The organism is Chitinophaga sp. GbtcB8 (assembly GCF_019091455.1).
In the GTDB taxonomy this organism is placed as follows: Bacteria; Bacteroidota; Bacteroidia; order Chitinophagales; family Chitinophagaceae; genus Chitinophaga.
In genome coordinates this window covers 1-115,343 of record NZ_JAGXJN010000013.1, presented here as the reverse complement: position 1 = coordinate 115,343, position 115,343 = coordinate 1, and the positions used below count along the sequence as shown (strand labels likewise).

Below are 115,343 nucleotides of genomic sequence, written 5' to 3'. Positions count from 1 at the left end.
GTAGCAGCAGCTAATGTGAACCCTGCCAGCAAAGGCATTCGCTTTAATGCCTACAACCGTGCTTTTAAAAATGCCAGGCAGGTAAGCGGACAGGCCGACAGCAGCGGTGTGCAGCCATCGTTTGACCTGCGCCCTTTCCTGAAAAAGGATGCTTTCAGCTTAGCCTATGAAGGTTACATAAAAGTGGATGCGGATGGTGTGTATGAGTTTAACCTGAAATGCGATGATGGCGGTGTACTTTACATAGATGATGACCTGACCGTAGATAATGACGGCGAACATGCACCACTGGATAAAACCGGTATTGTGCCTTTGAAGGCCGGTTTCCACAAAATAAAGGTATTGTACTTTAACGCAGGCGGCGGCGCTGAACTGGGCGTAACCGTGCGTACCAAAACAGGGAATATGAATTTGAGGAATGCGTTGTTTGTAGAGTAGACCATGGACCAACCTAACTATTCAAATATTATTCTTCAGCCCATACAACCAGCATGGCTGCCTCCGCAACTGGAGGCAGCCATGTTGCGTTTAGACCTGCTGCACCCGGAGATATCCGGCAACAAATGGTTTAAGCTGAAACAGAACCTGGCACAGGCAAAAGCGGCCGGTAAAACGCGCATTGTAACGTTTGGCGGGGCATGGTCTAACCATATAGCTGCTACAGCGGCGGCCTGCCGGTTAGCGGGCCTGCAAAGCACAGGTATTATACGCGGGGAAGCAGCGCCTGCGCTGAGCCTTACCTTACAACAGGCGCAACGTTATGGCATGCAGCTGCACTTCATAAGCCGGGAGGCTTATAAACAAAAAGGTAATACGGATTGGGAGGCACAATACCCCGATGGATTTATAATCCCGGAAGGCGGCCATAATGCAGCTGGTGCGGCGGGGTGTAAGGAAATATTATCCTTGGCGCCCACTCAACATTTTACGCATATCCTATGCCCGGCAGGCACAGGCACTACGCTGGCGGGATTAATTAACAGCGCACAACCACAGCAACAGGTATTGGGCATTGCCGTATTAAAAGGCGGCACCTATTTGCAGCAGGAAGTGGAGAACCTGCTGGAAGGCCCTGCCACTGCTAACTGGGAGCTATTACAAGGATTTCATGGGGGCGGGTATGCTAAAGTAAGCCCGGAACTGATAGACTTTATAAATGACTTTTATACACAAACCGGGGTACCGCTGGATATGATCTATACCGGCAAAATGGCGTGGGGCCTGCAGCAGCTGGTACAGCAGGGCTATTTTCCCCCGGGCAGCCGCCTGCTGCTGATCCATACCGGTGGTTTACAGGGCAATCTTTCCCTGGCTCCCGGCGTTCTATGCTTTTAATAAAAAGCGCTTCGCTATATTTGGAGCTAATTGTATTTTTGCCAACTTAACAGCCAATCCCTTTTACAGGTCTTAGCATATGCCCGGTGAGTTACCTACCCATCCGGAATTGGCTATGCCCGGCGCCTGTAAAAGCATTAGCAATAGTAAAGTGGAACTGAACTTGTTTTTTGTTGTATGAAGCAGATCGCGCGTTTATCATTTATAGCATTATTACTCAACATATTTACGCTGTGTGCTTATGCCCAGCAGGAGCCTTCCCAGCAGTACACTCCGCCGGTGCTGCCGGATTTTATGGCCCTGATCAAAACCGGTAAGATACAGCTGGAATGGCTGTCTGGTTTTACCAATGTAAAACAGATCGGTATACAGCGTTCGCTGGATAGTGTGCTGAACTTCAACACTATTGCATATGCATCTTACCCGGCCCAAACCCGGAATGTGTACCTGGATACCAAACCTTTACCCGGCAGCAACTATTACCGCCTGTTCATACTGCTGAACACCGGGCGGTACATGTACAGCAATACTGTACTGGCTGTGCCGGACAGCACCATCAAAGCCACCCAGAAGCTGGATATGGAAGATGTAAAGGAATTACAGAAAAATGCTGCCAACGGAGAAAAGACACCCGAAAAAGTAGCATGGCATCCCTCCAATACGGTATATACCACCGTAGACGGCAATGTGAACATTAACCTGCCGGATGCGGAGAAAAAGAAATATTCTGTTAAATTCTTTGAAACGGATGGCGGCTTCCTGTTCCAGATAGATCAGGTAAAAGAACCTTTCCTGATATTGGAAAAGGCCATATTCCTGCACTCCGGCTGGTTTAACTTTGAGCTGTATGAGGATGGCAAGCTGAAAGAGAAATGGAGCTTTTTTATACCGTTGAATTACAGATCGTAGGAGTGAAATAAGAGGCCTGACATGAACTTCACTAGGGATGTACTAGGGAAAAACATGGGATCTAGTAGGGAAACAATATACTATGACAACTATTACTATCCTCCCCTTACAAGGGATTGACATTCCAGGTGTTGGCGCCATCAATTTAGGCCAGTCCAGATCTGCTATTGAAAAAATACTGGGAAAACCTGGCAATCATTCGGACGACAGCCGGTCGTTTTATGATGACTATGAGTGCCGGATTGATTTTGATAAGTCTGGTATGGTTGAATTTATAGAGTTTATTTACGGCCCTGTTCCCGAAAAAACACAGTTATCGCTCTATGGGATCGATCCTTTCCGGGTTGGCGCAGACAATCTTCTGGCCCTGCTTTCAGAAAAAAATCAGGGTCCGGTAGATGACTCTGAAGCGGAGTACTGCTACGGCTTTGTGAATATCTCAGTTGGTGTTTGGCGGGAGTTCACGGAAAAAGAAGTGCAGGAAAGCATCGCTGAAATGAAAGAGAGCGGTGAATATGAAGACAACCGGGAATTACTTGATGAAGACCTTGAAAAAGCCAGGAACTTCTGGACCATCGGAATTGGGACACCGGGCTATTATACAATAAGTTAGACCACGGGGCATTACACTTTAACCATCAGCTCAGCACCAAATACTTCTCCAAAGTGCTTTTGCAGCCTGACTTTTACCTCCTCTACCGGTACCGGGCCGCCCAGCTCCTCGTGCATGGAGGCTACCTTTTTATCGGTAATGCCACAGGGTATAATATGGTTAAAATAACTAAGGTCAGTATTTACATTCAGCGCAAAACCGTGCATAGTTACCCAGCGGCTGCAGCGTACTCCCATAGCGCATATCTTACGGGCAGTGGCCGGGTCTTCCGGCGATAGCCATACGCCGGTCTCGCCTTTGGAACGGCCGGCAGCGATCCCATAATCAGCCAGGGTTAAAATGATCACTTCTTCCAGGGAGCGCAGGTAGCGGCCCAGGTCTGTAAAAAAGTATTCCAGGTCCAGGATGGGGTAACCTACTACCTGGCCCGGGCCATGAAAGGTAATATCCCCGCCCCGGTTGGTGGGTACAAAGCTGATAGCCTTCTCCTTCATCTGCTGCTCGTTAATGAGCAGGTTTTCCATATGGCCGCTTTTACCCAGGGTATATACAGGCGGGTGTTCGCAAAAAAGCAGGTGATGTATAGTAGCGGGCGGAGTGGCAACCGCAGCGCGGCTGGCATCCAGTTTAATACGCACATTCTGTTGTAACAGGTTCTCCTGGTAGTCCCAGGCTTGCTGGTAATCGATCAGGCCTAAATCATCTACATTGATCTGTTGTTTCATGCTGCAAATTTACGCTGGATTTACCGGATTTGGAGAAGGGGAGGCAAGACGGCGGACCGGGAAGGATAACAAAGTAGCAGCAGGATGGCGGGTAGTGGCTGTATGGAGTAGGCTGGATCTACGGGATCCGGAGAAAGGGGCAAGACGGCGGATCAGGAAGATAACATCCTGCAGCAGAATGAGGGGAAGTGGTTGTATGGAGAAAACGTGCTGATATGGCAGATAAGCGTTCAACACTGCCAGGGTGCGCGAAAATAGCCGTACTTTTGCAAAAATTTTAAAGCACACATGGCGGAAGTATTACCGGAACTGGAAGATGAGCTGGACAACGGGGAAGGCAGTGAGGAACTGTACGAACGGGTAAATATACAGGTTGATAAAGGCCAGGAGCCCCTGCGCATTGATAAATTCCTGATGAACCGGGTGGAAGGCGCTACGCGTAATAAGATCCAACAAGCTTGTGAAAACAGCATGGTGCTGGTGAATGAAAAACCTGTAAAATCCAACTATAAGGTAAAACCCGGCGACCGCATTATCGTTTATTCCAGCAAAAACCCGGAAAGCCTGGAAGTATTGCCGGAAGATATGCCGCTGGATATTGTTTACGAGGATGATGACCTCATGATCATCAACAAACACGCAGGCCTGGTGGTGCATCCCGGCTGCGGCAACTATACCGGCACCCTGGTGAACGGGCTGGCCTGGTACCTGGGCGATGAAAATTCCCGCACAGCCGTAATACCGGAGATACCGCGCTTTGGCCTGGTACACCGCATTGATAAAAATACCAGCGGCCTGCTGGTGATAGCCAAATCAGATAAGGCTATGACCGACCTGGCCAAACAGTTCTTTGACCATACCGTACAGCGCCGTTACCTGGCCCTGGTGTGGGGCGATTTTGAGGAGGACGAAGGTACCATAGTAGCCCATGTGGGCCGGCACCAGCGATTCCGCAAGATCATGGACGCCTACCCGGATGGCGAGTATGGCAAAGAAGCTATTACCCATTATAAAGTGCTGGAACGGTTTAATTACGTAACCCTTATTGCCTGCCGGCTGGAAACCGGCGGTACGCACCAGATACGGGTACACATGCAGCACATTGGGCACCCTTTGTTCAATGATGATACCTACGGGGGGAACCGCATTGTAAAAGGAACCATTTTTGCCAAATACAAACAGTTCATAGAAAACTGTTTTGAGGTTATTCCCCGCCATGCGCTGCATGCGCAGACCCTGGGTTTTATTCATCCCCGCACCCGGCAACCTATACAATTTGAAAGCCCGTTACCGGATGATTTTAAAAATGTGCTGGAAAAATGGCGGCGGTATGTAGCTGCACGGCCACTGGAGGAATAGTAGTAACCCTATAAAACAAAGCTTTCTGCAAATAATTTTAATAAAAAACGGCAGCCCTGATGGGCTGCCGTTTTGCGTGCAGGCACGCTATTACTCTCTCATCCTTATAGGTCTGCAGAATGTTGATAATAAACAGCCCTTTCGGGCTGTTTATTGGTATGTAACACATACCATTGCATCTCTCTGTAACAAAAATAAGGCAGCTGATATAATTATAGCGCTAATCAGATGTTAATGAAAATGAATTTAATTATTACATTATCAATTAAGTTCATTTTACATAAAACAGTAATTTAAGTATGATGAATGGATGCTGTAATACCCCTTAAGCATGAGATCTTGCGCAAATACCCTTATTAATTATAGTAGCCCCTTGATCTCGCTCAACTTCAGCAGCGCTTCTACCGGTGTTAAGCGGTTAATGTCCACATGCTCCAGCATATCCCGGATCTGTTTAAAGGTATCGCTATGCGCATCAAAAATGCTAAGCTGCACTTTGGTGGAGTTGGCTATTTGTTTAATGTTATGCTGCAGCGGCGCTTCAATATGTTTTTCTTCCAGCTGCGCCAGCACTTCATTGGCACGGTTCACTAAAGCAGGCGGCATACCTGCCATACGGGCTACATGAATACCAAAGCTATGCCGGCTGCCGCCCGGCGCCAGCTTACGGAGGAAGATCACTTTATTGCCGGATTCCATATTGGTGATATGGTAGTTCTTTACCCGGCTATGTTTATTTTCCAGCTCATTCAGCTCATGATAGTGCGTAGCAAATAATGTTTTGGGTTTATGCGGCGTCATATCATGTAGGTATTCCACAATGCTCCAGGCAATGGAAATACCATCGTAGGTGCTGGTGCCGCGGCCTATTTCATCCAGGATCACCAGGCTGCGGGGTGTAATGTTGTTGATGATGCTGGCGGTTTCGTTCATCTCCACCATAAAGGTTGATTCTCCGCCGCTCAGGTTATCGGAAGCGCCTACACGTGTAAAGATCTTATCCGTTAAACCAATGGTAGCGCTGCTGGCAGGTACAAAACTACCCATATGCGCCATCAGCGTAATAAGCGCTGTTTGCCGCAGCAGGGCCGATTTACCGCTCATGTTAGGACCAGTAAGGATAATGATCTGCTGTTGCTCCTGGTCCAGTAAAATATCGTTGGCCACATAACTCTCACCGGCCGGAAGGCCGCGTTCAATTACCGGGTGGCGGCCTTCTTTAATATCCAGCTCAAAGCTATCTGTAAGCACCGGGCGCCGGTATTTGTATTGCAGCGCGTTGCCAGCAAAACATAACAGGCAATCTATGCGCGCCATGGCTTGTGCATTTTGCTGCATGGGCACTATGTATTCCTGTAAAGCCAGCAGCAGGTCATCAAACAGCTGTATTTCCAGGGCCAGTATTTTTTCTTCTGCTCCGGTGATCTGCTCTTCATATTCCTTCAGCTCCGGTGTAATGTACCGCTCTGCATTGGCCAGGGTTTGTTTCCGGATCCAGCTGTTAGGTACTTTATTCTTATGGGCATTGGTTACTTCCAGGTAATAGCCAAACACATTGTTGAAGGCCACTTTCAGGGAGGGAATGCCGGTAGCTTCTGATTCTTTTTGCTGGATCTGCAGCAGGTATTCCTTGCCGGAGCTGGCTATCATCCGGAGCTTGTCCAGCTCTGTATGCACCCCTTCCCGGATGGTGCCGCCTTTATTTACCAGTACCGGCGGCGTATCTGTTACCTGTTGTAAGATACGGTCCAGTATGGCCGGGCAGGGATCCATTTGTGCGTGCAGGCGTTGCAGGTAGGTATTGCTGGTAGTAACTAACAGCTCCTGTATGGCATGCACCTGCTGCAGGGATCTGGCCAGCTGCATTACCTCCCGTGGATTGATCTTTTTCAGCGGTATCTTAGATACCAGCCTTTCCAGGTCGCCGGCTTGTTTCAGGTGTTGCTGCAGGTTTTTGGCCAGGTCGGTTTCTTTAATAAAGTACTCTACCACATCCAGCCGTTCGTTGATCTGTTGCGGATCGCGGAGCGGAAATACCAGCCAGCGTTTCAGCAGGCGGGCGCCCATGGGGCATACTGTATTATCCAGCACATTCAGCAGCGTATGCCCGTTTTCCACGCTGCTGTTCATGAGCTCCAGGTTACGCACGGTAAAGCGGTCCATCCACAAAAAATCATCCTGGTCTATACGCTGTATGCCGGTAATATGCTGCAGATGCGGGTGCTCTGTATCGCGCAGGTAATGCAGGGTAGCGCCTGCAGCAATATGCGCCTCTTCCAGGTCGGCTACACCAAAACCTTTCAGGGAGTGCGTACCAAAATGTTTAAGTAATATTTCCTGGCTGTATTGCGTGGTAAAGATCCACTCATCCAGCGTGTAGGTATAAAAGCGGCTGCCAAAATGCTGGCGGAAATGTTTTTGCTGGGGTTTGGCAAACACTACCTCTGCGGGTTTAAAACTTTGCAGCAGCTTGTCAATATATTCCAGGTTGCCCTGTGCTATAAAGAACTCGCCGGTAGAGATATCCAGGAAAGCTACACCCGTATTATTATTGCCAAAGTGCACGGCGGCAAGAAAGTTGTTGCTGGCATTTTCCAGCAGCTTATCATTTACGGCCACACCGGGTGTTACCATTTCCGTAACGCCCCGTTTTACAATACCTTTTACAGACTTGGGATCTTCCAGCTGATCGCATACCGCTACCCGGTAGCCAGCCTTTACCAGCTTATGCAGGTAAGTATCCAGCGCATGGTGTGGAAAGCCCGCCAGGTCCACATAAGAAGCGGCGCCGTTGGCTCTTTTTGTTAATACAATGCCCAGTACCCGTGCAGCGATCACGGCATCCTCGTTAAACGTTTCATAAAAATCGCCCACCCGGAAAAGCAGCACGGCATCCGGATATTTTGCCTTAATGGCATTGTGCTGCTGCATCAATGGGGTTTCTTCTGATTTGCTTTTAGCCATAGGGGGCAAATATATTAAATGCAGTCCATAGTTGGCAGCGGGCAGCTGGCTGTTAGCTATTAGCTGTTAGCTGTTGGGGAGTAGTACGTAGGGAAGTAGTGAAGTATAGGGAAGTAGCAGCGGATGGTATATGCCAGGAAGATACACCTAATGGGCAATTGGCATAAGCAATAGCGTGCAGTAATAGCATAACCCTAGAGTAGCGGCCATCAGCCACTAACGGCTAACAGCTAACAGCCAACTGCTAACTTATTCTCCTATCTTTGCGCTCTATGCGTAAATTAACCATGGATGAGTTGGGGCGTAAAACCATCCACCAGTTCAAAGCAGCGGATAAAACGCCGCTGGTGCTGGTGCTGGATAATGTGCGGAGCATGCATAACGTAGGATCGGTTTTCCGTACCGCCGATGCTTTTCTTTTACAGGGCATGGTGCTTTGCGGCTACACGCCTACCCCGCCACACCGGGATATTCACAAAACCGCCCTGGGCGCTACTGAAACAGTGGATTGGCAATACCTACCCACCACGCTGGATGCCGTACAGCAATTACAGGCTGCCGGTTATGCCGTAATGGCTGTAGAGCAGGCTGCACAAAGCATAATGCTGGATGCATTTACACCACCTGCCAACCAGCCGCTGGCGCTTGTTTTCGGCAATGAGGTGTCGGGTGTGGATGCTGCGGTGATGCAGCTGGTGAATGGTTGTATTGAGATACCGCAGAGCGGTATGAAACACTCCCTCAACATTTCCGTGAGCGCCGGTATTGTGGTTTGGGATATCTTTGCAAAGTTGAAAAAATAGCTATTAGCCATTAGCTTTTAGCAGCTAATAGCTAAAAGCCAAAAGCTCAAAAAACATGATCAGCACCGTTAATAAATACCTTTCGCTGGTAAAGTTCAGTCACACCATTTTTGCCATGCCTTTTGCCATGACCGGTTTTTTTATGGCTACTATAAAGGCGCAGCAACCTTTTCACTGGCAGCAGTTTGTGCTGGTTGTGCTGTGCATGGTATTTGCCCGCAGCGCTGCCATGGCCTTTAACCGCTGGCTGGATGCGGATATTGACAAACGGAACCCGCGTACTGCGAAAAGGGAAATTCCTGCCGGTATCATAGCGCCGGGTAATGCCCTGTTCTTTGTAATCGCCAATGCCGCGCTGTTCATGCTGTGCAGCTGGTTCATTAACCGTCTTTGCTTTTTCCTGTCGCCTGTAGCGCTGCTGGTGGTGCTGGGGTATAGTTATACCAAACGTTTTACGGCGCTCTGCCATCTTGTGCTGGGCCTGGGCCTGTCCCTGGCGCCCATTGGGGCTTTCCTGTCCGTAACCGGTTATTTTGACCTGCTGCCGGTACTGGTATCGGTGCTGGTGCTTTGCTGGGTATCGGGCTTTGATATTATTTATGCCCTGCAGGATGAGGAATTTGACCGTTCCCAATCCCTTAACTCCATACCAGCCTGGCTGGGCAAACCAGGCGCGCTGCGCTTTTCCGAAGTGCTGCACATCATAGCCGGCATTATTGTGCTGGGCATTGGTGTAATAGGGCATTTTCACTGGCTGTACTGGATAGGCGCCGGCGTGTTCATTATTATGCTAATATCCCAGCATTTGCTGGTAAAACCGCATGATCTGAGCCGGGTAAACCTGGCCTTTATGACCACCAATGGTATTGCCAGCGTGGTATATGCCGTATTTGTGATCAGCGATATGCTGATCATCGGGTAAATTTTTAACGCATCTTACAAACAATTATGGGGCGCATTCTGGCCATTGATTACGGAAAAAAAAGGACCGGCCTGGCCGTTACAGATCCGCTGCAGCTGATTGCCAGCGGGTTAACGACGGTGCTTACGCACGACCTGATCCCTTACCTGAAAAAATACTTTGCGCAGGAAACGGTGTCTGAAATTATTATTGGCGAGCCCAAGGGCCTGGATGGTAATGCTACAGATGCTACTGCCCTGGTCACTGAATGTATCCGCATCCTGCACAAAAATTTCCCGGATATGCCGGTGAAAAAAATAGACGAGCGTTTTACATCCAAAATAGCCTTCCGTTCCATGATAGATAGCGGCCTTAAAAAGAAAGACCGGCAGAACAAGGCCCTGGTGGATGAGATCAGCGCCACTGTTTTACTTCAGGAGTACTTGCAGTACAAGTAGTTAGCAATTAGCTGTTGGCTTTTAGCTGTTAGCAGTTGATGGCCGCTTCTCCTAGGTTATGCTATATGCTTTTCCTGCTGTTCTATAATATATATGCCTAACAATCGCCCATTAGGTGTATGTTCCTAACCGCTACACTACTCCCCTGCGTTCTACGCCCTCTAACTGCTAACAGCTAATAGCTAACTCCCAACTATTTATTACCTTTGCCCTCTTTAAAAAATATTAATTAGCAATGATATTACCCATTGTAGCGTTCGGCCACCCGGTGCTAAGAAAAGTTAGTGAAGATATTACCCCTGACTATCCGCATTTGCAACAGTTTATTGCCAATATGTGGGAAACCATGTATGGTTCCAGCGGGGTAGGACTGGCCGCACCACAGGTAAATAAAGCTATCCGCTTATTTGTGGTAGATAGTGAGCAGATCATCAATAACCTGGAAGAAGACGAAAAAGCTGAGTATCCCGGCGACCAGGGCGTTAAACAGGTATTTATCAACGCCCATATAGTAGATGCTGAAGGCAAGGAATGGCCCTATAATGAAGGCTGCCTGAGCATACCCAAGATCCGGGAGGATGTGTACCGCCCCGAAACCATCCGCCTGCGTTATGTAGATGAAAATTTTCAACCGCACGAACAAACCTTTCACGGCATTACTGCACGCGTGATCTTCCATGAATATGACCATCTTGATGGTAAACTGTTCATCGACTACCTGAAGCCCCTGAAGCGCAGAATGCTAAAAGGGAAACTGGAAGATATTTCCAAAGGAAAAATAAGTACCGATTACAAAATGATTTTCCATAAATAAAATAGATAAAAATTTTGTAATGTAAAATAATCCTTTTACTTTGGACACTGCTTTTACTTAACTATCCCTGTGTCCAACTTGAGACCCTCTCTTACATATACAGAAGCTGAACTTGTTCAGGGACTAAAAGCCCGGGACGAGAAGGTATTCAGTTACTTATATGACCATTACTCTCCGGCTTTGTACGGTGTGGCCCTTAAAGTGGTGAACGATGAGAATATCGCGGTAGATGCATTACAGGAGATCTTCCTCAAGATCTGGCGTAGCGCAGAGCGTTACGATCCGGACAAGGGACGCCTGTTCACCTGGATGCTGAACATTGCCCGCAACACGGCTATTGATACGCTGCGCTCACGTGCGCATAAGCTGGATCAGAAAATGCAGGAGCTAAGCAATGGTACTTTGCAATGGGAAAAACTGAGCGTGCAGCAGTCCGTAGACCACCTGGGCTTGTCCAAAGTGCTGGACCAGCTGAACAAAGAGCAGCGGGTGATCATTGACCTGGCCTATTACCGGGGCTGTACACAAGATGAAATTGCCAAACTACTGGACATACCGCTGGGCACTGTTAAGACAAGAATGCGCAATGCCATTATTCAATTAAGGAATCTCTTAAAACAGGTGTAATCAAGGTGGATGTACAACGCTACATATCGTCCGGTATCATTGAAAGTTATGTGGTAGGCCTGCTGCCCGCGCAGGAAGCCCGGGAAGTGGAGCAGGCTATAAGCCTGTACCCGGAAGTAAAGGCAGCGGTAGATGCCTGCCGCCAGGATATGGAAAGATATGTGCAGCTGCATGCTATTACGCCGCCAAAAGGCATCCGCAAACGCCTGATGGAAGTAATAGAGAACGAAGACTCTGAGGAAGGGGAAACCCTGCTGCCGGAAGAGCTGCGGGAGCCGGTGATGGAAGAAGAGGCGCCACCGGCAGGTTTCAAACTATCCATTCCGCAGGTGCGTATCTGGCAATATGCGCTGGTACTGGCAGTTGTGCTGCTGATCATCAGTTTGGTCATGAATGTCCGGTATGCCGATCGCCATAAAACATTAAAACAGCAACACGAAGAGCTGATCTCCACTCACAATCAAGCTATTACTGATCATCAATCCTTACAATCAAAACTGCAGCATACGGAGCGGGAGTTATTGTTGCTGAAAGATCCGGCCTTTAAATGGACCCGGCTTTCCGGCAACAGTAAGCATGCCGGCCAGTTTGCCAGTATAGGCTGGAACCCGCAATCCAAAGAAGTGTACCTGCTGGCGCAGTCCCTGCCGGAACCTGCTGCAGATCAGCAATACCAGCTGTGGGCCATGGTGAATGGTAAACCGGTGGATGCCGGTGTGTTTGAAATGGGACCACAGCATACCACCCTGCAAAAAATGAAGGACCTGGCTGCCGCCCAAGTATTCTTCATTACCCTGGAAAAAAAAGGGGGGAATGCCTCCCCTACCCCTGACCAGCTGTTTGTAAGCGGTAAAGTAAATGGTTGAGCGGTGCTTTATTAATAATGAGCCACTAATAATTAACTGATTTTATTATATTAAAATTTTGCCTGTATACTCACTTGTTAATTATCCCGTATTCACTTTTAATTATTAATTAATTCCTTATCTTTCAATCTCATTTTACCCCATTCATAATCTTGCCTCCTTTAGAATCAGTGAATTTTATAACAGACCAGCCCATTCTGAAAGCGATTGCTTAGCAGGTACTGTTGCCTTAGGAAACCTTTTAAATAACCAGGAGACTAGTGGAATCCGATTATACATATACGGAAGCAGAATTAATTCAGGGACTGAAAGCCAGGAACCAGCGCGTATTCGGCTATTTATATGATCATTATTCGCCTGCCCTGTACGGGGTTGCATTGAAAATACTGAATGATGAAAATGCAGCCGGCGATACGCTGCAGGAAGTGTTCCTGAAAATATGGCGCAATATTGACCGCTATAACGAGGAAAAAGGCAGGTTGTTCACCTGGATGCTGAATATTACGCGCAATACAGCCATTGATATGCTCCGGTCTAAAGCCCACCGGTTTGAGCAAAAAATCCAAGATGTCGGGGACGACGTACATTTATATACAGGTCACCTAGCCGTTTACCAATCTACTGATCATCTGGGACTTTCAAAAGTTTTGGAAAAACTGAATAAAGAACAGCGTATTATCATTGACCTGTCGTATTATAAAGGTTGTACACAAGAAGAAATATCTACCATATTGAACATACCTTTGGGTACGGTTAAGACCAGAACACGCCTGGCGATGATCAAATTAAGGAATCTTTTAAAAACTTTATAAAACAGTGAGCTTAGAGCGTTTTATATCCTCCGGCATCATTGAATTGTATGTAACCGGTATGGCCTCGGAAGCCGAAGCTAAAGAGTTAGAAGCCGCTATGGTAGCGTATCCTGAGCTGGAAAAGGAGATAGAATCCTGCCGCCGGGACCTGGAGCAGTATGTAAGCCTGCAGGCCATTACACCACCACCTGCAATTAAGGATCATTTGCTGCGTATGGTAGCAGATGAAACGGCCAAATGCGAGAAGCGGTAGATCTTTAACTCTTCATTAACAAAATAATTTCATGTGCATGCGCCCGCATACACATGCGGCCATAGTAGTTCCAATCTCTAAATTTGCTTAACCCTTTATTAACAAAACTCTTCCCACACACCATCATATCAATATATTAGTTAGTGCAGATACCCGCATTCCGCCATTAATTACATTTTTCCTATTTTGCAGGAATGCAGAAGTTTTTCGTGGTTGTTACCGGTTTTCTGATAACCGGGCTGTTACACTTTCATAATACCTATGCCCAGGATACTGCCCGTTATAAAGGAATGACTGTGAACCTGGATGAAGTGGTCGTGAATGCCAAACGTATAGGCTTTGACGTTAATAGCTTTATTAAACGGGTGGAAGAAGATACCACTTTTTACCGGGCCTTTAAGAACCTGCGCCTGCTGGGCTTTACCGCCGATAACGATATTCGTATATACGATAAGGATAAACAGGTGAAAGCTTCCCTGAAAAGCGAAACGCACCAGACCATGAATGGCCTTTGCCGCACCATGCAGGTAATGAATGAAAAGGTTACCGGCGATTTTTACACCTCCAAAGGCGATTATAATTACTACACCGCAGAGTTGTATGCCGGCCTGTTCTTCACAAAAGGTACTGCCTGTGTAGATGCAAATGGCAATGGTACGGAGCAGGGCGGCGGCAGTATGCAACGGCATAAGGCCCAGTTAAAACAGCTGATCTTTAATCCCGGCAAACCCGTACGCGGCGTACCTATTGTGGGTCCTAAAGTAGCCATCTTTAACCCGGAAGTAATGCGCTTTTATGATTTTTTCATTACCGCGGAAAATTACCTGGGCGTATCCTGTTATGTATTTGCCGCCCGCGTTAAAAAAGACCTGGGCCGCATAGACCGGGGTGATGTGGTGATCAATGAGCTGGTGACTTATTTTAATAAGGAGAACTTTGAGATCGTAGGCCGTAAATATTCGCTTTCTTATAAAACGTTGTTATTTGATTTTAACGTGCGTATGAATGTGGAGATGACTAAGAAAAATGATCTTTTAATACCGGCTTTGGTTACGTATGATGGTACCTGGGATGTACCTTTCAAAAAGCGCGAGACGGCTGCGTTTGTGGCAAAGTTTTACGTAAACTGATTATATGCTTTAAATAGAAAAAGGTGCAAATGAAACGGTTCATTTGCACCTTATTATTTTAGATCTTAATACGTTAATACACGATCGTAACGGCGCCCGTTTTCCTGAACGATTGCAGTGTGCTGGCGCTTGTATATTCCATTACCCACACATAGGTGCCTACATTCATTTGCACCCCGTTCTGCCGCCCGGTCCAGCTAACCTGCGGATCCGTACTGAAAAAGATCCGCTGTCCCCAGCGGTCGTACACGCTGAGCTTAAAGTCCGATAACAAGCATCGGTAAATGGGCCGGAAATAATCATTCTTCCCATCACCGTTAGGGGTAAACGCATTCGGCAGCCATACCTGGCACTCGCAATCCTTTGCCAGCACCAGCACAGAATCGGTAGCACGGCCGCAGGTGTTGTTAGCCACTACAGCGTAGTAACCAGGTTCGGTTACCATAAAAACAGGAATGTTGGTACTATCCTGCCATTTATAATTAGTGCCTGCGCCGTTGGGGTAAAGCCGTATCTGCTCTCCCTTACATATGGTACTATCAGGTCCCAGGTTGATGTGCAAAGTATCATCATAAGTTACGTGGATGGTGTCAGAAGAAATACAGCGGCCTATTTGCGCCCGTACATAAAAGTAGCCGGGTTCGCGTACATAATAGGTGGCCTGGTCAGAGCCGTCCTGCCACAGGTACTGGCCCTGCCCGAAATCGGCGGTAAGCACCAGGAACTCACCTTTACAAATGGTAGTATCCCCTCCAAGGTTCACGCCGCGCAGGCGGTTATAGTCTACCCGCACCGTATCAAGCACTTCACATTCATTATCTACTTCTATAAACACCCAGGCATCTACCGGGCTGCTTACCCGTACCGTAGGATTCATTGAACCGTTAAACCAGCTGTAGCCGGAGGCGCCGGCTACCTGGGGCGCCAGCACAATAGTTTCGCCGGGGCATAATAAGGTATCAGGGCCCATGGTAAAGGGATGTTCATGCCCGCCAAAGTTGATGGTCACCGTATCGCGGAAAATGCCGCAGCCACCTGCATTTACCTGCACCATGTAGGTGCCGCTGGTAGTTACAACATAAGTGGAGGCGCTTTCTCCTGCTATAGGTGTAAAATCCCTGTACCACTGGTAGTTACCATCCTGCGAGGTAGCATCCAGGCGAATAGCCTCGTTAATGCACAGCAGGTGGTCATCACCCAGCTCAATTTCCGGGATAGGCGTAAAGAACACGTTCACGGAATCCGGTACCTCGCATCCATTGATCTTTACCCTATAGGTGCCGGTAGTATCTGCTACAATGGTGTTGCCTACGGAATCTTTCCGCGTCCACTCGTAGGTGGCTCCGGCTACCACAGGTGCGCTGAGAACAATGGTTTGTCCTTCGCAAAGCGTGGTATCAACCGGTTCAGGAAAATTGTAGGGTACCGGCTGTACTACAGTAATAGAAAGTGTAGTGGTATCTGCTACGCCAGCCCGGTAAGCAATGAGCGTAACGGTATAGGTACCAATAGTGGCGTACTGGTGGCTGCCGATCATTTTATCGGAAGTGTTCTGTACACCGGAGGGCGGATCGCCAAAGTCCCACAATACGGAATCAATGGTCTCGTCCTCAGTAGTAATGGCGAACTTGATATCTGTGTTCACACAGGTACTAGAGTAGGTAAAAGGCGTTAGCCATGCGCTCCTGGCGGGGGCGGCATACGAATATTGTGGCGTGGCCAAACTGATACAAACGGCTACCAGGAGTATCAGCAGGCATAGGATACGGCAGTGAATGAGGCTTCTCATGTATAGGACATGGGTATTGGCACTAAGTTAATAGAAATATAAATATATAATACTTTTTTTTCATAGAAAAAGAGGTGATAATGTAGTAACTTATTCATTATCATTAACATCAGATTAGCAAAAAAACATATTCGGAACCTTAACTTTGTTCATGAGGGAACATTGCATCATGTATGCATCAGGGTAGTCCTAAGTGGCTACCTTCTTTTTTAGGATAACACCGGACAGGTATATGAAACCAGCCGTCTCCCTTGTTCTCAGCCAGGTGTCGGTATGTTTTAAGCGAACTCAGTACTATGTTAAAAACGATGGAAGAAAGATTTTATTGAAAACCCATACAGTATTTCTCACAGGACAAGTATCACAGGATTATATTATAAACAGGATCACTTCTCTGGCAAAGATCGTTCGTTTTACAATACGATCAGTTTCAACATTATTAAAAGTCTTGTCCCGCATTTCCTGCAGCTGGAACAGGACTGCAACCTTGTGTGGGCCAATGTTCTCAGGTTATTGAGTACTGCGGCACACCTGTTCCGGTATTGTGGTAGTAAGGATAACTACTGTATGCTTATTCTCTGTAAATATAAACGAATCGATTTATATATACCATTTATATACAAATTAGTTATTAATTTTAATTGAAATTAATTGATAATGTAATAATTAAATTGATTTTCGTTAACATCTGATTAGCGGTTTATTTACATTTACTGTCTTACTTTTGTTTCACGAAAGAGAGAGGAGAGCGGTCACAGGCCGCTCTCCAAAGTCCGCCCTTCGGGGCGGATTTTTTTTATGTATAGTGTAAGCTTAAATGAAAATGATATATAACTGTCCTGGACTGGGGACGGATCTTTTTATGCATAGTGTAACCCAGGTAATGAGCTGTTCAGCTGATTATTATAGCTGCAGCATTTCCTCTATCGCTTTTGAAGCCTGTATTCTTACGGCCGCCCCCTGCTACTTGATACCGTCATTTTTTCGCACGCTGTTAAATCAACCGTCAAGAGATCTCGGATATATGAGGTAAGTAATTCAGGCTTGACGCATAGCAGAAGAGTAATACTTATACGTTTTATTTACTTATAAATTAATTCTTAAATCAAAAGAGAAACCATTGATAATGTAATAATTAAATTGATTCTCATTAACATATGATTAGCGCTTTATTTATATTTAGCGCCTTATTTTTGTTTCACTTTGAGAGATGAGGAGAGCGGCTTGCGCCGCTCTCCAAAAGTCCGCCCTCCGGGGCGGATTTTTTTATTGATGCAATACGAAGCCTTGCTTAAAGGCTAACCACGGTACTACCACGAAGGCTTATCGTCGCATGGAATAAATGATGCAGTTACAGGCAGGTGATGTGCTCATCATCGATGACTGCTCCCCTACCCTTTACCGCTCACCGTCTGCTTCCTCAACAGGTCAATCACCACTACCGCCCCTATCAACGCCGGGAAAAATAACAGGAATGAACGCTGTAATAAGGTAAACACCGGCAAACCTGCCGGTACGATCTTTCCAAACAACACAGAAATACTTAGCTCCGCAAAACCGCTGCCACCGGGGCTGGGTGCAAAATAGATCATGAACTGTATAAGTACCTGGATGGAGATCACCTGTATTAAACTGGCATGTACCCCTAAGCCCAACAGTATAACATATTGCATGCAATACTTATTCAGGTACAGCAGGGTTGTAATGATTAAGCTCAGCGGAAAAAGAAAAGGATGCTGTTTAACAATAATACTACAGGCTTGCTGGTACTTTGCAATGTTCTCATAGGCGCGTTGCGCCCAGGCAACCAGCTTATCTTTACGTGCAGGCAGCAGCACAGATAAAATGCCTGCTATTCTTTTAATGATGCTGCCCACCCAAACAGGTTTCCAGAAGGCCAGCAAAAAGGCGGATAAAAATAACAGGAAAAAGCTGAAGCCATATTTTAACATGGCAGGTACCATACCGCTCACCATACTTGTATCCATGAGCATAATAGCTATAAAGCCGGCCAAAGGCATAAAAATAAGGGTGGCCCCCATGTTGATCAAACTCACCGCAAATGCATTTACAAAAGAAACCCCCTTGCTGGTATATACAAAGATCTGTGCCGGCCCTGCACCTCCATGCGCCGGTGTTACAGCACCCATAAACATGTTGGCTGCATTGGCTTTAAAGCTTACCCATTGTGATACTGCAGGGTTAAGCTTACGGATGTAAATATGATTACGCCAGCTGCCCAGCATCAGGTCTATAAAAAGCATCAGCAGGCAAATAACAATGTACCGGTAAGAGATATGCGACAATGCCCGGATGGTTTGACCGGTATTGTTATAAAAAAATATACCCGCTATAGTTAGTATCGTGATCAATGCCAGCCAGAGGCTGCCTTTTATAATAAGCTTTTTATTAAAAACGGATGTTATGCCGGGTTGTTTATAATTTACTTCTGACATCATAAGATTAATTTTATTTAGTTCAGGGCCTCTCCTTCCGAAACAGCGGTGCTGATCCCTTTCCATTTTAAGATGCTGTTAAACAGGTCGGCTGTGCGGGCAGGATGTGTATGCCAGTTCTTTTGATTGTAGATGAGCGGCACATGCATATGTGAACGGTGCAATGAACCGTGCGAACCCAGGTGCTCAGGATATTCCCAGAAATCGCGCAGGTCGTAGCCGGTGCGGGCGCTCACTACAAGATCCCCTGCCCTGCGGCTTTGGAACAGCTGGTGTACCTGGTAAAGTGAATCGGGATACTCACTATCAAATGTGGCTTCCAGGGCAGCCCGGTGACCATTCACACAAAGCTCCCTGCCTAATTTGAGCGGGTCTGCGCTTTCCGGATGGTAAGCAAAAGTTTGGCCGCTTACTTCAAGGGTAGCTTTACCTTCAGCATTGCGCACTACAAAACTTTGGGAAGTATTACCGCGGTAAATAACAAGGTCCACCGCTTTTTCTGCAAGCAATCCGTTTAGCCGTGCGCTGCCCATAATGCCCAGGATCTCCCTTTCGCGCAGCACATGGTCGCCGGTATGGTTCAGCAGGTGAATGCTGCCAAAAGAATTGCCCGATACCATAACAGCCGATTTGGGATTGCTTTTCCAGATGGTGGGATAGTACACTGATTTCAGATCATGCTGCGTCATCCATTCGCCCAGGTCAAGATGTGTATCCGTTGGTGTTAGCCCATGGTCAGAGGTGAGGATAAACAGTGTATCCTGCCACCAGCCTTTTTTCTCCAGCAGGGCCCTTACTTCGCCCAGGCTGTTATCTGCTATCTGGTAAGCCTCAATGGTGCGCGGGTCGCGGATGTGGTGGTAATGCGAATCCCAGTCAACACTGGGAAACACTGCAAACAAAAAATCAAAATCTTTACCTGCCTGTAACATGTCCATAATACGCCGGTGGCCCTGCTCATCAACAGGGTGATGCCGTTTCCAGAAATGGGCACGCGTGTATAACAGGCCCTTGCCTTTTTTACCCAGGTCATATTCAGGAGGTATATTACGGGTGATCATATTATACAGGTTATATGATTCTCCCAACAGATCAAACAGTGTAGGTTTATTGGCCGGCATGTCTGTATTAAACCAGGCTGCTTCCAGGCCGCAATAGGAACGCATAGCGTTCTTATTCCAACGGGTGCGCTTAAACTCTTTTTTATCAAACCAGCGTATGCCTGTAATGCCCATGGTGCCCGGAAAGTGGCCGGTTAAAAAAGGCAGGTAAGCAGGGCCTGTGGTGGATGGGAAACAGGTGGTTGCTTTGCGGTAGGTGCCTTCATCAATAATGCGTTTAATATTAGGCAACCGGCCTTGTGCTATGAGCTCGGGCAATACCTCGCTATGCGCACCATCTACTAAATAGAACAAGGTGCGCTTTCTGGCTTGGGTCATTATCTTAATTTGGTACTAAGACAATGAACCCGTACTGTACCCCGACAAACAATCCTTATTTATTTACTTAACTTAAAACGGTAGCCCAGGCGCAGGGCAAACTGCTTGTAGGGCATTTGCAGGCCATAGTCTTCAAACTTAATACCTGCTTCCAATCCGCTGGTAAAACTAAAACCTGCAGATGCAGTGTACATTAATGAACGGTAGTGTTCATACACCGGTGTATATGTATAGGGATTAGAATTGTGAACAAAATGAGGCAGCGTGTTCCCAAAGGCCTCTCCTATTTCCCCGGCCATAAAAAAGCGCTTACCGGTCCTTAGCCTTATACCTGCTTTTACCGGTATAATTTTTACCGGTTGCGCATATACGTTATGCTGGCCGTTGCCGAATATTAACCAGTTCCTGTCTGCTGAAAAATAGGTGTACCCGGTGGATAATGTACCGGTTAAATACTCGCCCAGGTCGCGGTGTACAAACAGCTCCCCGCCGGACACAAAGCCAAAAGGCGCATCCCATGCAACGCCGCCTGTAGCAGCAACACCCAGGTACCAGGCCTGTGAATTATCTATTGCCCTTTTAACAGGTTTAAATACGGAGTTAAAAGCAATACCAGCTTCCCAGCCTATCCATTTCTTAGTTTGATAAAAGGAGGTGGAAGTTTCCGGGTATTCCGGTATATCAGTAACATTCTTATAGCCGGGGCTGCGCCATAAACCGGCATGTTTATAACGGTTAAACGCAGGCCCTGCCAGCAGGCTGATATGCTTGTTCACCTGTACATTCAGCAACAGCTTTCCCTGCCACCAGCCATCATCCCAGGTGCCTGCATCAGAAAACTGGTAAGCTGCTTCGGCTGACAGGTAAACGTTATTACTGAACATAAAGTCATGCCCGATGCCAAAGCCAAAAGCATAAAATCTATTATCAGCGGATACGTTCATACCCAGCAACACCGTGCTGTAAAAGTTATGCGTGCCTGTTTTTAAAGCCAGGTTAGTATTGGCCAGGTTATTAGCGGTATAGCTAAGCCTGTAAAAACCATTATAGATAATATTGATCAGCCCAATGCTTATGCCCTGCGAGGTATCCGCCACATTCACCATTCCCATTTGTACTCCTTTTAACCGGCGCGTTTCATTATGCAATGCACTGATCTGCACCCCGGATAACTGCGCCTGTGCTTTATTGGTGAATAAAGAGATCTGCACACCTCTTACCGTATCCAGGGCCCGGTTATGCGCGCCGGCCAATTGCAGTCCGGTGGCATTACCACCTACTAAATTAAACACACCGGCCAGCTGAAGGTATTTTGCACTTTTCTTGTTGATGTTAAATAAACCGGCCACCTCCAGCCCGTTTACACCAGCCGTGTAACCGCCTGCCAGGTTCAGTGAAAACTTATTTACCACCTGGGGGCTAAACATCCCATGCGTGCTAAGCCCGGGGGTTAAAGACACCTGGAAAGGCCTTTTAGCAAAGAAACCAGTAATGTTCAAACTCTGGATCTTTTGCCTTGCGGAGATGAATAAGCTTCCCAGCGCGGTTCTTTCAATGCGGTTACTTTCTTCATCTATATTATTATACACAGCATTGTTAGCTCTTGAGCTTACCAGCACGGTTTGCAAAAAATGAATGGTAGTATCCCGGTACAATCTTTTACTGGCTGTAACCGTTATGCTTCCGGGGTTGCTGGTGCGGAACTTTAGTTTAAAATAACCATGTTCGTCTGTTAAAGTGGCCACCAGGTGCGTTTTTTCATACACGCTGGCATTCATGAGGCGCTCCCCGCTACGCTCATCCACCACCATACCACTTACAGAAAAGGTATTATTATCATTGGTAAGGTCCGTGTTGATCAACATGAGGCGGGGCAGTGCAGGTATTATAATAACATAGTTATTCTGCTCACCATATTCATAACGTTCTTTGAACAGCCGATGTAAAATACGGGATACCTGCTGGTTGCTTGCAGTAAGGGTTACCAGGCTATCCTGCGGTATGAGCCTGCTGTTGTAGGAGAAGTAAAAACCGGCTTTGCTGCTGATCTCATTCAGCACATCCGCCACCCGCCTGCTGTTTGCATTTAATGATATAACCTTATCCAGCAACCCCTGTGCATTGCCTTGTTTTGGCAACACGTATAGAAAGCCTATCATCAACAGTGTTATAATCCTGTAAAACCGGGTCATTTCAGAATAAGCTGATCGTTCTTTTTTTCCAGTGTAATGTTAAAGGTGCGGCTAATTACCTGCAGGATATTATCCAGCGATTCGTTCTTAAAAGTGGTATTCAATCGCAGATCGCGCAGCTCTTTCCGGGCAATTATAATGTGGCTGTCATAAGCTTCATTCAGCACTTCTACCATTCTCCATAAGGGTGTATTATCTGCTACAAATTCTTTGCTGCGATAGTAGGTGTACAGCTGATCGGGGTTAACGGCTTTGGTAAGCGCAGCAGCTTGTTGCTGTACCACTACCCTTTCCCCGCGGTTTAATACAATGGTATGTCCCTGCCTGCTTACCTGCACCCTTCCTGTTTCTACGATCACTTCTATATTCCCGTTCTTATTTTTCATATTAAACGAGGTGCCTAATACCTTCACACTCAGATCGCCGGTACGGATAATAAATGGCTTTGACTGGTCCTGTGCTACATCAAAAAAAGCTTCTCCTTTAGTTAGCACCAGCTGGCGCTCCTTACCGGCAAATGCTGCAGGCAGCTCTACCTGTGTGCCTTTATTAAGTGTTAGTACAGAGCCATCGGGTAAGGTATCTGTTTTAACTGCCAGCTTAGTGGTAATTTGAATAGCGGGTGTATTACGATGGGTTAAATAAAACAAGGTTCCTGTTATTATTACCAGTATTGCTGCTGCAATTTTCAGCCAGGGCCTCCACGGCTGCAATACGGCTACCGGAGCCTGTTCCGCCGCTTTTTGCTTTAATCTTTGTAATGATGCCTGTGCATTTACAGTGCCTGTATATTGCAGGCGCAGGCTGGTTTCCCATACCAGCTGCAGCTGTTTAAACCGGGCTTCATTGGCGGCATCCTGCATCCTCCACGCTTCCACATTTTGCGCCTGTACGGGAGTAGTTTCCCCCAACAGGTGGCTTATCAGCAGATCATCAGTCATAATCGTATGTTTACATTCATTAACAGCCAAAGTATTAAGGGCAGGTAATCTGCCAGCTGTGTACGCAGCTTTTTAAGCGCTCTGCTCATTTGCGTTTCCACTGTTTTTACCGACAGGTTTAACTGCGTGGCAATTTCTGCATACTTCAGCTCCTCAAAACGGCTTAGCTGGAATATGGTGCGGCATTGTTCCGGCAATCCGTTAATAGCTTTTCTTAACTGTTGTTCCAGCTCCCGCAGCTGCAGCGTAGCAGCGGGTGTTTCCGTTTGCCGGCCTGTTGTTCCTGCGTTAAACAGGGTAAAAGCATTTTTTACTTTCTGGTGTTTAAGATAGTTCAGACACTCATTGTTCACCGACCGGTAGAGGTAGGCTTTTAAAGAGGTATGAATGGCAAGCAGCCCGCCCTTTTCCAGGATCTTTAAGAATACCTGGTGCACCATTTCCTCTGCAAGCATGTCATCATTCAGCATAGTATAGGCATACCGGTATAACGCATCATAATGCTCAAGATATACCCTGTCAAGATCATGGTCTTTAATCAATCCGTTATTTCCCTGGCTCGTCTGCAAGTATGCTTTATTCAGATTTTATTGGTTAGACAACTGTGCCTGTATTTACCCTTACAGGCAAAAAAAAATAATTTATTCCATAAAAAAGGAGCCTTTAAGGCTCCCTTTTTAGAATTACGGATTATCAATTACGAATTACAAATTACAGCTCTTTTACCATTCATCTGTCCTGAACGATGACACAGGCAGCCCTTCATTGCTGAACAGGGTGCCCACCAGCCAGTCCTTATACGCGTAACGTACAGCTACCGGTGTCTTTACCTCTTCACTTTTTACGGCAATGCCATAACCGGTTATCCAGGCAGTGGCCGGGTGAAATACCTTATCGGCGCCGGCTATTTCAAAATCAGACAGGGGTTTATTAAAAGAGAAAGTGGTTAAACCATTTGGCGCATTGTTAAAGAACAGCTGCACGGTATCTGTAGCTACCTTCATGTTCTTATACACCGGTGTGGCATAAGGAATGTTCTTATACCCGTAGGTTTTGGCCAGTGCGTTATATAACAGGCGTTTGGCAATAATGGTCTTATCTGTAGGGTGTATGTTGGTTTGATCTCCTACATCCATACTCACAGCCATACCGGAGTTGGGGATATCATCCAGCGCTTTTAACTGTGCTTCGCGGAGCAGGAAGGTTTCTCCTTTATCGCCTTTATATACAAAAGGCGCTATCTGCACATAATAAAAGCCCCATTCCCCGCAATCCCAGGCCGCTCTCCAGGATTTTACCATGGCACCCATCAGCTGCCGGTACTGGGCCGCGCGGCCGCGGTTACTTTCTCCCTGGTACCACAAAGCCCCGTTAATAGTATACCCCATTATGGGCGATACCATACCATTGTATAAATTGGTAGGATCATTCGGCTTTAAATTCAGTGTATCCGTTACCGCAGGAATTTTAATTTCATTGGTAAAGGGTTGCAGGGCCTGGGCGTGCATCCAGGCTTCTATCACAGTGCCGCCCCAGGTGGCTTCAATAATACCTACGGGCACTTTCAGCTTTTGCTGCAGCATTTGGGCAAACTGGTACCCCACTGCGCTGAAATCAGCGGCGCTGGCCGCATCTGATACCTGCCAGGTGGTATTACAATCTGACAGCGGTACCCGTGATATTTTTTTAGGTACATTGAACAGGCGTATCTGGGAATTATCCGCCTCCATCAATATGTCGGCAGCATGTAAAACAGCCTGGTTCTTAAACCCTTTTACAGGCATTTCCATATTGGACTGGCCGGAGCAGAACCACACTTCGCCAATAAGAATATTGTGCAGGGTAAGCGGCTTACCGTCTGAAATAGTAATGTCATAAGGCCCTCCGGCAGCCGGTGTTTGTACTTTTATCTTCCAGGCGCCATCTGCGCCCGCCTTAACCGTATACAATTTTTTGTTCCAGGAGGTGGTAACGGTAACCCTGGCATTGGCGGCGGCAGTACCCCATAAGGCAGCCTGTGACCGTTGCTGCAGCACCATATTGCTGGCAATAACAGCGGGTAACTTAACGGTGGCGGATGCGCCTAAAGAAAGCAGGAGGAAAAAAGAGATGATGAGTTTCTGCATAGTGGAATATTATGTTATGGGCAAAAACACAAAATACATAATCAGGCAGGTAAAAAAAAGCGTCCCGGGGTTTTAAGCCCGGGACGCAACATCTCTGTTTCTAATGTAGGTATAGGATTAGTAAGTAGTAAGCCTATTTCATCCAGAAGATCTTGGCATAGGGAAGATCCTTATCTGCTACTTTAGCGTAGTTCTCACCGTTCAGTGAACGCTCGCTGCCAGGATATGTTAACCTGTAAGCAGGCGTAGGCACAGTAGAAACACCCGGATCTGTAGGGAAGGTGATCTTGGGATAACCGCTTCTTCTCATTTCAGCCCAGGCTTGTGCATTCTGCATGATACCGAAGTTCACCCATTTCTGCAGGCCGATCTTGTTCAGGTTATCTTCCTGTACAGAGCCATAAGCTACTTTAGGATTAGCCAGCAGCAGCGTGATCTCAGCTGGTGTAGCTGCGGTTTGTTTGGTGCCGTAGTCGCTCAGGTTATGGATCTTGTAATAGTTTGCAATAGACTGCATAATACCTTGCTCGTAGGCAGATTTTGCGCTTCCGCCTCCCACGCCGCTACCCCATCTTTCATAGGCTTCAGCTTTCAGCAACCAGGTTTCAGCAGAAGTAAAGATGATGCCGGGGAACTTGGTATTTTTCACAAAGGTTGTACTATCTATCAGGGAGATCAGTCTACTGCCGATCTCAGCCTGCTGCTGCGCAGCAGTCATTGTAGGGATCATGCCATGATACTGACCAGCCGTATTTTTAGTGTACAATACACGTAAACGTGGGTCGCCGGTAGGCTTCAGCAGGGAATCCACCATATAACCGGGAGCGTATTGATGGCCATCGTTAAAGGAATTGGTCAGGTCTATTGTAAGATTAGTACCGCTGGTTACGATCTCCGCATTATCTGTATAAGCATCGATCATAGGATACAGCGTGGGGTTACCCATAATTTCCTGTACCAGCGCTTTGGAATTGGCTTCATCTACAGCAGATTTACGCATAGCCAGGCGCAGTAAAAGGGAATTACAGTAACGGCGCCATTTCAGCAGATCGCCTTTAAACAGGATGTCCTGTTTGGCCAGCTTGTTCAGGTAGAACTGCTCCGGCTGGGCGTTTGCCAACCAGTTGCTGATGATCTTTAAATTAGTGATCGCGCTGTCATATACCGCTCTGCCATCATCGAACGCACCCAGCTTTAAAGTACCGGTTGCATTCAGACCACCTGCTTCAGTGAACGGAACATCTCCCCAAAGGTCTACCTGCTGGCAGGCCTGGTCATACAGGAAGATCTGGGCTGTTTTAGTGAACAGTAAATAACCTGACTTATCTGCATCTGTAGAAAGCGCGTCATAGGCTTTTTCTATTTCGCGGTAGCTGGAGATGGGAGCCGTCCAGTTATTATCACTACCCGGTGCGCTATAAAAATCGTCCCAGCGGTCCTGTGCATAGGATTCCGGCTGCTCATACATTTTATTGGCAGTTACCACACCCAGGGTTTGGGTATATACGCCCATCTGAACGCCGTTAAATGTCCACAGGCCCCAGTAATCCGGTATAACCCTGCGGTTTTTGAACATGCCTGTGTAAAAGGCATCGATGCTGCCGTTGGTGGTTTTCTCAGGGTCCAGGTATTTGCTGTCTATCGTAGACTTTTTACATGCCCCGATGAAACCCAGCACTGGCGCCAGCATTATTATTCCAAGAATATTCTTCTTCATGTTTTTAATGTTTTGCTTAGATCAATTAAAAGCTCAGTCTCACGGTTCCACCAATTGTGCGGGAAGCTACTGAAGAGCCGGCGTCCAGACCCTGGCTGATAAAGTTGCTACCAATACCTACTTCAGGATCCACGTTAGGCAGTGTTTTGTAGAAGTAGAACAGGTTGCGGCCAAACAGCCCTACGGTTAACGTCTGCATTTTTGCTTTGTTAGCCAGTGCTACCGGGAATGAATAGTTCAGAGAGGCTTCACGCAGCTTAACAAAGTTGTTATTGAACACAGCACCCTGGTAAGAGTTTTTGGTTCTGGCGCCATAGTTACCCCAGCCATAAGTGTACTCATAGTACTGTGATGCCTGCAGGATCTTGTCATTTTTCTTTCCGGTTTCATCCACACCATCTAATACCACACCATCATGATATACTGTAGTACCTGCAGGAGCAGTACCGCCGTTCAGCAGTGTTCTGTTACCGGCAGCATCTTCATAGTAAGTTAAGCCGCCACTGGCTTCATCACGATACTTTAAGGTGCTTTTATACAATCCATCGCCTGTAGCATAATAATTGGTCACAGAAAGGATCTGTCCACCCCAGCGGGAATCCACCAGGAAGTCCAGGGTCCAGTTCTTGTAACGGATGGTGTTACCAATACCACCATTCAGCTTAGCCTGTATGTTACCGGCTTTCTTAGGGGTGGAGTTATCTGTTACATAATAACCGTTTGCATCTATGATGTTCTGTCCATCTGCACTTTTCTTGTTCATGTTCACCATGATATCACCTGCAGCTTCGCCTACTTTTGCAACGATGTATGCAGAACCGTTATCCACGTTCATTAACTGCAGCTGGCTAAGGCCGGGCTGTAAACTTTTCAGCTTGTTCCTGTTAAAGCCCAGGTTAGCGCGTACATCCCATGTTATGTTCTTGCTGGATATGGGCGTACCATATATTGCTGCTTCCAGACCGTAGTTGTTCAGGTCACCTACGTTCTGCCAGATTTTTTTTGCACCGGTTGAAGAAGCCACGTCCAGATTAACGATCTGGCCTTTAACAATGTTATTATAATAAGAGATGTCAAAGCCTAAGCGGTTTTCAAACATTTTGCTTTCCCATCCTATTTCATATTCATGTTTGAACTCCGGTTTCAGCCCGTTGTTACCATAGTTGCTACCGGGGTACAATGTTGCAGCTCCGTTAACTGAGCTTCCGGTATAAACGATATTTGCCTGGTAAATGCCCGGAGGGTTGGCAGCCACACCGTAAGACAGACGCAGCTTGCTGTAATCCACAAAGTTAGGCATATGCAATGCCTTAGACATTTCAAAGGAAAGGCTTACGCTGGGATAGAAGTAAGAGTTATTACCAGGTGCAAGCACAGATACTCTCTCATAACGGCCGGTACCTTCCAGGAACAGGAAGTTGCGGTAGCTTAAGCCAAGAATACCGAAGATACCATCCTGCATGTAATCAGACCTTTTGGTATCATTCTGTCCGGTTACAGGGTTTTTAGAAGCCTGGATAGTGAACCAGTTCTCCTGCAGCAGACCACCAGCTGTATTCATTGCGCTATAACGGCGTTCTTCACGGCGGGCCTGGTAACCTAAGCTGGCATTTAAACCGAATTTCGGGGAGAAGTCTTTGTTATAGGTCAGCAATAAGTCGCCATAAGCAATATTGTACTGGTTATTGGCAACGGAATATGCACCGGATTCAGAAATATACAGCGGATATTCTGCATAGTTTTTAGTTTCTGAAGTATAACCGGTAAAGTCTGTACCCATACGGCCACGGAATTTCAGCCCGGTGGCGATGTCATAGTTCAGTGTAAAGCTGGAAATGAAACGGTTAGACTTTTCGTCATAGCTATTCCGTTTCTGCTTCCACAGGAAATCCAGGAAGTCAGTAGCATAGAAAGGATATTTGAATGCTTCCTCAGGGTCACGGCTGGAGTTGTCCAGCGTTACATATTTATAACCTTTAGTGGTCTGATATTTCTTCAGGAAGAAATCCATATCATCAAAGGCGCTGAAGAAACCTGCATAACTTGCTAATACGCGGTTCATCTGCTCCGGACGGTTATGCACATATTCATTCACATAAGTTATGGTAACGTCGGTGCTTAACCGGGGAGTTATTTTATAAGAGGTATTCAGGTTAAAGTTGTTCTTTTGCTGTTTACCGCCAATTTGTATGCCTTTATAATCAATACGGTTAAAAGAAAAGCGGTAGCTGCCCCTGTCATTTGCATTGGATAATGCTATGTTAGCCTGGGAGCTGTAACCATTTTTGAACAGCTTTTTCCAGTTATCGCTGGTACCAACATATTTACGGGTACTACCATCCACATATACCACATCCCTGCCGTCGAACTTGGGTCCGAACTGACCATCCACATCATAGGGTACTCTTACATCTTCCTTACCATCGCCATTTATATCGCCCAGGGGAATCCAGCCATCAGCCGGGTAACCGGAACCCACCATGTTTTTTCTGTCGTAACCCGGACCATATTCAGATTGTATATCCGGCAGCACAGCAGCCTGCTCTATACCATAAGAGTAGTTGAAATCAACACCCAGGCCGGCACGTCTGTTACCCTGCTTGGTAGTGATCATTACCACACCATTACTACCACTGGAACCATACAGCGCGGTGGCGGCAGAGCCTTTCAGAATGTTCACTTCCTTAATGTTTTCCGGGTTAATGTCCAGCAAGCTGTTACCACGGATACGGGTATCCACATAATATTTATTAGCGTCGCCGGTATTTATGATGTCGTTACGGATAGGTACACCATCCACAACAATCAGCGGCTGACCGTCGCCATTAATAGAGTTTACACCGCGGATCTTGATGATAGCAGCACTGGTGCTACCACCGGGGGCGGTTTGAATGCTTACGCCGGCGGCCTTACCATACATTGCGGATGCAAAGTTGGTGGGGGAGGATTTTACCAGATCTTCGCCGGAGATGTTAGAAACGGCATAACCCAGCTTACGGCGTTCTTTTTTGATACCCATAGCTGTTACAACCACCTCATTCAGACCCTTGCTATCCGGCGCCAGTCTAATGGCTAAGGAAACACGGCCATTTAAAGGTATTTCCTGTTTTACGTAACCGATGTACGTAAAAACGAGCGTAGCTTCTGTGCTAATGCTCAATTTAAAGGCACCGTTAGCGTCCGTAAGCGTACCAGCCGAACCGGCTTTTTCCTGTACACTCACACCCACGAGCGGGCCACCTTTTTCATCCTGCACGATACCGGCTACAGTTTTCTTTTCCTGTGCATAAACAAAGTTGGCACATAGCAGGAAAAGTACCGCGCATACGAGGAGCGATCTTTTCATTTTACTCTTTTTTAGATTAATTACTATAGTGTTAAAGCGTTAATGTGTGAATTGGCATAGTTATAACCATCCCACCGCAGGGGATAACGAGATTGGCAATAGTTATTCATTATTGTTTCATTTGCAGAGTGGCCTGCTATTTACAATCTGTAGTTTAGGTATAAGGAATAAGTATTGCGCACCATTATTACAGTGCTGGTTTTCATGGTGTTGTGTCGAATTGTTTCATAGGTTCAATAAGATTTTCATTAGGTTTCAAATAGTAACTCCGCTGTTATGCTGTTTTTACAACCCGAAGCGGCAATTTGTTGGTATAGTTGTTCTAGTAAAATCTATTGTAATATAATGTAATATAGATATTTATTTCAAAACAGTAAAAATTATTATAATATTTTTCACGCGGTACACTTCGGGCCTTTTTGTTTTGTCCCACCCAAAGCATAAATACGTTATTTGTTATGAAAAAGTTTGTATTACTCTCTTAAAAAATGAAAACACCTGATATGTCATAAATATATTGGTTTATACTTATAACATAAAAATTTTAATCATTAATCACTGGTTATGTTCCAATCACTTATCAACATCAAACATAGATAATTTTTTTATAATCTGCAAGCTTATCTGATCATTTTCAATAAAATAGTTAAAACAACCGCAGTTTCTGCTAAAATAAAATCAGGGGTTTAGCAAAAAAAGGCAGGATCATTACAATCCTGCCTTTAAGCTTTCTTTAACAAAAATTATGGTTTACGGGTAGAATAACTCACATGCATGTACGCTTTTTATGCAACCGGCTCCACTTCTTTCATGGTAGATTGTCTTACTTCCAGCGTAGGTTGTAATACCAGCTGCTGAGATGTGCTGGAGGCATGATTTAGCTCCTTCATCAATACATTCACTATCTGCCTCCCTATTTCTTCTATGGGTTGTGATACACAGGTTATAGATGGGCTGTGCAGGCGGAAAAGATCATGATCATCAAAACATACCATGCCTACGTCTGCGCCTATACGAAGCCCTAATGAGCGAATGCTTTCTATACCATAAATGCCCAGGTAGTTGGTGGCAAAAAATACTGCATCTACCTTGCTAGCTTTCAGGTACTTGGTAATTTCCTGGGTATGCCCTACCCGGTCCATTTCAAAAGGCAGGCGTTTTACTACGTTCTTGTTATAGGGCAACCCGTGCTTTTTGAAGGCTGCCATAAAACCATCCATACGCTGTTTCATCTGCACCTGGTCAGAGGTGGTGGTGATAATGGCTATTTTCTGGTACCCCTGCTCTATGAGGTGGGTAGTAGCGGCATACGCGCCCTGGTAGTTATCAACTACCACGTAATGAGAGTCTACATTCGGTAAGTAACGGTCCATCAGCACTACGGGCTTGCGCACCATTTTCAACAGCTCTATCTCCTTTTCCATGTTCTTGGTGGGCGTAATAATGTAACCATCCACCTGGCGGTATTTTAATACCTCCAGCAGACCGTGGGCCTTTTCAGTGTTATCTTCCGTACTGCCAAATAATACCTTATAGCCATGCTTGTCTGCCTCGTCCTCCACTACTTTGGCCACGTTGGCAAAGAAGTTGTTGGCAATGTCTTCCACGATCAGCCCCAGGGTTTTGGTCTTACCCGTGCGTAAACCGCGGGCCAGCTGATTCGGCTTGTATTTGAGCTTATTGGCAATCTTCAGGATTTTCTTGCTAACCTGGTCGCTGATCCGTTTTTCCTTGGCTTTTCCGTTCAGTACAAAAGAAACTGTGGTAGGAGACACCCCCGCCTGTTTGGCGATGTCCTTTATAGAAATTCCTTTCATTCGCGATAATAGTTTGTGCTTATGCTTGTAATTCAGGTGTGCTGGAACTTCCTATTGAGCGCAGGTATAAAACGCTCAATCGATTTAGCCCTGTGTAAAATACAAAAATACTTGTCAAAAAAACAATACTCTCTCCAACAGCTAATTTACGGGAAATGATAGTTTTTTAACCAAAAATTAATAAATTGGCATCATTCACAGGAAAAACGCCCGCGGGGGGCGGGCAACGCTGACCATTGCCATTAAAAAGACAACACACTACGACCAAACACATTTAAACACAGAACCGGATGAAACCCATCCTTATTAAAGTTGGGGCTTTTGCAGACAACCAGATCACCATTATAGAGCGTAGTGATCCGCATTTTAACACACCTTTCCATTTCCACCCGGAGTGCGAGCTGGTATATGTGACGGAGAGCCATGGAAAAAGAATTGTTGGCGACAGTATTGAAAGCTTTGATGTAGGCGACATGGTTTTCCTGGGGCCTAACATTCCGCATGTATGGTATAACGAGGAGGATTATTACCAGGGCCTTGAATCGCTCAGAGCCCGCTCTGTAGTGATCTATTTTCCAAAAGATATTTTTGGCGATAAGTTCTATGGCCTGCCGGAAACCAAAGCGCTTTCAGAACTGTTCCACCGCGCGCAACGCGGCATGAAGATCATTGGCAATACCCAGGAGGCGCTGAAAGAGGAAATACTGGCCCTGCCCAAAAAAGAAGGGCTGGACCGTATTATTTCCCTGCTGCACATCCTGAAAACGCTGTCTGAAACACGGGACTATTACTTCCTGGCCAGCACCGGCTACTCCCATGCCTTTAATGTAAAGGATAACCACAAGATCGACGAAGTGTTCAAGTACGTGATGAACAATTTCTCCAAGGAAATATCCCTGCAGGATGTGGCGGGCATCACCAACCTTTCCCCGCAGTCATTCTGCCGCTTTTTTAAGAACCGTACCAAAAAGTCATTTGTACAGTTCCTGAACGAGGTGCGTATTGGCCATGCCTGCAAGCGGCTAACAGAGGAAGACTGGTCTATTGCAGAAATTGCGTACTCCTGCGGATTTAAGAACCTCTCTAACTTCAACCGCTTTTTTAAGGAGATCGTTGGGAAAACGCCGAAGGAGTATAAGCATGAGCTGAGGCTGAAGGAGGCATAAAGCTAAAACAGACTAATAAAGCATTGCAATACCTTAAATGCCGTACATTAATTGTTACTCATTCAGCATTAAGCTCTTAGCTTTATGCTGAATGCTTTGCGCTTTCCCCCCATGGCATATTTATTTCTACAATTCAAAACATTGTTCTATTTTCAAGCCCAACGGTAGGTAGAAGACACGCTGTTCTTTTTTTCAACCAAATATCTTTGTACCTGTAATCCTGATGTACAGCAACTATTCAGATCAACAGCTACTTAACTTGCTCCGGGCCGATAACGTCGCGGCCTTTAACGCCATCTACGAGCGTTACAGTAAGCCATTGTACCTGTATATCCTGAGCAAGCTGGAAACCGGGGAGATCAGCAAGGATGTGCTGCAGGACCTTTTTGTATCCCTGTGGGAAAAACGTAAACAGCTGCATATCAGCGAATCGCTGAAATCTTACCTCTACCAGAGCGCCCGGCATAAAGTAATTGACATTTACCGCAAGAACACCTCTTACCGGAAATACCTGCAGCAGCTTATAGAACATTTTGATGCGCAGCCGGAAAATATTACGGAGGCCGTTGACTATAAAGCCAAAAACCAGGAAATACTGGAAGCCATCAACCACCTGCCCGGCCGTATGAAGGAAATATTCATGCTCAGCAGGCTGGAACATCAATCCATAGAACAAATTGCGCAGCGGCTGGGACTATCACAACAAACTGTGAAGAACCAGATCACTAAAGCGTTGAAGATCCTGCGCTCACACCAGGATCTGCGATCGTGAGGGACAGAGCAGCCATGATATCAAACAAAACAGGAACAAAACTAACGATTGTAAATACGGAAGCCATTAATTTTAGCTAAATCTAAAATCTGCAATCGTAAATCTAAAATAGTAGTACCTAAGTCTCACTTATACGACTACTGGTAAATCATAAATCCGAAACGGTGGATACAGAACACATAAAACAGATACTGGAGCGCTATACGCAGGGACAATGCACGGCAGAAGAATCAGCGATCATTGAAAAATGGTTTGAGGGCGTAAACCGGCATCATACTCCCCCCGTGGCTGATGATGACCTGCCCCTGCAGCTGGAGGCCGTGAAGCAAAGCATCCGGGAAAGGATCCAGGTGCCCCGCCGGCAACTGCGTCCGATGTATTATGTGGCTGCCGCCGCCAGCGTATTGCTGCTGGCCGGCGCCTGGCTGTTCACCTACCTGAAACAATCCCGCACCGCTATACCGGCCGGGTCTTCCATAGCACAAACAACACCTCCCAAAAGCAGCCGTACGGAAAAAGACGGGTTTATGGAGCTGCGCACCGCCAAAGGCGCTACAGAACGTGTAGTGCTGGCAGATGGCAGCACCATCGTGGTAAATGCATCCAGCTATCTCCGCTATCCATTACAGTTCACCGGCACCCGCCGCGATGTGTACCTGGAAGAAGGAGAAGCCTTTTTTACCGTAGCATCCAATGAAAAAAGCGCTTTTACCGTACATACCGGCAACCTGCAAACCACTGCGCTGGGCACCTCTTTCAACATCCGCGACTATGCACATGAGAACAGGATCACCGTGGCGCTGCTCACAGGCAAAGTAAAAATAGATCGTGTACTTGATAACAATAAAGAGGGAAATAGCGTAATATTGTTGCCCAATGAGCAGGTGCATTACAATGTGCAATCCCTGCAACTGGTAAAATCGTCCTTTGAAAAACAGGAAGAGATCACCGGCTGGAAACAGGGCTACCTGGTGTTTAAAGACGCCTCATATACCGAAGTAATTACAGAGATAGAGAACCGTTATGGAGTTACCGTCATCAATCAAAGCAATAAGAAAGAGTGGAAGTATACCGGCTTCTTTAAGGAAGAAAGCCTGCAGGATGTAGTAGAGACCATATGCCTGGCCAAGTCCCTTTCCTATACGATCAGCAATGATACGATAGTACTGAAGAACTAAGGCCCTCCATTAACCATTTGCTTTTATCCCATGACAACGTTTAGATCATACTGCTATATGGTAAGTATGACTGCCGGCCTGTTGTTAACATGGTTGCCGGCAGCGTGCATGGATATACCTATATTAGTCAGCATTCAGGCCCGTAATAAACCGCTGGAAGCCGTGATGGCAGAGATCTCCGCACAAACCGGGCTTAATTTCCATTACGATAAAACAGACCTGAGCCAAAGCCTCAAAAAAAAGATCACCCTGCGCTGTAATAAAATGCCGGTGGAGGAAGTGCTGCAGATACTGGCCAGCCAAACCGGGTTAAAATTCGTACTGAAAGAAGATAAGATCATCGTAGGCCCGGACCCTGGACCGGAGCCCCTGAACAGCGTAACCTTGGTGAACGGCCGGCTGCCGGAAAAGGAAATACGCGGACGGGTATACGATGCACACGGTGCGCCCCTTTCCGGCGCTACCATCCTGGTAAAGAACAGTACCAAAGGCACACAGGCCGGGGCCGATGGCACCTTTACGCTCAGCGCCGCTCCCTCAGAAGTGCTGGTATTCCGCTCCATTGGCCATTTACAAAAAGAAGTGATCCTGGATAACAGCGATGAGGTGAATGTAACCCTGCAGGAATCCATTAAAGGGCTGAATGAGTTTGTAGTAGCGGCTCTGGGCATTCCCAAAAGAACCAAAGAGCTTACCTATGCCACGCAGCAGCTCAGTAATGAAGATCTTACCCGGGTAAAAGATGCAAATGTGATCAACAGCCTGTCCGGCAAAATAGCCGGGGTAAATATTTTCCGCAGCGCCTCCGGCATTGGCGGCTCTGCAAGAGTGATCTTAAGAGGAAATAAATCTACCCGGGAAAACCAGCCCCTGTATATTATTGACGGCGTACCCATGGCCAACTACACGCCTTCGCAGCCCGCCAACATCTGGGGAGAATCCAGCAGTATTGTAGGCAATACCGGCCGTGATGGCGGTGACGGTATCTCTAACCTGAACCCGGATGATATTGAAAGCATCAGCATACTCAAAGGCCCTTCTGCAGCTGCTTTGTATGGCAGCCAGGCAGCCAATGGCGTAATTGTGATCACCACTAAAAAAGGCCGGCCAGGTAAAGGGCATATCAATGTATCCTCTGACCTTACCATTGAAACACCTATGCTGCTGCCTAAGCTGCAATACCGCTACGGGCAAACTACACCGCCTTATATTGATGATAAAGGCCAGCCGCAGCCCGGATCTGCAGATAGCTGGGGCGCGCCGGTTACAGCACCTGACCCTGTTAAACCATTCTTTAATACCGGTGTAACTTTTACCAACTCCGTTTCTTTCAGCGGCGGCCTGGATAAAGCGCCTTCGTATTTTTCTTATTCCAACACCAATAACAAAGGCATACTGCCCAACTCCAAGCTGGACCGGCATACCTTTAACTACCGCGGCTCCGTGCGCCTGCTGGATAATAAGCTGCTGATAGACGGTAACGTAACCTTTATGCTGCAAAAAGCGCTGAACCGCGCTGCCAGCGGGTTATACTTTAATCCCCTCACAGGTTTATACAACTTTCCACGCGGGCTTGATTTCAGCTCCTATAAAAATTACGAGTATTTTGATGCAGCCCGCAGCCTGCCCTTACAGAACTGGTGGAATATCCGTAATGATAAGGACTGGACCGGCCAGGATGATCAGCAGAACCCTTACTGGCTGCTGTACAGGAGCTTGCGGGAAGAAAACCGCATGCGCAGCCTGGGCTTTTTATCTATGAAGTACCTGGTGAACAGCTGGCTTTCTATACAGGCCCGGGGCAGCTTTGACCGCTCTTCAGACCAGTACGAGCTGAAAGCCTATGCCGGCACGCAAACCGTGCTTTCGCCACCCAACGGGCGTTACACGCTGGAAAAAGAGAACAATACCCAGCTGTATGGCGATCTTTTAGTAAGCGCTGTAAAAAAGTGGAACAACCGGCTGCAGCTTGCAGCCACTATGGGTTCCAGCATTATGGATGTGCGCGCGCATGACCGTACGCTCATCAGCACCAACCCCAATGCCAACCCGGGCTTAAGCGTAGCCAATCATTTTTCCGTAGCAGATATTTCCAGCAATGCGCTGGATGCACAGCAATACATAGAAAAGCGGCAGCTGCAGGCCGTGTTTGCCAGCGCGCAGTTAGGTTTTAAGGATTATTTGTTCCTGGACCTTACAGGGCGTAATGACTGGTCCAGCACCTTTGCCTACACGCCCATTAGCAGTAAAGGATATTTCTATTATTCCAGCGGCATTACCGCGCTGCTAAGCGATATGGTAAAGCTGCCCGCTGCTATCAGCTTTGCAAAACTGCGTATCTCCTATGCAAAGGTGGGTAATGATATTGCTCCTTATGTATCGCGCCCGGCGCGGTTTACCTTACAAACAGTGGCCGGTGTTACGCGCATTGCATTCAATACCCGCTCCCCCTACCCTGGCGTGTACCTGAAACCGGAGGACAACCGTTCCCTGGAAACCGGTGCAGAAGTACGCCTGCTGGATAACCGCGTAAACCTGGATGTAACCTGGTACAAGAACAATAACTACCAGCAATACATGGAAGTGCCCGCCCCCAGTGGCAGCGGTTACCTGTTCTATTACCTTAACCTGGGCAATATTCAGAACACCGGGCTGGAAGCTACCCTAACGCTGGTGCCTGTACGCAGTAAAGAATTCCGCTGGCAGTCCGGCTTAAATTACAGCTTTAACAGGAACCGTGTAATAAAGCTAAGCAACAACAGCATACCGGGCGCCGGGCCTGACAACTACTTTATATTAACGGACTTCCTTACCAACATGTATGGCTCTTTTATTAAGGAAGGCGGCGCCTGGGGCGATATTTACAGCAATAAAGAATTGTATAAAAATGAAAAAGGCCAGTATGTAATTGATGGCGACGGGCACCTGAAAACCAATAAGGATGTGCTGAAGAACATTGGCAATCCCAACCCGCGTTTTACGCTGGGCTGGAACAATACCCTGGATTATAAAGGGCTTACCTTTAGCTTCCTGGTAGATGGTAAATTTGGCGGCAAAGTGATGAGCATTACCCAGGCCATACAGGATGAATATGGCGTAAGTGAAGCCAGCGCAAAGGCCCGGGATAATGGCGGAGTAGTGTTAAATGCCGTGAATGAAGATGGTACACCCTTTTCCGGTAAGTACGATGCGCAGAAATATTATACCACTATTGGCGGGCGTGCCGGCATTGGCGATCTGTATATGTATAGCGCCACCAACGTACGCCTGCGCGAGGTATCGCTTACCTGGCAGCTGCCCATCCGCTCCAAATGGATCCGGCAGCTGCAGGCGGGGCTGGTAGGCAGGAACCTTTGTTTTTTTAAGCTGGATGCGCCCTTTGATCCGGAAGTATCTATGAGCTCCGGTAATGGCTTACAAGGCATAGATGTATACGGGCAGCCGGCTGTACGCAGCATGGGCCTGAATTTGAGAGTAGGATTCTGAGGAACTGAAAAACTGGAAACAGGTGATCTGATGTAAAAAGCGGCAGATCAAACCTGCGTAATTTCACATAGAAATGGGGTGTGTTTACAATAAGATAAAACGTGTGATAGCTGCTTCCTGCCTGGGCGGGTTGTTGCTAAGCGCATGCACCAAGAATTTTGAAAGCATCAACGAAAACCCCTACGATTTTAATGAGGATGAGCTAACGCCAGACCTGAAGCTGCTGGGCGAGCCGCTGATCCAGACCATGCTGAATATTGTGGTAAGCAATGACCCAGCCACGGCGCAGGTACAGCAAAACCTCATAGGCGATGTGTACTCCGGTTACATGATGACGCCCACTCCTTTTGAATCCAACCGCAACAACACCACCTACGATCTTTTAGATAACTGGAACAACCATGTATGGACCATTGCCTATGGCAACGTAATGCCTAACTGCAAGTTTGTACAGGAAAAATCCAAAGGCCGGTACTCCGATTTTTATGCCTGGGCGCAGCTGCTGCGGGTAGCCGCCATGCACCGGGTAAGCGATGTATACGGGCCCATTATCTATACCCGGTATGGTATTATTAATACGGACCGCAGTGTGGATTATGATACGCAGCAGGATGCTTACAACGCCTTTTTCCAGGACCTTTCAGCCGCCATTGATACGCTAACGTTATATACCACCCGCAGCCAAAAGAACTTCAGGCCTTTTGACCTGGCTTACGGTGGCGACTATACTAAATGGGTAAAATTTGCCAACAGCCTGCGCCTGCGGCTGGCCATACGCATTTCCAAAGCTGACCCGGATAAAGCACGCCAGGAAGGAGAAGCAGCGCTGCAGCATCCCCTGGGGCTGCTAACCACCCCAGCAGATAATTTCAGCATCAACATCAGCCCGGTTACACACCCGCTGTACGTGATTTGTTATAAGTGGAACGACATCCGCATGGGCGCGCCCATGGAATCCATTATGACCGGCTACCATGATCCCCGCCTACCGGCTTACTTCGTGTATTCCGATGCGCGCGATTCTTCGTATAATGGTATCCGTAATGGTATTAACATCAACAGCCGGGATACTTACAACGGTTTTTCCAAACTGGCGCCCCTGCCCTCCCGCATACAGCTGATGACCGCAGCAGAAGCCTGGTTCCTGAAAGCAGAGGCAGCCCTCTATGGCTGGAAAGGCGCGGGTAATGCCGGCAGTAATTATGAACAGGGTATTCATACCTCGTTTGCACAATACCAGCTGGACAGCGAATTTCCGGAATACATCACCAATCATACCTATACGGCCAAGCCCTATACAGATCCCAAAAACGCTGTTAATAATGTGCCGGCCGGCAGCCCCTGCCTGAGCAACATTACCATTCAGTGGGATAATAACGCTACTACCGCCCAAAAGCTGGAACGCATTATTACCCAGAAATGGATTGCTATGTTTCCCGAAGGTGAAGAAGCCTGGGCCGAGTTCCGCCGTACCGGTTACCCCAAACTGTTCCCCGTAGTATTGAATTACAGTAACGGCAAAATACCTACTGAAACGTTTATACGCCGCATTGCATTCCCGCAGTTAGAATATGCCACCAATCCACAAGGCGTGGCCAGGGCTTTACAGGCGCTGGGCGGGCCGGACAATGGAGGTACAAGGTTATGGTGGGACAAACCATAAGTAAAGAATAAATACGACCTTTAAGCATCATCATATATTGATATTATGAAGGTTAACATCTTTTGGTTCCGGCGTGACCTTCGTCTGGATGACAACGCAGGATTATACCATGCTTTAAAACAGGACAAACCCCTAATACCCGTTTTCATTTTTGATAAGCTTATACTGGACGACCTGGAAGAAAAAACAGACCGCCGGGTAGAATTTATCCGTTTGGCGCTGGAAGATATGCAGGAAGCATTGGTACAAAAAGGCGCTTCCCTGGAAGTATATTATGGCGCGCCAACAGAAGTGTTTAAAAAGCTGCTCACCAAATATAACATCGAAAAGGTTTTTACCAATCATGACTATGAGCCCTATGCCATTAAAAGAGATAAGGAGATCCAGCATTTGCTGAAAGAGCATGGCATAAGCTTACACACCTATAAAGACCAGGTGATCTTTGAAAAGGACGAGGTAATAAAAGATAACGGTGACCCATATACGGTATATACCCCGTACAGCAAAAGATGGAAAGCCACACTGAATGATTTTTATGCAAAAAGTTATTCCACTGAAAAATACTTCCACAATTTTCACAAACAATCGGCGCACCGTATCCCCTCTTTAAAGTCTATGGGATTTAAGGAAGCTGGCCTCCCATTCCCCTCCGCCACACTGGATGAGGATATTGTACGTAAGTATGATAAACAGCGGGATATACCCGCCATAAACGGTACCACACACATGGGCATACACCTGCGCTTTGGTACCGTCAGCATCCGCCAGCTGCTGCAAACCGCGCAGGAGCTGAATGCAGTGTTTATGTCGGAATTGATATGGCGCGATTTTTTTCAAAGCATTCTCTGGCATTTCCCTAAAGTAGGCGAAGGCAAGGCATTTAAAGCCGACTATGATTTTATCAAGTGGCGGTATCCTGAACAGGAATTTGAACGCTGGTGTAAGGGCACTACTGGTTACCCGCTGGTAGACGCCGGTATGCGGCAGCTGAATGAAACCGGTTTTATGCATAACCGTGTAAGAATGGTTACCGCTTCTTTTTTATCCAAACACTTATTAATAGACTGGCGCTGGGGCGAGGCTTACTTTGCGGAAAAGCTGCTGGACTTTGACCTGGCAGCCAACAATGGCAACTGGCAATGGGCCGCTGGCTGCGGGTGTGATGCCGCCCCTTACTTCAGGATCTTTAATCCTGCCCTGCAAACAAAAAGATTTGATCCGCAGCTGCACTACATAAAAAAATGGGTGCCTGAGCTGGACACATTAGATTACCCCACTCCTATTATAGCGCATGAAGCCGCCCGCAAACGCTGCCTGGATGCGTACTCCAAAGCCCTTAAACAGCCACGTTAATTTTATTTTAAAAATTTATCAAGCGCGATGGTACTTCGGTACTTTTCGCACGACCTCTTATCTGCATCCTTTAAAGGTCAACAAAATCGTGCACCAACTTTAACGTGTAAAATTTAACGTGTAAACAGCATTTATGATTATGAAAAAACTACAGCGCTATAGCTGAGGGGGATTCTATTGCCTAACGTAAACCATGACATTTCAACCAAACTAGCATATGAACAGAAAATTCCGTCTTTCATGGACATGCAGACCGGCAAGCGTGATACTTTGCCTGGTACTGGCCGGAGATGCGCGCATGCAGGCCATTGCAGCTACTCCCACATTTGCTCATACTCCGGTTGAGCAAGACGTAACAGGCACCGTACGCGATGCCCAGGGCACACCGTTACCCGGTGTAACCGTACAGGTAAAAGGAAGTAACAAGGGTACACAAACAGACGCTAACGGCGTATTTAAGCTCACCGCCAACCCCGGTGATGTGCTGGTATTTAGCTCCATTGGTTTTGTTGGCACTGAAGTACCTGTGGGCAGCAGCACCACGGTAAACATTACCCTGCAAGGCAATGTAAAAGGTTTAAATGAATTAGTAGTAACTGCGCTGGGTGTAAAGAAAACGCCCAAATCACTTACGTATTCCACACAACGCATCGGCAGTGAAGAGCTCACCACTGCAAAAGATCCCAACCTGATGAACTCTTTGAACGGTAAGGTGGCCGGCGTAAACATTAACCGCAGCAGCTCCGGCGCAGGCGGCTCTGTTAAAGTAGTACTGCGTGGTAACAAATCAGCGCAGGGCAGCAACCAGCCGTTGTATGTAATTGATGGTATACCCATGACCAACTATACTGTACAGCAGCCTAACAGCACCTGGGGTGGCGATGGTACTATCAGCTACGCGCCCGGCCGTGATGGCGGTGATGGTATCTCTAACCTGAACCCCGATGATATTGAAAGCATTTCTGTACTGAAAGGCGCATCAGCATCTGCATTATATGGCAGCCAGGCCGCTAACGGCGTAATCCTGATCACCACTAAAAAAGGAAAGAACGGCGCTACAAAAGTGGACCTCTCCAGTGGTTTTCAGCTGGACCGCGTAGCTATCAAACCTGAGTTCCAGAACAAGTATGGCCAGGATCCCAATGCAGCTACACAAAGCTGGGGCCCTGCCATTAATGGTGCACAGGATAATGTAAAAGACTTTTACCGCACCGGTTATACCTGGATCAATTCTGTAGGCCTTTCCGGCGGTAATGAAAAAATGCAGACCTATTTTTCGTATGCCAATACCCGTGCGAATGGTGTGATACCGGAAAATGATCTTTCCAGGCACAACATCACTTTCCGCGAAACCGGCAAGTTCCTGGATAACAAGCTAACCCTGGACGGAAGCGCTAATGTGATCATTCAAAAAATAAACAATGCCCCTGTAACAGGTTTATACTTTAACCCGCTCACAGGCCTGTACCTGTTTCCCCGCGGTTTAAACATGCAGCCTTACAAGGATAATTATACAAAGCTGGATGATGTAAGACAGATCTACTTACAGAACTGGCCCTTTAACGAAGACGTGCAGCAGAACCCTTACTGGATCACAAATAGGAACGGCAGTGTTACAGAACGTAACCGCACCCTGTTCAGCGCATCTGCCAAATATGATTTTACAGATTGGTTAAGCCTGCAGGCACGCGGTAATATGGACCGTACCAATGATACCTATGATGCCAGCATTTATGCAGGTACCAATGGCGTACTTTCCGGTCCCAATGGCCGTTACATTACCAGCAACCTTACCACCACCCAGTTCTATGGCGATGTGATCCTGAACCTGAACAGATCCTTCGGCGATATTAAGCTGAATGCATTGTTAGGTTCCAGCATTACAGATACCAAAACAAAAGGTTTAAGGGCCGATTCCTATAACGGCAGCCTGTATGTAGCTAATTTCTTTACGCTGCAGAACATGACGCCCGGTAGCCAGATCAGCACAGAGCCCAGCCGCCATCAGCAGCTGCAGGCAGTTTTTGGTAATGCCAGCATCTCCTTTAAAGACCTGGTATTCCTGGACCTTACCGGCCGTAACGACTGGTCTTCTAACCTGAGCTTTACACCCAATGGCTCTTACTTCTATCCTTCCGCAGGTTTATCTTTCATATTGCATGATATGATACCTATGCCGCAGGCAGTTACTTATGCCAAGCTGAGAGGTTCTTATTCTGTAGTAGGTAACTCCGTACCTATTTACGTAACACACCCGGTAAATAAGCTGGGCGTTTCAGGCGGTACATTTGACTTCAACACTATTCAGCCTTTTACAGATCTGAAACCTGAAAAAACAAAATCACTGGAAGTAGGTACTGAATGGCGTTTCCTGAAAGATGCACTCAGCTTTGATTTCACTTATTATAAAACCAATACCACTAACCAGTACTTCCAGATAGCCGTACCACCGGGCACCGGTTACAGCTTCCGCTATGTGAATGCCGGTAATGTTCAGAACACAGGTGTGGAAGTATTGTTAGGGTACAACCTGGTGAACAGCAAGTTCTTTAAATGGAACACTACCATCAACTACTCCAAGAACAAGAATACAGTGAAAGAGCTGGCGCCCAGTATTGATCAGTTTATTTTAACAGATCCGGGATCCAATGCTTACACTTCCCTGATCAAAGTAGGCGGTTCTTATGGTGATATTTACGGCCGCGTATTACAACGCGATGAGCAGGGCCGCATTATGATAGGCGCTGATGGTTTGCCCATGGTAGCTGCAGACCAAAAGTTCATTGGCAACCCCAATCCTAAATGGCAGGCCGGCTGGAACAACAGCTTTAACATTAAAGACTTTAGCGTAAGCTTTTTGGTGGATGGCAAATTTGGCGGCCAGGTATTGTCTATGACACAGGCCATGCTGGATCAATACGGCGTATCCAAAGCAAGCGGCGATGCCCGTGATGCCGGTGGTGTAATTATTAACGGTGTGGATGCTGATAAAAAACCGGTAAGCACCATAGATGCTAAAACCTGGTATACCACTGTTGGCGGCCGTGCAGGCGTAAGTGAGCAATATGTGTACAGCGCTACTGTGGTAAGACTGCGCGAAGCGTCTATCGGTTATTCCTTACCCGCATCTGTGCTGAAGAGCAGCTTTGTTAAGAACCTGAAGCTATCGCTGATAGGCCGCAACCTGGCTTATTTCCACAAGAAAGCGCCTTATGATCCGGAAGTTACTATGTCAACCGGTAACGGCCTCTCTGGTGTGGATGTGTTTAGCTTACCGGCTGTACGCAGCTTTGGTTTGAACCTGAATGTGACCTTTTAAGTAACTCACCAAAAAATCAAGGAAGATGAAAAAGATCAGCAATAAATATAGAGCACTGGCCCTTGTTGCATTAACGGCATTGCTGGGCGCCGGGGCTTGTACCAAGAATTTTGAGGACTACAACACAGATCCAACGGGGCTTACCGAAGACCAGCTGAAGCCGGACTTCAACTTCATTGGCGGTTTTTATCCCCAGATACAATCATCCATTTACTATAACTATAACAATACCACCTGGGAATACCAGCTGCAGCAAAACCTGATAGCAGATGTGTACTCCGGTTACATGATGTCTGCCAACCCATTCCGCGGCAACATCAGCAACCTTACCTATGCGCTGGTAAATGACTGGAACGGTACACCTTTCAGCCTGGCTTACAACCGTGTAATGGCGCCTATTTTAGAGGTAAAGAGAAGGGGTGCGCAATCTGTAGCGCCGGATTTCTGGGGTGTAGCGCTGATCCTGAAAGTAGAGGCTATGCACCGTGTTACTGATATTTACGGGCCTATCCCCTACAGCCAGTATGGCCAGGGTGGCACCACCTCTGCCTACGATAGCCAGGAAAGTATTTACAAACGTTTTTTCCTGGAGCTGGATACTGCTGTAACTAATCTGAAAGCTTACATAGCCAGCAAACCAGGCGCTACCCCGTTTGCAAAGTTTGATATGGTCTATGGTGGAGATTACAAGCAATGGATAAAATTTGCCAACTCACTGCGCCTGCGCCTTGCGCTGCGTATTGTGAAAGCTGATCCCACTACTGCTAAAGCACAGGGTGAGAAAGCGCTGGCTGATAACGGCGGGCTGATGGAAACCAATAACGATAATGTAATGGTGAGTGGTTTTGGCATACGCCATCCTTTATATACCATCACCAATAAAGATGGCTGGAGCGATATTAGCATGAACGCTTCTATGGAATCTTACCTGGGTGGTTTTCATGATCCGCGTATCGGCAAATATTTTGATCCGGCATCTGATTATCCCGGCCAGTACAAAGGCATCCGTATAGGCGGCAGCATTACTGCCAAACCAGGTTACAGCGGTTTTTCCACCCTGGCTTATAAGGAAACAAAAAGCCTCAAGGATAACTCACCTTTACAGTTAATGACCTCTGCGGAAGTATACTTCCTGCGGGCAGAAGCTGCGCTGCGCAGCTGGGCTAATCCCGGCGGTACGGCACAGGAGCTGTATGAAAGAGGTATCACTACTTCCCTTTCACAATGGGGCGTAGCAGACCAGGCCAGCGAGTATATGAATGATGCTGTCAGCAAACCTGCTGCTTATGTGGATCCGAAGAATGCGGCCAATAACGCTCCTTCTCCTTCTGCCATTACTATTAAGTGGGACGATGGCGCCACTTTTGATACCAAGCTGGAACGCATCATTACCCAGAAATGGATAGCTGTATTCCCTGAAGGGCAGGAAGCATGGTCTGAGTTCCGCCGCACCGGTTATCCTAAACTGTTCCCGGTAGTGAATAACCTGAGCAACAATACTATCAGCACCACTATACAGATAAGACGTATCAACTTCCCACAAGCGGAATATGTGGCCAACCAGGCAGAAGTACAGAAAGCTATACAGCTGTTGGGCGGGCCTGATAACGGTGGCACAAGACTGTGGTGGGATAAGCTATAAGATCTTTTACTCTCTATCTACATTTCACACGTTTGAAAAAAGCCGCTGGTGTTCCCACCGGCGGCATTTTCTAAAAATCTTTGAACCATTTATCCATCAATCATAGATCGCTACAAAAGCAGTTACAAAAAAAAGTCCCGCACAATGGCGGGACTTTTCATTTTACATCTTTGGTGAAGAACCGGTGAAAGAATAATAATTGATACACTACTGAATTAGACCAGTAATCCCAGTTATGCTGCCCGGGCCGCTCAATATAATCATGCGTAATACCCTGCTGCAACAGCTGCTGATGCAGGTTACGGTTCACGTTAATAAAAAAGTCCTTTACCCCGCAATCAATAATAAGTGCCAGCGCACTATCCTTTAAACGGGTTGTTTGATTAATGACCGTATAGTTATTCCAGTTATCCAGGTGCTCATCCCGTGTGCCTAAGCGTTTTGCCAGGTCCCATTTTTGGGGAAAGGGCCGTATATCCACTCCCCCGCTCATACTGCCTGCTGCGCCAAAGGTTTGCTGGTGACGAATGCCCAGGTACAAACCTCCGTGCCCGCCCATGCTTAGGCCGGTTATGGCGCGGTGATCTCTATCAGCCAGTGTACGGTAATGGCTGTCAATGTAAGCTGGTATTTCTGTACCCACATAGGTTTCAAACTTCCAGCTGCTATCCATAGGGCTGTCCAGGTACCAGCTGCCGGTATTGCCATCCGGGCATACCACCATCATCTCATAAACATCTGCCAGCTGTTGTATTGCCGGTGCTTTTGTTACCCAGTTAGCGTAATTACCGCCGTAACCATGCAGCAGGTATACGACCGGGAAACGCTCCGTCTTCTTTTTATCATAAGCCTCTGGTCTTATTACCACGCATTTGTAGCTTTTGTGCATGGTTGGGCTCATAATGTTTAACGTATCTACCTTAGCGGCTTGTGCGCTGCCGGCTAACAGTAACAGGCCTGCCCAGCATTGGAAAATTTGCTTCATCCGTTTTTCATAATTTAATGTGAACCATTTTGCCCCTAACAAACAAGCCATCCCGGAAGGAATGTAAAATCATAAATGTAAAATTTCAAACTGACGAAGGAGGTTCATAGAGACCGTTGAAAAGACTTTATGAACGAGATCATGTAAAAGTAAAATGCTGCGAAACTGGGCAGGCCTACGTTCGCAGCATTTTACTTTTACATTTATGATTTAAAATTTTACATTCTACATTCTTATTGTCCGCCCCTGGATTGCTGCATGGGGTTAGGCCCCGCAGTGGAGCCTCTGGGACGTTCCTGCTGGCGGAACAGCTCAAATTTGGAGGGCAGCGCTACACGCGGCCAGTTGTTATTGGTTTCGTCAATATCCGCTGTTTCCCGCTGTGGGTCCAGCTTAATGGCTACTACCTCTTTATCTTTTGCAAATACCTTGGTTACATGGTATTCATCCTTACGCCAGATATAGGCGGAGATACGGTCTGTTTCCTTGGTGCCATCTGCAAAGGTCCATTCAATGATCAGGGGCGATACCAGGCCGCCTACGTTAGAGAAGGATACTTCGTAGAAATTCTTTTTGCTGTCGTACAAACGTTTTTCTTCAGGTGTTAAGCTGCTTACGAACTGGCTGTATTTGGCTTTATCATTATCAGTTACTGCAAAACGGTCCCACTTGCTGTAAAAATCCTGCAGGCTGGTATCCTGCTCCACGGCAAACTTCACGCCTTCTGCACGGTTACGGGTGCGGGCAATATGATCTGCCTTCAGGTCATAAGCGGCTTTATCATCGCTGCTTACAGCCGCAGGGTCCTGTGTATTGAGGCGGTACCATTTAACGCTGTCAATAGCTACATCAACGGGTTCAATGCCAAAGAACCATCCTCTCCAGAACCAGTCCAGGTCTACTGCGCTGGCATCTTCCATGGTGCGGAAAAGATCAGCCGGGGTAGGATGTTTAAATGCCCAGCGGCGTGCATATTCACGGAAAGCAAAGTCAAACAGCTCACGGCCCATAACGGTTTCCCGCAAAATATTCAGGGCTGTAGCCGGTTTGGCATAAGCATTAGGACCAAACTGCACAATATTTTCAGAGTTGGTCATAATAGGCTCCAGCTTGTCTTTCGGCATTTTCATATAGTCCACGATCTTGTGTGCAGGACCACGGCCGGAAGGGAAGTTGTTATCCCATTCCTGTTCTGCCATGAACTGGCAAAAAGTGTTCAGGCCTTCATCCATCCAGGTCCACTGGCGCTCATCAGAGTTCACGATCATGGGGAAGAAGTTGTGCCCTACCTCATGCGTGATCACGCCTATCATACCATTCTTGGTAGCTTCTGAATAGGTGCCATCTTTTTCCGCACGGCCGTAGTTAAAACAGATCATGGGATATTCCATACCGTTTGCCGCTTCCACGGAAATAGCCACGGGGTAAGGATAAGGGATGGTATGTGCGGAGTAGCTTTTTAATGTATGGGCCACTACTTTAGTGGAATAACGGCGGTATAAAGGATAGGCTTCCGGACCATAATAAGACATGGCCATTACCTTTTTGCCCTCTATATTGGTAGCCATGGCATCCCACACCAAACGGCGGGAGCTAACCCAGGCAAAGTCGCGTACATTCTGCGCTTCGTACACCCAGGTTTTAGTAGCGGTAGCTTTGCTTTGCAGGCCTTTCTTAGCTTCATCCAGCGTTACTACTTCCAGCGGCTCTTTAGCGCTTTGTGCCTGCTGCCAGCGCTGAAATTGTGCGCCGCTCAGCATTTCCTTATAGTTCTGGCATTCACCGGTAGCGCCTACCACATGATCCGCAGGTACGGTCATCTTTACATGAAAGTTGCCGAAGGTAAGGGCAAACTCGCCACGGCCGGTGAACTGTTTGTTCTGCCAGCCCTGGAAGTCGGAGTACACAGCCATACGGGGATACCACTGCGACATGGTGTACAGGTAATTCCCATCTTCTTTAAAATATTCATAACCACCGCGGCCGCCTTCTGTCATACGGTCGGAGATGTTGTACCACCAGTCAATTTTCAGCTTTACCTGCTCACCCGGCATCAGGGTTTTAGGCAGGTCTATCCGCATCATGGTCTGGTTAACCGTATAATGCAGGGCATTGCCGCCGGCATCCGTAAGCTTCACGATCTTTACGCCCAGGTCCTTGGTAGTTCCCAGTAAGCCATTTACATCGCGCATAGACATTTTATCAGACATATGGCTGCCGTCAAAATGCTGGTTATCGCTTTTGGCATTATGCTCATTCTCATCCAGCTGCAACCACAGGTAGGTGAGCGGGTCGGGAGAGTTATTGTAATAGGTGATGGTTTCTGCACCGGTGAGCTTTTGTGCAGCATCATCCAGGGTGGCGGAAATGTCGTAGTCCGCGCGCTGCTGCCAGTATTTAGGACCGGGTACGCCGGAGGCAGAACGGTACATATTAGGGTCCTGGATCATAGTGCCCAGCTGCTCAAAGCGGGTGCCGTGGTTAGATCCATTAGGATTAGCATCCTGCGCCATCAAAGGATAAGCGCTGCTGCAACATAAGAGTGACAGCCATAAGTATTTCATTTTCATCCGTAATATTTCATTTTTGCGCGGTATGTTCCGCATGCTCGTATATTAATGGCCGGTGAACCTGGCTTTTAGCCGGGTAACATTAGCGGTTTAGATTTTGATTTTAAAGTCCATGGTGCAGGTGCTTGCTTCCTTTGCTATGTAAATAATGCTTTAAAACGTTCAATTGCCATTACAAAAGCAACTCCAAAGATAGCAGAAGAAAGGAACATGATCCAGTCCCTGCGTTTTACCCCTGTTATGTTTACAATGATCCCTGCCAGCAGCAGTACGCATATTACAATCAGTATTTGCCCGAATTCCAGTCCTACATTAAATCCCAGTAAGGGTATTACTACATTCTCTCCCGTGCCCAGCAGGCTTTTCAGGCGGTTGGAAAAACCCATGCCGTGTATAAGCCCGAAAAACAATGCAAACAGGTAGTTGAGCTGTATGGCCTGCTGCTGCTCTTCTGCCGGTGGGCGGATGATGTTGAATAAAGCGGTAATGAAGATCGTTACCGGTATAAGGAACTCGATCAGGGGCGTGGATATATGCATTATATCCAGCACGCTCAACGCCAGGGTGATGGAGTGCCCGATGGTAAATGCGGTCACCAGTATCAGCACCTTTCTCCAGTCCTTCAGCAGGTATACTGCGCACAATGCAGTTATAAACAAAATATGATCAACCCCGTCCCACGCTACTATATGCTGCCACCCTAACTGGAAATACAAGCCGAATTCACTCATTGCCTATATTTTGTCTAATTTTGGTAATTATATAAACTCTCCGTTTAAAATTAAAATTTTTTAGTCAAGTGGGCTTAATATTATGTAAATGGTTGGTTGGTGCATGGGCTATGCTGCTGCACCCTTTTTATGTGAGCGTGACGGAAATAAGACATAATGCCGCCCAGCAGGAGCTGCAGGTAAGCAGCCGCATTTTTTATGATGACCTGGAACGTACCCTGAAAACAGAATATAAAACCCCGGTAGATATTCTGCACCCGGCCGACCGGAAGGCTGTAGATGGCCTGATAGCTGATTACCTGGGCAAACATTTACGGATTACAATTGATGGTAAACCGCTGGCGCTGCACTATTTAGGCTACCAGATAGAGGAAGATGCCGCCTGGTGTTTTTTAGAAGTAAAGGGCGTAGCGGGCGTAAAAAAGGTACACATCATCAATGATATTCTTTATGCGCAGCATCCGGAGCAGATCAATATGATGCATGTGGTGGTGAAAGATGTGCGGAAGAGCACCAAGCTGGATAACCCGGAACGGGTAGCGGATTTTGTGTTTTAACCCTGCCTGTTATCCACAAACTTCATAGGCTTGCGCATGCCTTCCGGGAACTGCATTTTCATGATCTCTGCCTGGGAAATATACCGCACCTGCGGTATTACGCGCAGCTTTGCCTGCAGGTAAGAGCGGATCTTACGGTCTGTATCTTCAGACTCTGAAACCGGCCACAGGTGCAGCAGGATCTCATCTGTACCAATTTCATTGGAAAATACTTCTACTACAAACTCTTTTACTTCTTCCATTTCATTCAGCAGGTCAAATAAAGCGGGCGGGTATAAAGTGGTGCCCTTGTATTTGATCATTTGCTTTTTACGGCCAATTACCGGGGAAAGGCGGATGGTATTGCGTCCGCAGCTGCAGCGCGAGGTTTCATAACGGCAAATGTCGCCGGTTTTGTAACGCAGCAGGGGCATGCCTTCCACGCCTAAGGTGGTAATGGTTACTTCGCCTTCTGCGCCGGGGCCTACGGGTTGGTTCTCATCATCCAGCAGCTCTACATACAACAGCTCGGGGTGGTGATGCCCGCCCAGTCCGGCTTTACACTCCGTGAAAGCAGTTTGCATTTCTGTAGAGGCATAGGTGGAATACAGCTGAATGTTCCACTGCTCAGTGATTTTTTTGCCCAGCACATTCAGGGAAAAGTCCACCTGGCGGATGTTCTCGCCTATACACACTGCTTTTTTTACAGAAGATGCATTGATATCAATGTTATGCTCTTTGGCAAAAGCGATGAGCTTTAAAATGAACGAAGGTACTGCCACAATGGTAGTGGGCTGTATACGTTGTATATTTTCCCATTGCAGGGAAGGTACGCCCGGCCCTACGCGCAGCACACCGGCGCCCAGCTTGCGGATGCCCGTGTAATAAGCCATACCGGCCATAAACTGCCGGTCCAGCGTGAGCATGAGCTGGTAAATATCATCGTCTGCACCATCGGCGCAGCAAAAGGAAATGTATTCGTTATAGCTTAAGCGGTTCAGATCATTAGCAGTAAGCGGAATGATCACCGGTTTACCCAGGGTGCCGGAAGTAGTAGTGTACTCAGCGATCTTGTTACGGTCCACACATAAAAAGTCCCAGTTGCGCTGCTGCAGCTCCTCTTTGGTTACCGGCGGTATTTTGGCGAGATCGCTAAGACTATTTACAGTAGCGGATGTAATGCCATGCGTTGCAAACCATTCCTTATAAAAGGGCGAGAACTGCCGCAGGTAACCGATCAGGTGCAGCACCTCTTTTTCCTGGAACTGCCGGATGGCAGCAGTGGATTGCAATTCTATGTCTGGTATGTACATAACTATACTTCTATAATAACCATGGCCACTGCGGCAGTTTTAATATGCGACAGCGACAGGTGGATCTTTTGAATATTTAATTGCGCGTAATGGGCTGCTGCCTCCCCTAACAGGAACAATTCCGGTTTGCCCAATACCGTATTCCGCACTTCTATCTGGTTAAAATTGATGGCCCCATGGCCCCAGCCAGTGCCCATGGCTTTGAGGAATGCTTCCTTGGCGGCAAAACGGGCGGCATAACTTTCAGCCGCAGCTGAACCGGCCTGCTGCTCACAATAGGCTATTTCATGCGGCGTAAATACCAGGTCCAGGAAACCCTTTCCCTTGGCTATTTTAGCCGCTATACGATCTACTTCAACGATATCTGTACCAATGCCATAGATCATGGATGCTCACATTTTTCCAGCTGTTTCCGTATATGCATTTCCTCTCCTTTGGTGGCGATCACTTTTGTTAAGGCTGTCTGGTAATATTGTTTGGCTGCAGCGTATTGTTTGCGTTTGAATGCATAATCGCCCGCCAGCACGTAGGTATGATAAAACTCCGGGTTGGAGGCTACCAGCTGCTGCAAATTCACTTCCTTACCATCCATGATCTCCGACTTCAGGTGACGGAAAGTAAGAAAATTCTGGTAATCCCTGGTTTGCAGGAAAGGATCGGCAGGAATGGTTAACGCACTGTCATACACTTCATGATTAGCCTGTAACCCATGCATACCAAAGATCTTGTTCAGGTCATATGCTACAAACTTACCCAACTGCCAGGGTGCTGTGGATACCCATACCAGCCGTTTTTGCGGTTCAAATACAATGGCATGGTGAGCTATCAGCTGGTTCACTGCTTTTTCATTGCCCATGCCTATGTTCTGATTATGCAGGCCGTTACGGTCGCGCAGAATGTTCACGGTTTTCTGTACGGTATTAGGCCCGCTCTCCTGCAGCAGCTCTGATAAACGCTCATACCGGTATTCGCTGGCGCTTTCTTTCATCCACTGCACGTTAGAGGTCAGCTTGCGCATGGTATCGCCCTGGAAGTGGTTAGTGCAGGTAATAAAGTTGCTATGCGGGTCATACATGTCCATGCCATCCGGTGTTTTTTCGATGATGGCAGCGCGGTCATCGGCTGCAGACCCTATCAGGAAAGATTCCGATACAAACATTTTATGCCGTTTTGCAATGGCCCATGCTTCCTGTATGTTGCTGGCATATTGTAATATCTCTCTTGCTACCAGCGATACAGGGGTGGCGGAGCCGGTAGGGATTTCGCTTTTATCTGCATTAATAGTTACGGTTAACCCCTGTGCATTCATGCCGGAAGCCGCGCCGGTAAAGCCGCCCCAGGTTACGATCATAAAGGGAAAACCTTTATCCGGATGGTAAAAGGCCACTATTTTATCTTCTGCAAATTTATCGCCTACAAAAAAATCAAAGTTGCGGCCTATGATCAGGCTACTGTCGGCAGAGCGGCCATCCCAGGTGGCAAAAGAGGTACAGCCTACCAGCATCATGTTCTGCAGGGCATGCCCAATATCATGCGCAGCATGGTAGTTCAGGATACGCTCATAGTTGCTGCCAATGAAATCATACTTATCAGATGCGGAAAAAGAAATGCCGTAGATCTCTTCCTTGTTTTCTTCTGCAATATTCTTTGCCAGGTTGCGGTTAAACCAGCCCACAAAGTATTTCAGGAAATGCAGGTAAGATTGGGAGGGAATCATTTTCTTGATCTGGTCCACGAAATTATCCTCCTGCCTTTTCACTAATTCTGCCGATAATTTGCCGTAGATAACACCTCGCTCAAAGGGTTTGCCCTCAATATACATTTCGTACAAACCGCTGTTGCTTTTGCGGAACCAGTTATTGCCAATGGTGTAACAGGAGGTATCAATTTGTTTGCGTTGCAGCTGTAATGCGCTCTTATCCGCTATTTGCGGCGGGTCAATATGTGATACGCTTACCACATAGATCACCAGAATAAGTATAAGTAACAGGAAGGCCCCTGTTATGTACAATAATATCCGTCCCAGTTTTCTCCAACCGCTTCTCTTTTTCATTAGTTATGGTATATATGATGGATCATTTTTGTTGATCTGTTCCAGCAGCCAATCCAGCCCCAGGATCTCTCCGCAGGTCATTACGGCACTGATAGTAACCCCCAGGATCCCATGCAGGTTTAAATTCTGGCCGGTAAGATACAAATTGGTTAGCTTGGTACGCTGTGTGATCATGGTTTTTAACGCATCTTTATAATCTTTCTGCACCCCGTACAGGCTGCCATCCGCTGTGCCCAGGTAGTCCCGGAACGATAATGGCGTAGCTGCATAACAGGTAGCAATGCTGTTGCGCAGCCCGGGGAATTTCTGCTCTACCACATCCAGCAGCCGCTCCGACTTTTCCCGTTTAAATGTTTCATAATCATCGCCCCGGTGCTGTTCCTGCGAGGTTGTATTAAAAGTATGCTGCCAGCGCGCCACCTCATCATAACGCATATACGTTAATATGGAAAGGCTGTCTGTATAAGGCATGTGACGGGAGCTGGCGGCCGCAAACAGGCTATAGGTAAGCGGCCAGGTATCTGCTGTATAATCAATGCCTTCCCAGGCATCATCTGTCTGATGATAGTAGTAATTATAATTCAGGTAGGGAAATGTGTTAGGCTTTAGCACAATGTTCAGCACAAAAGGTGCAATGGCATTTTCCAGGGTATTGATACGGGCACGGTATGCGCCCCGTATCAGGTCGCTTTCCGTCATAGCCATGGTTTGCGAAGGATGCAGGTTGGAGATGAAATAATTGGCTTTTACCTGCTGCCCGTTCACCAGTGTAATATGATCTACCTTGTTCCCCTCCCCTACGATCTGCTGCACCATAGTATCCCGGTAAATTTTTCCGCCATTTTCCAGGATAGCCCGGGCCAGCCACTTACCTATCTGGGAGCCGCCATCCACACATTTCCAGGAATCTTCAATATAGCTGTTCACTACCAGCGCGTGTACGTAAAAAGGCGTTTTATCGCGCACACCGGCGTATAACATATTATTGCCAGCCAGCACATTCTGCAGGCGTTCATTACTGGTTAGCTGTTTCAAAAAAGTGCTGCAATCAATATTCATTACCTCCTGCTTTTCGGCAAAGCTGCCAGTGCGCAGGTTGTACAGGGGAAAACGGCGGCATACATCCTGCATAGCATGGCAGTAATCCTGTAACGCCTTTCTTTCGCCGGGAAACTCCTTTAACAGCTGCGCTATAAAATTATCATACCCCTGGGCTATACGGTACTCGGTAGGGTCGCCATTAAAAGCAATACGGTCAAAGCCATCCATATCCAGGCGTTGCAGCTTCAGCTTATCCATAATGCCCAGGTAGCGGAAGATCTTTTCCAGGTTACGCCCTTCTCCCAAAGCGCCAATATAATGCACACCGGAATCAAAGATCACCTTATTACGAACATAGGTTTGCAGGCAACCGCCTATTTGTTTATTCTTTTCAAATACGGCTACGCGATACCCGTTGCGGCTTAATAAAGCGCCGCAAACCAGGCCTCCCAGGCCGCTACCGATTATGGCTACATCATAACTCATAGTCTAAGGATGCTGAATGCTAAATGCTGCATTGAGCTTTTTGCTTTTTGCTTTAAGCTTTCTGCTTAATAACAAAAATCACATTTGACGTGTACTTTGTATTGTCTATCTGCTCCAAACTGGCTCCCATTTTCTCTATCAATTGTTTCAAATGCTGTCCGGAAAAAAAGGACAGCTGCTGTTTTGTTTTATTAAATCCCAACAAACGCGTACTAAAAAATTCTGTAAGGCGGGTACCCTCATGCCTTTTGCTCATATCCGCATCGCCGTCCCGCACAATGATCACCCCACCGGGCGCCAGCTGCTGTAAGCAGCGGTGCAGCAGCTGCTCCTGCTCCTGTGGCTGCAGGTAATGCAATACATCACTAATGATAAAGGCATCATGCTGCCCAAAAGTATAGCTCACCACATCTGCACATTCAAAATTCACCTTATCATTTTTCAGGTAGCAGTGGTTAGCGGTGGTTATCTTATCCTCATCATAATCCACGCCGGTAACAGTGCGCTCTGCAGACAGGAAGTGCAGCATATAGCTCATAAACCCGTATCCACAGCCAATATCCAGTATACGGCCCTTTTCCGGCACCAGGCTGTGAAACAGGGTATAGTTATTTTCCATGCGGGTTTTAATACGCATGTACCATTCCAGCACCGGGCCTTTATAAATATAGCTGTAAATAAGCTGCTCACGGAAATAGGCAGGCGTTTCCACACTGCTTCGTAGCGCTTCATACTGCTGCTTAAAGTAGCGGCTAATGCTTTTGGTGCGTGCGGCATAACCTTCGCCCCAGCTCTTATCCTCCTGTGTAATACGGGGCAGGTACTGCGCTGTAAGCACCCCGTTCTTTAACAGGAAATCGCTCTTACTCATCGTATAGGCGGTACCGTGTATCAGCACAGGCAATACATCCAGTCCCAATTGTTCTGCCAAATAAAATGCGCCTTTATGAAGACGCCTGATCACCGGGTCAGGTGAGCGGGTGCCTTCCGGGTACACAACAATGGAATACCCTTGTTCTACCAACCCGCGCAGCCTGTCTACACTGGCTTCCGCACCTTCTGCCACAGGATAATATTCTGCCAGCCGCACTACTGCGCCAAATACCGGTGAGCGCCATACCCATTCATTGGTAAGCAGGATCACCTTGGGATTCAACGCAATAGAAATTAATATATCCAGGAACGACTGGTGATTGCTGATAATAACGGCCGGCTTTTCCAGCTGCTCATTCAGGGGATTGATAACGCGTTTTTTTACGTTGCCCATAATGTGCAGCTGCGACCAGGTAAACCATGACAGGAATACATGATACAGGTACTTACCCTTTTGCTTGTTAAAAGGGTTCAGGCGGATCAGGATATAACCTACAGTGGTTAGCAACAAGCTGCCCAGCGTAAAATAGGTGAATGCAAATACAGAAATGCACCAGCCGCTCAGGGTCCACGGCGCCCACCCACGGCGGGTGCGCTTGGCAATAAGCCAGTTGAACAGCAGCGGTATCATTACCTGCGATATCAGCACCACGCAGCCAATACCGATCATAGAGATCAATGCAATGGAACGCAGGGATGGATGTTTTGCAAAGATCAGCACCCCCAGCCCTAAGATGGTGGTAATGGCAGATAAAAAGATGGAAGAACGGAAAGAGGAGAGCTGCTCCTTACCGGTACGGTATTGCTGTAACAAGCCGTCCATGGTAAAGATGCTGTAATCATCCCCCAAACCAAAAATAAAGGTGCTGAGAATAATGTTCACAATATTGAAACGGATGCCAAACATGCCCATAATACCCAGTATCCAGATCCAGCTGATGAGCATGGGAATAAAGGTGATGAGCGCCAGCTCTATACGGCCATAAGAGATGAGCAGGGCAAAAAATACCAGCAGGGAGGTCATCCAGGCAATGCTGTTAAACTCATTGCGGATCACCTCTACCAGGCGGTTGGCGGCATATTGCTTATCCAGCACCGTAGTATTTTGCTGTGCGGCTAATGCTTTATACACGGCCTGCTTTTGACCCAGGTTCACTTTGAGCAGGGTAACCAGCGATACACGGTCCGGCTTTACTGTAATATAATCACCCAGGGAGCTGTTGCGCAGCGCTTCCTGGTCTGCGGTTGTCATGGCCGTAAAGTCCTGCTGCAGCCATTGTGCAAAGGGGTCAAAAGCAGTGGCTTTAAAACCTACTGCAGGCCCCTGCTGCTGCAGGTAAGTGATCAGCTGTTGTTTTTTCTGCGGAGTCCAGTATAACTGCCAGCGTTGTAAACGCGCCTGCTGTTCCTGTTGCGATAACAATAAGCTGCCTACACCGGCATACCTTTTCACAATGCCCTGCTGCTGCAGCTGCTGCACCACCGGCAGCATACGCTCATTGGCCTGCAGGGCTTCTTCCAGCGTACGTCCTTCTGTTACCACGTATACAGATTGTGCGGCATACGCGCTCAGGCTGTTCAGCTTTGTTTCAGCGGCTTTCAGCTCCGGCGTCATGAAGTTCATGCGCATCATATCACTTTCAAAACCTACTTTGCCGGCTGTGAAGCAGAAGATAACAGTGAGCAGCAGAATGCCGAACACCAGGTATTTATTTTTTTCCGGGCGGTAGGCGGCCAGCTTATCCAACCAGGTATGTGATTGCGCCGCAACCGGCTGTTTGATTAAGATCCAGTGTGGTAAAAAGATCAGGGAGAACAAAGCCGCACCTACTAAGCTCAATGCTGCAAACAAACCTACATCCTTTAACATAGGTGATTCAACAAACTGCAAACACAGGAACCCGCCAATGGTGGTAAAGCTGCCAATGGTCATGGGTGTAGCCAGGTCGCGGATAGTTTCACGGATATTGACCAGGTGGCGGTAATGGTTAAATACGTGCAGCGAGTAGTTCACTGCAATACCCAATACCACGGCGCCTGCGCCCAGCGCTATAACAGATAACTTTCCTTTGATCAGGTAAATACAGGCTAGTGAGAACAATGCGCCAAAAACTACGGGCAGCATCACTAATACCGGCGCTCTTTTTTTCCGGAAGAATAAGGCAATAAGCACTATGAGCAGCACCACGCCAATGCCTTGTGTAAGCATGGTATCCATGCGCAGCTGGTGGGCGTTGCCTTCTGATACAGCGGTGGCGCCAAAATAAGAGGCTGCTGTAAAAGCGTGCGCTGGCTGCATTTCAGCCAGCTTAGCCTGCAATAATTTTAAGAACACGGCATTTTTACCAGTAGCGCTGGGCGGGTAAGCGGGCGTAAGGAACAGCAGCAGGTGCCGGTGATCTCTTGTTACAATAAACCCATCATACAGCTCATACTGATCATCTATTTGCAGCTGCTGCAGTTTTTTAACTCCCTGCCATGACATGCCCACCGGATCGGCCTGGATCATTTTCTTCAGCACTAATCCTGCAGGTGATATTAAGGTCTGGTAATTATGTTCCAGTGTTTGGTGCAGCCGTTCCGGTTGTATAAGCGAGTCAATAGTACCGTAATCTTTTTCATCCAGGAACACCGGCAGGTGCTGCTGGATGGTAGCCATCAAACCCAGTATGGCAGTATCTTCTATCTTAGCCTGTACCTGTTTAACGTATGGGTTTAGTACAGTATCTTCCTTTATGGCTACTTCAAGATCAGCGGCAAATGTTGTAAGGCTATCCGGCTCCGTAGCCGCTGCGGTATCTTTCTGCGATACCATTACCACCAGCTTATCTGCAAACCGGGAATCATTAAATACCTGCTGCAGCTTGTTCAGCGTTTTATCCTGGGGCAATATTTTTGTAATATCCTCTTCCAGCTGAATGCGGGATGCAAAATAGCCGGTGAGCGCAAAAGCGGCCACCACGCTGATCCACAGCCACACTTTGCGGGTTGCATAAAAATTATAGATATGTACAAAAAAGCTACCCATGTTTCTGCTTTCTGAATATAGCCAGCAACACATAGGTTACTAACCCGAATGTTACCCCGGCTGCCACGGCCAGCGTTACACTGCCATATATATATTGTAGTATGTTCTGCTTTACTGCCTCCTGGCTCAGGTGCTTACTGAATATTACGAACGTAGCATCGTTCCCTATCCATATACGGCCTACCATCAGGCTCAGGAACACAATAACCGGTATCAGGGGCGGTATGCTGATATTGGCCGCAATAAGCACCAATGCTTTATTGAGCTTAAAAAGAGTAGCCAGCAATAATGCAACTAACATCTGGAAACCCCAAATGGGCACAATACCCATAAAGATGCCCAACCCTATTGACAATGCTTTTTTACCGTTTGATTCACCGGGATTCAGCAACACCTCTTTCCACAACCAGCGCCAGCTTTCCTTTTTGAACAGGAAGCGGATAAAGTCGCGCGGTTTAATGTACAGGAAAGTAATGAGCACCAGCACCGTGTTTAACACGCTGATGCGGGAAAAATCCTGGAAGGGGCGGAAATGTGATACCCGCTCTTCTGCCGGTGGATAATATACCTGCACCGGCACCCAGTCTATTTTAATACCCCTCCATGCACTACGTACCAGCACCTCTACCTCAAACTCATAACGGGTGCACCAGAACGGGATAGGCGATATTAAGTTTAAAGGATACAGGCGGTAGCCGGACTGGGTATCTGCAGCCTTCATGCCTGTTTCCACGTAAAACCAGAAGTTGGAAAATTTATTGGCAAAAGAGTTTTTGCCGGGCATATTCTCCTGGTGCAGGTTACGTGCACCAATGAGTATAGCGTTCTTTTCTGTTTGCAGCTTATCCAGGAACACCTGCAGGTCGGAGGCAAAGTGCTGCCCGTCCGCATCTATTGTGATCACATATTCATATCCCTGCTGCAGAGCATATTTAAATCCCCGGCGCAGGGCAATACCTTTACCACGGTTACGCGTATACGCTACACGCTGTACAGTGGGGAACTGGTCCAGTATTTCAGTAGTAGTATCTGTACTGCCATCATTCACCACAATTACGTGTTGTGTATAGGATAACACATCCTTCAATACCTGCCCCAGAGAGGAGGCGTTATTGTAGGTGGGAATAAGGACAGCGATATGAGGTGCAATACTTGTCAATTCGTAATTAGACTAAACGTTCCCTGAAATTTCATAAAAATGCTGCTGTCACTTTTAATAACAGCATTCACTTTTACGATATTATTTTCCTGCAAAGTGTATTGCAGGGTAACCGTTACCTGTGGTTGCACTACCGGGTTAATCATCACCAGGAACTTCATGCTGGTGGCCTTTTGCAGCAATACTTTGTTTTGCAGGCCCTTTTCCAGCAGCTCCTGGATGGTTTGCATCATGCACACGCCCGGCACTACCGGCTGACCGGGAAAGTGTCCTTCAAATACAGGATGCGCGGCATTCAGCGCCAGTAAAGCCATAAATGACGACGCTGTTTGCTCCGATTGTACAATGTTATAAAAACTTCCTTCCAGCATTATTTTTGTACGCGTTGTAATGAAATATTGAACTTAAAATTCTGGTGTTGTATTAAAATAGTATCCGGTACGCCCTGCTCATAATGCCGCATCCATACTTTAACCACCGGTTTCCGTTTGGATGATTTTTCTATGCGCTCCAGCCGGGTGCAGGCCGTATCCGTTATGTAATAGTTGTTGCCTTTGGCGGTTGGAACAGCGATGTAATGATACCCGCTATCCTGCAGCACCGTGGCCTTTTCCAAACCTGCCCGCAGCAGCACTAATTCAAAATCGTTCCGCAGGGTTTTTACGATCACCTTTTTATCCATTTTCGGCAGCATGTAATGTTTTACAAAACCACTGTCTTTCGTGAACTCAAAGTCAAAGAATTTAAATCCCATTTCATTGGCAAACACCACACGCAGGCTGCTATCCGGCATTTTTTTGAAGAACAGCAAACCGCTCAGGTGATGCTTCAGCACATCTACCTGTGTGCTGTACAGCGTATTGGTGAACTGCGGCTGAAACTGCCGTATGCAATTCACATCACCATTGCTGCGCTGCAGGCCGCGGTAAACGGAAGTGCAGGAGCTGAATAACAATACGCAAACCAGCAAAAAACCTGTACTCCAGCTAAAAGACAGCCCTTCTTTCAGCGTGCCTTTCTGCCGTAAAACCGGCCAACCTTTCACAGCCCTGATCCTTCTCCCGGAGCTGCTTTCATTATTTAACTGTAAATACTGCATCCGGGATATTTACATTCATTTGTTTATGCAAAAAGCTAATGATGGTATTATCCCCGCCGGCTTCCTGCATTTCAATAGACGACACAGAATAATCCTTTTTATCCACCAGCAGCTCAATAGTTTTGAAATACTGTTGCAGCGCTTTGGATACCGGTGTCATCTCCAACCGGTAGTACTGCGCATTTTCCAGCACTTTAGTGGTAAAGTCCGGGTTGTTGAACACATTACCCTGCACACAATCCACCGTAATGCGGTTGATCTGCTCAAACAGCTTATTCCCTTTGGTGCTTACCTTGTTCTGCTTTTGACCGTCTTTGGTAAAAATATCCTTACCGTTCATTACCATCAGGTAATAGGATGGCTGCTGGTATTCCATACGCACCTTATTCTCTTTACGGAACCAGAACTTTCCTTTGGAAACAATCTTATCAGACAGCATGCTCAGGTTTTTCTCCTGCACAAAATCGGCCTGTATGGATTGCGTGTTTTGCGATGCCTTTGCAAACTGCTGTTTAAAGGCAGCCGCATCTGCTACGGGTTTAAAACCGCCTGTTTGTGCATATATATGTAGCACGCTCATACAACAAACCAATAACATCCATCTACGCATAAGCAGGTTTATTTAACAGTTTATCAATCCTTTCTATAGTATACCCATTGCTGTGCAAATAGGCGATCAGCGCCGGTAATACCTGTACTGTTACTGCAGCACTGTCATGCAGCAAAATAATGCTGCCGGGCTGCAATTTACTGGTAATACGTTCCAGCAAGGGCCCTTCTTCCTTTATCACCGTGTCTAAAGAGCGGATGTTCCAGCCTAATGCAAAGTAACCGCCTTTACGGACTGCTTTGCTCAGATTAGGATTGGTAACCCCGTACGGCGGACGAAAAAAAAGCGGCCGCTGACCGGTTACCTGCTGCACATTTGTATCTGTTTGCTGCAGCTCTTCCAGCATACGGCCCGCACCGAACAGGTCGAACCAGAAATGATGGGAGTAGCTGTGGTTGCCTACCAGGTGTCCTTCTTCGTACACCCGTTTCAGCAAGCCTTCATTACCGGGTATGTTTTTACCAATGCAAAAAAAAGCAGCCGGTACTTTATGCGCCTGTAATATGTCCAGCACCTGCGGGGTAAACTGCGGCAGCGGGCCATCATCAAAAGTTAAGGCCACTACCTTCTGCTGTGTAGGCACCTGGCAGGTAACCGGCATGTAAAAACCAGCCCTTACATCCATAGATCCCCATACTAACAGTGACACATATACGAATAACAGCATTACAAAAACCCACCAGGCTACCGGCTGCCACAGGTTGTGCAGGCACAAAAGCCCTGCGAGCAACAGAAAGGTGATGATATTTGTAATGCGGTATAACAAGTTATTTATGCTTTTTCTAACAATATCAGCGCATGATGAGTGCCCTGGTACTGGTTATAAATTAAGATCCTGTTTAGTTGTTGCGGCGCTGTACCACTATATAATATGCCAGCAGGTGCTTGCTGCTGTTGTATGATCTGTGCGCCCATCCACATGGCAAATGCGCTGGCAGTAGGATACTCGCCGCATAAATGTTTAAACGCCGCAGCAGCCGTTTGCGGGAACAGGGTTTGCGTAAGCTGCGTGTAAGCGGCATCTTCTCCTGCATTCCCATTGCGGCCGGTGATCAGCAGGTCAATATCAGCTGTACTTAACCGGTGCGTGGCTAAAAAGCCCTGTATGGCGCTGCTTACCTCCTGTTGGGAGGCTGGTTTATACAAGGTATCCAGTCCGGTTAATTTTACCGCTCCTTTTGTTGTACCCAGTACAAAAAAGGCAGCGCCTTCACCGGCAATAGTACCTTTTGTAGTGCTTTGCAGCAGCGCGGTATTACGCACCGGCTCCTGCTTGTATAATCCGAAACGGGATAAAATAGTGTGGCTGTGATCCGTGATCTCATCCACCCCGCCTATTAAGATCTGCTGTTCCGTTTTTTCCCGCAGCAACATAATGCTATCCAGCAGCGCACTTTCAAAAGAAAAACCTTTATGTACAAAAGTGCTGTTGTAGGCGTGGCAGCCCAGCAGCAGCGCTATTTGCCCGCTTACGGTATTGTGGGTGGATTGTATGAATGGGGTGGGCGATAATGCGCTCTCCTGTCTCTGGATCATCCTGGTCAGGAAAACGCCGGTATCAGCCAGGCAGCCATAAGCGGTGCCGGTAATAATAGCATCCGGCATTTCAATACCTGCATGCTGCAAGCTTAATTTGGCCGCTCCTATTCCCATTTTAACCACGCGGCCCATACGGCGCATAGTGTTTGCATCCGGTATCCACTGTTTATAATCCGGGTCCAGCACTTTCAGGCGGTTGCCTTCATATTCCCGGATCTCTGCCAGGAACGGGCCTTCCGCCGCAGTTTGCTGCGGTGATACACAACCCATACCCTGGATGTAAATATTCATGCTTGCTTCTAATTAATAATTAAGAATGAAGAATTAATAATCATGGCGGCAATAGCCCACACATGATATACTTTCTTCACTGTGTTATTCCTTTGAAAATACCAGGCTGGAACAGTTACCGGCAAACCCAAAGGAATTAGACATTACATGCGACAATTTATTACCGCTGGAAAAAACCGTTGCCGGCGCTACCGGCCACTCCTTCATGGGTGTGGCAAAACGTGCATTCGGGTAAATAATGCCCTGCTGCACTGCCAGTGCGGAAAACACAGCTTCTATGCCGCCGCTGGCCCCCAGCGTATGCCCGGTAAATGATTTGGTAGAGCTAACAGCCGGATAGTCTGGTGCAAACAAACGTTCAATGGCTTTGCCTTCAGAAGAATCGTTATTCTGCGTACCGGTACCATGCAGATTAATGTAGGCAATATCCTTGGGCTGCAGTCCGCTCATATCCAGCGCACCTTTCATTGCCAGGTAATTACCAATACCATCCGGCGAGGAAGCAGTCTGGTGATATGCATCGCTGGTATTGGCATAACCGCTTAAGCGGCACCAGGGTGCATTGGGCAGGCGTTTACGCATCACATCACTTACCAGCACCACGTAACCCGCACCCTCACCCAGGTTCAGGCCGGTACGGGTATCATCGAACGGCCGGCAGGGCTGCTGATCCAATATCATGAGGGTGTTAAAACCATTCAGGGTAAAACGTGTAAGCGCATCCGTGCCACCGGCTATTACAATATCTACAATATTGTTGCGGATAAGGCGTGCGCCATACATCAATGCATTGGCGCCGGATGAACAGGCGGTGCTGATGGTTGCTACCTGGTGGCGGATGCCCATGGCATCTGCTACCAGCTCTGTAACGCTGCCGCATTCATGATGCAGCACCTGCTGCAGGCGCCCTTTGTCCGGGTGCTGCAGGTAATCAGCAAAAAAATCTTCTGTTTTATCCATGCCGCCAACGGTGTTGGCGGATATAAAACCTATACGGTATTGTAACAGATCGCCCAGGCCGGTGCTGTCCCAGGCCTCCTGTGCAGCTATTTTGCTCAGCAGAGCTGTTCTGCTGATGTGTGCAGGCATGCCTGCCTGCGCAGCCAGCGTAGCATTATCAGCCTTTACTTCGGCTACCGGGAATACGCCACGATGGATGGTATGCAGGTACTGCACCTCCTCCATACCTGGCTGCATGCGGCTGAAAGCCTCCACGCAGGCGGGCAGGGTAGCGCCTATACCGCAAATAACGCCGCCACCGGCTATCCATACCGGCTCACTCATCCCGGCTGTTTTTGCTGCGCAGTAATGTATGTTGCCATGGTGCGCACAGACTGGAATATTTCAGGACCCTGTTCCGGGTTAGCAATGCGGATACCATAGTGCTGCTGTAACAATACGATCAGCTCCAGCGCATCAATAGAATCCAGGCCCAGGCCTTCTTTAAACAAAGGCTGATCGTTCCCGATATCTTCTGGTTTTACTTCCTGCAGGTTAAGCTGCTCAATGATCTGCGCTTTCAGATCCGCCATCAATTTTTCCATATAAAAAACACAAGTAATTTTAGATTTTAGATTACGATTTCAGATCGTAGATCTTTTTCATTTCTTCTACAGTGAGCAACTTACTTTCTTCCCGCTGCTGCCTTTCTACCAGGTACAACACCACCTCGTACTGCTGTTCCATCACCTCTACCCAGCCGCAAAGACAGGCAGTGGCAGCGCCGGTATCCAGCAGTATCTGCGCATAGGCCATTATCTGCCGCGCATCAAAACCACCGGTAGTAAAAAAAATATGTTCTCCCTTAAAGCCATGGCGGATGCATATTTCCCCTATTACAATATTAGCCAGGGTATATACAAACAGCGCAGGGCTGGGAATATCCTTTACCGTATTGTAGTAACGCAGATCTGTATCCAGGCTGGCGCTGCGGTTGCTAAGCACAATAGCCACCTGCTCAGGTAAATGATCTTCTACCGGTGCAGTGCGCAATAATACTTCCGCAGCCAGCCAGCCCAGCTTGCTGAGCGCATCCATTTTATGGAACTTAGGGTACTGTCCGGAAAAACGGTCATACCCCTTACGCAGGAAATCAGTAAGCTCCGCACCCGGCGCATCCTGCCACAGCAGGCTGCCGTTGCTGAACACCTGCTGATCCCTGATCACACAGCTTGCTGTAATATATGCGTTAGCGTTACTCAATGTTCATCTTTCAGTTTATCCAGCTTGCCCATTACTTCAATGGTGCGGGCCAGGCGTTTAAGCACCGTATCATGATTGCTCACAAAAGGGTTGCTCATATCCCATACATAACCTGCCAGCACGGAACAGATCTGCTGTTTTACCAGCGGGTCAGGATTCTTTTTAAAGAAAATGGTATCCAGCGTACCTTCATACCAGGCCATTACATAAGAGCGGAATGTGTTTACACCTTGCATAGTGGGGGCCATGTATTCAGCTTCCCAATCTACCGCTTCTCCTTTCAGCTTACGGATCACCAGCTTGGAGGCCGTTTGGCTGGACACGCAGGCCAAAGTTACGCCAGATGAAAAGATCGGGTCCAGGAATTCTGTTACATTGCCTGTAAGCACAAAACCATCCCCATAAAACTTATCGGTAGTGGCCGACCAGGATTCCAGGATCCGCGGCTCAAATACCAGCGGCACATCCCTGAAACGCTCCCTGGTATAGGGCTCTGCTTCCAGCAGAGCGCGGTATTGCTGCTCTGGCGTACCGGGGTACTGTGAAAAAAATTCCGGATCGCCCACAAATCCCAGGGAGGTAACCCCGGTGGAAAAGGGAATGATCCAGATCCACACGCCTGGCTTGTGCACCACCGCGGTAATACGGTTCGGCTCATCGGCCATGGAGCGGCGAATATCATTGGTATGTGCAAACAGCGCTTTACGCGGCTGCATCACAGAATTTTTTTCCAGGTTGAAAAGGCGGGGTATTACCCGGCCATAACCACTGCCATCTACAATAAAGCGGGCCTGTATCTCCTGCTGGTTACCCTGCGTATCTTCTACCGTAGTTACACTGTCAGACCCGTTAAAACGTATACCGGTTACCGTAGTTTCATAGGCTACAGGTATACCCATGCTCTCACAGGTATCCGCCAGTGTTTTATCAAAATCGGCCCGGGTTACCTGCCAGGTCCAGTCCCAGCCCGGCGTATACTGTTCTTTAAAAGTAAAATCACATACGCCATCGCCTTTTACGAACTTGGCGCCGGATTTCTGCTGAAAGCCCTTTGTGCTGATAGCATCAATGAAACCGGCTTCCTGCAAGGCTTCCATACTACGGGGCAACAGGCTTTCACCGATCACGAACCGCGGAAACTTTTGCTTCTCCACGATCTTTACCTTATAACCCGCCTGGTGAATAATAGATGCTGCCACGGTGCCTGCAGGCCCCGCGCCAATTACCAACACATCTACTTGCTCTGTTTTCATCTGTAACAATTTATAGGTAGGAGTTAATTAAAGGCTTATGCTTTTACACATTTTAATAAGGTATAGCTTAATCCCATCTGGTTATTCTCATCTACAACCTGCAGGCCTGCGTTTTGAATGCACTGGAAAAATTCATCCGTATGGTACATCTGGCTGTTGCCATTGGCCATAGCGGTAAAATACAGGGAGGTTTGCTGTAAGCAGAAAGCTGCAGATTTAAATACCTGCCGGTTCCAGAATGGTTCCAGTATATAAATTGCGCCATTGGGTGTAAGCGCTTCCCGGCAGCGTTTTAAAATAGATTCGATCTCCGGTTCGGAAAAACAGTCCAGGAACTGGCTCATCCAGATCACGTCAAAGCCCTGCGGAAAAGGCAGGCTTTCATCCAGTATGTTGGCTTCGTGGAAAAACACACGATCAGCCACGCCGGCATCCTTCACCCTTTGCTGTGCAATGGCTATTTCACCCGGCAGGTCAAACATGGTTACCTGTACTTCTTTATCGTAAGCGGTGCTGGCCAGCGTCCATTTACCGGTATTGCCGCCAATGTCCAGCAGCCTGCGGGGCTTATCTTTAAACACAATGGGAAGGGCCTGCGGAAAAGCAAGGTCAGAGTAATAGTGATCAAAATCAAACCAGCTTTTGCCTATTTCCGGCGGCAGCAAAGGCAAACCGGGATAAATAGTATCCCAGGGACCCAGCTCCTTTAACCCGGCGGGGCGGCCTTCTTCCAGGCTGTCCTTCAGGTGGTACATGCCTTTGTAACAGATGTCCTGCACAAAATCCATGTTAATACGGGTGAGCTGATCATGCTCAATGAAATATCCTGTTTTGGTAAGGGAGTATCTTTTGTTGTTAACGATCAGCAGCTCCATGCCCAGGCCGGCTTCCAGCAATACGCGGATGGCGTAGCGCGACAGCTTTACTTCCTGCATGATCTCTTCAATGGTTAATCCGTTGGTGCCGCTTTTGCTCACCATCTTTAAGATGCCAAAATCCCGCAGGGCGCGGGAAGCCTGGAAAGCCACAGGAGCAAAGGCAAGCTGCAGGGCGGCTTCTTTGGCCTGCAATGCTGTTTTCGTTTCTTTGGTGAAAAATTCCATTATTATGATTTACGATTTTAGATCCTGGACTTACGATTTATGTAAATCTTTAATCGTTCTTTTATTTCTTTGAAAAAACCATTGCGGCATTACACCCTCCAAAACCAGATACTGTTTTCAGGTAATGCTGCATAGGCTGCCGGGTTAAGGTGCTGCTTACATTCACCGGCAAACTTACGCCCAGCTGCTCAAAACCCAGGGTAGGTATAACGGTTTGCTGCTGCAATGCATGCATGCCTATAATGGCTTCTATTAAACCGGCGGCGCCCAGCGTATGCCCGTAATAACCTTTAAAGCTATTTACCGGCCTGTCCTGCAAACCGGCCAGGTGTAAGGCTTTGGCCTCCATTTCATCATTATATAGCGTAGCAGTGCCGTGGGCCGATACAAATCCTATATCTGCCGGGGTAAGCCCGCTGTTTAACATTGCATGGCGCATGGCCATTCCCAGTTCCGCACCGGTACGTGAGGGGCCGGAAATATGGTTGGCATCATTACTCACGGAGCCCGCATTGACCACCACTGCATTTGCAGGCGCTAACGACGGCTGGTTAGTGAGTATTACGGTGGCTGCCCCCTCCCCTAACGTAACGCCTTTACGCGCTGCATCAAAAGGGCGGCAGGGCTCATTACTTACTGCCTGGAATGATTGAAAACCGGACAGCACAAATTGCGTAACCACATCGGCGCCGGTAACCACCGCATGATCATATAAACCTGCTGTTATTAAACGTTTGGCTGTTAAAATAGCCAGCAGCCCGGATATGCAGGCATTGCTCACTACCAGCGGCGCTGCGGTGAAATTGAAATATGCAGCTACCTTTTTAGCCGTAGCAAACAATTCCATTTCCCCTAAAGGCGGTTGTGCAGGCTGTTGTTCCAGCAGCTCAATATTCCCTTTGGTGGTAGATACAATGAAGGCGGTACGCCCGTTAGTAATATCTAAATTGGTTTGCCCCAATGCTTCCTGAACAGATAGTATCAGCAGCTGCTCAAACTTCGTATACCCTTCCAGGTTACTACCGTTACTATAGGCTTCCAGCTGCCCGGGGGCCATGATTGCAGCATAAAAATCAGCGGGGGATAATAAGCGGTTATGCTGTAGCTGAATACCGCTTTTGCCCTGGCATACGGCAGCAAAATTCTCTGCTGCTGTACGGCCCAGTGGCGCCACAATATTATCTGCTATTACATATACCTTACTCATAATAATCCACACTGTTTCTTCCACGCTTCAAAAAACGGAGGTATTGTTAATTGCAGCGAGGAAGTGGCCGTATCCAAAAAAACCTGTACAGAGGACCCATCTGCTACCAGCTCACTGGTAGCGGGGTTGTACAGGCGGTACGTAAATTTAATTTTAGCGGCAGGCGTATCCACATAATTCACTTCCACTATTACCCGGTCGCCATAACGGAGCGAGCGTTTATAATTGCATTCCACCTTCACTACCGGCACTGTGTAGCCGTAATTAAAAATATCCAGGTAGCGCAGACCGTATTTTTCGCCAAATGCTTCCCGTCCATCTTCAAAATACCGTATATAATGCCCGTGCCATACAATACCCAGTGGATCTGCTTCATTAAACTTTACCAGTATGTTGGCCCGCTCTGTTAACTCCATGCTTTATGCTTTACAGTTAACGGCCCCGGTTTGTAAACCGGAGCCGTTAATCCAGGATCAATTCTTTGCTTTCCAGTCTTTATACTTATGCTTCTCCACCTCTTCCAGCACCTTATGTATGGTATAGGCCCAGTAGTTACGGAACCCAAAACCCTGTGCCTTCCCTTCTATTTTTTCTGCCAGCAGCACTTTTTTAGTGCCCATATCTACCAGCGTTACATATACATTCGCCGCTTTTTCAGCCTTGCTCATACCGTCCATTACAAACAGCAGGCCCACTCCTTTTTTACCGTTAAAGTTGTAGCCCTTTACCAGCTTCTCTACATCTTCCTGTTTCAGGCGGTTGTAGTCGGAAGCATTATCAGACTTCAGGGTGGCGGTATTGGTGGTTTCGTTGTGTTTGTTCACCAGGGCCAGGTCTGTGTTTACCGTTTTGTGGAAAGCGCCTGCAATATCATATTTCTTGGGCTCATTCACCACTACTGCGTTAATAGCGGGAAAATTACGGTCGCGCATGTCATTGGCATCCGTAACCGGTTCTCCGATCACCCTGGCCTGTGTAAAGTCAATACCCAGGTAGGTCAGGGGCTCACCGGAGGAGAAAAAATCTTTCAAGGTTTGCGCCTGTAAGCTTACAACGGACAGCGTGGCGGCCAACAATAAGGAAAAGTGTTTGTGCATAACTTTTACTGTATTTAGGGGGTTATGAAAATCTTCATTTCGCATTGGGCCATCAGCTTCCCGTTCCAGGTTACTTTGCCGGTAACCATGGTGGCGTTAAAAACAGCATGGCCTACCTGTGTGGTGGTTTCTATAAACGCGCCGGCCGGGGGCAGCTCAAATATTTCCAGATCTTTTACGGCGCCAATATAACCCATGGGCACCGGCTCATTATCCTGCATGGCCTGGTAACCGGCACTGGCCGCCGCCGTTTGCGCTATATTTTCCATCAGCCCCGGCGGGGTAAGCACCCCATCCTGTACAAAAATATTATCCGCGCTTATATGCAGGCCGCTGCGGGTATAGGGGCCTGCTGCTTCCAATATGCCACTGATCATTACAATGGGCGCCCGTTGTGGAATATAATGTATAATATGATCTGAATGAATGAACATCAAGCTTTGTAGTTATTGTTATGGTTACTCCCAGAAATCGTAATAGTTAAACCATTGCTCCGGATACTGCCGTACCTTTTCTTCCATCACATGAACAAAATCCTGTACGGCTTCCTGCACCCCCTGTTTCCTGCGGCCATGGTATTCCCGGGGCGGGGTAGCAAACAGGTGATAGTGGGTAGCAGATTCCTTAAATGCAAATACCAATGATACCGGTACCCGGAAAGTGGCCGCCAATAAAAAAGGCCCGGCCGGGAACCGCGCATTACTACCTAAAAACAATGCGGTTTCCGTTTTGTTGCCTTCCAGGAACCGGTCTGCATGCATACACACCAGCTCGTTATTACTCAACGCATCATTAATAGCGTAAATGTGCGATAAATCATCCTTAATTACAATAACATTTACATTCCGCTCACCGGTAACCGAGGAAAGGTATTGTTTGATACGCTCATGCTCCCCGTCGAACATCACAATATTAATGCGGGTTTCCAGCCGTTTAAACAGGTGGCCGGCCACTTCCCAGTTGCCCAGGTGTGCGCTTAATAATATACCACCCTTCCCGGCTGCTATCAGCTGCCGTAAATGGTGCTCCCCGTCAAACTGGAATGTAAATCTATTGGGGATGCCGGCCATTACCACCACCTTATCTATCAGCGTTTGCCCGAACACGTAATAATTACGGTATACACTGCGCAAAGAACGCCACCAGCCATAACCTATCCTGGTACGAAAATATCTGAAGATGGGTCTTGAAGAACTGTGGGAAAACAAAAAATAATATCCTGCCACACACCTTAAGAGCGCATAAGCCGGCCAGATCCCCCCATAACGCAAGATGTCAATGAATATCCGGTATCCTAGCTTATTGCCTTTAGACTTCCCCTGCCACGATGGCATTATACCAGCTCTTTTTGTTTTAAACAACGGGCTACATAATCATAAAAATCCTGGAAGGTAACAATGCTCTGAAAATCTTCCGGATTCACTTTAAACCCGAAATTATTTTCAATTACCACAACCAGGTCTATGTAGTCCAGACTGTCCAGCTCCAGGGTTGATTTGAGGTTAGCTTCAGGCGCAATTTTCGCGGGGTCCGCTTCAAACTCCTCAATGAGGAACGCATTTGTGGTTTGTATGATCTCTTTAATGTCCATAATAGTGTAACTCTATCAGTATAGGTTGATTAAAAAATAAAAAGTGTGAACGGTTATTCCTAAACCCAATTACAATGGTAAATTGTACTCAAAGTTAATAATATATTATAAGTTATCACAAAGGCCGTTCGCCGGGCCGGGGTTATACTACTGCTGGGCTACACGAATTAGGACCAAACGATTGAAATACAGCTATTTCCCCTCCCATTTCCGAACGATGAGGGAGGAATTCGTCCCCCCAAAACCAAAGGAATTAGACAAAAATATATTAAAATCTTTATTAATAGTGCGATCCGCAATATTTAATCTGGCGGCATCCTCATCAGGGTTTTCCAGATTAATATTAGGGGCTATGAACCCGTGCTGCATCATCAGCATGGAATACACAATCTCACTGGCGCCTGCCATCCAGCACTCATGCCCCGTCATTGACTTGGTAGAGCTGATGTAGGGATTGGATGATCCGAACACCTCGTACAGCGCTTTGGCCTCACTGGCATCACCTGCCGGTGTAGAAGTGGCGTGGGCGTTGATGTACGGGATATCGCCGGGCTGCATGCCGGCATCTTTCAAAGCTATTTGTAACGATCTTACAGGCCCTTCTACTGTTGGGTTGGAGATATGTGCCCCGTTGGAGGAAAAACCATATCCCAGCACCTCGCCCAGGATAGTGGCGCCCCTGCGTTGTGCAGATTCCAGGCTTTCCAGTATAACGGTGGCTGCGCCGCCGCTGGGTACCAGCCCATCCCGGTCCCGGTCAAAGGGGCGGGAGGCTTTTTCCGGCTCATTTTCCCGCATGGAAAAGGTGGCAATACCGTCAAAATTGCCCATGGCATACTTATTTACTTCCTGTGCGCCACCACAGATCACACAATCCTGCATACCGTTCTTGATGAACATATAACCCAATCCAATGGCATGTGAGCCGCTGGCGCAAGCCGCGCTTACGCTGAAGTTAACGCCCCGCAGCTTGAAAATGGTGGCCAGGTTCATATTCACGGTAGAGTTCATGGTCTGGAACACAGAACCGGAACCTACCAGCATGGTATCTTTCTTCTCACGGATCACGTCCATGCTTTCTATCACGGCACGGGCGGTACTGTCGTTGCCGAACAGTAGTCCGATATCGGTACGTTCTATATAATCGGGATCAATGCGTGCCTGGGCTAACGCCTCTACGGTGCTTACATATGCAAACTCGGCCTGCTCCGGCATCGTAAGTCGCGCACGCCGGTCCAGCAATCCTTTTAAATTGGGCCGTTCAATAGCACCGGTTAGTGCGGAACGGTAACCAAAGGCTTTTCTTTCCGGGTCCATAACAATGCCTGACTTACCCTGATACAGCGAGTCCCGGACTTCCGCCTGGTCCTTCCCTATACAGGAATAAATTCCCATGCCCGTAATCACTACTCTGTTCATATCATAGCTGTTAGCTGTTAGCTATTAGCCGTTAGCTAACAGCTAACAGCCAATGGCTAACGGCTTATTTATGTATATAGTCCTCCGTTAATAGACAGCACCTCTCCGGTAATATACCCGGATGCTTTGGAGGCAAAGAAGCCCACGGCATCCGCCACCTCTTCTGCCGTACCAAAACGGTTCATGGGTATTTGCGCAGCCAGCTCCTTTTCATTCAGCTCCGCTGTCATGTCTGTTTTAATAAAGCCGGGCGCCACGGCATTCACCGTTACGCCCCGTTTGGCCACTTCCTGCGCCAGGGCCTTGGTAGCGCCAATTACGCCTGCTTTGGCAGCGGAGTAATTGGTTTGCCCCGGCAGCCCTTTAATGCCTGACAGGGAAACAATGTTAATGATACGCCCGTAGCGCTTCAGCAACATATTATTCAGCACCTGCTTGGTTACATAAAAGAACCCATTCAGGCTGCTGTTCAGCACATTGTGCCATTGGGTGCTGTTCATCCAGAACAGCAGGTTATCTTCCCGGATGCCGGCATTGTTCACCAATACCTGCACCTGTTTATCTTTATTGTTTTCCAGCCAGGCACCTAATGCGGCCTGTACCTCCTCCTCATTCCCTACATCAAACTGCAGCAGCTCACCATCGCTGCCTTTAGCCCGCACTGCATCCAGGGTTTCCTGTGCCGCTGCGGTATTGCCTTTGAAATTAATGATCACATGATAACCCAGTTCGGCCATCTTTATACATATTGCCCTGCCTATTCCTCTTGACCCGCCGGTTACTAAAGCACAGTTCATGGTTAATTACGAATTATTCAATTACGAAATGCGAAGCATTCATGAATGCCATTGAAAATAATTATGATTATGAATAATTACGAATGTGGTGCATCATTTGGCAAATACCAGCACATTAGCACATTTCCAATCATCCGCACATTTACACACTTACCGGTACCTGCTGCACCAGGTATTCCTTGATCTTTTGCAGATCTTTATACCGGGGGCTGTCCTCAATAAATTTAGGAAAAATAGCCCTTACTTCCCGGTAAATACGTTGGGAGAAGGAGGACAATCTATCCTGGCAGTTCAGGTAATCAACCGCCTGCAGCATGGTCATAACCTGTATGGCCAGCACCTCAAACGTGTTTTCTATTACCTTATTGGCCATCAGCGCGGCATTGCAGCCCATGCTCACAATATCCTGGTTATCATTATTATTGGGAATGCTGTGCACATACATGGGGAACGAAAGCGTTTGGTTCTCCGCCACCGTGGAGGTAGCCGTGAACTGTACACCCTGCATACCAAAGTTAAAGCCCAGCTTACCCAGGTTCATAAAAGGCGGGAACTTGTGGTTCAGCTTTTCATTCAACAGGTAGTTCAGCTGCCGTTCAGATAACATACTCAGCTTGGTGATGGCAATCTTCAGCTTATCCATTTCCAGGGAAATATAATCCCCGTGGAAGTTACCGCCATGGAATACATTCTGGTGATGGTGGTCCACTACCGGGTTATCACTTACGGAGTTCAGCTCATGCACCACTACTTTTTCCGCATGCACCAGCGTATCATACACCGGGCCCAGGATCTGGGGCACGCAGCGCAGGGAGTAGTATTCCTGCACCTTATCCTTAAAGATCTCTTCTTCCAGCTCTTTGTACAAATGATCCGGGCGGTGGCGCACCATTTTGCTATCCTTCAGCACATCGCGCATTACCGCGGCTACCCGGTTCTGGCCTTCATGTTTTTTCACCACATTCAGCTCGTACGACAAATGATCATCAAACGCTTCCACAATTTCATTGATCATGGCAGAGAGAATGCAGCTCCAGCCCAGCAGCTTCTTGGCTTCTATCAGGTTTACCAGGCCCACACCCGTCATGGCAGAGGTACCGTTAATAACGGCCAGCCCTTCGCGGATGTGTACTTTCATAGGCTGTAAGCTCAGGCGGGCAAATACTTCGGCCGTTGGCTGTATCTTATCTTCATACCATACCTCTCCTTCACCTATCAGCACCAGCGCCAGGTGCGCCAGCTGTACCAGGTCGCCGCTGGCGCCAACCCCGCCATGCTCAAACACACACGGATATACGTTCTTATTGATCAGATCCCTTAATAACTTCACCACATCCGGGTGTACACCGGAATGCGCCTGCATAAAGCTGCTCAGGCGCGCTATCATCAATCCTTTGGTTAACAGCGGGGGCATACACTTACCGGCGCCGGAGCTATGGCTGCGTATAAGGTTATACTGCAGCTGCAGGGTATCTGCCTCCGGTATGCGGTATTGCGCCATAGGCCCAAAACCCGTGTTAATACCGTAGATCAGCTTTTTGGCTGAGAATTTTTGCAGGAACGAAAAGTTTTCCTGTACCTGCTGTAAAGCAGCTTCTTCCAGCTCCAATGTTTCTTGCCCGAATAAAATCCGGTACACTTCATCTAAGGAAAGCGCCTTACTTCCTACTGGGATCATTATTTTAAATTAAATTATTTATTATATGTAAAAACGCACAAAAATAATACAAAGCTGGAAAAAACCTAAAAAAAGTCCGTGGTCCATTGTCCGTGGCCCCTTGCCATACCCTTATAATACATGTAATTACGCAAAAGGCCGTGGACTGTGAACCGTGGACTGTAGCCCATAGTCAGGCTCCATAGCTGCTCCCTTATTTGTACATGTAACTCCGTAAAAGGCCGTGGACCGTGGACTGTGGCCCATGGACTAAAAACTTACTCCTCCTCCTTTTCCCTTGGTACGGGCGTATATACCAATACTTTGTCTATACGATGAACATCCATATCCACAATCTCAAAGGTAAATCCTCTCCAGTCAAATTTCTCACCTGTTTGGGGGATGTGTTCCAGGTGATGCAGTATAAAACCTGCCAGGGTATCAAACTCCTGCTCAAACTCTGCCATCCAGTCCTCCTTATCAAACTCGCTCAGAAAGTCGTAGAAGGGGATCTGGGCATCTATCAGGTAAGAGCCATCATCCCGCTTGGTCATTTCATAGTCATCATGCTGCCCGGTTTCCGGCATATCGCCTACAATGGCTTCCAGGATATCGTTCAGGGTGATCATCCCCAGGAAAGTACCGTATTCATCCACTATGAAAGCCGCATGGATCTGTGTTTCCTTGAATTTTTCCAGCACCTGGTAGGCGCTGTTATTTTCCGGAACAAACAGGGGTTTACGGATAATGGGTTTCAGCTCGTAGCTGTTGCTGGACGCGGCTGCATACAGGTCTTTAATAGAGATAATACCTTTTATGCTGTCTATCTGCCCTTCGCATACGGGGTATACGGAGTGCAGGCTGTGATTGATCTTACGTTTAATAACATCTGCCGGCTCATTAATATCCAGCCATACGATATCCGTACGGTGGGTCATGAGGGAGGTAATATTCCGGTCGCCCAGGTGAAATACCCGTTCAATGATCTCCTGCTCCGTTTCTTCAATAGCGCCGGAGTTGGTGCCTTCATTGATAATGGCTTTAATTTCCTCTTCCGTTACGTGCTGGTCTGAGCCTTTGAGCTTAAAGATCTTTACGATCACGTTGGTGGATACCGTTAACAGGGCAATGAACGGAAAAGTGATCTTGGATACCCAGCTCATGGGCCTGGCTACTGCTTTGGCAATAGCTTCCGGCCGGGCCATACCCAGCCGTTTGGGCACCAGCTCACCCAGCACCAGTGAAAAGTAGGTGATCACTATTACGATAATGCCGGTGGCAATACCGCTGGCATAGGGGCGCAGCAGGTCCATTTGCCCAACAAACGCTACCAGGTCCGATTTCAGCTTTTCACCGGAGTAAATACCGGTTAAGATGCCGATAAGGGTAATGCCTATTTGTACGGTGGAGAGGAATTTATCCGGATTATTAGCCAGTTTCAGGGCAGCCTTTGCCTGCTCATCGCCTTTACCGGCCTGGTGTTCCAGCCGGACTTTACGTGCAGAAACCAGGGCGATCTCTGACATTGAGAACAGACCATTAAGTAAGATCAGGATGAGGATAATGACGACTTCCATGATATAAAGGCTAAAAATAAAAAATTATTCAAATATTAAGGTAAGAAATGCCAAAACAATACCAGTGGCAAACGCAAGAATCTTTCGTTTGCTTAATTCATGATGCCGGGTACCGCTTTCGTAGAAAATAGTGGTGGATATATGTACAAATGCGCCAATGACCAGCGCAGTCAGATATACCAGCGATGCATTCACCATTTGAGAATGCAGGCCCAGCTGCCCGGCCAGTACGGCTGCCAGCGGGGTTACCAGGGAAAACAGCACCAGAATGCGCCACAAACGGCCCTTAGGCTGGTGTGTGTGCATCATAACCGTCATCAGGGTCAGGGCTTCCGGCACTTTATGCGCGGCAATGCCCAGCGCCAGGGAGGGCAGGGCCGACTGATCCTGGAACCGCAGCCCCAGCGGAATACCTTCCATAAAAGCATGGATGGATAAACCCAGCAGTAAAGGTGTGATGGAAATATGGTGATGCTGCCCTTCTGCCGGCGGCAAATGGGTATGCCCGTGCTCCATACCGTGGGAAAGCTGCTGCAGAAATACCTGCAGAAAAAAACCCAGCAGCACATATACCCCGGCGGCATGTCCCAGCTCCTGGTACACTTCCGGCAGCAGGTGCATAATGGTGATGCCGAACAGGAAAGCGCCGGTAAAAGCCAGCAGGTAAATGGGTAAGTTGGGATGCAGCCGTTTAACGGTTATGGGAATGACCCCGCCGCCAATGGTAGCTGCAAATATTAATATCAAATAGCTCCAATTCATGTTGTTAGTTCTGCCTCCAGTCTGATGCGGCGTTGAAAAAAGCTGCCACTCAATAATCCGATCAAAGTGCCCAGCACGGCCCCCCCTGCTACATCCAGCGGGTAGTGCACGCCTACGTATACCTGTGCATAAGCTATCGCAAATGCCCATACGTAGAACAGCCAGGCATACTGTTTAAAAGCCGTTTTTAAAGTTAAGAAACAAAACGTTCCCAGCGCAAAGTGATTAGCGGCATGGTTAGAGGTAAAGCTGCCGCTCATGGGACAGTAGCTAACCAGCACACGTACAAACTGCTGCAGCAGCGGATCGCGGCAGGGCCGCACCCGGTTAAAGGTATCTTTCAGGAAACTGCTGCTCTGATCAGCGATCCCAAAGGAAACAATGAACAGCACCATCCAGAAAAAACCCCGCCATCCGTAATTAATTGCCACAAACAACCCTAAGAACAGGTATAACGGCGCCCAAAGGTAGGGTTCCCGTATCCAGGGCATTACCGCATCCATCCAGGGCTGCTGCCATTGGTTATTGATATGAAAAAATAATCTTAGATCCTGACGTAACAACCATTCTAGCATAAAAACTTCGTTTATCTCTTCTCCGCAATCAATATCATCCTTGGGGAACGCTGTTCATCGTACGCATTAAAATGATAATCGCCGAAAACATCCATGATCCGCAGCCCCTGTTTGGCAAACATCTTCTCAAAATCAGCCCGGGTAAAGGCATGTACGCTTTCCGTAAAAGAGGTGCGCACCATTTTCTCCTTATCCAGTATGTTGATCTGCTTCAGAAAACAGTTATGATGGAGCACCCTTTTAATGTCAAATACCACCCCTTCCAGCTCTTTTACCTCACTGGGTACCAGGTGTGCTGCCACATAAGGGCTGTTGAGGTAGTCCAGCACCAGGCGGCTGCCATGTTTCAGCGCATTTTTGAAGGTGCGCAGGGCATTGTCATTATCCCGCTGCGTATCAAAATAGCCGAAACTGGTAAAGAAATTGAACACCGCATCAAAATAGTTAATGCGGAAAGGCAGGCGCATATCATGCTGAAAAAAGCTAAGATGATCGTTTTCCAGCTTTTTGGCGGCATTAATACTGTCAATGGAAAGATCTATACCCGTAACGGTAAAGCCCTTATCTGCCAGGTATTTGGCGTGCCGCCCGCGGCCACAGGCCACATCCAGCATCAGCGCATTTGCCGGGGGCTGCAGGTAGGCCAGCAGCTTATCAATGAACATAGCGGCCTCCTTTTCATCCCGGTTGCTGTACAACACGTGATAGTAGGGGGAGTTAAACCAATCTTTGAACCACTGCTTTGCTGCTTCCATATCTTTGAGCTATTAGCTGTTGGCTCTTAGCTTTTAGCGATTGCCTGTTGCTATGGCTAAGAGCTAAGGCCAACTGCTATTTTTTATTATTAAACATCAAATATCGGGTGCTTTCATAAAACCCGTGCGTTAAATTATTGAGCGCACGGGCGGTGTCTGCATGCTGTGCCTCCACATCTTTCAGGGCGTCCCCTTTCAGGTCGTACAGCGCGGTTTTACCGGTGCCGTTGTTCACCTCAAAAAGGTATTGCTCCCCTATGACTGCGGTGCAGAACTGCAGGTTCTTAATATAGGAAATAAAAGCGTAACGGCTGCTGTAAGTTGTATCCAGCAGGTCTACGCCCAGCGTATAGTTCTTAAACGGAATGCCTGCCAGCTTAGCCACTGTAGGGTACACATCCAGCAAGCTGCCGGCGCGGGTGTTCTGCTGCGGTGTAAGGTGGCCGGGCCCGTACATGATACAGGGTACATGCTCCCCGCCGCTGCCCAGCTCATACTCAGGGAAGGGCATAAAATGGTAAGGATTGAGCGTGCAGTTATGATCGCCAAAGAACACAAAAATGGTATTATCCAGGTAGCCCCCTTCTTTGGCCAGCTGTATCAGGTGGCCCAGGTTATAGTCCAGGTAGCGTAAGGCATTAAACTGATCAATAGATATGAAACCGGCCTGTTTAAACTTGTTCATATCAATATCCTTTTCCGTTACCTTTTTAAAGTCACCGGCGCCTTTGGTGGTGGTGTAAGGCGGATGGTTATCTGCCGTTTGCAGGAAAGCAACAAAAGGCTGCTTACGCTGGTGCGCATCCTTAAAAATGGCGCTGGCTTCTGTGATCAGGTCATAGTCGGAAACGCCCCATACATCGGCCTTGGCAGCTTTAAAGTATCCCTCTTCGTATATCTTGATACCGTCTACATTATTGCTGAACACTGCGCGTATGTTGGCCCAGTTGGTATTGCCGCCCAGCAGGTAATATTTTTCATACCCTGCAAACTGGTCCATAATAATGCGCTGGTCTACCATCTGCGGGTGGCGGCTGGCGGTTTTAACCCGGGTAATATCCGGCAGGCCGGTGGTTACGCCGTACACGGTTTTGGCAGTGCTGATGGCCGGCACATAAAAGTTCCGGAACAGGATGCCGCTGTCTGCCAGCTTTTGCATGTTGGGCGTGGCCTGCATGGGATTGTTGAACATGCTGGTAACCGCTGCCCCGGTGGATTCCAGCATTACCAGCACAATGTTAGGCCGCGGTTTGTTAACGCCGGGCACTGTGCGCACATAGCTCAGCTTTTGCGCGTCCAGGCTGTCTACCCGCAGGTATTGGGCCATGTAAGGGTAATATTCACGGGTCTTTTGAAGATCGTAGGTATCGCCTTTTACGGTAAAGTTGGATACAAAGTATAATACCGGGTTCAGGGCCAGGCTGGTAATGCCATTGTCGCGGGTGAACATGGCCTGGCTCCAGCGCAGGGGAAAATAGGCAAAGTTGCCATAGATACCGGCGGCAAACAACAGCACCAGGGCGCTGATCCAGGCGGCATAACGGCCTTTGCGGATGGCTACCGCCTGCTGGCGGGCATACCGGCGGTAAGTATATACCAGCAGGCGGCTCACCAGGAACAGGAACAACGTTATACCAATGAGGCCGCGTACTACCGGGTAGCTTTGCCAAACCATCCTGGCATTATCTGCCCGCTCACCGGAAGCAAAAAAGCGGGTGATGGACGGATCCAAACGCAGGCCCAGGTAGGCATAGTGGCCCAGGTCCAGCACATACAACAGCGTTAATACCAGGTACACCAGGAACAGGTACACGAAATTCGCGCGCCGTACGGCAGCTGAAGTAAAGAACTTATTACGGGTAATAACAGCCAGTAATGCCAGCGGGATCATTAAGATGAGCGTAAGGCGCAGGTCAAACTTCAGGCCCAGGTACCATGCTTTGGCAATAATACCGCTATCTGTGATGGAGGATTTAAAGAAGAAACAGTAAAATATCAGGCGAAAAAGGGCCGTGAATATGAAAAGACAGAGTGTTTGAACAAGCACATATCGAATATACCGGGGTACATTCTTCCAAAAGTACTGCATGTAAAACGTAAGCGTTTATGTATTATTAAGTCTATTTATTATTAAAATTTTCAAAGCGTAGCTGCAAATATAGTTTATTTGATCCATTGTCGATGGTCCATAGTGTATAGCGGTTGTTCACGAAAAGTTGCGCTACAGCCGAAATACTTTATGCCAAGTGTATAGGGCAAGGACTACTAACTAAATTAATTTTCTTGCTGGTGGATTTTTTTATCTTTGCCTTCCTTAAAATTGAATTTGTGGCACTGATCAAATCGATATCCGGCATTCGTGGCACCATTGGCGGCCGCCCCGGCGAAGGACTTTCTCCCCTGGATGTAGTAAAATTTACCGCAGCATACGGCACCTGGCTAAGCAATCAGCAACCTGACAACAAAAAAGTAGTGATTGGCCGTGATGGCCGTATCTCCGGTGAAATGGTAAAGAACCTGGTAGTATCTACCCTGAACGGCTTGGGCCTGGATGTGGTAGACCTTGGTTTATCCACTACACCTACTGTTGAAATTGCTGTTAAGATGGAAAAGGCCGCCGGCGGTATCATCATTACTGCCAGCCATAATCCAAAGGAATGGAACGCGCTGAAGCTGCTGAACAGCGACGGTGAGTTTATTTCCGGCGCAGATGGTAATGCGCTGCTGGATATTGCTGAGCGGGAAGATTTCACCTTTGCAGATGTGAACAAGCTGGGTACCTATCACCAGGATGACAGCTACCTGCAAAAACATATTGACCTGGTGGTGAACTATCCACTGGTGGATGTAGCCGCCATCCGCGAACGTGATTTTAAAGTAGTGGTAGATGCCGTAAACTCTACCGGCGCCATATTTATACCCGCCCTGCTGAAAGCACTGGGTGTAAACCAGGTAGAAGTGCTTTTTGGTGAAGTGAACGGCCGTTTCAGCCACAACCCGGAACCGCTTCCCGAAAACCTGTCCGCGCTTTCAAATGAAGTAAACCGCTCCAACGCAGACCTGGGCATTGCCGTAGACCCGGATGTAGACCGCCTTTGCTTTGTATGTGAAGATGGCAGCATGTTTGGCGAAGAATATACCCTGGTGGCAGTAGCAGATTATATACTGGGTAAAAGAAAAGGGAACACCGTTTCCAACCTTTCCTCTACCCAGGCATTAAAAGATATTACGCTGAAGAATGGCGGGGAATACTACCCTTCTGCCGTAGGTGAGGTGAATGTAGTAAAGAAAATGAAGGAAGTAAATGCTGTGATAGGTGGCGAAGGCAATGGCGGTATTATTGTACCGGACCTGCACTATGGCCGCGATGCACTGATCGGCATAGGCCTGTTCCTGAGCCATATGGCGCATAGCAAAAAGAACATTAAGAACCTGCGCAACAGCTATCCTGATTACTTTATTTCCAAGAATAAGATTGAGCTGGATAAAGGCGTAAACGTAAAAACCATCTTTGAAAAAATACAGGGCAAGTACAAGAACCAGCCTACCAATACAGAAGATGGCCTGAAGATAGAGTTTGAAAAGGACTGGGTGCACCTGCGCACTTCCAATACCGAACCTATCATCCGCATTTATGCCGAAAGCCAGTTTGAAACCACGGCTGATAATATTGCCCGCCGGATTATGCAGGATATTAAGGAGTTTATGCATTAATAGGCTACGGACCGTTTTATAAAATTTTTTCGGACATTTGTGGGCGCTTTCAGAGCGCCCATTTTTATTATATCAAAAACCACCATCCACACCTTGAAAAGAATTTACTTTGACAATGCAGCAACCACACCGCTGGATAAGGCCGTGCTGGATGCAATGTTGCCGTATATGACGGATCATTTCGGCAATCCTTCCTCTATTTACTCCTACGGGCGGGAATCCCGGCTGGGTATAGAAAATGCCCGTAAAACCGTAGCAAAGATCCTGAACGCGCACCCGGGAGAGATCTTCTTTACCTCCGGCGGCACAGAAAGCAGCAATACCGCTATTAATGCCGCCATCCGCGATCTGGGCTGCCGCCACATTATTACTTCTGAGATAGAGCATCATGCCACCCTGCACAGCGTAGAACAGCTGCACAGCGGGCAAAATATTGCGCTCTCTTATGTAAATGTGCTGCCCAACGGGCATATAGACATGGAGCACCTGCGCACATTGCTGGCAGGCTCCTCCAAAAGAAGCCTGGTTACCCTGATGCATGCCAACAACGAAATTGGTAACCTGCTGGATATACACGCGGTAGGTAAGCTATGCCAGGAGTTTGATGCCATTTTCCATTCTGATACCGTACAAACCGTAGGCCACTACCCGTTTGACCTGCGCAATACGCCGGTACACTTCATTAATGGCGCCGGGCACAAGTTCCACGGCCCAAAAGGGGTAGGCATCCTGTATATTAATGAGAATGTAAAGATCACGCCTTTTATACAGGGCGGCGCGCAGGAACGTAATATGCGGGCCGGTACAGAGAACCTGTATGGCATTATTGGATTTGCCAAAGCCCTGGAGCTGGCCACCACCCATTATGAAGAGCATAGCAAGTACATTAATGACCTGCGTATGTACATGGCCGCACAATTGCAGCAGCACATACCCGGCATAAGCTTTAATGGCGACCTGCATGGGCGTAGCCTGTACACCGTGTTAAACGTATCTTTCCCTAAATCTGAAAAGAGCGAAATGATCCTCTTTAACCTGGATATAAACGGCATTTGCGCTTCCGGCGGCAGTGCCTGTACATCCGGTGCAGATGCAGGCTCCCACGTGATCCGTGCGCTGAACAGCAATCCGAACCAGATCAGTGTACGTTTTTCCTTCTCTAAAGACAATACCAAAGAGGAGATAGACCAGGTGGTAGATAAGTTGAAAGAGCTGGTATAAGTAACTTTATATATGCAAAAATCCCGGCCTGGCGGCCGGGATTTTTTTTATTTACCATAATTATATACCTTTGTATCGGTCTGTTACAATTGAAAGTCGCTCTCTGAGCGTGGCAGGGTACCCTGCTTAGGTTGCTGATGGGCCTTTTTTATTTGTGATAATTATAGCACTGGTTTTACTGTAATACATATTCTCTCCTTCTTCTATCTCCTCATCTTCATACATATCTACAACCAGTTTAATCTTATCCTTCATATAATTATAAAACCTCGTTTCACCTTTTTCAAATACCCGTTGAATGCTCCAGCACAGATAGTCTGCTACGTTTAACAACGGCTCTGTTAATTGATTCTGTACATTAAAAACTACATTGGGATTGATCACAGAATCGGGGTTTTGCTTTGTGAACCTGGCAGTGGCCTTCTGCAGGCCCAATTCAAGATTATCTTGCCGGGTGCTGGTATTCCGCTCTGCAATATTCAACACCAGCCGTTTATCAATCGTTAACTTCTCATGCAGCAAATGCGACAACAGATCCGCATAAAACTCCTTCTGGTTTGCATTATGCTTATGCACATACAGGCTGGGAATTTTGGCAGCTACCACTGCCTCAAAAGAGCAGTTCAGCGATTTAATAAAATCAAAGAACAGCTTACGCACTTCCGGCATATCATCTGTAGCATGAAAGTAAAACCCCTGCTTTTGTTTCTTTTTTTCTATGCTGCCAATACCGGTAAAGTAAGGATTGGTAATGATCTCCTGCTGTAGTTTTACTACTTCATTGCGAACAGGCTGCAGATCGCCTTCAAATTGTACCATTCCCAAAATGTAGTACTGGGAAACACCCTGCTGCCCTACAATAATTGTTTTCCCTTTACCATAAAAACAGGGGTCACCTGCTTCGTCAAGGAAATAGTGCTGCTTATGCAGCTGCGTAACAACGGAGGTAACAAGCGTCATATGTATTCGGTTGGTTTTGGTGGGTAAACAAATGACAATCAGTAATTAGTACAATATAAAGGATATTTCCACGCGAACCGTTTCCTACCCTTTTTTTCCGTAAATTTAGATAGCCTGTAAACCCACGTATTATGCGCATCATCCCCATTTTAACCCTGGGTGCGATGGCCATTTGCCATCAGCCCGTTTATGCCCAGCAGGACATACAAAAACAATTACAACGCCAGCTGATCATGGCCGAAGACGGCAGCGTAATTGAGCTGCCGGCAGGGAGTTTTCAGCTCTCCTCCACCCTTTCACTGGAAGGTAAAAAGAACATCCTGATCAAAGGCGCCGGTATGGATAAGACCATCCTTAACTTCAAAGGACAAAGCGAAGGCGCAGAAGGCCTGCGGGTATCCAACGCGCAGGACATTACCATCCGCGATCTTACTGTACAGAATACCAAAGGCGATGGTATTAAAACCATGAACGTTACCAATATTGCCTTTAAACAGGTGAAAGTGGAATGGACCGGCCCACCTGCTAAGGAGAACGGCTCATATGGCTTATACCCGGTGCAATGCCAGCAGGTGCTGATAGACAGCTGCACAGCCATTGGCGCATCTGACGCCGGTTTGTACGTAGGGCAATCCAAAGACATTGTAGTGCGCAATTGCGTAGCTAAGAACAATGTAGCCGGTATAGAAATAGAAAACTCCCTGCATGCAGAAGTGTACCAGAACGAAGCGCTTGAAAATACCGGCGGCATCCTGGTATTTGACCTGCCGGACCTGGTGCAGAAAAAAGGCGGTTATGTAAAAGTGTACAACAACAACATTCACCATAACAACTTTCCCAACTTTGCACCCAAAGGCAATACGGTGGCCAAAGTGCCGGCAGGCACCGGGGTAATGATACTCGCCACCAGCCACGTGGAATTGTATAATAACAAGATCCATTACAACAACAGCGCTGGCACGGCTATTATCAGCTACTTTATGACGGAAAATCCCATCAAGGATTCATTGTACAATCCATACCCGGCCACCGTGTACATTCATGATAATGATTATGTACGCGATCCCGTGAAGTTCCAGGGTAAAGGACGCATTGGCCTGATGTTTAAGTTCAAGCTGCGTTTTGGGAAAAATGTGCCGCACATTTTTTATGACGGCATCCTTAATAAAGAATGGACAGACAGCAGCGGCCAGTATAAACCGGGGTACCGCATTTGTATTGGCGATAATAAGAACGCCAGCTTTGCCAACCTGGATGCAGGAAATAATTTCAAAAATGTATCGCGCAATGCGGCACAGTATAACTGTAGTAACCCCGTTACCACTAATATAACGGTACCGGCTAAAAGTGGAGATTGATGAAACGTGTTATTGGTATAACCCTCACATTGGGTTTATTAGCAGCGCTGCTGGCCTCAGGCATACAACGGGAAGCGCCTAAGGAAACATTATCTGCCTACGGATTTTTCAGTGGTAATATAGCAGACCAGGTGCCGGTAGCAGGTATTATGCCTTACCAGTTAAACACACCGCTATTCTCTGACTATGCGGAGAAGCTGCGTTTTATCCAGCTTCCCAAAGACAGTGTGATCCTGTATGACAGCGCCGATGTAATGCACTTACCTGTTGGCGCTACCATCATTAAAACCTTTTATTATCCCAAAGACTTCCGCCATCCGGAAAAGGGCCGGCGGCTGATGGAAACACGTTTGCTGCAACATGAACCCAGTGGCTGGAAAGGGCTGGTATATATCTGGAACGATGAGCAAACCGATGCGTTCCTGGAAGTAGCCGGCGACCGGAAACCTACGCAGTTCATTGATCACAACGGGCATACTGTTTCCTTTGAATATATTGTACCTAACCTGAACCAGTGCAAGGGCTGCCATAATACCAATGAAGTAATGACACCCATTGGCCCTACTGCACGGCAGCTGAACGGCGATTTCAGCTATACCACCGGCCGGGAAAACCAGCTGCAGCACTGGCAAAAAGCGGGCATCTTAAAAGGATTGGATGATGTTGGAAAGGCGCCCAGAGTGCCGGTATGGAATGATCCCAAAAGCGGTACCCTGGCGGCCCGCGCCCGTACCTGGCTGGAAATTAACTGCGCCCATTGCCATAAACCGGAAGGCCCGGCCAAAACATCGGGCTTATTCCTGACTGTCAGCGAGCAGGATCCTGTAAAAATAGGCATCAACAAAACACCGGTAGCAGCAGGCCGTGGTGCAGCTGATCTGCAATTTGATATTGTACCCGGCCACCCGGAAAGATCCATTTTAGTTTACAGGATGGAATCCACAGATCCCGGTATTATGATGCCGGAGCTCAGCCGCAAGCTTACGCACAAAGAGGGTGTGGAGCTGGTGAAGGCATGGATCAGGGAGATGAAGTGAAGTGATTACGAGTTCCTCGTTATCACCTCATAAAACCTTTCCCTGTACCCATCACTGATCGGGATGGATTGATTGGCGATCATTACTGTATTCTTTTCTACAGAATTGATCTTATTAAGGGATACCAGGTAAGAGCGGTGCACGCGTATAAATTTATCTGCCGGCAGGCGGCTCTCAAAAGATTTCAGGCTGCGCAGCGTTAACACAGGCTGGTAAGGTGTATAGATCTTCGTATAATCTTTCAAAGCTTCAATGAACAAAATATCTTCCAGGTTGATCTTTATGATCTTGTATTCCGTTTTTATGAAAATGTAATCATTTACATGGCCGTTGTCGCCATTCTTTTGCTGGCTCACCGTCATGTATTCCTGGGCTTTGGTAGCGGCCCGCAGGAAACGGTCAAACGGGATGGGTTTCAGCAGGTAATCCACTACATCCAGGTCAAAACCATCCAGCGCATACTCACCATAGGCCGTTGTAAAAATAACCAGGGGCGGATGTTTGAGAGATTTCAGGAATTGAATACCATTAATGTCCGGCATCTTAATATCCAGGAATACCAGGTCTACTTTTTCATCCTGCAGGAACCGCATGGCTTCAGCGGCATTTTCAAAAGTTTGCACAAGTGAGAGAAAAGGAACTTTTCGGGCAAAGTCCGTGATGATCTCCAGTGCCAATGGTTCATCGTCCACTGCAATACACTTAATCATTTTTCAACACTATTTTAAGATCAGCAATAAATTGGTGCTCAGTTTCCGTAATGGTTACCTCGTGTTTGTTGATATATAACAATTCCAGTCGTTTTAATACATTCTGCAGCCCAATGCCGCCCTGCTCCCCTACCCGTTGCGGGAATAAGCTGTTCTTTACCAGCATCCGCACTACCTGCTGCTCTACCGTAACCACAATACTGATAAAAGAATGATCTGTATAACTGATCCCGTGTTTAAAAGCATTCTCCACAAAAGGTATCAGCAGCATGGGCTCTATCCACAACCCGTCCGGCGATCCGCATTCCTGGTAATCCACCTGTATACCGGAGGGCAATCTCAGCTTCTGTATGTCAATGTAATCCTGCAAATACTGCAGCTCATGCTGCAGCTGCACCATATCCTCATTGGACTCATAGATCATATACCGCATAATGGTGGACAGCTTGATGATAGCATTCTCCGTTTGTGCGGAATGTTTATGCGCCAGCGAATAGATAGTGTTTAGACAGTTAAAAAGGAAGTGAGGATTAATCTGCGACTTTAAAAATTTTAATTCCGCATGTAATTTCTCCACCTTCAGGGCTTCCCGCTGTTGCTCACTCTTGAACCATTCCTGCGCAATCTTGATAAAACCACTCATTAGCAGCATCAATAATGCCGCCAGCACTGACTTTCGCAGCACTTCCGGGAAAAACATGTGCTGCCAGAAGCTGGGCGGTCCTATGGGCATCAGGGTCATGGTGCCATTAGGTCCCGGGGCCATTACGGAATCCCTTACAAATTCCGGCGGGCGCGATCCTGTTACATACCGGCCGTTACCAAAAAACCGTGCCCGGGGTGCGGTATATACCCCATTCTCCCCTGCTGCAAAAGCGCGATAACGCATAAACGCACGAGCTGGTACTAAAGTTACTTTCCCGGTGCTATCTATAGAGGCGCCCGGCAGGCTAAGGTCCACCTTATGGGTGGCCAGGTAGCGCATGAAGTAATGATCCATCACCGCCTGCTGTAACGTAATGAAAACCAATACCAACAGCACGCAGCCAAAGTAATAAACAATTTTTTTAAGGGTAAAAAAGCGCGGTATGAGTACGTAAATATTCAGGTAAAATACACCTATGAGGAACAGGTTATCAATAATTTCCCGGGTAAAGAACCAGGGATGCAGGATCCGCAGGCGGTAAATAAAAAAGGGAAGTAACAGGAAACAGGTCCACGCAATAATGTGCAATCCAATAATGAAGAGCCGGTTCCTGTAAATATTTTTAAAATTGATCATACACCGCCTGAAAAGCGGGATAAACATACATCACTATCGGGTTAACCATCTGTTAAAATTTGTTAACCAATTATAAGCATATGTTAAAATAATCCATGGTTGATTGTCCATGATTTATTGCCTATTTCGTAAAGTATTGGTTTTCAATTAACTTTAAATATCATAGTATGCCATGGACCATCGACTATGGACCACTCTATTACATCACAATCCCCATCTCCACCAGCTCCTCTTTGCTGATAGTAGGCAGCTGGTTGCTGCGTATTTTTTTGGCTACCAGGTTGCCTACGCGCAGGGCATCGGCTTTAGTCTTAAACACATTCCTGCCGGGCAGGGCTGGTATAATATCCTGGTAAATGTAGGGGCGGGCGCCAATGTTCACAGAATAACCCCAGCCACCACCGGTCTCAAAAGGTACAACCGCAATGCTGTCCTGCACTGCGGTTGTATTAGTAGTTTCCTTGGTGGATGGCTGACTGGTGCACCCAAATGCTATGATCACCAGCAACAGCCACCCTCCTGTAAGGAGGATGATATGTTGCCTGCCTTTAGTCATTTTTGTTGAAATCCTGTGTGGGATTAAATTCCCAGGTATCGCTCAGCTGCACGCTGCCACTGGAGCCGGTGGTTACAAAACCACGGTTCTTAATGGCAAAACCTACGGCGCCGGTACGGGCAGTACCTTCAAAAGGCTGTTTCAGATCCCACAAGTCTGTTACCGGGTCATATTCCCAAACCACATTAGAAATGCTGGGTTTAGCACCGGTAGCCAGATACGCTTTGCTGTTCATTACAAAAACAGAGCAATTGCTGCCGGCTATGGAAGAATAGTCATTATCATAATCGTCGTCGCTTACGTTGGTAACCGCTCTTTTCAGGATCCAGGTATCGGTTTTGGGATCGTAGCGGCTCAGCTCACTAATAGTGGTAAGGTTAGAGGTACCAGCTACTATATAGGCAGAATCACCTATCACGAAAGCAGAAGCATCCTGTCTTTTAGAATTAGGTACATCAGACTTGGAAGACCAGCTGTTGCTGCCCGGGTTGTACTGGTAAGTATCATTTAACCAGGTACCATCATAACCGGTGGCTATGTAGCCATTGCCGGCAACGGCAAAACCTACGGCGCCATAACGGGGCGTACCGGGGAAAGGTGTTTTTGCAGTCCAGGCGTTGGAAGCCGGGTCATATTCATAAAAGTCGTTGAACTTGTTCACACCATCTGTACCGGTACCCATATAACCTTTACCACCTACGGCAAAAGCTACGGCGCTGTTACGGCCGGGGGCAGCATCCGGTAAGGAAGCTCTCTGCGTCCAGGTATTTCTTTCTGCATCATAGGAGTAAAAATCCTTCAGACGGTTGGTTCCATCATAACCTGTACCTACAAAAGCAGTATCTGCAATGGTAAAGCTCACTGCTTCACTACGGGCAGCACCTTTATAATCTACCTTATGAACCCAGTTCCCCACCGTCGTAGTATCGTCACTACTTTTAGAGCAGGCCATCCACGTCAAGGACATCAGCAAACAAAAACCTGTTGAATAACGCATTAGCATTTTATAATTTTTATAGCTGCCAAAATTATCCGCCGTTATATTAGCATAAATATAAAATAGATATACCACCCCTTTCACCGGACAAAAGGGTGTTTTTCATCTGCCAATTGCTTGGTTTAACCTATTACCCCTTTTTAGGGGGCAGGCGGCTTATAAAGAAGATTCCCGCGGATTCATCGATAAAAAACCGTTGTTGGCATATTAAATCAACGGAAAGTAGGCTTCCTGGCTAAAATTGCGCTCCATGAACAATATTATTTGCCGTGTCAGGTGCGCCCATGCCTACTTAAAAATTGGGGTGGCCATGCTATTGCTGGCCACCAGCAGCGCTTGTGAAAAGAACGGATTTACCTACGACCTGACGGGCAGTAATCAGCCGTCCAGCTATATAGTTGCGGATACCTTAACCATTGACATGAACACCGTGGCCCTGGATTCGGTTCCTACCAACGGCACTGGTGTTATGTTATGCGGCCGCCACCAGGACCCTTACCTGGGCAAAATAACGGCTTCTGCTTTCTTCCAGCTGCAGCTGCCTTCCTCCACTGTTACCAGCGCCATGCAGGCCGACCTGTCTTCCAGGTATGATTCTGTGGAGCTGATCCTGAAACCTAACAGGCAGATATATGGGGATACCCTGGCCATGCAGGAGATTGGCGTATACGAAGTATTACAGACCATTCAGAGAGCAGAGAACAGTGCCTATTTATATAATAACAGCAATTTCCAGACAGCCGCGCAGCCTTTAGCCAGCGTGCAGCAGGTAGTAAGGCCCAGCAGCGACAGCAGCATTCACATTAAGCTGCCTAACAGCTACGGGAATACGTTATTTAACCTGTTCAAGAATAAGAATAACGAGGTATCCACCCAGGATATCTTCCTGCAATATTACCGGGGCCTGGCCATTAAACCCGGCCCCAGCAGCGCTAATATTATGGGCTTCCTGACCAGCGATACCTCTGTGATCCTGCGTGTGCACTACCATGTAAATGAAGTGATCATAACAGACCGTCACCTGGATATGAATCTGTACAATGAGGATGTGCAGTTTAACCAGATCTCCGCCGACCGTACCGGCACCCTGCTGGCCGGCCTTACCGGTACTACCAAAAAGCTGCCCAGCACCGCTACCAATAATATGAGCTTTGTACAGCCGCTCAGCGGCATCCTTACCCGTATAGACCTGCCTTCGCTGAAAACCCTGGCCTCTGTGGGTAAGTTCTTTAAGGTTATGCGGGCTACGCTCACTATACTACCAGTTGCAGGCACCTACCAGAACTATTATACCCTGCCCCCGGCGGTAACCCTGTGTGAGGCGGATGATAAAAATAATGTGATAGATACCCTTGTTGCCAGCACCGGCGGTGTGCAGTACGGTGACCTGAAGATTGATAATCTTTATCAGTTAAACACTACCTACACCTACGATATTACACACTACGCCATTAATAATATTAACAGCAACGGCTATAACAACTTTGGGCTGCTGGTTATGCCGTCCAGGGGGGCTGCTACCACCAACTTTAACCGGCTGGTACTGGGAGATAGTAAGAATAAACAGAACAAGATCCGTATCCAGGTGTATTACCTGCTGTACAATTAATACGCCGCTAAAAACGTGAAGGCAAATTTTAAATAAGTGTAAATGTTCAACATAAAAAAATATACCGGTATCTGTGGTTTGTTGTTGTTAGGCTGTGTACAGGCAAATGCGCAAACCGGCAAAGGCATTAACTCCCTGTACTCTGCTTTTGGTGTAGGCGATCTTGAAGACCGTGATTACAGCCGTAACTTCGGCCTGGGCAGCGCCGGTATGGCACGCCCTTCCCTTTATTATCTGAATGAGCTTAATCCTGCTTCCTATACCGCCATTCCGGCGCAAAACTTTATGTTTGACGTAGCCCTGCGCGGCACCAGTGTAAGCTATAAAGGCGAAAGCCTGAGCCAGAGCGCCGGTGATGTGAACATCAAACGGCTGGCCATTGGTTTTAAAGCCAATAAACGCTGGGGCATCAGCGCCGGCCTTACTCCTTACAGCACCGTGGATTATAAGCTGCTGAACCAGCGCTTTATTGAGGGTACCGGCCAGTCGGTAGATGCGGTTACAGAAGGCACCGGCGGTATTAACCGTGTATATATATCCAACGCTGTAAAACTTACCAAGAACTTTTCCGTAGGGGTTTCCACCGCGTTCCTGTTCGGGCCTATTAATACTACTGAAACACTGGGTAATGATACGGTATCCACCCTGGATAAACGTTATGCCTATAATGTGAACTTCAATACCGGTATACAATATTCCGGTAAGATAAAAGACTGGGAAATAGGCCTGGGCGCCACTTACCGCTTTAAAACCAATATGCGCTTCCAGCATACGGTGAATGTGGTGAACTCTAATGAAACCGTGCTGTATAAAGACGACCAGGGCACACAGAAATTTGCGCTGCCGGAACAATACGGCGCAGGCCTGTCTTTAGGTAAAGGTAATGTTACCATTGTAGCAGATTACCGCAAACAGCTATGGAGCGGTATTAACCCCAGCCAAACCAATTACAGGCTCACGGATGCGGAACGGTTTGCCGGTGGTATAGAATACGCCTTTAAAAGGCATTATTTTAATGGCATAGTAGAAGGCATGGTACTGCAGGCTGGCTTTTCCCATAATAAATCCTACCTCATAGTAGCAGGCCAGCAGATCAAGGATGTTGCCGGTTCAGTAGGCGTATCACTGCCCAGCCGCAACGGCTCTTTACGCTACTACCTGGGTATAGAGGTAGGGCAGCGCGGTGTTAACACCAATAACCTGATCAAGGAGAATTATGTGAATGCAGTATTACACTTCTCTTTACGCGATATCTGGTTTATTCGCAGGATCTACGAATAGTCCCCTTCTTTTTGGGTAAAAAAGCAATAGGAATTGTTAAGTTTTCATTAACACAGTATTTCCCCGTTTCCTAATTTTAGTAATTGCGCCAACGTTGGCGCAGCATCTCTAAACTCGTAAACAGAAGGGGGAAATAGTGCCTGTACACTATGCAGATAGAGAACTGCTATTGACAATGCGTCTGCAATCCGGCGACCACGTTGCTTTCAAAGAATTATACAGCTTATACCACCAGCTATTATATGGAGTAGCCTGTAAATACTTGAAGAACGCGGTAATGGCGGAGGATGCGGTGCATGAGGTATTTGTAAAGCTCTGGATTAACCGCCAGCAGCTGGACCCTGCGCAGGGTGTGCGCAACTTCCTGTTCAAATGTTTAAAGTTCCATGTGCTGAATGTGATCCGCGATCATAAACGTGCCCTCATCAAACAATACAATCTTTCTTACCAGACCCCTGCCTCCCATGAGGAGCCGGAAGCCGTGGTACTGTTCAATGATTATAAAAAGGCCCTGGACCAGGCCATAGAACAGCTCTCCCCCCGCAAAAAACACATCTTTAAATTAAGAACGGTAGAAGGGCTTACCAACGAAGAAGTGGCCCGGAAACTTGGCATCTCCATCAACACCGTTAAGCTCCAGTTCTCCCAGGCCAGCCAGCTGTTAAGGCATTACCTCAAATTATTCAGCAGCACTCTCCTCATTTTGCTCGTTCGTCTTTTTCTCTGAAAATTTTTTTTCTGCACGTATAATACTTTGCCTTGTGTGGGGTGTAGTACTTAATAAGGAGGCAATTTATACATGCACGAAATGGACCCTGCACTATTAGCAAAATTCTTTAACAACCAATGCACCCCGGAAGAATATCAGCAAGTACTGGAATGGCTGGATACAGATGAAGGCCGCCAATACCTGTCTGCTGCTATCCAGGAGGATCTTGAAAACGGCTCCCTGCAGCCGGAGCTGGCACGTACCTACCGGTCGGAGGAGCTGTTCCAGCGCATACAGCACACCACACAGCAAACGGATGTAATCCCACCCCGGAAAAGGTGGCGGGGCTGGGCGCCCTTAAAAGCCGCCGCTGTTATTACCGGTGTGGCAGTGCTTTCTTTTGCCGCGTGGAAAATGTACCTGCAAAACAGCCTGGTAAAATACCAAACCGCTTATGGCGAAGTGCGCACCTTTACCCTGCCCGATCAATCTGTAGTTACGCTGAACGGCAATAGCAGCTTACAATACCGCCGGCACTGGAACAGGGCAAAAGCCCGTGAAATATGGATCCGGGGCGAAGCATTTTTTGATGTAAAGCCGGCTGCGCAAAAACGCTTCCTGGTACATACTGCACACCAGATCAATGTAGAGGTATTAGGCACCACCTTTAATGTGCTGGACCGCGAAGGCCGCACACAGGTAGTGCTGAATACCGGTAGGGTACGTTTAAGCGGCAGCAGCAAAGCCCTGCCGGCCCCAATAGAAATGCAGCCCGGCGAGCTGGTAGAGGTAAATACCAATGCCCGCTCCCTTGTAAAAAAGCATATTAACGCCGCCGCCTATGCTTCCTGGAAAAACCATAAGCTGCAGTTCAGCAATGCCGACCTGGCGCAGGTAGCACAGGTGTTGCAGGAAACATACGGCATCACCGTGATCATTAAAGATTCCACGCTGCTGCACCAGCAGTTTTCAGGCACCGTGCCAAGCCAGAATGCCAACATGCTGCTGGAAGGCCTTTCACAGCTGTTTGACCTGAAAATTACCCGGCAAAACACTACAGTGAACATTGAAAAGAACCGTCAATAACTAATTAGATAACACTCAACCAAAGTATTATGAACAGATACTTTATGTCCTTTATAACAGCCGTTAGCGTGAGCTGTTACTGCGGGCTTCCTGCTCACGCCCAGGATATGGCCGCCATTCCACGCCAGTCCCAACCCGCATCCAATGCAAAAAAGAAGCTCCTGAAAAATGTATTAAGCCAGCTGGAATTAAAGTACGGCGTATCATTCCTGTACAAAAGCCAGCTTGAAAAGAAACCGCTCAGCACTTCCACGCTGGATAATCAATCTTCCCTGGAAGCAGCCCTGGAAGCGCTCACCAATACAAATGACCTGAAGTATAAAAAAGTAAGGGATAACTTTTATATTATTTACAGCAAAGATGAAATGCCCCCGGAGCAGCCCGCACCGGCAAACGATAATGCTACCAGCCAGCCTCTGAACCTGGGCAACAGCATCTATAGTTCCGGTGCAGTTCAGCAGATCATAGTAAAAGGCCAGGTAACAGATGAAAAGGGCCAGCCGGTACCCGGCGTTACTGTGCTGCTGAAAGGCACTACCACCGGGACTACCACAGATGCTACCGGCAGCTATACCCTGCCGGTACCGGATGGTAACGGCACACTGGAATTTTCTTACATGGGTTACCTGAAACAGGAAATAGCCATTGCCAACCGCAGCAGCATTAATGTGCAGCTGGCGCAGGATATTAAAGCCATGTCAGAAGTAGTGGTGGTAGGTTACGGTACACAGAAGAAGGTGAATGTTACCGGCGCAGTATCTGCCCTTTCCGGTGCAGATGTGAACTGGAAACCGGTAGGACAGGTATCTGCAGCCCTGCAGGGCGTAGCTCCCGGCGTAACGGTTACACAAAACACCGGGCAGCCCGGTAGCGACCAGGGTACCATCCGCATCCGCGGTATGGGTACGCTGAACAATAATGATCCGCTGGTATTGGTAGATGGAGTACAGTACAATATTAATGATGTGGATGCAAACGATATTGCCTCCATGTCTATCCTGAAAGATGCGGCAGCAGCTTCCATTTACGGTGTTCGTGCAGCCAACGGCGTTATACTCATTACCACTAAAAGAGGCAGCACCGGTAAAGCAAAGGTTACTTACTCCAATTACTTTGGCTGGCAAAACCCGGCCCGCCTCGCCAAATTCGTAGGTGCGCAACAGTTCATGAAACTGGTGAACCAGCTGCGCATCAATTCCGGTTCCAGCGCACAGTATACGGATACGCAGATTGCGGCCTATGATGATCCCAACCGTAATAAAGACCTGTACCCGGATAACTATTGGTTAAAGGATATCCTTACCGGCAGCGGTTTTCAGCAATCACACAGCCTCAACGTAGGCGGTGGTACGGAAAATATTAAGTACCAGTTCTCCACCAACTACTTTGATCAGAAAGGTTTGATCAAGAACATGGATTACAACCGCATTACCGTTCGTTTAAATACAGATATCCAGGTTACTAAAAAACTAAGCTTCAGCGCAGACATCTCTACCCGCCTGGGCGACCAGCAGGAACCACAGGGCCAGGAAGGCTCTGCATGGTATCAGTTTGGCCAGGCATTTATTACCAACCCGCTGAACGTAAATAAATATTCTGATGGTACCTGGGGTTTGGTAAGAGGTGGTCAAAACCCCATCCGCCTGCAGGATGAAGGCGGTTTGTATGTGTACAAGGACAACCTGTTCACCGGCAACTTCAAAGGCAGCTACCAGCTGATTGACGGGTTAAAAGTAACCGGCATGGCAGCAGTGAACTACCGCTCTGTTTACAACAGCTCACACAACCGCTCACTGGACTACTTTACCGATTTCCCGGAAAACACCAACACCTTAACCGTTGGCCAGAACAACATTACCAAGGAATACCAGGGTTACTGGTTCCGCAACTTCCAGGGTTTAATAGAGTATGAAAAAAACCTGGGCGGCCATTACTTTAAGCTGATGGGTGGCGCATCGCGCTTAACAGAAACTAATGATGACCTGAGCGGTTACCGTACTAACCTACCCAACGGCGAGATTGAACAGATCAATGCCGGCGCTGCTGACGGGCAGCAGGCAAAAGGTACTGCCAATGCTTACAGCCTGCTCTCTTTCTTTGGCCGGTTGAATTATGCTTATAAAGAAAAATACCTGTTTGAAGCCAATATCAGGAGAGACGGTTCCTCCCGTTTTGCAGACAATCAGAAATGGGGCTGGTTCCCCTCCTTCTCCGCAGGCTGGCGTGTTTCCGGTGAAGAGTTTATGCAGGATGTTACCTTCATCAACAACCTGAAGCTGCGCGGCAGTTGGGGTAAGCTGGGGAACGATGTTTTTGTGAACAACACAGATCCTGCCAGGCTCAATTATCCTTATCAAACCACTTACCAGTACAACAGCTATCCCTTTGGCGGCTCCCTGAACCCCACTGCAGGTATTACCGTATATCCCAACTCCGGGCTAACCTGGGAAACCACGCAGATGACGGATATAGGCCTGGACCTGACCGTGCTGAAGAACCTGGATGTTACATTTGACTACTACCAGAAAAATACTTCCGACATCCTGATGGATCTGCGCCTGCCCATGTATGTGGGGCTGAATGCAGCCGTGCAAAACGCCGGTAAAGTGCGTAATACAGGCTGGGAAGTAGCAGTGAACTACCATAATAAATTAGGCGATTTCAGCTACAACGTGGGCGCTAACCTGTCCGATGTGCGTAATAAGATCGTTGATCTGAAAGGGGCCGATGTAGTAAGCAAAGACAATAACAACATTTACACCGGCAGAATAAAAGGCATACCCATTGATGGTTTTTACGGGTACCAGGTAGAAGGTATTTTCCAGACACAGGATCAGGTGAACAGCCATGCACCGCAGCCCGGCGCTAACATTGCCCCCGGTGACCTGATGTATAAAGATCAGAACAATGATAAGGTAGTGAAAGAAGGCGATGCTTCAGTTGGCGGCGATATGGTGTACCTGGGCAGCGCTATTCCCCGTTACACCTATGGTGTGAACCTGGGCGGCGGCTACAAAGGTTTTGACCTTGCTGCCTTTTTCCAGGGTGTGGGCAAAGTGTCTATTAACACCGTGGTAATGGAAAGAGCGCCTATTAACAGTGATGCTAACTTTAAACCGGAGCACCTGAACAGCTGGACGCCAGAAAATACCAGCGCTACTTTCCCGCGCCTGGTAAGCACTTCACAGAACTATGCCTCCTCTTCCTACTGGGTAAGAAGCGGCGCCTACCTGCGTTTAAAAAGCCTGCAGCTGGGTTATACCCTGCCTAAAGCATGGTTGCAGGCAGCAGGTCTGTCACGCTGCCGGTTATACGTAAGCGGGCAAAACCTGCTTACTTTCAGCGGCCTGCCTCATGATATAGATCCGGAAGCGCCTAACGACAGCCGGTATTATCCCCAGGTACGTACTTACACTTTCGGATTAAATGTGGAATTCTAAACGCTCGCAATCATGAAAAAACTAAGCATATTCTTAATAGCCATAGCAGCCTGTATGTCTTTTACAGCCTGTAAAAAAAGTTTCCTGGATGAGCAGCCGCAGGATGCCGTATCCCGCGAAAGCTACTGGAAAACAGAAGCCGACGCCATTGCCGCAGTGAACAACTGTTACCGCGGGCTAGGTGATGTAGACAACCGTATGTTTCTTTCCGCTGCTACAGACGATAGCTATGCATGGAGCAACTGGCCCAGTGAAATGATCTATGTAGGCAATGGCAGCGCCACTCCCGGCAACAATGCCTTCTCCAATTTCTGGAGCAACTTTTACCGGATGATCACCTCCTGTAATGATGTGCTGGAAAATATAGACCGCGTAAGCAGCATGGATGCCACCCTGCGCAACCGCATGAAAGGCGAGGCCCGCTTCCTGCGCGCTTTTGCTTACCAGCAGCTCATTGGACTGTATGGCGATGTTGTGCTGGTAACACACATTCCCACCACAGATGAGCTGAATGAAAGCCGTACTCCCCGGGCGCAGGTGGCAGACTTTATTGTAAGTGAGCTGGATACCATCAGCAATTTGCTGCCAGCTGCCTACGATGCATCCAACACCGGCAGGGCTACCAAAGGCGCTGCACTGGCGCTGAAAGCACGCACCCTGTTATATGAAGGCAAATGGCAGGATGCTGCTGCCGCTGCAAAAGCAGTAATAGACCAGAACACTTACATTATTGATAACAACTACCTGAGCCTTTTTAACGGTACCAATAAAACCAGTAAAGAGATCATCCTATCCGCACAGTACGTAAAAAATACGCTGCCCAATGCCACGGCTACCTGGGTAGGCGGCCCTTCCCTGGGCGGCTGGTCAGAGATCACGCCTTTGCAATCTTTGGTAGATGCTTTTGAGTGCACAGATGGTAAAACCATTGACCAGTCAGCACTGTATGATCCGGCGCATCCCTTTGCTAACCGCGATCCGCGTTTAAGGCTGAACGTTATACTGCCCGGCGATACGGTGAACGGGAATGTTATTGATGTAAGCAAGCCCAATTCCATTGATGGTTTGGGCAAGAACAACGGCTCCTTTACCGGCTTCTATTACAAAAAATATGTACCGGCTGATATTGACGGCAGCTGGGACCGCAACTCTTACAATGATATTGTATTGCTGCGTTTCCCGGAGGTATTGCTCACCTATGCAGAAGCAAAGATCCAGCTTAACCAGATAGACGCCTCTGTGTATGATGCTATTAACCGCGTACGGCAGCGCGCCGGGGTGAACATGCCTGCAGTAACCACTGCCAATACCCCTACACAAGCGGCACTGCTGGCTGTGGTGAAAAGGGAAAGAAGGGTGGAGTTTCCGCTGGAGGATAACCGCCTGTTCGACATACGCCGCTGGAAAATTGCAGCTACTGTAATGAATGGTCCTGTGTATGGTATACTCAACTACTTTGATAATACCCGTAGTGATTATGGTAAAAATATACTGGTGGAACAACGGAAATTCACCGAAAGGGATTACCTGTGGGCTATTCCGCAGAGTGAAACCTCCATCAGCCCGAATGTAGGACAAAACCCCTTATGGTAATATTTCCTATGGAACAGTGACCAAGGATCATACAACAAACCCTTCGCGCAAGTAAAAGCAGCAGTTAACAATGAAAGAGGAGGATGAGGCTACCTGGCTTCATCCTTCCTCATTTAATAAGGTTTTAAACCAGTAACCGGAATCTTTAATGGTGCGGCGCTGCGTTTCAAAATCCACATACACTAATCCAAAGCGGGCGCGGTAACCTTCTGCCCATTCAAAATTATCGGTCAGTGTCCAGGCAAAGTAACCATCTACCGGCACCCCTTCCCTTTTTGCCTGCAATACAGCGCCCAGGTAATCCTGGAAGTATTGTATGCGGGCCGTATCCTTGATACGCCCGTCTTCCGGCATGTCTGTAAACGCGGCTCCGCCCTCTGTTACAATGATCCTTTTTACACCCTGGTAAGCGGCAAACTGTTTTAATACGGCATACATACCACCGGCGCTTATTTCCCAGCCCAGAGCTGTTACCGGCACCTTACGGTAGCGGGGTTTTACTTCCGATACACCTACCACCGGCATAAAGGCATTGTAACGTACTACCAGCGGAAAGTAATGTTGTATACCAATGAAGTCAAAATCAAAAGCCATACGGTCCCAGTCGCGCCAAAGGGCGTAGCGCCGTTCTATGCGTTTCAGCATGGGCATATCATGTACCGGGTATCCCAAGCCCAGCGCAGGTTCCAGGAACATGCGGTTAAAAAGGGCATCGGCCTTGCGTGCGGCCAGCAGGTCGCGCTCATTTTGTGTATAGGGTATAATGTGCGAGCAGGAGAAAGTAGTACCTATTACCGCATCCTTTACCTCTTCCCGTATTACCCGGGCGCCGGCCGCCTGTGCCAGCACTACATGGTGCACGGCCGGTAAAAAATATGATAACCCGAATTTGCCCGGCGCATGCACACCCAGCATATATCCCAGCGAGGTAAAACCAAAAGGTTCATTCAGCACTATCCAGTGTTTTACCTTATCGCCATACTCGCGTACGCATATACGCACATATTCCTCAAATGCATACACTACGCCGCGGTGGCACCAGCCGCCCCTTGTTTCCATAACATGCGGCAGATCCCAGTGGTATAAAGTAATGTAGGGGGTAAGTCCTATTTCAAGGCAGGCATCTATGAGGCGGTGATAAAAAGCAAGACCGGCTGAATTTACCTGGCCGCTGCCCTTTGGCAGTATGCGGGGCCAGGAAATGGAAAAGCGGAAAACGGAAAAACCCATTATTTTAGCCAGCAGCAGGTCCTGGAAATAACGGTTATAAAAATCAGTGGCCACGCGGGCATGGCTGCCATCTTTAATCTTGCCTTTACGCTGTGTAAAAACATCCCAGATGGATTTGCCCCTGCCGTCTTTATCATGCGCGCCTTCATTCTGAAAAGCAGCAATAGTAACACCCCATAAAAAATCATCTCCAAAATCACGACGGCTGAATGGTGCATTAAGTGATTCCATACAACCGCAGTTTACAATAGTTTATTTAAAAAAATCATTATTTAATTGTTAACATTAAGCGCTTTATTTTTAAGGTATGAATGCACGCACACTCATATACCTGCTATCAGGCGCCGGCTGCCTGGCTGCCTGCGGTAATGGCGCCCGGCCTGCAACCGCCACTGACAGCACGGTACAGGCTGCAAAGCTGACAGATACCATGAACCGCATGGTGCTGATACCCGGCGGCGGCTTTGAAATGGGAACAGATGAAATGCCCGCCCAGGCCGATGAACAGCCGGTGCATACCGTACAGGTAGATAGTTTCATGATGGATGAGCATGAGGTGACCAACGGGGAGTTTGCAGTTTTTGTAGCGGCTACAGGTTATGTTACCATTGCAGAAAAACCCATCAGCAAAGAAGAGATCCTGAAAGAATTACCGCCCGGTTCCCCTGACCCTGACAGCAGCTTGCTGCAGGCCGGCTCACTGGTATTCTCGCCCCCGGACCATGAAGTACCGCTGGATGATGTATCTCAATGGTGGGCCTTTAAACCCGGCGCCAGCTGGCAGCATCCGGAAGGGCAGGAAAGTAACATCAACGGGAAAGAGCATTACCCCGCTGTACATATAGCCTGGGAAGATGCGCAAGCCTATGCCCAATGGGCCGGTAAGCGCCTGCCTACAGAAGCAGAGTGGGAATATGCAGCACGCGGCGGACTGGCCCGCCAAAACTATCCCTGGGGCAATGAAGCGCTGACCACAGGCCAGCCTAAAGCTAATACCTGGAACGGTCATTTCCCCTACCAGAATACCAAAACAGATGGTTTTTATGGTACTGCGCCTGTAAAAACATATGCCCCTAACCGTTATGGACTGTATGACATGTCGGGGAATGTATGGGAATGGTGTGCAGACTGGTATGATGCCAATTATTATCAGCATACGCCGGCAGGGGCGCATAACCCGCAGGGGCCTGATAAAGGTTTTGACCCGGCTGATCCGGCTGCGCCCAAACGGGTAATACGGGGCGGCTCCTTTATGTGTACAGATGAATATTGCAGCGGGTACCGGGTTACGGCGAGAATGAAAACCACGCCCACTTCCGGGCTATCCAACTTAGGCTTCCGTTGTGTGAAGGATCTGAAATAGGAAAAGTGAAAGGTGAAACTTCCGCGTCACCTTTCACAACCGGGTTACTTTACAGTTATACTGTCTTTTGTTTGTATTATAATTACGCCATTAACGCCCGCTTTACCATACAAAGCTGTTGCGGGATCACTTTTCAACACGTTAACAGATGTGATCGTGTTCTTAGGCAGTGTACTCAATGCAGTCATGGTTTTTACCACCCCGTTTACGATCACCAGCGGCTGGGCTTTTAAGCTATCCAGCCCGTGGATGCTAATGGCAGTCTTTACATTAGTGTTAGTGTTATAGTTGTGACTTTTGTTAATGGTTTGAGCAGTATCCACCGTTAATTTTACCGAACGTACCTTTACAGAATCTCTTTTAAAACCAACAACCCTTACGGTAGGTGTGGAATCTCTTTTAAAATTAATTACCCTTATATCGGATCCTCCCTTGCCTTTATTGGTAGTGATCTCGATCACCCCATTTTTTCCTTTGTCGCCATAACGTGGCCGTGCCTCATTTGGTTTCAATACATTCATGGCAATAATATCGCTAGGCTTAATGTCTGGCTTATTCGTTTCTACCCCATCTATTATCCAAAGTCCATTAAAACTCCCAGGGCAAAGCACTACCTTAGATGGGCTTACGGTATCCGGCACTGGCGGCACTGGTGGTGGAGGGGGCGGCGCTTGTGGAGGAGGAGGAGGAGGTACTCGCCAGGGCGCAGGTGCTTGCGGAGGAGGTGGCGGCGGCAGGGTATCCAGAACTCTTGGCGCAAGTGGTGATTTGGGCGCTTCTGCAGCTACCGGCGCCAGGCCCGGTATGACCGGCAATGGTGCATCGGGAGCTACGGGCGCCAGCGGGGCTGCCGGTATTGTGTCTGTTACATCTCCTGTTTGCGCATGCTTAAACGCGGCCCGGCTGTAGTTTAATGATAGCAGTGCTACTGCCACCACGCATCCCAGCACCAGGTAACGCAGCATATTATATTTTGCGGAACGTTTGCTGTTCATCATTTTAATTCTGTTTTTCAGATGTGAGAGATTGAAGTTGTTTGCGATGGCCGTCGCATATGGAATTCCACTAACTTTTATCAAATTGTATTGATAGATCTTCCGGTCTATTCCCTGCTGCAGCATCCGCCGGTCCGTAATAAACTCCAGGTTCTCCCGCACGGCGGTACGCATCAGCCAGGCCCCGGGGTTAAACCAGTAAAAGATATTATTCAGCTCCGCCATCATCACATCAATGGTGTGCCACTGTTCTACATGCACCTGCTCGTGCTGCAAAATGGCATCCAGCTCCATGGGGGCATGCTGCGAGGGATTAATGTAAATATTCTTAAAGAAGGAAAAAGGATTCACCGGCTGCTGCAAAGCTTTTACCGGCAGCTGCTGTATAACGGCTGCCTGCGACTGCCGGTGTAAACGCCATAGGGATAACAGCTGCATAAAAAAGCGTATAGCCATTACTGCTACCCCTACCCAGAAAATATATACCAGTAAATGCCATACGGTAAATTCGCTTACCGGCTGCAGCTGTAACGCGCCCAGGTCCGGCACATAGGCTACCACCTCACTGATCTGCTGGTGCCGCTGCAGCAGCGCATTTACATCTATTAACGGGAATACGGATGAACAAACAATGCCGGTAAGCAAAAAGAACCGGTTCAGCACATAAAATGTAAGCCTGCGCAGTCCAAAGCGGTAAGCCAGGTAAAATAAGGTAAGCGCTATGTTGGCTTTTAACAGGTATATTAATAAGGCCGGCATATCTTATTATTTTGGATCGTTATTTTCAATCATTTTAATGATCTCTTTCAGCTCGTCGGGGCTGATCTTCTTTTCCTTTGCAAAAAAGGTCACCAGCTCTTTATAGGAGTTCTCAAAGTAGTGCTGTACAAAACCATTCATGAACTTCTTCTTGTATTCTTCTTCTGCTATCAAAGGCGTATACTCATATACGTTACCTGTTTTACGGCTTTGCAGGTAACCCTTTTTTTCCAGGTTCTTGATGGTGGATGCCAGGGTAGTGTAAGGCGGCGCCGGCGCATTATGCGCTTCCAGGAAATCTTTTACAATACCCTTGCCTTTTTGCCATACAGCCTGCATGGCAGCTTCCTCCTGCTGCGTGAGCTTTTCCATATATTTCTGTTTACAGGACTAAGTTACGATGTTTTCGTAATTCTACGACACTTTCGTAATTCTTTTTATAAAATAATTTTGGGGAGGGATAATGACTTGGAGAAGAAAGGTTTTGGGGAGGGAATTGGAGGAAGAATTTGAAGGAAGGGCTTGAAGGCAAAGGTTTGGAGGAAAAGATTCCAAGGCAAGGATTGGAAGGGAAAAATTTGAAGGCTATAGGAAATTGAAGGAAAGATCTGAAGCAGGAGGCGCCGAAGGATAATAGATCTATACAATCATCTACTATAAAAAACAAAACGCCGAACGCATTTACTGCATCCGGCGCCTGTTGTTATTTGATACTTCCGATTGAACTACTGCATTATTTCACCCAGCTTGGTTTCCAGCGCTTCGCCGCGCAGGTTCTTCGCTATGATCCTGCCCTGCGGATCTATCAGCAGGTTCTGGGGAATAGCGCGGATGCTGTACAGCTCTGCGGCGGCATTCTTCCAGCCTTTCAGGTCTGAAACGTGCGTCCAGGACAGGTTATCGGCCTGTATGGCTGCCAGCCATTTATCCTTTTTATCATCCAGGGAAACAGCCAGTATTTCAAAACCTTTTCCCTTGAACTTACTGTAAGCTCTAACTACGTTCGGGTTCTCTGCCCGGCAGGGGCCGCACCAGCTGGCCCAGAAATCCACCAGCACATATTTTCCACGGAAAGAGGCCAGGCTAACGGTCTTACCGCTGGCATCCGCCTGTGCAAAGTCCAGCGCAGGCTGGCCAATGGCGGTTTTCTTAGCTGCTTCCAGGCGTTGCACAAAGGCCTTACCGGATGCTGAATTCTTTATTTTTTTATCCAGCTTTTTAAACACCGGCTCTACATCTGCAGGGTTAATTTCATAACCCGCATACTGGTTCAGCGCAAACATCGCTATGGGCGAACCGGGATTTTTATCCAGGTAAGCGCGCATAATAGTTTTTTCCTGTGCTTCCAGTGAATCAAACCGCGGCTCCAGCTTTTTCATTCCTTCTTCATCCTTAGCCATATATAACTGGCGATATTCTTTTTGCAGGGTCCGCATCTGGGTATCTATATCTTTCAGCATACCATTCAGCTGCAGGTATGCATCATTGGCCTTAGATCCTTTTATGGAAGCGGTGCTAATGGAGTCCTGCGCGGTAATGGTAATATTCCCGTTATCCAGGAACAGCGGCAATACATCGCGCTTGCTGCCTTTGGGCATATCAGCAGGCGGATCAGTGATCACCATCATCAGGCTGGCCATAGAAGGCTCTTTAATAGTTCCTTTGAAAGCAAACTTACCGTCTTTTACCTCTGCACTATCCAGTGTATTATCATCCCCTTTCCGCACGTTCAGATATACCTTGGCCTGTTTTTGTAACTGCGCTACCGTTCCATTGATAGTAAACGGCTTCTCTTCCTGCGCAAACAAAACTACCGGCGCTAACAGCACGGCAGTCAGTATAGCTCTCTTCATAATTATTAATGCTCCTTTTAACGTTTATACGTAGTAACAAATATGAGGAAACAGCGGGGCATAATCAAACTGATTGTGATAAACGGAACCATGTGCTGATGTGCTAATATGCTAATGTGCCGGCGACTGCGAACACAGCACAGCACACCGGCACATTAGCATATTAGCACATTAACTAATTATTTCAGTATCTCTCCCAGCTTGTCTTCCAGGGCGGAGCCGCGCAGGTTGCGGGCTATAATGCGCCCCTGGGGGTCTACCAGGAAATTAGAGGGTATGGAACGGATACCGTACTGTACGGCTACTTCATTGCTCCAGCCATGCAGATCGGAAACATGCGTCCAGTTAAGACCATCCTGCTTAATGGCATGTAACCAGCGGTTCTTATCATCATCCAGGGAAATGCTGAGGATTGTAAAGTTCTTGCCTTTGTATTTGTTAAAGGCTTTTACCACATTGGGGTTCTCTGCCCGGCAGGGACCGCACCAGCTGGCCCAGAAATCTACCAGCACATATTTACCGCGGAAAGAGGAAAGCTTGATAGCCTTACCATCTACATCCCCCTGCGAAAAGTCATCTGCCATTTCACCAATACCACTGAGCTTCTGGCTTCTAATATACTGGCTTACGCTTTGTCCGTACTTGCCGGTTTGCAGTGATTTATCCAGGCCGGCAAACAGCCCTGCAAATTCATCGGGTTTTAAGCGCGGGCGTAACTCGTTGATCAGCATCCACATACTGGCTAATGCCTTGGGATGCAGCTGTACAAAGGTTTTGCCGGTCTTTATTACATCATCGCTGAAAACACCGGCTTTTTTGCGGAAAGCTTCTTTGGCTGCTTCATCATCGCCTGAAATGCCGGATGCTTCCTGGTTTAATGCATGCGCTCTTTGTATCAGCGGCTGAAATTGCACCTGGTATTCCTGCAGGGCTTTTGTATTATCATTGCCTTTTACAGCGGTTGCTATCGGAAATTTATCTGCGCTCAATGTTAACTGCTGCGGGGTTGGGCCCGGCACAAATAACAGTGGCTGGTCTGTACCTTCTAATATCAGCGCGAATACAGAGGGTTCTGAGGGTTGCTTAATGGTAAAGCTGAACTGGCCTTTTTGCAGCACAGTGGAGTCGTCCGGGTTATTGTCGGCATCATCGAACAAATAGATCTTTCTCCCATCGGCCCCGCTTACCGTGCCGGATATTACGTTTTGTGCGTTGGCAACTAAGGCACTGGCGGCACAGCACATCACCAGGAATAAATGCTTCATGTTATAAATATATAAAAAATATTCTACTTATGTCTTTCCTTCAGCACATTCAGCACATCGGATAACTGGTGGCCTTTGGCATTCAATAAGATCAGGTAGTGGAACAGCAGGTCAGCGGCTTCATTCAGGAATAATGTTTCGTTATTATCCTTGGCTTCTATTACTACTTCCACTGCTTCCTCCCCTACTTTCTGGGCTATTTTGTTAATGCCTTTGGCAAACAGGCTGGCTGTGTAAGATTTTTCCGTAGGATTATTCTTACGGTCCGTGATCACGCTTTCCAGCTTTGATAGGAAATCGTTGCTCACATTCACCTCATCCCAGCAGGTATCTGCACCTGTGTGGCATACCGGCCCTACCGGGTTGGCCTTTATCAGCAATGTATCGTTATCACAATCCACTTTAACGTCCTGCAGCAGCAAAAAATTGCCGCTCTCCTCCCCCTTGGTCCACAGGCGCTGTTTAGAGCGGCTGTAAAAGGTCACCTTTTTTTCCTGCAGGGTTTTGTTCACTGCTTCCTGGTTCATGTAACCCAGCATCAGCACTTTCAAAGTAGCTGCATCCTGTATAATGGCCGGCACCAGGCCGTCCGGAGACTTTTCAAAATCAATTTTCATACTAATCGTATTTGTTTGAGCCGAAAGCGCAAAGCATAAAGCGTAAAGCTAATGCAGCGGAGTATTTTCTGCTTTTATTGAATACCGAAGTATTCCTTTCACCCAATCTAAAATCTGATGTTTATTCCTTTGCTGTATAAGTACTTCTTCAGGTCGGGTATTTCTATTTCCTTGTAGTGGAAAATGCTGGCGGCCAGCGCGGCATCTGCCTGGGCATTTTCAAATACTTCTGTAAAATGATCCATGGTACCTGCACCACCGGAGGCGATCACAGGTACGTTCAGATTTTGAGACAGCTGCCCTGTAATATCCAGCGCAAAACCCTGCTTGGTACCATCGTTGTTCATGGAAGTAAGCAGTATTTCACCGGCGCCACGGTCTACCGCTTCTTTGGCCCAGTCATAGGCTTTGGTAGTGGTTTTTACGCGTCCGCCGTTCAGGTACACATACCAATCGCCTTCTTCAAAACGGGTATCAATGGCCAGCACAATACACTGGCTGCCAAATTCGCGTGACAGCTCATCCACCAGCTCCGGGCGTTTAAAGGCAGTAGTGTTTACGGATATTTTATCTGCACCTGATTGCAGCAGCACATATACATCCTCTACGGATGATATGCCGCCGCCTACTGTAAACGGAATGTTCACATGGCGGGCAATACCGGTTACCAGCTCTGCCAGTGTTTTTCTCCGTTCATTCGTAGCCGTTATATCCAGGAACACCAGCTCGTCAGCGCCCTGCTGTGCGTATAAAGCACCCAGCTCTATAGGATCGCCGGCATCGCGTATATTTTCAAAATTCACCCCTTTTACGGTACGCCCGTCTTTGATGTCCAGGCAGGGGATGATCCTTTTTGTAAGCATGTTCTTAAATTTTTAAATTAATAATGAAGAATGAATAATCGAAGGGATTGTACTTCAAGCCTTTATTAATAATTATGATTATCCACTCGTTTATACCCGTATTACGAGGCTCTCCTTCGTCATTGCGAAGCATAGCACAGGTTTGTGCGGAGCATGCTGAAGCAATCTCCTGCCATTTATTCGCAAGATTGCTTCGTCGCCCCACGCACAATAGCTTTACACTGCGCCTCGCAATGACGGCAATTTTTAATTATTCATTATTAATTCCTTCAGCTGCTCCATGGTAATGCGTCCTTCATAGATCGCTTTACCTACAATGGCGCCGCTGCAGCCTATTTCGCGCAGGGTTTCAACATCCTGCAGGTTGCTTACGCCGCCGCTGGCTACAAAGTTAATATCCGGGAAACGTTCCAGTATTTGCTGGTATAGTGCGGTGGACGGGCCTTGTAACAGGCCATCCTTTGCAATATCCGTACAAAAAATGTTATGTACGCCATGGCGTACATTCTCTTCCAGGAAATCATAGATGGAGAGCTGGGTAGTTTCCAGCCAGCCGCCTACTGCTATTTTTTCTTCCTTCACATCAGCACCCAGGAATATTTTTTCAGGTGCATATTTTTTTACCCAGCCAAAGAACAGCTCCGGGTCTTTTACCGCTATGCTGCCAATGGTAGCCAGCGCAGCCCCGCTTTCAAATACAATATCCAGGTCCTTTGCTGTTTTAATGCCTCCGCCAAAATCCACTACCAAACCGGTTTTTCCGGCAATAGCTTCCAGCACTTTCCAGTTCACTACAGCTCCTTTTTTAGCGCCGTCCAGGTCTACCAGGTGCAGGCGCTGCACACCAATATCTTCAAATGCCTTTGCTACTTCCAGCGGATGTTCGTTGTACACTTTTTGCTGCGCATAATCGCCTTGTGTAAGACGCACACATTTGCCGTCAATAATATCTATGGCGGGTATTACGGTAAATTGCTTAGTTGTTTGCACGGGTAATTCCATCCTGCAATAAATAATGTTATTCTTTTCAAAATAATTGCCTGCTTTTGTAAAACCCAGGCGCGTATAAAAACCTTCGGCAGTACGGCGGGCATGGCACCATAATAAAGGAATACCAGCCTTCCGGCACTGCTGCTGCATTTGTTTAATGAGTAAGGTGCCGTATCCTTTACCCTGTAAAGCCGGTGTGGTGGCCAGCTTGCGGAACTGGGCCTGCTTACCGTTCATAAACAGGGAGCCTACACTCACCAGCTGCCCGTCTTTAAACAGGCCAAAGTGCAGGGCTTCCTCATCATGGTCCACACGTACACTATCTAATGACTGGCCGGGATATAATACATCCCTGCGCAGCGGTAAAGTATCGTTGGTTTGTATCTTCTTTATCTCAATGCCTGCCATTACTTATAACTTCAGAAAGCTTTCCAGCAATTTTTGTCCTGCCTCTGCTGATTTCTCCGGGTGGAACTGTACTGCGTAAAAATTATCCTTTTGTAAAGCAGCGCTATAGTTCACCACGTAATTGGCAATAGCCACGGTTTCCGGCGCCAGTGCGGCGTAGTAGCTGTGCACAAAATACATGTAGCTGTTTTCCGGTACCTTTTCAAAGATGGTGCTGTGCAAACCGGCTATATTGTTCCAGCCTATCTGCGGGATCTTTAACAGGTTAGCTACCGGCGATTGAAAACGTTTTACCTCTACATCAAAGATGCCCAGGCAGGGCGTATTATTTTCTTCAGAGTGTTTGCACATCAGCTGTAAGCCCAGGCAAATGCCCAGCACCGGCTGCTGCAGGCTGGTGATCACTTTATCCAGGCCGCGCTGCTGCAGGTACTGCATGGCGGTGCTGGCCTCTCCCACACCGGGAAAGATCACTTTGTCAGCTGCCCGTATCTCTTCAGGATCGTCGGTCACCGTGCCCTGCACCCCTAAGCGGTCCAGCGCAAAAAGCACGGAGCGGATGTTGCCGGCGTTGTATTTTATGATGGCTGTTTTCATGTGTGTTCTTACTTTACCGATTGAATGAACTGTTTAATGGTTCCATCCAGATCTTTTGCATTTTCTACTGCTTTAATAAACGCCGTTCCAATAATAGCGCCATTGCTGTATGCACAGGCTGCATCAAAGGTGGGTTTATCTTTTATGCCAAAACCGATCAGTACCGGTTTTTTCAGCTGCAGGGCCTTTAAGCGTTCAAAGTAAGCCTGCTGGCCTTTCATATCCTTATCTTTCCCGGTGGTGGAAGAGGAGGATACGGCGTATACAAATCCTTTGCTCAGGGCGTCTATCTGCCGTATGCGGGCTTCGCTGGTTTCCGGTGTTACCAGAAAGATAAGGTGTAATCCATATTTTTCAAACAGCGGGCGGTATTCCTGCTCATACTCCTGCATGGGAAGGTCCGGCAAAATGAGACCATCTACCCCGGTGGCTGCGCACTGCTGTAAGAATTGCTCTATGCCAAATTGCATTACCGGGTTCAGGTAACCCATAAGTATAACGGGAACGTGTATATTTTTTCTGAAGTCTTTTAGCTGGGCAAACAGCTTTTTCAGGCTCATGCCATTCTGCAGGGCACGGGTGCTGCTGTCCTGTATCACAGGTCCGTCTGCCAGCGGATCGGAGAAAGGCATGCCCAGCTCTATCATATCTGCGCCATGCGCCTGCAGGGCCGTCATTACCGGCAGAGTATCTTCCAGGGCAGGAAAACCTGCTGTGCAGTATATATTGAGGATGCCCGTTTGTTTGCTTGCAAAAAGTTGATCTATGCGATTCATTCGATTTTAGATTTACGATTTACGATTTTAGATTTTAGATTTTATCGAAGTGCTTCCACTAAATCTAACATCGTAAATTATTTCTGCATGTGTTTAATGTAAGTGCCCATATCCTTATCACCACGGCCGGAAAGGCATACCACTACTACATCGCTGGGTTTCAGGTCCAGGCCTTTTAAACGGGCCAGTGCGTGGGATGATTCCAGCGCAGGGATAATGCCTTCCAAACGGGTAAGCTCAAAAGCAGCTTCCAGGGCTTCATCATCCGTAGCGTTCAGGAAACGTGCGCGGCCGGTTTCATACAGGTGAGCATGTAAAGGCCCTACACCCGGGTAATCCAAACCAGCAGAAATAGAGTGTGGTTCTACGATCTGCCCGTCTTCTGTTTGCATCAGCAGGGTTTTGCTGGCATGTATAACACCCGGTTTGCCCAGCTGGGAAGTAGCGGCGGAAAAACCGCTGTTCACTCCTTTACCGGCTGCTTCTACGGGTACCAGCTGCACCTGCTCATCATCCAGGAAATGGAAGAAAGCGCCCGCTGCATTACTGCCACCGCCTACACAGGCCAGTACATAATTGGGATAAGGGCTGCCGGTTTTTTCCTGCAGCTGCTGTTTTATTTCTTCGCTGATTACGGATTGAAAACGCGCTACCATATCCGGGTACGGATGCGGCCCTACTACGGAGCCTATGATGTAATGCGTATCCACCGGGTTATTGATCCAGTCGCGGATAGCTTCGTGGGTAGCGTGTTTCAAGGTACGGCTGCCGCTGGTGGCAGGGATCACGGTAGC

95 protein-coding genes (1 of these 95 running past the window's edge) are annotated in these 115,343 nt (G+C 47.6%); 34 read left to right on the top strand and 61 right to left on the bottom strand.

Annotated elements, in window-relative coordinates; all coding sequences use genetic code 11:
- The 4 genes from KVT36_RS13975 to KVT36_RS13960 form a co-directional block, all read left to right on the top strand.
- On the top strand, positions 1–438 hold the 3' end of the coding sequence (locus KVT36_RS13975) for a family 20 glycosylhydrolase (protein WP_217604119.1). 1,827 nt of this gene lie to the left of the window's left edge; the window shows 438 of its 2,265 coding nt (coding positions 1,828–2,265); the start codon falls outside the window, past its left edge; it ends in the stop codon at positions 436–438.
- 3 nt (positions 439–441) lie between these two features.
- Positions 442–1,335: a 1-aminocyclopropane-1-carboxylate deaminase/D-cysteine desulfhydrase gene (locus KVT36_RS13970; RefSeq protein ID WP_217604118.1), complete on the top strand. Its 894-nt coding sequence runs from the start codon at positions 442–444 to the stop codon at positions 1,333–1,335.
- A gap of 177 nt (positions 1,336–1,512) precedes the next feature.
- On the top strand, positions 1,513–2,244 hold the full coding sequence (locus tag KVT36_RS13965; RefSeq protein WP_217604117.1) for a hypothetical protein: 732 nt from the start codon (positions 1,513–1,515) through the stop codon (positions 2,242–2,244).
- 82 nt (positions 2,245–2,326) lie between these two features.
- Positions 2,327–2,857: a hypothetical protein gene (locus KVT36_RS13960; RefSeq protein ID WP_217604116.1), complete on the top strand. Its 531-nt coding sequence runs from the start codon at positions 2,327–2,329 to the stop codon at positions 2,855–2,857.
- A gap of 11 nt (positions 2,858–2,868) precedes the next feature.
- Here KVT36_RS13960 and lipB read toward each other — a convergent pair whose 3' ends face one another.
- Positions 2,869–3,582 (bottom strand): lipoyl(octanoyl) transferase LipB, encoded by a 714-nt coding sequence (gene lipB, locus KVT36_RS13955; RefSeq protein ID WP_217604115.1) that lies wholly within the window; start codon positions 3,580–3,582, stop codon positions 2,869–2,871.
- A 288-nt stretch (positions 3,583–3,870) separates the two neighbouring features.
- Here lipB and KVT36_RS13950 point away from each other — a divergent pair, with 288 nt between their 5' ends.
- Positions 3,871–4,941 (top strand): RluA family pseudouridine synthase, encoded by a 1,071-nt coding sequence (locus KVT36_RS13950; protein ID WP_217604114.1) that lies wholly within the window; start codon positions 3,871–3,873, stop codon positions 4,939–4,941.
- A 360-nt stretch (positions 4,942–5,301) separates the two neighbouring features.
- On the opposite strand, the gene mutS is transcribed toward KVT36_RS13950, so the two are convergent.
- The gene (gene mutS / locus KVT36_RS13945) at positions 5,302–7,905 is read right to left on the bottom strand and encodes a DNA mismatch repair protein MutS (RefSeq protein WP_217604113.1); all 2,604 of its coding nucleotides are present in this window, start codon (positions 7,903–7,905) and stop codon (positions 5,302–5,304) included.
- Between the two features lie 272 nt (positions 7,906–8,177).
- Between mutS and KVT36_RS13940 the strand changes: the two genes are divergently transcribed.
- The 9 genes from KVT36_RS13940 (at position 8,178) to KVT36_RS13900 (ending at position 14,569) form a co-directional block, all read left to right on the top strand.
- Positions 8,178–8,708, top strand: a complete 531-nt coding sequence (locus KVT36_RS13940) for an RNA methyltransferase (RefSeq protein ID WP_254639991.1) — start codon at positions 8,178–8,180, stop codon at positions 8,706–8,708.
- Positions 8,709–8,763: 55 nt separating this feature from the next.
- Positions 8,764–9,630 carry a UbiA-like polyprenyltransferase gene (locus KVT36_RS13935; RefSeq protein ID WP_217604112.1) on the top strand — a complete coding sequence of 289 codons (867 nt, stop codon included), beginning with the start codon at positions 8,764–8,766 and terminating at the stop codon, positions 9,628–9,630.
- Between the two features lie 26 nt (positions 9,631–9,656).
- Positions 9,657–10,067 carry a Holliday junction resolvase RuvX gene (gene ruvX, locus KVT36_RS13930; RefSeq protein ID WP_089913837.1) on the top strand — a complete coding sequence of 137 codons (411 nt, stop codon included), beginning with the start codon at positions 9,657–9,659 and terminating at the stop codon, positions 10,065–10,067.
- A 235-nt stretch (positions 10,068–10,302) separates the two neighbouring features.
- On the top strand, positions 10,303–10,881 hold the full coding sequence (gene def / locus KVT36_RS13925) for a peptide deformylase (protein WP_217604111.1): 579 nt from the start codon (positions 10,303–10,305) through the stop codon (positions 10,879–10,881).
- Between the two features lie 69 nt (positions 10,882–10,950).
- On the top strand, positions 10,951–11,508 hold the full coding sequence (locus tag KVT36_RS13920) for an RNA polymerase sigma factor (protein WP_368670024.1): 558 nt from the start codon (positions 10,951–10,953) through the stop codon (positions 11,506–11,508).
- Positions 11,509–11,513: 5 nt separating this feature from the next.
- Complete coding sequence (locus KVT36_RS13915; protein ID WP_217604110.1) at positions 11,514–12,374, top strand: anti-sigma factor; 861 nt, start codon at positions 11,514–11,516, stop codon at positions 12,372–12,374.
- Between the two features lie 260 nt (positions 12,375–12,634).
- A complete protein-coding gene (locus tag KVT36_RS13910) occupies positions 12,635–13,186 on the top strand; it encodes an RNA polymerase sigma factor (protein WP_089913848.1) in 552 nt (183 codons plus the stop codon).
- Between the two features lie 4 nt (positions 13,187–13,190).
- Complete coding sequence (locus tag KVT36_RS13905) at positions 13,191–13,439, top strand: hypothetical protein (RefSeq protein WP_089913851.1); 249 nt, start codon at positions 13,191–13,193, stop codon at positions 13,437–13,439.
- Positions 13,440–13,633: 194 nt separating this feature from the next.
- On the top strand, positions 13,634–14,569 hold the full coding sequence (locus KVT36_RS13900) for a hypothetical protein (RefSeq protein ID WP_217604109.1): 936 nt from the start codon (positions 13,634–13,636) through the stop codon (positions 14,567–14,569).
- 73 nt (positions 14,570–14,642) lie between these two features.
- Here the strand turns inward: KVT36_RS13900 and KVT36_RS13895 are convergent, their stop codons facing one another.
- The 10 genes from KVT36_RS13895 to KVT36_RS13850 form a co-directional block, all read right to left on the bottom strand.
- Positions 14,643–16,358, bottom strand: coding sequence for a gliding motility-associated C-terminal domain-containing protein (locus KVT36_RS13895; RefSeq protein ID WP_217604108.1), 1,716 nt, complete (start codon positions 16,356–16,358; stop codon positions 14,643–14,645).
- Between the two features lie 1,391 nt (positions 16,359–17,749).
- Positions 17,750–18,817, bottom strand: coding sequence for a flippase-like domain-containing protein (locus KVT36_RS13890; RefSeq protein WP_217604107.1), 1,068 nt, complete (start codon positions 18,815–18,817; stop codon positions 17,750–17,752).
- Between the two features lie 14 nt (positions 18,818–18,831).
- Entirely contained in the window at positions 18,832–20,253 is a 1,422-nt protein-coding gene (locus KVT36_RS13885; protein WP_217604106.1) for an alkaline phosphatase family protein, read from the bottom strand.
- Between the two features lie 59 nt (positions 20,254–20,312).
- Positions 20,313–22,412 (bottom strand): carboxypeptidase-like regulatory domain-containing protein, encoded by a 2,100-nt coding sequence (locus KVT36_RS13880; RefSeq protein WP_217604105.1) that lies wholly within the window; start codon positions 22,410–22,412, stop codon positions 20,313–20,315.
- Positions 22,413–22,441: 29 nt separating this feature from the next.
- Entirely contained in the window at positions 22,442–23,386 is a 945-nt protein-coding gene (locus KVT36_RS13875) for a FecR domain-containing protein (RefSeq protein WP_217604104.1), read from the bottom strand.
- The gene (locus KVT36_RS13870) at positions 23,383–23,955 is read right to left on the bottom strand and encodes an RNA polymerase sigma-70 factor (RefSeq protein WP_217604103.1); all 573 of its coding nucleotides are present in this window, start codon (positions 23,953–23,955) and stop codon (positions 23,383–23,385) included. Before KVT36_RS13870 ends, KVT36_RS13875 begins: the two co-directional genes overlap by 4 nt.
- 153 nt (positions 23,956–24,108) lie before the next feature.
- On the bottom strand, positions 24,109–25,512 hold the full coding sequence (locus KVT36_RS13865; protein WP_217604102.1) for a sialate O-acetylesterase: 1,404 nt from the start codon (positions 25,510–25,512) through the stop codon (positions 24,109–24,111).
- A gap of 133 nt (positions 25,513–25,645) precedes the next feature.
- Entirely contained in the window at positions 25,646–27,229 is a 1,584-nt protein-coding gene (locus KVT36_RS13860) for a SusD/RagB family nutrient-binding outer membrane lipoprotein (RefSeq protein WP_217604101.1), read from the bottom strand.
- A 25-nt stretch (positions 27,230–27,254) separates the two neighbouring features.
- Positions 27,255–30,575: a SusC/RagA family TonB-linked outer membrane protein gene (locus KVT36_RS13855; RefSeq protein ID WP_217604100.1), complete on the bottom strand. Its 3,321-nt coding sequence runs from the start codon at positions 30,573–30,575 to the stop codon at positions 27,255–27,257.
- Between the two features lie 785 nt (positions 30,576–31,360).
- Positions 31,361–32,392 (bottom strand): LacI family DNA-binding transcriptional regulator, encoded by a 1,032-nt coding sequence (locus tag KVT36_RS13850; protein WP_089913874.1) that lies wholly within the window; start codon positions 32,390–32,392, stop codon positions 31,361–31,363.
- A gap of 290 nt (positions 32,393–32,682) precedes the next feature.
- Here KVT36_RS13850 and KVT36_RS13845 point away from each other — a divergent pair, with 290 nt between their 5' ends.
- The 8 genes from KVT36_RS13845 to KVT36_RS13810 all read left to right on the top strand — a co-directional run bounded on the left by KVT36_RS13845 (position 32,683) and on the right by KVT36_RS13810 (position 46,971).
- Positions 32,683–33,558 (top strand): AraC family transcriptional regulator, encoded by an 876-nt coding sequence (locus KVT36_RS13845; RefSeq protein WP_217604099.1) that lies wholly within the window; start codon positions 32,683–32,685, stop codon positions 33,556–33,558.
- A 223-nt stretch (positions 33,559–33,781) separates the two neighbouring features.
- A complete protein-coding gene (locus KVT36_RS13840; protein ID WP_217604098.1) occupies positions 33,782–34,330 on the top strand; it encodes an RNA polymerase sigma factor in 549 nt (182 codons plus the stop codon).
- Positions 34,331–34,494: 164 nt separating this feature from the next.
- A complete protein-coding gene (locus KVT36_RS33170; protein ID WP_217604097.1) occupies positions 34,495–35,508 on the top strand; it encodes a FecR family protein in 1,014 nt (337 codons plus the stop codon).
- A 57-nt stretch (positions 35,509–35,565) separates the two neighbouring features.
- Positions 35,566–38,994, top strand: a complete 3,429-nt coding sequence (locus KVT36_RS13830; protein ID WP_217604096.1) for a SusC/RagA family TonB-linked outer membrane protein — start codon at positions 35,566–35,568, stop codon at positions 38,992–38,994.
- A 73-nt stretch (positions 38,995–39,067) separates the two neighbouring features.
- Entirely contained in the window at positions 39,068–40,657 is a 1,590-nt protein-coding gene (locus tag KVT36_RS13825; protein WP_217604095.1) for a RagB/SusD family nutrient uptake outer membrane protein, read from the top strand.
- 45 nt (positions 40,658–40,702) lie between these two features.
- Entirely contained in the window at positions 40,703–42,010 is a 1,308-nt protein-coding gene (locus KVT36_RS13820; protein WP_217604094.1) for a deoxyribodipyrimidine photo-lyase, read from the top strand.
- A gap of 217 nt (positions 42,011–42,227) precedes the next feature.
- Complete coding sequence (locus tag KVT36_RS13815) at positions 42,228–45,329, top strand: SusC/RagA family TonB-linked outer membrane protein (RefSeq protein WP_217604093.1); 3,102 nt, start codon at positions 42,228–42,230, stop codon at positions 45,327–45,329.
- Positions 45,330–45,354: 25 nt separating this feature from the next.
- Positions 45,355–46,971: a RagB/SusD family nutrient uptake outer membrane protein gene (locus tag KVT36_RS13810; protein ID WP_217604092.1), complete on the top strand. Its 1,617-nt coding sequence runs from the start codon at positions 45,355–45,357 to the stop codon at positions 46,969–46,971.
- Positions 46,972–47,128: 157 nt separating this feature from the next.
- Here the strand turns inward: KVT36_RS13810 and KVT36_RS13805 are convergent, their stop codons facing one another.
- The 3 genes from KVT36_RS13805 to KVT36_RS13795 all read right to left on the bottom strand — a co-directional run bounded on the left by KVT36_RS13805 (position 47,129) and on the right by KVT36_RS13795 (position 51,257).
- Positions 47,129–47,956: an alpha/beta hydrolase family protein gene (locus tag KVT36_RS13805; RefSeq protein WP_217604091.1), complete on the bottom strand. Its 828-nt coding sequence runs from the start codon at positions 47,954–47,956 to the stop codon at positions 47,129–47,131.
- 233 nt (positions 47,957–48,189) lie between these two features.
- Complete coding sequence (locus tag KVT36_RS13800) at positions 48,190–50,520, bottom strand: M1 family metallopeptidase (RefSeq protein WP_217604090.1); 2,331 nt, start codon at positions 50,518–50,520, stop codon at positions 48,190–48,192.
- A 143-nt stretch (positions 50,521–50,663) separates the two neighbouring features.
- Complete coding sequence (locus KVT36_RS13795) at positions 50,664–51,257, bottom strand: HupE/UreJ family protein (RefSeq protein ID WP_254639990.1); 594 nt, start codon at positions 51,255–51,257, stop codon at positions 50,664–50,666.
- Between the two features lie 68 nt (positions 51,258–51,325).
- On the opposite strand from KVT36_RS13795, the gene KVT36_RS13790 reads away from it, so the two are divergent.
- Positions 51,326–51,814, top strand: a complete 489-nt coding sequence (locus KVT36_RS13790) for a DUF6702 family protein (RefSeq protein WP_217604089.1) — start codon at positions 51,326–51,328, stop codon at positions 51,812–51,814.
- Here KVT36_RS13790 and KVT36_RS13785 read toward each other — a convergent pair.
- The 30 genes from KVT36_RS13785 to KVT36_RS33165 form a co-directional block, all read right to left on the bottom strand.
- Positions 51,811–53,106: a phenylacetate--CoA ligase family protein gene (locus KVT36_RS13785; protein WP_217604088.1), complete on the bottom strand. Its 1,296-nt coding sequence runs from the start codon at positions 53,104–53,106 to the stop codon at positions 51,811–51,813. The genes KVT36_RS13790 and KVT36_RS13785 overlap by 4 nt on opposite strands.
- A gap of 2 nt (positions 53,107–53,108) precedes the next feature.
- On the bottom strand, positions 53,109–53,492 hold the full coding sequence (gene acpS / locus KVT36_RS13780) for a holo-ACP synthase (protein ID WP_217604087.1): 384 nt from the start codon (positions 53,490–53,492) through the stop codon (positions 53,109–53,111).
- The gene (locus tag KVT36_RS13775) at positions 53,489–55,159 is read right to left on the bottom strand and encodes a C45 family peptidase (RefSeq protein ID WP_217604086.1); all 1,671 of its coding nucleotides are present in this window, start codon (positions 55,157–55,159) and stop codon (positions 53,489–53,491) included. Before KVT36_RS13775 ends, acpS begins: the two co-directional genes overlap by 4 nt.
- Positions 55,160–55,162: 3 nt before the next feature.
- Positions 55,163–56,686, bottom strand: a complete 1,524-nt coding sequence (locus tag KVT36_RS13770; protein ID WP_217604085.1) for an NAD(P)/FAD-dependent oxidoreductase — start codon at positions 56,684–56,686, stop codon at positions 55,163–55,165.
- A 52-nt stretch (positions 56,687–56,738) separates the two neighbouring features.
- The gene (locus KVT36_RS13765; RefSeq protein ID WP_217604084.1) at positions 56,739–60,587 is read right to left on the bottom strand and encodes a trifunctional MMPL family transporter/lysophospholipid acyltransferase/class I SAM-dependent methyltransferase; all 3,849 of its coding nucleotides are present in this window, start codon (positions 60,585–60,587) and stop codon (positions 56,739–56,741) included.
- Positions 60,580–61,746 (bottom strand): DUF2062 domain-containing protein, encoded by a 1,167-nt coding sequence (locus tag KVT36_RS13760; RefSeq protein ID WP_217604083.1) that lies wholly within the window; start codon positions 61,744–61,746, stop codon positions 60,580–60,582. The genes KVT36_RS13765 and KVT36_RS13760 overlap by 8 nt, the downstream gene beginning before the upstream one ends.
- Positions 61,743–62,117, bottom strand: a complete 375-nt coding sequence (locus KVT36_RS13755) for a 3-hydroxyacyl-ACP dehydratase (protein WP_217604082.1) — start codon at positions 62,115–62,117, stop codon at positions 61,743–61,745. The genes KVT36_RS13760 and KVT36_RS13755 overlap by 4 nt, the downstream gene beginning before the upstream one ends.
- Complete coding sequence (locus KVT36_RS13750; protein WP_217604081.1) at positions 62,117–62,845, bottom strand: hypothetical protein; 729 nt, start codon at positions 62,843–62,845, stop codon at positions 62,117–62,119. The genes KVT36_RS13755 and KVT36_RS13750 overlap by 1 nt, the downstream gene beginning before the upstream one ends.
- Entirely contained in the window at positions 62,823–63,425 is a 603-nt protein-coding gene (locus tag KVT36_RS13745) for an outer membrane lipoprotein carrier protein LolA (RefSeq protein ID WP_254639989.1), read from the bottom strand. Before KVT36_RS13745 ends, KVT36_RS13750 begins: the two co-directional genes overlap by 23 nt.
- A 22-nt stretch (positions 63,426–63,447) precedes the next feature.
- A complete protein-coding gene (locus KVT36_RS13740) occupies positions 63,448–64,221 on the bottom strand; it encodes a polysaccharide deacetylase family protein (protein WP_217604079.1) in 774 nt (257 codons plus the stop codon).
- A 5-nt stretch (positions 64,222–64,226) separates the two neighbouring features.
- A complete protein-coding gene (locus KVT36_RS13735) occupies positions 64,227–65,285 on the bottom strand; it encodes a beta-ketoacyl synthase N-terminal-like domain-containing protein (protein ID WP_254639988.1) in 1,059 nt (352 codons plus the stop codon).
- Positions 65,286–65,369: 84 nt separating this feature from the next.
- Positions 65,370–66,569: a beta-ketoacyl synthase gene (locus tag KVT36_RS13730; protein ID WP_217604078.1), complete on the bottom strand. Its 1,200-nt coding sequence runs from the start codon at positions 66,567–66,569 to the stop codon at positions 65,370–65,372.
- Positions 66,566–66,829 (bottom strand): phosphopantetheine-binding protein, encoded by a 264-nt coding sequence (locus KVT36_RS13725; RefSeq protein WP_089913940.1) that lies wholly within the window; start codon positions 66,827–66,829, stop codon positions 66,566–66,568. The genes KVT36_RS13730 and KVT36_RS13725 overlap by 4 nt, the downstream gene beginning before the upstream one ends.
- A 31-nt stretch (positions 66,830–66,860) precedes the next feature.
- Positions 66,861–67,487, bottom strand: a complete 627-nt coding sequence (locus KVT36_RS13720) for a hypothetical protein (RefSeq protein WP_217604077.1) — start codon at positions 67,485–67,487, stop codon at positions 66,861–66,863.
- Positions 67,484–68,740 carry an NAD(P)/FAD-dependent oxidoreductase gene (locus KVT36_RS13715; protein ID WP_217604076.1) on the bottom strand — a complete coding sequence of 419 codons (1,257 nt, stop codon included), beginning with the start codon at positions 68,738–68,740 and terminating at the stop codon, positions 67,484–67,486. The genes KVT36_RS13720 and KVT36_RS13715 overlap by 4 nt, the downstream gene beginning before the upstream one ends.
- A gap of 35 nt (positions 68,741–68,775) precedes the next feature.
- A complete protein-coding gene (locus KVT36_RS13710) occupies positions 68,776–69,843 on the bottom strand; it encodes a class I SAM-dependent methyltransferase (RefSeq protein ID WP_217604075.1) in 1,068 nt (355 codons plus the stop codon).
- Between the two features lie 61 nt (positions 69,844–69,904).
- The gene (locus KVT36_RS13705) at positions 69,905–71,050 is read right to left on the bottom strand and encodes a beta-ketoacyl synthase (RefSeq protein ID WP_217604074.1); all 1,146 of its coding nucleotides are present in this window, start codon (positions 71,048–71,050) and stop codon (positions 69,905–69,907) included.
- Positions 71,047–71,466 (bottom strand): thioesterase family protein, encoded by a 420-nt coding sequence (locus KVT36_RS13700; RefSeq protein ID WP_217604073.1) that lies wholly within the window; start codon positions 71,464–71,466, stop codon positions 71,047–71,049. Before KVT36_RS13700 ends, KVT36_RS13705 begins: the two co-directional genes overlap by 4 nt.
- Before the next feature lie 57 nt (positions 71,467–71,523).
- Positions 71,524–72,147, bottom strand: a complete 624-nt coding sequence (locus KVT36_RS13695) for a hypothetical protein (RefSeq protein WP_217604072.1) — start codon at positions 72,145–72,147, stop codon at positions 71,524–71,526.
- A gap of 14 nt (positions 72,148–72,161) precedes the next feature.
- Positions 72,162–72,581 (bottom strand): 3-hydroxyacyl-ACP dehydratase, encoded by a 420-nt coding sequence (locus KVT36_RS13690; protein WP_217604071.1) that lies wholly within the window; start codon positions 72,579–72,581, stop codon positions 72,162–72,164.
- Between the two features lie 24 nt (positions 72,582–72,605).
- Positions 72,606–73,355, bottom strand: coding sequence for a lipid A biosynthesis acyltransferase (locus tag KVT36_RS13685; RefSeq protein ID WP_254639987.1), 750 nt, complete (start codon positions 73,353–73,355; stop codon positions 72,606–72,608).
- A 125-nt stretch (positions 73,356–73,480) separates the two neighbouring features.
- Complete coding sequence (locus KVT36_RS13680; RefSeq protein ID WP_217604069.1) at positions 73,481–73,738, bottom strand: acyl carrier protein; 258 nt, start codon at positions 73,736–73,738, stop codon at positions 73,481–73,483.
- Between the two features lie 192 nt (positions 73,739–73,930).
- The gene (locus tag KVT36_RS13675) at positions 73,931–75,157 is read right to left on the bottom strand and encodes a beta-ketoacyl synthase (RefSeq protein WP_217604068.1); all 1,227 of its coding nucleotides are present in this window, start codon (positions 75,155–75,157) and stop codon (positions 73,931–73,933) included.
- A gap of 68 nt (positions 75,158–75,225) precedes the next feature.
- Positions 75,226–75,954 carry a 3-oxoacyl-ACP reductase FabG gene (gene fabG, locus KVT36_RS13670; RefSeq protein ID WP_217604067.1) on the bottom strand — a complete coding sequence of 243 codons (729 nt, stop codon included), beginning with the start codon at positions 75,952–75,954 and terminating at the stop codon, positions 75,226–75,228.
- Positions 75,955–76,096: 142 nt separating this feature from the next.
- Positions 76,097–77,632 (bottom strand): histidine ammonia-lyase, encoded by a 1,536-nt coding sequence (gene hutH, locus KVT36_RS13665; protein ID WP_217604066.1) that lies wholly within the window; start codon positions 77,630–77,632, stop codon positions 76,097–76,099.
- Between the two features lie 257 nt (positions 77,633–77,889).
- Positions 77,890–79,188 (bottom strand): hemolysin family protein, encoded by a 1,299-nt coding sequence (locus tag KVT36_RS13660; RefSeq protein ID WP_217604065.1) that lies wholly within the window; start codon positions 79,186–79,188, stop codon positions 77,890–77,892.
- 24 nt (positions 79,189–79,212) lie between these two features.
- Positions 79,213–79,950 (bottom strand): ZIP family metal transporter, encoded by a 738-nt coding sequence (locus KVT36_RS13655; RefSeq protein WP_217604064.1) that lies wholly within the window; start codon positions 79,948–79,950, stop codon positions 79,213–79,215.
- Complete coding sequence (locus KVT36_RS13650; protein WP_217604063.1) at positions 79,947–80,525, bottom strand: phosphatase PAP2 family protein; 579 nt, start codon at positions 80,523–80,525, stop codon at positions 79,947–79,949. The genes KVT36_RS13655 and KVT36_RS13650 overlap by 4 nt, the downstream gene beginning before the upstream one ends.
- Positions 80,526–80,536: 11 nt before the next feature.
- The gene (locus tag KVT36_RS13645; RefSeq protein ID WP_217604062.1) at positions 80,537–81,280 is read right to left on the bottom strand and encodes a bifunctional 2-polyprenyl-6-hydroxyphenol methylase/3-demethylubiquinol 3-O-methyltransferase UbiG; all 744 of its coding nucleotides are present in this window, start codon (positions 81,278–81,280) and stop codon (positions 80,537–80,539) included.
- Between the two features lie 76 nt (positions 81,281–81,356).
- Positions 81,357–83,327, bottom strand: a complete 1,971-nt coding sequence (locus tag KVT36_RS33165) for an LTA synthase family protein (protein WP_217604061.1) — start codon at positions 83,325–83,327, stop codon at positions 81,357–81,359.
- Between the two features lie 281 nt (positions 83,328–83,608).
- Between KVT36_RS33165 and glmM the strand changes: the two genes are divergently transcribed.
- Positions 83,609–84,994, top strand: coding sequence for a phosphoglucosamine mutase (gene glmM, locus KVT36_RS13635; protein ID WP_217604060.1), 1,386 nt, complete (start codon positions 83,609–83,611; stop codon positions 84,992–84,994).
- Positions 84,995–85,087: 93 nt separating this feature from the next.
- Positions 85,088–86,215, top strand: coding sequence for a cysteine desulfurase family protein (locus KVT36_RS13630; protein ID WP_217604059.1), 1,128 nt, complete (start codon positions 85,088–85,090; stop codon positions 86,213–86,215).
- Positions 86,216–86,341: 126 nt separating this feature from the next.
- On the opposite strand, the gene KVT36_RS13625 is transcribed toward KVT36_RS13630, so the two are convergent.
- A complete protein-coding gene (locus KVT36_RS13625) occupies positions 86,342–87,175 on the bottom strand; it encodes a DUF3800 domain-containing protein (protein ID WP_217604058.1) in 834 nt (277 codons plus the stop codon).
- Positions 87,176–87,306: 131 nt separating this feature from the next.
- On the opposite strand from KVT36_RS13625, the gene KVT36_RS13620 reads away from it, so the two are divergent.
- Together KVT36_RS13620 and KVT36_RS13615 are read left to right on the top strand one after the other, a co-directional pair.
- Entirely contained in the window at positions 87,307–88,533 is a 1,227-nt protein-coding gene (locus tag KVT36_RS13620; RefSeq protein WP_217604057.1) for a parallel beta-helix domain-containing protein, read from the top strand.
- A complete protein-coding gene (locus tag KVT36_RS13615; RefSeq protein WP_217604056.1) occupies positions 88,533–89,570 on the top strand; it encodes an SO2930 family diheme c-type cytochrome in 1,038 nt (345 codons plus the stop codon). Before KVT36_RS13620 ends, KVT36_RS13615 begins: the two co-directional genes overlap by 1 nt.
- Positions 89,571–89,575: 5 nt before the next feature.
- Here the strand turns inward: KVT36_RS13615 and KVT36_RS13610 are convergent, their stop codons facing one another.
- The 4 genes from KVT36_RS13610 to KVT36_RS13595 form a co-directional block, all read right to left on the bottom strand.
- Positions 89,576–90,280: a LytTR family DNA-binding domain-containing protein gene (locus tag KVT36_RS13610; RefSeq protein ID WP_217604055.1), complete on the bottom strand. Its 705-nt coding sequence runs from the start codon at positions 90,278–90,280 to the stop codon at positions 89,576–89,578.
- A complete protein-coding gene (locus KVT36_RS13605) occupies positions 90,273–91,562 on the bottom strand; it encodes a sensor histidine kinase (protein WP_217604054.1) in 1,290 nt (429 codons plus the stop codon). Before KVT36_RS13605 ends, KVT36_RS13610 begins: the two co-directional genes overlap by 8 nt.
- Positions 91,563–91,761: 199 nt before the next feature.
- Complete coding sequence (locus KVT36_RS13600) at positions 91,762–92,118, bottom strand: DUF4907 domain-containing protein (RefSeq protein ID WP_217604053.1); 357 nt, start codon at positions 92,116–92,118, stop codon at positions 91,762–91,764.
- The gene (locus KVT36_RS13595) at positions 92,111–93,085 is read right to left on the bottom strand and encodes a kelch repeat-containing protein (protein WP_254639993.1); all 975 of its coding nucleotides are present in this window, start codon (positions 93,083–93,085) and stop codon (positions 92,111–92,113) included. Before KVT36_RS13595 ends, KVT36_RS13600 begins: the two co-directional genes overlap by 8 nt.
- A gap of 280 nt (positions 93,086–93,365) precedes the next feature.
- Here KVT36_RS13595 and KVT36_RS13590 point away from each other — a divergent pair, with 280 nt between their 5' ends.
- The 6 genes from KVT36_RS13590 (at position 93,366) to KVT36_RS13565 (ending at position 102,833) form a co-directional block, all read left to right on the top strand.
- Positions 93,366–94,724, top strand: a complete 1,359-nt coding sequence (locus KVT36_RS13590; protein ID WP_217604051.1) for a DUF4270 family protein — start codon at positions 93,366–93,368, stop codon at positions 94,722–94,724.
- A gap of 42 nt (positions 94,725–94,766) precedes the next feature.
- Positions 94,767–96,005, top strand: a complete 1,239-nt coding sequence (locus KVT36_RS13585; protein ID WP_217604050.1) for a hypothetical protein — start codon at positions 94,767–94,769, stop codon at positions 96,003–96,005.
- A gap of 175 nt (positions 96,006–96,180) precedes the next feature.
- Positions 96,181–96,732 (top strand): RNA polymerase sigma factor, encoded by a 552-nt coding sequence (locus KVT36_RS13580; RefSeq protein ID WP_217604049.1) that lies wholly within the window; start codon positions 96,181–96,183, stop codon positions 96,730–96,732.
- Between the two features lie 81 nt (positions 96,733–96,813).
- Complete coding sequence (locus tag KVT36_RS13575; protein ID WP_217604048.1) at positions 96,814–97,800, top strand: FecR family protein; 987 nt, start codon at positions 96,814–96,816, stop codon at positions 97,798–97,800.
- Positions 97,801–97,829: 29 nt separating this feature from the next.
- Positions 97,830–101,240, top strand: a complete 3,411-nt coding sequence (locus tag KVT36_RS13570; RefSeq protein ID WP_217604047.1) for a SusC/RagA family TonB-linked outer membrane protein — start codon at positions 97,830–97,832, stop codon at positions 101,238–101,240.
- 12 nt (positions 101,241–101,252) lie between these two features.
- A complete protein-coding gene (locus KVT36_RS13565) occupies positions 101,253–102,833 on the top strand; it encodes a RagB/SusD family nutrient uptake outer membrane protein (protein WP_217604046.1) in 1,581 nt (526 codons plus the stop codon).
- 99 nt (positions 102,834–102,932) lie between these two features.
- On the opposite strand, the gene KVT36_RS13560 is transcribed toward KVT36_RS13565, so the two are convergent.
- Complete coding sequence (locus tag KVT36_RS13560; RefSeq protein WP_217604045.1) at positions 102,933–104,294, bottom strand: GH1 family beta-glucosidase; 1,362 nt, start codon at positions 104,292–104,294, stop codon at positions 102,933–102,935.
- A 76-nt stretch (positions 104,295–104,370) separates the two neighbouring features.
- Between KVT36_RS13560 and KVT36_RS13555 the strand changes: the two genes are divergently transcribed.
- A complete protein-coding gene (locus KVT36_RS13555) occupies positions 104,371–105,426 on the top strand; it encodes a formylglycine-generating enzyme family protein (protein WP_217604044.1) in 1,056 nt (351 codons plus the stop codon).
- Between the two features lie 44 nt (positions 105,427–105,470).
- On the opposite strand, the gene KVT36_RS13550 is transcribed toward KVT36_RS13555, so the two are convergent.
- The 10 genes from KVT36_RS13550 to KVT36_RS13505 form a co-directional block, all read right to left on the bottom strand.
- Positions 105,471–107,180 carry a M56 family metallopeptidase gene (locus tag KVT36_RS13550; RefSeq protein ID WP_217604043.1) on the bottom strand — a complete coding sequence of 570 codons (1,710 nt, stop codon included), beginning with the start codon at positions 107,178–107,180 and terminating at the stop codon, positions 105,471–105,473.
- Between the two features lie 6 nt (positions 107,181–107,186).
- The gene (locus KVT36_RS13545) at positions 107,187–107,552 is read right to left on the bottom strand and encodes a BlaI/MecI/CopY family transcriptional regulator (RefSeq protein WP_217604042.1); all 366 of its coding nucleotides are present in this window, start codon (positions 107,550–107,552) and stop codon (positions 107,187–107,189) included.
- A gap of 353 nt (positions 107,553–107,905) precedes the next feature.
- On the bottom strand, positions 107,906–109,033 hold the full coding sequence (locus KVT36_RS13540) for a TlpA disulfide reductase family protein (RefSeq protein ID WP_217604041.1): 1,128 nt from the start codon (positions 109,031–109,033) through the stop codon (positions 107,906–107,908).
- A 179-nt stretch (positions 109,034–109,212) separates the two neighbouring features.
- Positions 109,213–110,298 (bottom strand): TlpA disulfide reductase family protein, encoded by a 1,086-nt coding sequence (locus KVT36_RS13535; RefSeq protein ID WP_217604040.1) that lies wholly within the window; start codon positions 110,296–110,298, stop codon positions 109,213–109,215.
- Positions 110,299–110,321: 23 nt separating this feature from the next.
- The gene (gene hisIE / locus KVT36_RS13530) at positions 110,322–110,921 is read right to left on the bottom strand and encodes a bifunctional phosphoribosyl-AMP cyclohydrolase/phosphoribosyl-ATP diphosphatase HisIE (RefSeq protein ID WP_368670026.1); all 600 of its coding nucleotides are present in this window, start codon (positions 110,919–110,921) and stop codon (positions 110,322–110,324) included.
- Positions 110,922–111,022: 101 nt separating this feature from the next.
- On the bottom strand, positions 111,023–111,778 hold the full coding sequence (hisF, locus tag KVT36_RS13525; RefSeq protein ID WP_217604038.1) for an imidazole glycerol phosphate synthase subunit HisF: 756 nt from the start codon (positions 111,776–111,778) through the stop codon (positions 111,023–111,025).
- Between the two features lie 246 nt (positions 111,779–112,024).
- A complete protein-coding gene (gene hisA / locus KVT36_RS13520) occupies positions 112,025–113,176 on the bottom strand; it encodes a 1-(5-phosphoribosyl)-5-[(5-phosphoribosylamino)methylideneamino]imidazole-4-carboxamide isomerase (RefSeq protein WP_217604037.1) in 1,152 nt (383 codons plus the stop codon).
- A gap of 3 nt (positions 113,177–113,179) precedes the next feature.
- Entirely contained in the window at positions 113,180–113,773 is a 594-nt protein-coding gene (hisH, locus tag KVT36_RS13515; RefSeq protein ID WP_089914082.1) for an imidazole glycerol phosphate synthase subunit HisH, read from the bottom strand.
- A gap of 8 nt (positions 113,774–113,781) precedes the next feature.
- Complete coding sequence (gene trpA, locus KVT36_RS13510; RefSeq protein WP_217604036.1) at positions 113,782–114,549, bottom strand: tryptophan synthase subunit alpha; 768 nt, start codon at positions 114,547–114,549, stop codon at positions 113,782–113,784.
- 77 nt (positions 114,550–114,626) lie between these two features.
- On the bottom strand, positions 114,627–115,343 hold a 717-nt coding region (locus KVT36_RS13505), incomplete at its 5' end, for a pyridoxal-phosphate dependent enzyme (protein WP_217604035.1).

Bases quoted from the DNA above. Each gene is read 5' to 3' on its own strand.
- KVT36_RS13885 (WP_217604106.1), bottom strand. From the start codon at position 20,253: ATGACCCAAGCCAGAAAGCGCACCTTGTTCTATTTAGTAGATGGTGCG.
- KVT36_RS13795 (WP_254639990.1), bottom strand. From the start codon at position 51,257: ATGAGTGAATTCGGCTTGTATTTCCAGTTAGGGTGGCAGCATATAGTA.
- KVT36_RS13890 (WP_217604107.1), bottom strand. From the start codon at position 18,817: ATGATGTCAGAAGTAAATTATAAACAACCCGGCATAACATCCGTTTTT.
- KVT36_RS13590 (WP_217604051.1), top strand. From the start codon at position 93,366: ATGAACAATATTATTTGCCGTGTCAGGTGCGCCCATGCCTACTTAAAA.
- KVT36_RS13845 (WP_217604099.1), top strand. From the start codon at position 32,683: ATGAAACCCATCCTTATTAAAGTTGGGGCTTTTGCAGACAACCAGATC.
- KVT36_RS13730 (WP_217604078.1), bottom strand. From the start codon at position 66,569: ATGAGTGAGCCGGTATGGATAGCCGGTGGCGGCGTTATTTGCGGTATA.
- KVT36_RS13715 (WP_217604076.1), bottom strand. From the start codon at position 68,740: ATGAAAACAGAGCAAGTAGATGTGTTGGTAATTGGCGCGGGGCCTGCA.
- KVT36_RS13555 (WP_217604044.1), top strand. From the start codon at position 104,371: ATGAATGCACGCACACTCATATACCTGCTATCAGGCGCCGGCTGCCTG.
- KVT36_RS13550 (WP_217604043.1), bottom strand. From the start codon at position 107,180: ATGCCGGCCTTATTAATATACCTGTTAAAAGCCAACATAGCGCTTACC.
- hisF (WP_217604038.1), bottom strand. From the start codon at position 111,778: ATGCTTACAAAAAGGATCATCCCCTGCCTGGACATCAAAGACGGGCGT.
- KVT36_RS13950 (WP_217604114.1), top strand. From the start codon at position 3,871: ATGGCGGAAGTATTACCGGAACTGGAAGATGAGCTGGACAACGGGGAA.
- KVT36_RS13965 (WP_217604117.1), top strand. From the start codon at position 1,513: ATGAAGCAGATCGCGCGTTTATCATTTATAGCATTATTACTCAACATA.
- KVT36_RS13680 (WP_217604069.1), bottom strand. From the start codon at position 73,738: ATGGACATTAAAGAGATCATACAAACCACAAATGCGTTCCTCATTGAG.
- KVT36_RS13815 (WP_217604093.1), top strand. From the start codon at position 42,228: ATGAACAGAAAATTCCGTCTTTCATGGACATGCAGACCGGCAAGCGTG.
- mutS (WP_217604113.1), bottom strand. From the start codon at position 7,905: ATGGCTAAAAGCAAATCAGAAGAAACCCCATTGATGCAGCAGCACAAT.
- KVT36_RS13745 (WP_254639989.1), bottom strand. From the start codon at position 63,425: ATGAGCGTGCTACATATATATGCACAAACAGGCGGTTTTAAACCCGTA.
- KVT36_RS13605 (WP_217604054.1), bottom strand. From the start codon at position 91,562: ATGATCAATTTTAAAAATATTTACAGGAACCGGCTCTTCATTATTGGA.
- KVT36_RS13830 (WP_217604096.1), top strand. From the start codon at position 35,566: ATGGTAAGTATGACTGCCGGCCTGTTGTTAACATGGTTGCCGGCAGCG.
- hisA (WP_217604037.1), bottom strand. From the start codon at position 113,176: ATGGCAGGCATTGAGATAAAGAAGATACAAACCAACGATACTTTACCG.
- KVT36_RS13610 (WP_217604055.1), bottom strand. From the start codon at position 90,280: ATGATTAAGTGTATTGCAGTGGACGATGAACCATTGGCACTGGAGATC.
- KVT36_RS13770 (WP_217604085.1), bottom strand. From the start codon at position 56,686: ATGAGTTATGATGTAGCCATAATCGGTAGCGGCCTGGGAGGCCTGGTT.
- KVT36_RS13560 (WP_217604045.1), bottom strand. From the start codon at position 104,294: ATGGAATCACTTAATGCACCATTCAGCCGTCGTGATTTTGGAGATGAT.
- KVT36_RS13935 (WP_217604112.1), top strand. From the start codon at position 8,764: ATGATCAGCACCGTTAATAAATACCTTTCGCTGGTAAAGTTCAGTCAC.
- KVT36_RS13535 (WP_217604040.1), bottom strand. From the start codon at position 110,298: ATGAAGCATTTATTCCTGGTGATGTGCTGTGCCGCCAGTGCCTTAGTT.
- trpA (WP_217604036.1), bottom strand. From the start codon at position 114,549: ATGAATCGCATAGATCAACTTTTTGCAAGCAAACAAACGGGCATCCTC.
- KVT36_RS13775 (WP_217604086.1), bottom strand. From the start codon at position 55,159: ATGAAAAAGAGAAGCGGTTGGAGAAAACTGGGACGGATATTATTGTAC.
- KVT36_RS13900 (WP_217604109.1), top strand. From the start codon at position 13,634: ATGCAGAAGTTTTTCGTGGTTGTTACCGGTTTTCTGATAACCGGGCTG.
- KVT36_RS13880 (WP_217604105.1), bottom strand. From the start codon at position 22,412: ATGATAGGCTTTCTATACGTGTTGCCAAAACAAGGCAATGCACAGGGG.
- hutH (WP_217604066.1), bottom strand. From the start codon at position 77,632: ATGATCCCAGTAGGAAGTAAGGCGCTTTCCTTAGATGAAGTGTACCGG.
- KVT36_RS13710 (WP_217604075.1), bottom strand. From the start codon at position 69,843: ATGGAATTTTTCACCAAAGAAACGAAAACAGCATTGCAGGCCAAAGAA.
- KVT36_RS13785 (WP_217604088.1), bottom strand. From the start codon at position 53,106: ATGTACATACCAGACATAGAATTGCAATCCACTGCTGCCATCCGGCAG.
- KVT36_RS13875 (WP_217604104.1), bottom strand. From the start codon at position 23,386: ATGACTGATGATCTGCTGATAAGCCACCTGTTGGGGGAAACTACTCCC.
- KVT36_RS13625 (WP_217604058.1), bottom strand. From the start codon at position 87,175: ATGACGCTTGTTACCTCCGTTGTTACGCAGCTGCATAAGCAGCACTAT.
- KVT36_RS13810 (WP_217604092.1), top strand. From the start codon at position 45,355: ATGAAAAAGATCAGCAATAAATATAGAGCACTGGCCCTTGTTGCATTA.
- KVT36_RS13650 (WP_217604063.1), bottom strand. From the start codon at position 80,525: ATGCTAGAATGGTTGTTACGTCAGGATCTAAGATTATTTTTTCATATC.
- KVT36_RS13655 (WP_217604064.1), bottom strand. From the start codon at position 79,950: ATGAATTGGAGCTATTTGATATTAATATTTGCAGCTACCATTGGCGGC.
- def (WP_217604111.1), top strand. From the start codon at position 10,303: ATGATATTACCCATTGTAGCGTTCGGCCACCCGGTGCTAAGAAAAGTT.
- KVT36_RS13660 (WP_217604065.1), bottom strand. From the start codon at position 79,188: ATGGAAGTCGTCATTATCCTCATCCTGATCTTACTTAATGGTCTGTTC.
- KVT36_RS13585 (WP_217604050.1), top strand. From the start codon at position 94,767: ATGTTCAACATAAAAAAATATACCGGTATCTGTGGTTTGTTGTTGTTA.
- KVT36_RS13970 (WP_217604118.1), top strand. From the start codon at position 442: ATGGACCAACCTAACTATTCAAATATTATTCTTCAGCCCATACAACCA.
- KVT36_RS13850 (WP_089913874.1), bottom strand. From the start codon at position 32,392: ATGAAAGGAATTTCTATAAAGGACATCGCCAAACAGGCGGGGGTGTCT.
- KVT36_RS13855 (WP_217604100.1), bottom strand. From the start codon at position 30,575: ATGAAAAGATCGCTCCTCGTATGCGCGGTACTTTTCCTGCTATGTGCC.
- KVT36_RS13575 (WP_217604048.1), top strand. From the start codon at position 96,814: ATGGACCCTGCACTATTAGCAAAATTCTTTAACAACCAATGCACCCCG.
- lipB (WP_217604115.1), bottom strand. From the start codon at position 3,582: ATGAAACAACAGATCAATGTAGATGATTTAGGCCTGATCGATTACCAG.
- KVT36_RS13865 (WP_217604102.1), bottom strand. From the start codon at position 25,512: ATGCAGAAACTCATCATCTCTTTTTTCCTCCTGCTTTCTTTAGGCGCA.
- KVT36_RS13545 (WP_217604042.1), bottom strand. From the start codon at position 107,552: ATGGAAAAGCTCACGCAGCAGGAGGAAGCTGCCATGCAGGCTGTATGG.
- KVT36_RS13805 (WP_217604091.1), bottom strand. From the start codon at position 47,956: ATGAAGCAAATTTTCCAATGCTGGGCAGGCCTGTTACTGTTAGCCGGC.
- KVT36_RS13705 (WP_217604074.1), bottom strand. From the start codon at position 71,050: ATGAGTAAGGTATATGTAATAGCAGATAATATTGTGGCGCCACTGGGC.
- KVT36_RS13565 (WP_217604046.1), top strand. From the start codon at position 101,253: ATGAAAAAACTAAGCATATTCTTAATAGCCATAGCAGCCTGTATGTCT.
- KVT36_RS13540 (WP_217604041.1), bottom strand. From the start codon at position 109,033: ATGAAGAGAGCTATACTGACTGCCGTGCTGTTAGCGCCGGTAGTTTTG.
- KVT36_RS13725 (WP_089913940.1), bottom strand. From the start codon at position 66,829: ATGGAAAAATTGATGGCGGATCTGAAAGCGCAGATCATTGAGCAGCTT.
- acpS (WP_217604087.1), bottom strand. From the start codon at position 53,492: ATGATCTATGGCATTGGTACAGATATCGTTGAAGTAGATCGTATAGCG.
- KVT36_RS13800 (WP_217604090.1), bottom strand. From the start codon at position 50,520: ATGAAATACTTATGGCTGTCACTCTTATGTTGCAGCAGCGCTTATCCT.
- KVT36_RS13860 (WP_217604101.1), bottom strand. From the start codon at position 27,229: ATGAAGAAGAATATTCTTGGAATAATAATGCTGGCGCCAGTGCTGGGT.
- KVT36_RS13690 (WP_217604071.1), bottom strand. From the start codon at position 72,581: ATGTTCATTCATTCAGATCATATTATACATTATATTCCACAACGGGCG.
- KVT36_RS13735 (WP_254639988.1), bottom strand. From the start codon at position 65,285: ATGAATATTTACATCCAGGGTATGGGTTGTGTATCACCGCAGCAAACT.
- KVT36_RS13755 (WP_217604082.1), bottom strand. From the start codon at position 62,117: ATGCTGGAAGGAAGTTTTTATAACATTGTACAATCGGAGCAAACAGCG.
- KVT36_RS13645 (WP_217604062.1), bottom strand. From the start codon at position 81,280: ATGGAAGCAGCAAAGCAGTGGTTCAAAGATTGGTTTAACTCCCCCTAC.
- KVT36_RS13620 (WP_217604057.1), top strand. From the start codon at position 87,307: ATGCGCATCATCCCCATTTTAACCCTGGGTGCGATGGCCATTTGCCAT.
- KVT36_RS13615 (WP_217604056.1), top strand. From the start codon at position 88,533: ATGAAACGTGTTATTGGTATAACCCTCACATTGGGTTTATTAGCAGCG.
- KVT36_RS13675 (WP_217604068.1), bottom strand. From the start codon at position 75,157: ATGAACAGAGTAGTGATTACGGGCATGGGAATTTATTCCTGTATAGGG.
- KVT36_RS13820 (WP_217604094.1), top strand. From the start codon at position 40,703: ATGAAGGTTAACATCTTTTGGTTCCGGCGTGACCTTCGTCTGGATGAC.
- ruvX (WP_089913837.1), top strand. From the start codon at position 9,657: ATGGGGCGCATTCTGGCCATTGATTACGGAAAAAAAAGGACCGGCCTG.
- KVT36_RS13750 (WP_217604081.1), bottom strand. From the start codon at position 62,845: ATGCAGTATTTACAGTTAAATAATGAAAGCAGCTCCGGGAGAAGGATC.
- hisH (WP_089914082.1), bottom strand. From the start codon at position 113,773: ATGAAAACAGCCATCATAAAATACAACGCCGGCAACATCCGCTCCGTG.
- KVT36_RS13940 (WP_254639991.1), top strand. From the start codon at position 8,178: ATGCGTAAATTAACCATGGATGAGTTGGGGCGTAAAACCATCCACCAG.
- KVT36_RS13695 (WP_217604072.1), bottom strand. From the start codon at position 72,147: ATGCACAAACACTTTTCCTTATTGTTGGCCGCCACGCTGTCCGTTGTA.
- KVT36_RS13570 (WP_217604047.1), top strand. From the start codon at position 97,830: ATGAACAGATACTTTATGTCCTTTATAACAGCCGTTAGCGTGAGCTGT.
- KVT36_RS13840 (WP_217604098.1), top strand. From the start codon at position 33,782: ATGTACAGCAACTATTCAGATCAACAGCTACTTAACTTGCTCCGGGCC.
- KVT36_RS13595 (WP_254639993.1), bottom strand. From the start codon at position 93,085: ATGTCCTTGACGTGGATGGCCTGCTCTAAAAGTAGTGACGATACTACG.
- KVT36_RS13895 (WP_217604108.1), bottom strand. From the start codon at position 16,358: ATGAGAAGCCTCATTCACTGCCGTATCCTATGCCTGCTGATACTCCTG.
- KVT36_RS13700 (WP_217604073.1), bottom strand. From the start codon at position 71,466: ATGGAGTTAACAGAGCGGGCCAACATACTGGTAAAGTTTAATGAAGCA.
- KVT36_RS13960 (WP_217604116.1), top strand. From the start codon at position 2,327: ATGACAACTATTACTATCCTCCCCTTACAAGGGATTGACATTCCAGGT.
- KVT36_RS13580 (WP_217604049.1), top strand. From the start codon at position 96,181: ATGCGTCTGCAATCCGGCGACCACGTTGCTTTCAAAGAATTATACAGC.
- KVT36_RS13765 (WP_217604084.1), bottom strand. From the start codon at position 60,587: ATGGGTAGCTTTTTTGTACATATCTATAATTTTTATGCAACCCGCAAA.
- KVT36_RS13600 (WP_217604053.1), bottom strand. From the start codon at position 92,118: ATGACTAAAGGCAGGCAACATATCATCCTCCTTACAGGAGGGTGGCTG.
- KVT36_RS13825 (WP_217604095.1), top strand. From the start codon at position 39,068: ATGGGGTGTGTTTACAATAAGATAAAACGTGTGATAGCTGCTTCCTGC.
- fabG (WP_217604067.1), bottom strand. From the start codon at position 75,954: ATGAACTGTGCTTTAGTAACCGGCGGGTCAAGAGGAATAGGCAGGGCA.